This is a genomic window from Streptomyces sp. NPDC031064 (genome assembly GCF_055570965.1).
Genome location: NZ_JBVIGF010000001.1, coordinates 838,209 through 950,442 on the forward strand (window position 1 = coordinate 838,209; position 112,234 = coordinate 950,442).

General features: G+C 72.5%; 103 protein-coding genes, 1 tRNA gene and 1 pseudogene (2 of these 105 only partly in view). 40 read left to right on the forward strand and 65 right to left on the reverse strand.

Going from position 1 to position 112,234, the window contains the following annotated elements; all coding sequences use genetic code 11:
- The 7 genes from ccrA to pssA all read left to right on the forward strand — a co-directional run.
- Positions 1-1,225, forward strand: the 3' portion of a protein-coding gene (gene ccrA, locus ACZ46W_RS03545; RefSeq protein ID WP_468330639.1) for a crotonyl-CoA carboxylase/reductase. It extends 113 nt beyond the left edge of the window; the window shows 1,225 of its 1,338 coding nt (coding positions 114-1,338); the start codon falls outside the window, past its left edge; it ends in the stop codon at positions 1,223-1,225.
- A complete protein-coding gene (locus ACZ46W_RS03550; protein WP_468330642.1) occupies positions 1,225-3,237 on the forward strand; it encodes a protein meaA in 2,013 nt (670 codons plus the stop codon). Before ccrA ends, ACZ46W_RS03550 begins: the two co-directional genes overlap by 1 nt.
- Positions 3,234-4,196, forward strand: coding sequence for an HpcH/HpaI aldolase/citrate lyase family protein (locus ACZ46W_RS03555; RefSeq protein ID WP_366131073.1), 963 nt, complete (start codon positions 3,234-3,236; stop codon positions 4,194-4,196). The genes ACZ46W_RS03550 and ACZ46W_RS03555 overlap by 4 nt, the downstream gene beginning before the upstream one ends.
- Before the next feature lie 5 nt (positions 4,197-4,201).
- On the forward strand, positions 4,202-4,714 hold the full coding sequence (locus tag ACZ46W_RS03560; RefSeq protein ID WP_307712601.1) for a MaoC family dehydratase: 513 nt from the start codon (positions 4,202-4,204) through the stop codon (positions 4,712-4,714).
- A gap of 2 nt (positions 4,715-4,716) precedes the next feature.
- Positions 4,717-5,922 (forward strand): acyl-CoA dehydrogenase family protein, encoded by a 1,206-nt coding sequence (locus ACZ46W_RS03565; protein ID WP_366131071.1) that lies wholly within the window; start codon positions 4,717-4,719, stop codon positions 5,920-5,922.
- A 167-nt stretch (positions 5,923-6,089) separates the two neighbouring features.
- The gene (locus ACZ46W_RS03570; protein ID WP_366131070.1) at positions 6,090-6,737 is read left to right on the forward strand and encodes a phosphatidylserine decarboxylase; all 648 of its coding nucleotides are present in this window, start codon (positions 6,090-6,092) and stop codon (positions 6,735-6,737) included.
- On the forward strand, positions 6,730-7,593 hold the full coding sequence (gene pssA, locus ACZ46W_RS03575) for a CDP-diacylglycerol--serine O-phosphatidyltransferase (protein ID WP_366131069.1): 864 nt from the start codon (positions 6,730-6,732) through the stop codon (positions 7,591-7,593). Before ACZ46W_RS03570 ends, pssA begins: the two co-directional genes overlap by 8 nt.
- Before the next feature lie 73 nt (positions 7,594-7,666).
- Here pssA and ACZ46W_RS03580 read toward each other — a convergent pair whose 3' ends face one another.
- Positions 7,667-8,218: a GNAT family N-acetyltransferase gene (locus ACZ46W_RS03580; RefSeq protein ID WP_468330649.1), complete on the reverse strand. Its 552-nt coding sequence runs from the start codon at positions 8,216-8,218 to the stop codon at positions 7,667-7,669.
- A gap of 41 nt (positions 8,219-8,259) precedes the next feature.
- On the opposite strand from ACZ46W_RS03580, the gene ACZ46W_RS03585 reads away from it, so the two are divergent.
- Entirely contained in the window at positions 8,260-9,447 is a 1,188-nt protein-coding gene (locus ACZ46W_RS03585) for a PucR family transcriptional regulator (protein WP_468330652.1), read from the forward strand.
- Between the two features lie 675 nt (positions 9,448-10,122).
- Here ACZ46W_RS03585 and ACZ46W_RS03590 read toward each other — a convergent pair.
- From ACZ46W_RS03590 to ACZ46W_RS03600, 3 genes are all read right to left on the reverse strand, one after another.
- Positions 10,123-11,277 carry a glycerate kinase gene (locus ACZ46W_RS03590; RefSeq protein WP_468330655.1) on the reverse strand — a complete coding sequence of 385 codons (1,155 nt, stop codon included), beginning with the start codon at positions 11,275-11,277 and terminating at the stop codon, positions 10,123-10,125.
- Positions 11,278-11,364: 87 nt separating this feature from the next.
- On the reverse strand, positions 11,365-12,957 hold the full coding sequence (locus tag ACZ46W_RS03595) for a TROVE domain-containing protein (RefSeq protein ID WP_468330658.1): 1,593 nt from the start codon (positions 12,955-12,957) through the stop codon (positions 11,365-11,367).
- A gap of 347 nt (positions 12,958-13,304) precedes the next feature.
- Positions 13,305-13,374: transfer RNA gene (locus ACZ46W_RS03600), tRNA-Asn, on the reverse strand.
- Between the two features lie 110 nt (positions 13,375-13,484).
- Here ACZ46W_RS03600 and ACZ46W_RS03605 point away from each other — a divergent pair.
- The 4 genes from ACZ46W_RS03605 to ACZ46W_RS03620 all read left to right on the forward strand — a co-directional run bounded on the left by ACZ46W_RS03605 (position 13,485) and on the right by ACZ46W_RS03620 (position 16,212).
- The gene (locus ACZ46W_RS03605) at positions 13,485-13,775 is read left to right on the forward strand and encodes a hypothetical protein (protein ID WP_468330661.1); all 291 of its coding nucleotides are present in this window, start codon (positions 13,485-13,487) and stop codon (positions 13,773-13,775) included.
- A complete protein-coding gene (locus ACZ46W_RS03610) occupies positions 13,772-14,854 on the forward strand; it encodes an ADP-ribosylglycohydrolase family protein (RefSeq protein ID WP_468330664.1) in 1,083 nt (360 codons plus the stop codon). The genes ACZ46W_RS03605 and ACZ46W_RS03610 overlap by 4 nt, the downstream gene beginning before the upstream one ends.
- A 4-nt stretch (positions 14,855-14,858) precedes the next feature.
- Entirely contained in the window at positions 14,859-15,350 is a 492-nt protein-coding gene (locus ACZ46W_RS03615) for an NUDIX domain-containing protein (protein ID WP_468330667.1), read from the forward strand.
- Between the two features lie 145 nt (positions 15,351-15,495).
- The gene (locus tag ACZ46W_RS03620; protein ID WP_468330670.1) at positions 15,496-16,212 is read left to right on the forward strand and encodes an SIR2 family NAD-dependent protein deacylase; all 717 of its coding nucleotides are present in this window, start codon (positions 15,496-15,498) and stop codon (positions 16,210-16,212) included.
- Here ACZ46W_RS03620 and ACZ46W_RS03625 read toward each other — a convergent pair.
- On the reverse strand, positions 16,209-16,718 hold the full coding sequence (locus ACZ46W_RS03625; RefSeq protein WP_468330673.1) for a methylated-DNA--[protein]-cysteine S-methyltransferase: 510 nt from the start codon (positions 16,716-16,718) through the stop codon (positions 16,209-16,211). The genes ACZ46W_RS03620 and ACZ46W_RS03625 overlap by 4 nt on opposite strands.
- A gap of 27 nt (positions 16,719-16,745) precedes the next feature.
- Entirely contained in the window at positions 16,746-18,221 is a 1,476-nt protein-coding gene (locus ACZ46W_RS03630; protein ID WP_468330676.1) for an AlkA N-terminal domain-containing protein, read from the reverse strand.
- Positions 18,222-18,392: 171 nt separating this feature from the next.
- Here ACZ46W_RS03630 and ACZ46W_RS03635 point away from each other — a divergent pair, with 171 nt between their 5' ends.
- The gene (locus tag ACZ46W_RS03635; protein WP_468330679.1) at positions 18,393-19,601 is read left to right on the forward strand and encodes a cytochrome P450; all 1,209 of its coding nucleotides are present in this window, start codon (positions 18,393-18,395) and stop codon (positions 19,599-19,601) included.
- 1 nt (position 19,602) lies between these two features.
- Here ACZ46W_RS03635 and ACZ46W_RS03640 read toward each other — a convergent pair whose 3' ends face one another.
- The 9 genes from ACZ46W_RS03640 to ACZ46W_RS03680 form a co-directional block, all read right to left on the reverse strand.
- Entirely contained in the window at positions 19,603-19,977 is a 375-nt protein-coding gene (locus ACZ46W_RS03640; protein WP_468330682.1) for a hypothetical protein, read from the reverse strand.
- 151 nt (positions 19,978-20,128) lie between these two features.
- Complete coding sequence (locus ACZ46W_RS03645) at positions 20,129-20,401, reverse strand: DUF4242 domain-containing protein (protein WP_084900264.1); 273 nt, start codon at positions 20,399-20,401, stop codon at positions 20,129-20,131.
- Between the two features lie 152 nt (positions 20,402-20,553).
- A complete protein-coding gene (locus ACZ46W_RS03650; RefSeq protein ID WP_468330686.1) occupies positions 20,554-23,127 on the reverse strand; it encodes an ATP-binding protein in 2,574 nt (857 codons plus the stop codon).
- 138 nt (positions 23,128-23,265) lie between these two features.
- The gene (locus tag ACZ46W_RS03655; RefSeq protein ID WP_468330689.1) at positions 23,266-23,772 is read right to left on the reverse strand and encodes an O-acetyl-ADP-ribose deacetylase; all 507 of its coding nucleotides are present in this window, start codon (positions 23,770-23,772) and stop codon (positions 23,266-23,268) included.
- Positions 23,769-25,190: a phytoene desaturase family protein gene (locus ACZ46W_RS03660; RefSeq protein ID WP_468330692.1), complete on the reverse strand. Its 1,422-nt coding sequence runs from the start codon at positions 25,188-25,190 to the stop codon at positions 23,769-23,771. Before ACZ46W_RS03660 ends, ACZ46W_RS03655 begins: the two co-directional genes overlap by 4 nt.
- Positions 25,191-25,256: 66 nt before the next feature.
- The gene (locus ACZ46W_RS03665) at positions 25,257-26,102 is read right to left on the reverse strand and encodes an inositol monophosphatase family protein (RefSeq protein ID WP_468330695.1); all 846 of its coding nucleotides are present in this window, start codon (positions 26,100-26,102) and stop codon (positions 25,257-25,259) included.
- A 45-nt stretch (positions 26,103-26,147) separates the two neighbouring features.
- Positions 26,148-28,067: a gamma-glutamyltransferase family protein gene (locus tag ACZ46W_RS03670; RefSeq protein WP_468330698.1), complete on the reverse strand. Its 1,920-nt coding sequence runs from the start codon at positions 28,065-28,067 to the stop codon at positions 26,148-26,150.
- 77 nt (positions 28,068-28,144) lie between these two features.
- Positions 28,145-29,038, reverse strand: coding sequence for an SCO2400 family protein (locus tag ACZ46W_RS03675; RefSeq protein WP_468330701.1), 894 nt, complete (start codon positions 29,036-29,038; stop codon positions 28,145-28,147).
- Between the two features lie 180 nt (positions 29,039-29,218).
- Positions 29,219-29,590: a hypothetical protein gene (locus ACZ46W_RS03680; protein ID WP_468330704.1), complete on the reverse strand. Its 372-nt coding sequence runs from the start codon at positions 29,588-29,590 to the stop codon at positions 29,219-29,221.
- A gap of 138 nt (positions 29,591-29,728) precedes the next feature.
- Here ACZ46W_RS03680 and ACZ46W_RS03685 point away from each other — a divergent pair, with 138 nt between their 5' ends.
- Positions 29,729-30,784, forward strand: coding sequence for a lipoate--protein ligase family protein (locus ACZ46W_RS03685; RefSeq protein ID WP_468330707.1), 1,056 nt, complete (start codon positions 29,729-29,731; stop codon positions 30,782-30,784).
- Positions 30,785-30,823: 39 nt separating this feature from the next.
- On the opposite strand, the gene ACZ46W_RS03690 is transcribed toward ACZ46W_RS03685, so the two are convergent.
- The 8 genes from ACZ46W_RS03690 to ACZ46W_RS03725 form a co-directional block, all read right to left on the reverse strand.
- Positions 30,824-32,221, reverse strand: a complete 1,398-nt coding sequence (locus ACZ46W_RS03690) for an amidase (RefSeq protein WP_468330710.1) — start codon at positions 32,219-32,221, stop codon at positions 30,824-30,826.
- Between the two features lie 32 nt (positions 32,222-32,253).
- A complete protein-coding gene (locus ACZ46W_RS03695) occupies positions 32,254-33,759 on the reverse strand; it encodes an NCS1 family nucleobase:cation symporter-1 (RefSeq protein WP_468330713.1) in 1,506 nt (501 codons plus the stop codon).
- A 76-nt stretch (positions 33,760-33,835) separates the two neighbouring features.
- Complete coding sequence (locus ACZ46W_RS03700; RefSeq protein WP_468330716.1) at positions 33,836-34,837, reverse strand: TIGR03842 family LLM class F420-dependent oxidoreductase; 1,002 nt, start codon at positions 34,835-34,837, stop codon at positions 33,836-33,838.
- 12 nt (positions 34,838-34,849) lie between these two features.
- On the reverse strand, positions 34,850-36,259 hold the full coding sequence (hydA, locus tag ACZ46W_RS03705; RefSeq protein WP_468330719.1) for a dihydropyrimidinase: 1,410 nt from the start codon (positions 36,257-36,259) through the stop codon (positions 34,850-34,852).
- Between the two features lie 20 nt (positions 36,260-36,279).
- Positions 36,280-37,578, reverse strand: a complete 1,299-nt coding sequence (locus ACZ46W_RS03710) for an aspartate aminotransferase family protein (RefSeq protein ID WP_468330722.1) — start codon at positions 37,576-37,578, stop codon at positions 36,280-36,282.
- Positions 37,575-38,417 carry a nitrilase-related carbon-nitrogen hydrolase gene (locus ACZ46W_RS03715; RefSeq protein WP_468330725.1) on the reverse strand — a complete coding sequence of 281 codons (843 nt, stop codon included), beginning with the start codon at positions 38,415-38,417 and terminating at the stop codon, positions 37,575-37,577. Before ACZ46W_RS03715 ends, ACZ46W_RS03710 begins: the two co-directional genes overlap by 4 nt.
- Before the next feature lie 173 nt (positions 38,418-38,590).
- On the reverse strand, positions 38,591-40,018 hold the full coding sequence (locus ACZ46W_RS03720) for a hypothetical protein (RefSeq protein WP_468330728.1): 1,428 nt from the start codon (positions 40,016-40,018) through the stop codon (positions 38,591-38,593).
- 106 nt (positions 40,019-40,124) lie between these two features.
- Positions 40,125-40,517, reverse strand: a complete 393-nt coding sequence (locus ACZ46W_RS03725) for a PPOX class F420-dependent oxidoreductase (RefSeq protein ID WP_468330731.1) — start codon at positions 40,515-40,517, stop codon at positions 40,125-40,127.
- A 103-nt stretch (positions 40,518-40,620) separates the two neighbouring features.
- Here ACZ46W_RS03725 and ACZ46W_RS03730 point away from each other — a divergent pair, with 103 nt between their 5' ends.
- Together ACZ46W_RS03730 and ACZ46W_RS03735 are read left to right on the forward strand one after the other, a co-directional pair.
- Positions 40,621-41,031 carry a hypothetical protein gene (locus tag ACZ46W_RS03730; protein WP_468330734.1) on the forward strand — a complete coding sequence of 137 codons (411 nt, stop codon included), beginning with the start codon at positions 40,621-40,623 and terminating at the stop codon, positions 41,029-41,031.
- A gap of 99 nt (positions 41,032-41,130) precedes the next feature.
- Positions 41,131-41,565: a cupin domain-containing protein gene (locus ACZ46W_RS03735; protein WP_468330737.1), complete on the forward strand. Its 435-nt coding sequence runs from the start codon at positions 41,131-41,133 to the stop codon at positions 41,563-41,565.
- A gap of 1 nt (position 41,566) precedes the next feature.
- Here the strand turns inward: ACZ46W_RS03735 and ACZ46W_RS03740 are convergent, their stop codons facing one another.
- Positions 41,567-41,818: a helix-turn-helix domain-containing protein gene (locus ACZ46W_RS03740; protein WP_468330740.1), complete on the reverse strand. Its 252-nt coding sequence runs from the start codon at positions 41,816-41,818 to the stop codon at positions 41,567-41,569.
- Between the two features lie 32 nt (positions 41,819-41,850).
- Here ACZ46W_RS03740 and map point away from each other — a divergent pair, with 32 nt between their 5' ends.
- Complete coding sequence (gene map, locus ACZ46W_RS03745; protein WP_468330743.1) at positions 41,851-42,618, forward strand: type I methionyl aminopeptidase; 768 nt, start codon at positions 41,851-41,853, stop codon at positions 42,616-42,618.
- Positions 42,619-42,635: 17 nt separating this feature from the next.
- Here the strand turns inward: map and ACZ46W_RS03750 are convergent, their stop codons facing one another.
- A complete protein-coding gene (locus tag ACZ46W_RS03750) occupies positions 42,636-43,493 on the reverse strand; it encodes a GNAT family N-acetyltransferase (RefSeq protein ID WP_468330746.1) in 858 nt (285 codons plus the stop codon).
- Positions 43,494-43,938: 445 nt separating this feature from the next.
- Here ACZ46W_RS03750 and ACZ46W_RS03755 point away from each other — a divergent pair, with 445 nt between their 5' ends.
- From ACZ46W_RS03755 to ACZ46W_RS03765, 3 genes are read left to right on the forward strand one after another with little or no spacing between them, the layout of a single operon-like run.
- Positions 43,939-45,267: a uracil-xanthine permease family protein gene (locus tag ACZ46W_RS03755; protein WP_468330749.1), complete on the forward strand. Its 1,329-nt coding sequence runs from the start codon at positions 43,939-43,941 to the stop codon at positions 45,265-45,267.
- Positions 45,264-46,652, forward strand: coding sequence for an amidohydrolase family protein (locus tag ACZ46W_RS03760; protein ID WP_468330752.1), 1,389 nt, complete (start codon positions 45,264-45,266; stop codon positions 46,650-46,652). Before ACZ46W_RS03755 ends, ACZ46W_RS03760 begins: the two co-directional genes overlap by 4 nt.
- Positions 46,649-47,359, forward strand: a complete 711-nt coding sequence (locus ACZ46W_RS03765) for a sulfite exporter TauE/SafE family protein (protein WP_468330755.1) — start codon at positions 46,649-46,651, stop codon at positions 47,357-47,359. The genes ACZ46W_RS03760 and ACZ46W_RS03765 overlap by 4 nt, the downstream gene beginning before the upstream one ends.
- 68 nt (positions 47,360-47,427) lie before the next feature.
- Here ACZ46W_RS03765 and ACZ46W_RS03770 read toward each other — a convergent pair whose 3' ends face one another.
- Positions 47,428-48,468 (reverse strand): LacI family DNA-binding transcriptional regulator, encoded by a 1,041-nt coding sequence (locus tag ACZ46W_RS03770; RefSeq protein ID WP_468330758.1) that lies wholly within the window; start codon positions 48,466-48,468, stop codon positions 47,428-47,430.
- Between the two features lie 155 nt (positions 48,469-48,623).
- Here ACZ46W_RS03770 and ACZ46W_RS03775 point away from each other — a divergent pair, with 155 nt between their 5' ends.
- Entirely contained in the window at positions 48,624-49,502 is an 879-nt protein-coding gene (locus ACZ46W_RS03775) for a hypothetical protein (RefSeq protein WP_468330761.1), read from the forward strand.
- A gap of 27 nt (positions 49,503-49,529) precedes the next feature.
- Here ACZ46W_RS03775 and ggt read toward each other — a convergent pair whose 3' ends face one another.
- A complete protein-coding gene (gene ggt / locus ACZ46W_RS03780; RefSeq protein ID WP_468330764.1) occupies positions 49,530-51,335 on the reverse strand; it encodes a gamma-glutamyltransferase in 1,806 nt (601 codons plus the stop codon).
- Positions 51,336-51,439: 104 nt separating this feature from the next.
- Here ggt and ACZ46W_RS03785 point away from each other — a divergent pair, with 104 nt between their 5' ends.
- The 3 genes from ACZ46W_RS03785 (at position 51,440) to ACZ46W_RS03795 (ending at position 55,195) form a co-directional block, all read left to right on the forward strand.
- Positions 51,440-52,165 carry a hypothetical protein gene (locus ACZ46W_RS03785; protein ID WP_468330767.1) on the forward strand — a complete coding sequence of 242 codons (726 nt, stop codon included), beginning with the start codon at positions 51,440-51,442 and terminating at the stop codon, positions 52,163-52,165.
- Between the two features lie 103 nt (positions 52,166-52,268).
- On the forward strand, positions 52,269-53,453 hold the full coding sequence (locus tag ACZ46W_RS03790) for a L,D-transpeptidase (protein ID WP_468330770.1): 1,185 nt from the start codon (positions 52,269-52,271) through the stop codon (positions 53,451-53,453).
- Positions 53,454-53,626: 173 nt separating this feature from the next.
- Complete coding sequence (locus tag ACZ46W_RS03795) at positions 53,627-55,195, forward strand: alpha/beta fold hydrolase (protein WP_468330773.1); 1,569 nt, start codon at positions 53,627-53,629, stop codon at positions 55,193-55,195.
- A 75-nt stretch (positions 55,196-55,270) separates the two neighbouring features.
- Here ACZ46W_RS03795 and ACZ46W_RS03800 read toward each other — a convergent pair.
- The 5 genes and pseudogenes from ACZ46W_RS03800 to pcaDC form a co-directional block, all read right to left on the reverse strand.
- Positions 55,271-55,482: pseudogene (locus tag ACZ46W_RS03800) on the reverse strand (amino acid ABC transporter ATP-binding protein); the annotation flags it as partial.
- Positions 55,483-55,603: 121 nt separating this feature from the next.
- The gene (locus tag ACZ46W_RS03805) at positions 55,604-56,035 is read right to left on the reverse strand and encodes a DUF6278 family protein (RefSeq protein ID WP_468330775.1); all 432 of its coding nucleotides are present in this window, start codon (positions 56,033-56,035) and stop codon (positions 55,604-55,606) included.
- Between the two features lie 160 nt (positions 56,036-56,195).
- On the reverse strand, positions 56,196-56,975 hold the full coding sequence (locus ACZ46W_RS03810) for an exodeoxyribonuclease III (RefSeq protein WP_468330778.1): 780 nt from the start codon (positions 56,973-56,975) through the stop codon (positions 56,196-56,198).
- Between the two features lie 30 nt (positions 56,976-57,005).
- On the reverse strand, positions 57,006-57,638 hold the full coding sequence (locus tag ACZ46W_RS03815; RefSeq protein ID WP_468330781.1) for an MBL fold metallo-hydrolase: 633 nt from the start codon (positions 57,636-57,638) through the stop codon (positions 57,006-57,008).
- Positions 57,639-57,659: 21 nt separating this feature from the next.
- Positions 57,660-59,132, reverse strand: coding sequence for a bifunctional 3-oxoadipate enol-lactonase/4-carboxymuconolactone decarboxylase PcaDC (pcaDC, locus tag ACZ46W_RS03820; RefSeq protein WP_468330784.1), 1,473 nt, complete (start codon positions 59,130-59,132; stop codon positions 57,660-57,662).
- Positions 59,133-59,586: 454 nt separating this feature from the next.
- Here pcaDC and ACZ46W_RS03825 point away from each other — a divergent pair, with 454 nt between their 5' ends.
- The 3 genes from ACZ46W_RS03825 to xdhC are packed head-to-tail and all read left to right on the forward strand — an operon-like array spanning position 59,587 to position 64,245.
- Entirely contained in the window at positions 59,587-61,062 is a 1,476-nt protein-coding gene (locus ACZ46W_RS03825; protein ID WP_468330787.1) for a xanthine dehydrogenase small subunit, read from the forward strand.
- Positions 61,059-63,434 carry a xanthine dehydrogenase molybdopterin binding subunit gene (gene xdhB, locus ACZ46W_RS03830; protein ID WP_468330790.1) on the forward strand — a complete coding sequence of 792 codons (2,376 nt, stop codon included), beginning with the start codon at positions 61,059-61,061 and terminating at the stop codon, positions 63,432-63,434. The genes ACZ46W_RS03825 and xdhB overlap by 4 nt, the downstream gene beginning before the upstream one ends.
- A 1-nt stretch (position 63,435) precedes the next feature.
- A complete protein-coding gene (xdhC, locus tag ACZ46W_RS03835; RefSeq protein ID WP_468330793.1) occupies positions 63,436-64,245 on the forward strand; it encodes a xanthine dehydrogenase accessory protein XdhC in 810 nt (269 codons plus the stop codon).
- 22 nt (positions 64,246-64,267) lie between these two features.
- On the opposite strand, the gene ACZ46W_RS03840 is transcribed toward xdhC, so the two are convergent.
- The 3 genes from ACZ46W_RS03840 to ACZ46W_RS03850 are packed head-to-tail and all read right to left on the reverse strand — an operon-like array spanning position 64,268 to position 66,484.
- Positions 64,268-65,449: an MAB_1171c family putative transporter gene (locus tag ACZ46W_RS03840; protein WP_468330796.1), complete on the reverse strand. Its 1,182-nt coding sequence runs from the start codon at positions 65,447-65,449 to the stop codon at positions 64,268-64,270.
- Entirely contained in the window at positions 65,443-65,967 is a 525-nt protein-coding gene (locus tag ACZ46W_RS03845) for a hypothetical protein (protein WP_468330799.1), read from the reverse strand. Before ACZ46W_RS03845 ends, ACZ46W_RS03840 begins: the two co-directional genes overlap by 7 nt.
- A gap of 37 nt (positions 65,968-66,004) precedes the next feature.
- Positions 66,005-66,484 carry a hypothetical protein gene (locus ACZ46W_RS03850; RefSeq protein WP_468330802.1) on the reverse strand — a complete coding sequence of 160 codons (480 nt, stop codon included), beginning with the start codon at positions 66,482-66,484 and terminating at the stop codon, positions 66,005-66,007.
- 427 nt (positions 66,485-66,911) lie between these two features.
- On the opposite strand from ACZ46W_RS03850, the gene ACZ46W_RS03855 reads away from it, so the two are divergent.
- A complete protein-coding gene (locus ACZ46W_RS03855) occupies positions 66,912-67,886 on the forward strand; it encodes a ParB/RepB/Spo0J family partition protein (RefSeq protein ID WP_468330805.1) in 975 nt (324 codons plus the stop codon).
- 9 nt (positions 67,887-67,895) lie between these two features.
- Here ACZ46W_RS03855 and ACZ46W_RS03860 read toward each other — a convergent pair whose 3' ends face one another.
- Both ACZ46W_RS03860 and ACZ46W_RS03865 read right to left on the reverse strand, forming a co-directional pair.
- Positions 67,896-68,615 carry a 4'-phosphopantetheinyl transferase family protein gene (locus ACZ46W_RS03860; RefSeq protein WP_468330808.1) on the reverse strand — a complete coding sequence of 240 codons (720 nt, stop codon included), beginning with the start codon at positions 68,613-68,615 and terminating at the stop codon, positions 67,896-67,898.
- Positions 68,612-69,934, reverse strand: coding sequence for a cation:proton antiporter (locus ACZ46W_RS03865; protein ID WP_468330811.1), 1,323 nt, complete (start codon positions 69,932-69,934; stop codon positions 68,612-68,614). Before ACZ46W_RS03865 ends, ACZ46W_RS03860 begins: the two co-directional genes overlap by 4 nt.
- Before the next feature lie 317 nt (positions 69,935-70,251).
- On the opposite strand from ACZ46W_RS03865, the gene ACZ46W_RS03870 reads away from it, so the two are divergent.
- Positions 70,252-71,445: a Cmx/CmrA family chloramphenicol efflux MFS transporter gene (locus ACZ46W_RS03870; RefSeq protein ID WP_468330814.1), complete on the forward strand. Its 1,194-nt coding sequence runs from the start codon at positions 70,252-70,254 to the stop codon at positions 71,443-71,445.
- A 70-nt stretch (positions 71,446-71,515) separates the two neighbouring features.
- On the opposite strand, the gene ACZ46W_RS03875 is transcribed toward ACZ46W_RS03870, so the two are convergent.
- From ACZ46W_RS03875 to ACZ46W_RS03910, 8 genes are all read right to left on the reverse strand, one after another.
- A complete protein-coding gene (locus tag ACZ46W_RS03875) occupies positions 71,516-72,733 on the reverse strand; it encodes a 3-deoxy-7-phosphoheptulonate synthase (protein ID WP_468330817.1) in 1,218 nt (405 codons plus the stop codon).
- A 10-nt stretch (positions 72,734-72,743) separates the two neighbouring features.
- Positions 72,744-73,049 (reverse strand): 4-amino-4-deoxychorismate mutase CmlD, encoded by a 306-nt coding sequence (gene cmlD / locus ACZ46W_RS03880; RefSeq protein WP_468330820.1) that lies wholly within the window; start codon positions 73,047-73,049, stop codon positions 72,744-72,746.
- A complete protein-coding gene (locus ACZ46W_RS03885; RefSeq protein ID WP_468330823.1) occupies positions 73,046-73,975 on the reverse strand; it encodes a prephenate dehydrogenase/arogenate dehydrogenase family protein in 930 nt (309 codons plus the stop codon). Before ACZ46W_RS03885 ends, cmlD begins: the two co-directional genes overlap by 4 nt.
- Entirely contained in the window at positions 73,972-76,032 is a 2,061-nt protein-coding gene (pabB, locus tag ACZ46W_RS03890; RefSeq protein WP_468330826.1) for an aminodeoxychorismate synthase component I, read from the reverse strand. The genes ACZ46W_RS03885 and pabB overlap by 4 nt, the downstream gene beginning before the upstream one ends.
- Before the next feature lie 85 nt (positions 76,033-76,117).
- Positions 76,118-77,716 (reverse strand): MBL fold metallo-hydrolase, encoded by a 1,599-nt coding sequence (locus tag ACZ46W_RS03895; RefSeq protein WP_468330829.1) that lies wholly within the window; start codon positions 77,714-77,716, stop codon positions 76,118-76,120.
- A 22-nt stretch (positions 77,717-77,738) separates the two neighbouring features.
- On the reverse strand, positions 77,739-80,591 hold the full coding sequence (locus ACZ46W_RS03900; protein ID WP_468330832.1) for an AMP-binding protein: 2,853 nt from the start codon (positions 80,589-80,591) through the stop codon (positions 77,739-77,741).
- Complete coding sequence (locus ACZ46W_RS03905) at positions 80,566-81,753, reverse strand: hypothetical protein (protein WP_468330835.1); 1,188 nt, start codon at positions 81,751-81,753, stop codon at positions 80,566-80,568. Before ACZ46W_RS03905 ends, ACZ46W_RS03900 begins: the two co-directional genes overlap by 26 nt.
- Positions 81,750-82,745 carry an AurF N-oxygenase family protein gene (locus tag ACZ46W_RS03910; protein ID WP_468330838.1) on the reverse strand — a complete coding sequence of 332 codons (996 nt, stop codon included), beginning with the start codon at positions 82,743-82,745 and terminating at the stop codon, positions 81,750-81,752. The genes ACZ46W_RS03905 and ACZ46W_RS03910 overlap by 4 nt, the downstream gene beginning before the upstream one ends.
- Positions 82,746-82,993: 248 nt before the next feature.
- Between ACZ46W_RS03910 and ACZ46W_RS03915 the strand changes: the two genes are divergently transcribed.
- From ACZ46W_RS03915 to ACZ46W_RS03935, 5 genes are all read left to right on the forward strand, one after another.
- Complete coding sequence (locus ACZ46W_RS03915; RefSeq protein WP_468330841.1) at positions 82,994-83,299, forward strand: hypothetical protein; 306 nt, start codon at positions 82,994-82,996, stop codon at positions 83,297-83,299.
- Positions 83,300-83,325: 26 nt separating this feature from the next.
- Positions 83,326-84,015, forward strand: coding sequence for an SDR family NAD(P)-dependent oxidoreductase (locus tag ACZ46W_RS03920; protein ID WP_468330844.1), 690 nt, complete (start codon positions 83,326-83,328; stop codon positions 84,013-84,015).
- A complete protein-coding gene (locus ACZ46W_RS03925; protein WP_468330847.1) occupies positions 84,016-85,440 on the forward strand; it encodes a class I adenylate-forming enzyme family protein in 1,425 nt (474 codons plus the stop codon).
- Positions 85,441-85,517: 77 nt separating this feature from the next.
- On the forward strand, positions 85,518-87,233 hold the full coding sequence (gene cmlS / locus ACZ46W_RS03930) for a chloramphenicol-biosynthetic FADH2-dependent halogenase CmlS (protein WP_468330850.1): 1,716 nt from the start codon (positions 85,518-85,520) through the stop codon (positions 87,231-87,233).
- Between the two features lie 154 nt (positions 87,234-87,387).
- A complete protein-coding gene (locus ACZ46W_RS03935; RefSeq protein WP_468330853.1) occupies positions 87,388-88,365 on the forward strand; it encodes an aldo/keto reductase in 978 nt (325 codons plus the stop codon).
- A gap of 13 nt (positions 88,366-88,378) precedes the next feature.
- On the opposite strand, the gene ACZ46W_RS03940 is transcribed toward ACZ46W_RS03935, so the two are convergent.
- The 8 genes from ACZ46W_RS03940 to ACZ46W_RS03975 form a co-directional block, all read right to left on the reverse strand.
- Positions 88,379-89,197 carry an SDR family NAD(P)-dependent oxidoreductase gene (locus tag ACZ46W_RS03940; protein WP_468330856.1) on the reverse strand — a complete coding sequence of 273 codons (819 nt, stop codon included), beginning with the start codon at positions 89,195-89,197 and terminating at the stop codon, positions 88,379-88,381.
- Between the two features lie 69 nt (positions 89,198-89,266).
- Positions 89,267-89,821, reverse strand: a complete 555-nt coding sequence (locus tag ACZ46W_RS03945; RefSeq protein ID WP_366131081.1) for a hypothetical protein — start codon at positions 89,819-89,821, stop codon at positions 89,267-89,269.
- 11 nt (positions 89,822-89,832) lie between these two features.
- A complete protein-coding gene (locus ACZ46W_RS03950) occupies positions 89,833-90,993 on the reverse strand; it encodes an ROK family glucokinase (protein WP_468330859.1) in 1,161 nt (386 codons plus the stop codon).
- A 124-nt stretch (positions 90,994-91,117) separates the two neighbouring features.
- Complete coding sequence (locus ACZ46W_RS03955) at positions 91,118-91,945, reverse strand: ATP-binding cassette domain-containing protein (protein WP_468330862.1); 828 nt, start codon at positions 91,943-91,945, stop codon at positions 91,118-91,120.
- Complete coding sequence (locus ACZ46W_RS03960) at positions 91,942-92,997, reverse strand: ABC transporter permease (RefSeq protein WP_468330865.1); 1,056 nt, start codon at positions 92,995-92,997, stop codon at positions 91,942-91,944. The genes ACZ46W_RS03955 and ACZ46W_RS03960 overlap by 4 nt, the downstream gene beginning before the upstream one ends.
- The gene (locus ACZ46W_RS03965; protein WP_468330868.1) at positions 92,994-94,019 is read right to left on the reverse strand and encodes a sugar ABC transporter substrate-binding protein; all 1,026 of its coding nucleotides are present in this window, start codon (positions 94,017-94,019) and stop codon (positions 92,994-92,996) included. The genes ACZ46W_RS03960 and ACZ46W_RS03965 overlap by 4 nt, the downstream gene beginning before the upstream one ends.
- Before the next feature lie 86 nt (positions 94,020-94,105).
- Positions 94,106-95,110, reverse strand: coding sequence for a substrate-binding domain-containing protein (locus tag ACZ46W_RS03970; RefSeq protein WP_468330871.1), 1,005 nt, complete (start codon positions 95,108-95,110; stop codon positions 94,106-94,108).
- Positions 95,111-95,229: 119 nt separating this feature from the next.
- The gene (locus ACZ46W_RS03975) at positions 95,230-95,949 is read right to left on the reverse strand and encodes a GntR family transcriptional regulator (RefSeq protein WP_468332431.1); all 720 of its coding nucleotides are present in this window, start codon (positions 95,947-95,949) and stop codon (positions 95,230-95,232) included.
- Between the two features lie 165 nt (positions 95,950-96,114).
- Between ACZ46W_RS03975 and ACZ46W_RS03980 the strand changes: the two genes are divergently transcribed.
- The gene (locus tag ACZ46W_RS03980) at positions 96,115-97,122 is read left to right on the forward strand and encodes a Gfo/Idh/MocA family protein (RefSeq protein ID WP_468330874.1); all 1,008 of its coding nucleotides are present in this window, start codon (positions 96,115-96,117) and stop codon (positions 97,120-97,122) included.
- Here the strand turns inward: ACZ46W_RS03980 and ACZ46W_RS03985 are convergent.
- The 4 genes from ACZ46W_RS03985 to ACZ46W_RS04000 are packed head-to-tail and all read right to left on the reverse strand — an operon-like array spanning position 97,111 to position 100,644.
- On the reverse strand, positions 97,111-97,539 hold the full coding sequence (locus ACZ46W_RS03985) for a PaaI family thioesterase (protein ID WP_468330877.1): 429 nt from the start codon (positions 97,537-97,539) through the stop codon (positions 97,111-97,113). The two genes, ACZ46W_RS03980 and ACZ46W_RS03985, sit on opposite strands and share 12 nt — an antisense overlap.
- 10 nt (positions 97,540-97,549) lie before the next feature.
- A complete protein-coding gene (locus ACZ46W_RS03990) occupies positions 97,550-98,728 on the reverse strand; it encodes a cytochrome P450 family protein (protein WP_468330880.1) in 1,179 nt (392 codons plus the stop codon).
- A 9-nt stretch (positions 98,729-98,737) separates the two neighbouring features.
- Entirely contained in the window at positions 98,738-99,418 is a 681-nt protein-coding gene (locus tag ACZ46W_RS03995; RefSeq protein WP_468330883.1) for a response regulator transcription factor, read from the reverse strand.
- Positions 99,415-100,644, reverse strand: coding sequence for a sensor histidine kinase (locus tag ACZ46W_RS04000; protein ID WP_468330886.1), 1,230 nt, complete (start codon positions 100,642-100,644; stop codon positions 99,415-99,417). Before ACZ46W_RS04000 ends, ACZ46W_RS03995 begins: the two co-directional genes overlap by 4 nt.
- A gap of 147 nt (positions 100,645-100,791) precedes the next feature.
- On the opposite strand from ACZ46W_RS04000, the gene ACZ46W_RS04005 reads away from it, so the two are divergent.
- The gene (locus ACZ46W_RS04005) at positions 100,792-101,010 is read left to right on the forward strand and encodes a hypothetical protein (RefSeq protein WP_468330889.1); all 219 of its coding nucleotides are present in this window, start codon (positions 100,792-100,794) and stop codon (positions 101,008-101,010) included.
- A gap of 25 nt (positions 101,011-101,035) precedes the next feature.
- On the opposite strand, the gene ACZ46W_RS04010 is transcribed toward ACZ46W_RS04005, so the two are convergent.
- Together ACZ46W_RS04010 and ACZ46W_RS04015 are read right to left on the reverse strand one after the other, a co-directional pair.
- Positions 101,036-101,323 carry a hypothetical protein gene (locus tag ACZ46W_RS04010; protein WP_468330892.1) on the reverse strand — a complete coding sequence of 96 codons (288 nt, stop codon included), beginning with the start codon at positions 101,321-101,323 and terminating at the stop codon, positions 101,036-101,038.
- A 77-nt stretch (positions 101,324-101,400) separates the two neighbouring features.
- Positions 101,401-102,021 (reverse strand): dihydrofolate reductase family protein, encoded by a 621-nt coding sequence (locus ACZ46W_RS04015; RefSeq protein ID WP_468330895.1) that lies wholly within the window; start codon positions 102,019-102,021, stop codon positions 101,401-101,403.
- A 180-nt stretch (positions 102,022-102,201) separates the two neighbouring features.
- Between ACZ46W_RS04015 and ACZ46W_RS04020 the strand changes: the two genes are divergently transcribed.
- Positions 102,202-102,978 (forward strand): SDR family NAD(P)-dependent oxidoreductase, encoded by a 777-nt coding sequence (locus tag ACZ46W_RS04020; RefSeq protein ID WP_468330898.1) that lies wholly within the window; start codon positions 102,202-102,204, stop codon positions 102,976-102,978.
- Here ACZ46W_RS04020 and alc read toward each other — a convergent pair.
- Together alc and allB are read right to left on the reverse strand one after the other, a co-directional pair.
- Positions 102,975-104,087 (reverse strand): allantoicase, encoded by a 1,113-nt coding sequence (gene alc / locus ACZ46W_RS04025; protein WP_468330901.1) that lies wholly within the window; start codon positions 104,085-104,087, stop codon positions 102,975-102,977. The two genes, ACZ46W_RS04020 and alc, sit on opposite strands and share 4 nt — an antisense overlap.
- A 4-nt stretch (positions 104,088-104,091) precedes the next feature.
- A complete protein-coding gene (gene allB / locus ACZ46W_RS04030) occupies positions 104,092-105,438 on the reverse strand; it encodes an allantoinase AllB (RefSeq protein WP_468332434.1) in 1,347 nt (448 codons plus the stop codon).
- Between the two features lie 370 nt (positions 105,439-105,808).
- Here allB and ACZ46W_RS04035 point away from each other — a divergent pair, with 370 nt between their 5' ends.
- Positions 105,809-106,618 (forward strand): IclR family transcriptional regulator, encoded by an 810-nt coding sequence (locus ACZ46W_RS04035; protein WP_468330904.1) that lies wholly within the window; start codon positions 105,809-105,811, stop codon positions 106,616-106,618.
- A 440-nt stretch (positions 106,619-107,058) separates the two neighbouring features.
- Here the strand turns inward: ACZ46W_RS04035 and ACZ46W_RS04040 are convergent, their stop codons facing one another.
- On the reverse strand, positions 107,059-107,742 hold the full coding sequence (locus tag ACZ46W_RS04040) for an ABC transporter ATP-binding protein (RefSeq protein WP_468330907.1): 684 nt from the start codon (positions 107,740-107,742) through the stop codon (positions 107,059-107,061).
- Positions 107,739-108,806 carry an ABC transporter permease gene (locus ACZ46W_RS04045; RefSeq protein WP_468330910.1) on the reverse strand — a complete coding sequence of 356 codons (1,068 nt, stop codon included), beginning with the start codon at positions 108,804-108,806 and terminating at the stop codon, positions 107,739-107,741. The genes ACZ46W_RS04040 and ACZ46W_RS04045 overlap by 4 nt, the downstream gene beginning before the upstream one ends.
- Positions 108,807-108,918: 112 nt before the next feature.
- Between ACZ46W_RS04045 and ACZ46W_RS04050 the strand changes: the two genes are divergently transcribed.
- Both ACZ46W_RS04050 and ACZ46W_RS04055 read left to right on the forward strand, forming a co-directional pair.
- Entirely contained in the window at positions 108,919-110,103 is a 1,185-nt protein-coding gene (locus ACZ46W_RS04050; RefSeq protein WP_468330913.1) for a sensor histidine kinase, read from the forward strand.
- Positions 110,100-110,720, forward strand: a complete 621-nt coding sequence (locus tag ACZ46W_RS04055; RefSeq protein ID WP_468330916.1) for a response regulator — start codon at positions 110,100-110,102, stop codon at positions 110,718-110,720. Before ACZ46W_RS04050 ends, ACZ46W_RS04055 begins: the two co-directional genes overlap by 4 nt.
- A 7-nt stretch (positions 110,721-110,727) precedes the next feature.
- Here ACZ46W_RS04055 and ACZ46W_RS04060 read toward each other — a convergent pair whose 3' ends face one another.
- Both ACZ46W_RS04060 and ACZ46W_RS04065 read right to left on the reverse strand, forming a co-directional pair.
- A complete protein-coding gene (locus ACZ46W_RS04060) occupies positions 110,728-111,045 on the reverse strand; it encodes a DUF5955 family protein (protein WP_468330919.1) in 318 nt (105 codons plus the stop codon).
- Positions 111,046-111,138: 93 nt separating this feature from the next.
- Positions 111,139-112,234, reverse strand: the 3' portion of a protein-coding gene (locus ACZ46W_RS04065; RefSeq protein ID WP_468330922.1) for a serine/threonine-protein kinase. The gene runs 848 nt beyond the window's last position; only the last 1,096 of its 1,944 coding nucleotides appear in the window; its start codon lies off the right edge, out of view; the stop codon is at positions 111,139-111,141.

Below are 112,234 nucleotides of genomic sequence, written 5' to 3' on the forward strand. Positions count from 1 at the left end.
GATGTTCGCCGGTCTCACCACCCGCGAGAAGGACCCGCGCAAGTCTCTGCACGTCGACGACGTGCCGCTGCCCGAACTCGGGCCCGGTGAGGCGCTGGTGGCCGTGATGGCCTCCTCGGTCAACTACAACTCCGTGTGGACCTCGATCTTCGAGCCGGTGTCGACCTTCAGCTTCCTGGAGCGGTACGGGCGCCTGTCGGAGCTGAGCAAGCGCCATGACCTGCCGTACCACATCATCGGCTCGGACCTGGCGGGTGTCGTGCTGCGCACCGGCCCGGGCGTGAACTCCTGGAAGCCGGGCGACGAGGTCGTCGCGCACTGCCTGTCGGTCGAGCTGGAGTCCAGCGACGGCCACAACGACACGATGCTCGACCCCGAGCAGCGGATCTGGGGCTTCGAGACCAACTTCGGCGGCCTGGCGGAGATCGCTCTGGTCAAGTCCAACCAGCTCATGCCCAAGCCCGACCACCTGAGCTGGGAGGAGGCCGCCTCGCCCGGCCTGGTGAACTCCACCGCCTACCGCCAGTTGGTCTCGCGCAACGGCGCCGGGATGAAGCAGGGCGACAACGTCCTGATCTGGGGCGCCAGCGGCGGCCTGGGCTCCTACGCCACCCAGTTCGCCCTCGCCGGCGGCGCCAACCCCATCTGCGTCGTCTCCTCCCCCCAGAAGGCGGACATCTGCCGCTCGATGGGCGCCGAGGCGATCATCGACCGCAACGCCGAGGGCTACAAGTTCTGGAAGGACGAGCAGACCCAGGACCCCAAGGAGTGGAAGCGCTTCGGCAAGCGCATCCGCGAGCTCACCGGCGGCGAGGACATCGACATCGTCTTCGAGCACCCCGGCCGCGAGACCTTCGGCGCGAGCGTCTACGTCACCCGCAAGGGCGGCACCATCACCACCTGCGCCTCCACCTCGGGCTACATGCACGAGTACGACAACCGCTACCTGTGGATGTCGCTCAAGCGGATCATCGGCTCCCACTTCGCCAACTACCGCGAGGCGTGGGAGGCCAACCGCCTGATCGCCAAGGGCAAGATCCACCCCACCCTGTCGAAGGTGTACAGCCTGGAGGACACCGGCCAGGCCGCCTACGACGTCCACCGCAACCTCCACCAGGGCAAGGTCGGCGTGCTGTGCCTGGCCCCCGAGGAGGGCATGGGCGTGAAGAACCAGGAGATGCGGGACAAGCACATCGACGCCATCAACCGCTTCCGGAACATCTGATGACGGAACGGAAGAAGGACCGCCCCTGGCTCATGCGGACGTACGCCGGTCACTCGACCGCCGAGGCGTCCAACGAGCTGTACCGGCGCAACCTCGCCAAGGGCCAGACCGGCCTGTCGGTCGCCTTCGACCTGCCGACGCAGACCGGCTACGACCCCGACCACATCCTCGCCCGCGGCGAGGTGGGCCGGGTCGGGGTCCCGGTCTCGCACCTCGGCGACATGCGCCGGCTGTTCCAGGACATCCCCCTGGAGCAGATGAACACGTCCATGACCATCAACGCCACCGCCATGTGGCTGCTGGCGCTCTACCAGGTCGTGGCCGAGGAGCAGGGCGCGGACATCACCAAGCTCCAGGGGACGACGCAGAACGACATCGTCAAGGAGTACCTGTCGCGCGGGACGCACGTCTTCCCGCCCGGTCCGTCGCTGCGGCTGACCACCGACATGATCACCTACACGGTGAACCACATCCCCAAGTGGAACCCGATCAACATCTGCAGCTACCACCTCCAGGAAGCGGGCGCCACGCCCGTCCAGGAGATCTCGTACGCCATGTCGACGGCGATCGCCGTCCTGGACGCGGTGTTCGACTCCGGCCAGGTCCCGGCGGACCGCCGGGGGGATGTCGTCGCCCGCATCTCGTTCTTCGTGAACGCGGGTGTCCGCTTCATCGAGGAGATGTGCAAGATGCGCGCCTTCGGCCGCATCTGGGACAAGATCACGCGTGAGCGGTACGGGATCGAGGACCCCAAGCACCGCCGGTTCCGCTACGGCGTCCAGGTCAACTCCCTCGGCCTGACCGAGGCGCAGCCGGAGAACAACGTCCAGCGCATCGTCCTGGAGATGCTCGCCGTGACGCTGTCGAAGGACGCACGCGCGCGTGCCGTCCAGCTCCCGGCCTGGAACGAGGCCCTGGGTCTGCCCCGGCCCTGGGACCAGCAGTGGTCGCTGCGCATCCAGCAGGTCCTGGCGCACGAGAGCGACCTGCTGGAGTACGAGGACATCTTCGCCGGCTCACACGTCATCGAGGCCAAGGTGGACGCCCTGGTCGAGGAGTGCCTGGCGGAGATCGACCGGATCCAGGAGATGGGCGGCGCGATGGCCGCCGTCGAGTCCGGGTATCTCAAGTCCCAGCTCGTCTCGTCGCACGCCGAGCGGCGGGCCAGGATCGAGGCCGGCGAGGAGAAGATCGTCGGCGTCAACTGCTTCGAGTCGACGGAGCCCAACCCGCTCACCGCCGACCTGGACACGGCCATCATGACGGTGGACCCGGCCAACGAGGCGCGCGTGGTGGCGAAGCTCCACGAGTGGCGCGACAACCGCGACGAGGGCCGGGCCCAGGAGGCGCTGGCCCGGCTGAAGGCCACCGCCGCCGGGGACGCGAACCTGTTCGAGGCCACCCTGGAGTGCGCCCGCGCGGGCGTCACCACCGGCGAGTGGGCGTGGGCGCTGCGGGACGTGTTCGGCGAGTTCCGGGCGCCGACGGGCGTGTCGTCCGCGCCGGTGGCCATCGCCGCCGAGGAGGGCACCCCGCTGGCCGCCGTGCGCGAGAAGGTGGCGCAGACGGCCGAGGAGCTGGGCGCCGGGCGGCTGCGGCTGCTGGTGGGCAAGCCGGGCCTGGACGGCCACTCCAACGGCGCCGAGCAGATCGCGGTACGCGCGCGTGACGCCGGTTTCGAGGTGGTCTACCAGGGCATCCGGCTGACCCCGGAGCAGATCGTGAACGCCGCGCTCGCGGAGGACGTGCACTGCGTGGGCCTGTCGATCCTGTCCGGGTCGCACGCCGAGCTGGTGCCGGACGTGCTGGCCCGGCTGCGCGAGGCGGGCGCCTCCGACATTCCGGTCATCGTCGGCGGGATCATCCCGAGCGCCGACGCCGCCGAACTGAAGCGGGCGGGAGTGGCCGCCGTCTTCACACCGAAGGACTTCGGTATCACGGAGATCATCGGCCGTATCGTCGACGAGATCCGTAAAGCGAACAAGCTCGACCCCGTGGAGGTCCCCGCATGACGACCGTCAACCGTCTCCGTCCGCGCCGCTCCTGCCTGGCGGTCCCCGGTTCCAACCCGCGCTTCCTGGAGAAGGCCCAGGGACTGCCGGCCGACCAGGTCTTCCTCGACCTGGAGGACGCGTGCGCGCCGCTGGCCAAGCCGGAGGCGCGGCACACCATCGTCAAGTTCCTCAACGAGGGTGACTGGACGGGCAAGACCAGGGTCGTGCGGGTCAACGACTGGACCACGGAGTGGACGTACCGCGACGTCGTCACGGTCGTCGAGGGCGCCGGTCCGAACCTGGACTGCATCATGCTGCCGAAGGTGCAGAACGCCGAGCAGGTCGTGGCGCTGGACCTGCTGCTGACCCAGATCGAGAAGACGATGGGCTTCGAGGTCGGCCGGATCGGCATCGAGGCGCAGATCGAGAACGCCCAGGGCCTCAACAACGTCAACGCGATCGCCCAGGCCTCGCCGCGCATCGAGACGATCATCTTCGGCCCGGCCGACTTCATGGCCTCCATCAACATGAAGTCGCTGGTCGTCGGCGAGCAGCCGCCCGGCTACCCGGCCGACGCGTACCACTACATCCTGATGAAGATCCTGATGGCGGCGCGCGCCAACGACCTCCAGGCGATCGACGGCCCGTACCTCCAGATCAAGAACGTGGACGGCTTCCGCGAGGTGGCCGGCCGTGCCGCCGCGCTCGGCTTCGACGGCAAGTGGGTGCTGCACCCGGGTCAGGTCGACGCGGCCAACGAGGTGTTCTCGCCGTCGCAGGAGGACTTCGACCACGCCGAGCTGATCCTGGACGCGTACGAGTACTACACGTCCGAGGCAGGCGGCAAGAAGGGCTCGGCGATGCTCGGCGACGAGATGATCGACGAGGCCAGCCGCAAGATGGCGCTCGTCATCTCCGGCAAGGGCCGCGCGGCCGGCATGACCCGTACCTCGAAGTTCGAAGCCCCGGAGGCCTGAGCACCATGCAGTTCGGACGCACCTATGAGGAGTTCGAGGTCGGCGCGGTCTACAAGCACTGGCCCGGGAAGACGGTCACCGAGTACGACGACCACCTCTTCTGCCTGCTGACGATGAACCACCACCCCCTCCACATGGACACCAACTATGCGGAGAAGACGACGGACTTCGGGAAGAACGTCGTCGTGGGCAACTACATCTACTCGCTGCTGCTGGGCATGTCCGTGCCGGACGTCTCCGGCAAGGCGATCGCCAACCTGGAGATCGAGTCACTGCGGCACGTGGCGCCGACCTTCCACGGCGACACCATCTACGGCGAGACGACCGTCCTCGACAAGACCCCGTCGAAGTCGAAGAACGACCGCGGGATCGTGTACGTCGAGACCAAGGGTTACAAGCAGGACGGCACGCTGGTCTGCGTGTTCCGCCGCAAGGTGATGGTCCCGACCGAGACGTACATCAAGGAGCGCGGCGGCGAGCAGCCGGGCCGCCCGGAACTGAAGGCGCAGGAGAAGTAGTCATGGCCCGACTCGCGCAGACCCACGGTCTGACGGACGTCCAGCAGGAGATCCTGTCCACGGTCCGGGACTTCGTCGACAAGGAGATCATCCCGGTCGCGACGGAGCTGGAGCACCGCGACGAGTACCCCCAGGACATCGTCGACGGGCTCAAGGAGCTGGGTGTCTTCGGGCTGATGATCCCGGAGGAGTACGGGGGTCTGGGCGAGTCCCTCCTCACGTACGCGCTGTGCGTGGAGGAGATCGCGCGCGGCTGGATGTCCGTCTCGGGCATCATCAACACCCACTTCATCGTCGCGTACATGCTCAAGCAGCACGGCACGCAGGAGCAGAAGGACACCTTCCTGCCCCGGATGGCGGCCGGCGAGGTGCGGGGCGCGTTCTCGATGTCGGAGCCGGCACTCGGCTCGGATGTGTCCGCCATCACATCGAAGGCGGTCAAGGACGGCGACGAGTACGTCCTGAACGGTCAGAAGATGTGGCTGACGAACGGCGGAACGTCAACGCTCGTCGCCGTTCTCGTCCGAAGTGACGAAGGACACCCCGAGGGCACCGCGCCCCACAAGTCGATGACGACCTTCCTGGTCGAGAAGGAGCCCGGCTTCGGAGAGGTCCGGCCCGGCCTGACCATCCCCGGGAAGATCGACAAGATGGGTTACAAGGGGGTCGACACCACCGAACTCATCATGGACGGACTGCGCATTCCGGCCAATCGGGTCCTCGGCGGGGTCACCGGCCGAGGGTTTTACCAAATGATGGACGGCGTCGAGGTCGGCCGCGTGAATGTAGCGGCACGTGGTTGCGGCGTGGCGCAGCGTGCGTTCGAGCTGGGTGTCTCGTATGCCCAGCAGCGTCACACTTTCGGCAAGCCGATCGCTCAGCACCAGGCGATTCAGTTCAAGCTGGCCGAGATGGCTACCAAGGTCGAGGCCGCTCATGCCATGATGGTCAACGCAGCACGCAAAAAGGACTCCGGGGAGCGAAACGACCTCGAAGCAGGGATGGCGAAGTACCTCGCCTCCGAATACTGCAAGGAGGTCGTCGAGGACGCCTTCCGTATCCATGGCGGCTACGGGTTCTCGAAGGAGTACGAGATCGAGCGTCTCTACCGAGAGGCACCCATGCTGCTCATCGGCGAAGGTACCGCCGAGATCCAGAAAATGATCATTGGGCGTCGGTTGCTCGAGGAGTACCGATTCCAGGGGTGATTGTCGCTTTTGAGTCGGTTCGGCCGCGAAGAAGATCACACCCTGTCATCGTCTTCCGGCCGCCGACTCGGCTTCTGGCTTGCCCAGTTGCGGCCCGCAACCGATAGCATCGCCAAAAAGCCGCCGTCCCCCGCATCCGCGCGGCATCACCGCTACGAAGGTCATCCATGCCCCACAGCCAAACCTCTGCACCTCGCGGCCGTGTCCGCATCGCACGCGGAGCATCGCCGTGGCTTCTGCCGACCGTCGCCACCGCTGCACTCAGTCTTGCCCGCGCGCGCCGTTCCAAGCGCGCAGCGGCCATCGCTGTGCCCACCACCGCTCTGGCGGCGGGCATGCTGTGGTTCTTCCGCGACCCCGAGCGCGAGATCGCGCAGGGCAGGGTCATCTCGCCCGCCGACGGGGTGGTGCAGAGCATCATGCCGTGGAAGGACGGACGCACCCGGGTCGCCATCTTCATGAGCCCGCTGAACGTCCACGTCAACCGCGCCCCGCTCGCCGGCACGGTGACGTCCGTGGAGCACGTGCCCGGCGGGTTCGTGCCGGCGTTCAACAAGGAGAGCGAGAACAACGAGCGCGTTGTCTGGCACTTCGACACCGAGCTCGGTGACATCGAGATGGTGCAGATCGCGGGTGCGGTCGCCCGCCGCATCGTGCCGTACATCCCCCAGGGGACCAAGGTCGAGCAGGGCGAGCGCATCGGTCTGATCCGCTTCGGATCGCGCGTTGACATCTACCTTCCGGAAGGTGTCGACGTCGCTGTCGAGGTCGGTCAGACCACGACCGCGGGGGTGACTCGAATTGACCGTGATTGATCCTGACACACGGGCCGACTGGGTCGCCGACGCCGAGGCGGACATCGCCGAGGAGACCGAGGAGATGCCGCTGTCGCTGCGTCTCTCAATAGCGGACACCCTCACGCTGGGCAACGCCACGTGCGGCTTCATGGCGGTGTACTTCACCACCACCGGCATCCTGATCCCGCACCTCACGGGCAGTGACGAGACCGGCATGGCGCGGCACTCCGCCGCGACCGCCGTGATCCTGATGCTCTGCGCGGCCGTGTTCGACCTCTTCGACGGGCTCGTGGCGCGCAAGCTGCGCAGCTCGCCGATGGGTGCCGAGCTCGACAACCTGTCGGACCTGATCAGCTTCGGTCTGGCCCCGGCCTACTTCGTGCTCGTGTACGGGATGGTCGCGGACGACGCGCACCAGCGGGTGTCCGCGGTGGCCGCGATCGTGGTGCTGCTGGCCGTGGTGCTGCGACTGGCCAGATTCAGTTGCGTGACCATGAAGGACGGCATGTTCCAGGGCATGCCGTCCCCGTTCGGCGCGCTGACGGTCGTCTCGATCGTGCTGCTGGAGCTGCCGTTCATCCCGACGCTGCTGGCGATCATCGGAACGGCGTGGCTGATGGTGAGCCGGGTCGAGTACCCCAAGCCGCGGGGCATCCTCGCGGTGGCGATGCTGAGCTGGATCGTCGGGGCGATGGGCCTGCTGGCGGCCTGGGCGTTCGACGCCCCGGGAGGCCAACTGCTGCTCCAGACCGGCTGCGCGCTCCAGGTGGTGCTGGGCGCCGTGATCCCCCTCTTCGCGACGGCCCGGCGGGTGAACACCTTCCGCGACAACCGGCGCGAGAGCCGGGAGGCGCGGGCGGCACAGGTGCCGTAGGCCGCGCCAGGCGCGTGGATGACGACGAGGGCCCGGGTGCTTCAGAAAAGCGCCCGGGCCCTTCCGCATGCCGTCAGGCGCCGCCCAGGACCTTGAAGTAGTACGTCGTCGGGTGCGGGGTGCCGGACGGGTCGAGCGCGTAGTGCGGGATCGTCCCGGCCCGGGTCCAGCCCGCCTTGCGGTACAGGCCCTCGGCCGCGCTGCCGGTCTCGGTGTCCAGGACGAGCAGGGTGAGCCCCTCGGCGGCCGCCGCCTCCTCGGCCGCGGCCAGCAGCCGGGAGCCCAGGCCCCGGCCGCGGGCGCCCTGGTGGACCAGCAGCTTGGAGATGTCGGCGCGGTGCGGCTGGTTCGGCATGGTCGCGCGGACGAGGGTGATCACGCCCGAGACGCCGCCGTCGGGCCCGTACGCCGCCCAGACGCTCCGTACGCCGCCGGCGGCCTCCTCTGCGGCGCCACGCCACCAGGCGGCCGCCTCGGCGTGGCCGAGCGGGGCCAGGAAGCCGACGGAGGCGCCGCCGTGGACGGCGTCCTGGAGGAGGGCGGCGAGCCCGTCGGCCGCGAGGTCGTGGATCCGGCGCGGGGTGAGGGGCTCGATCCGGTACGCGGGGTGAAGATGATCAGTCATGGCCAGAGCTTCACACATCGGTGTGTGGCATTCTCCGGGCCATGGGAGGGCGAAGACCGCGTACGGGGAACGACTGGAAACTGCTGGCGCGGGCGTGTGCCGCGCTGCTGGAGCGGCTGCCGGAGCTGGTGGACGAGCACGTGCGGGAACTGCACGCGTACTCCCCCGCGTACGGGCGGATCATCGGCTACGACCAGCACTGGCAGGAGGCGCGGGAGGCGATGCGGATCGGCATCGAGATGATCTCGGCGCCGAGGGCGTCGCCGCGCCGGGACCTGGAGCACGCCGAGTGGCTGGGGCGGCGGCGCGCGGAGCAGGGGCTGCCGCTGGAACTGATGGTGCACGCCTACCGGCTCGCCGGGCAGCAGGTGTGGAACGCGCTGCTGGAGGGCGCCACGTCGGACGTGCGGCGCCTCGCGGTGCTGATGCAGGCGGCGACGATGGTGTGGGCGGCGGTGGACGCACAGGCGGACACGGCGTCGGAGGCGTACCGGGCGACGGAGCGGGAGCTGCGGCGCCGCACCGACGAGCAGCTCCAGGCCCTGCTCGACGCGCTGCTGGAGGGCGGCCGGTCCCCGGAGGTCGCGGCGCGCGCGGCGGCGGGGCTGGACCTGCCGGAGCGGGGGCGGTACGCGGTGGTGGTGCTGCGCGCCGGGCGGCGGGACCTCACCCACCGGCGGCTGGCGGCGGAGGGGCTGCGGCTGGTGTGGCGGATGCGGACGGACTGCGAGATCGGGGTCGTGTCGCTGGCGGAGGACACCGGGCTCGACGTGCTCGCAGAGCTGCTGGAGGCGCGGTGCCCGGGCCCGGGCGGGATCAGCCCCGTGGTGGAGGGCCTGACGGAGCTGGGGCGGGCGCGGCGCCTGGCGGAACTGGCGCTGCGTACGTGCCCGGCGGACGCGCCCGCGATCGTCCGCCTGGACCGGCGCCTGTCCGGCGCCCTGGTGGTGAGCCACCCGGACCTGGCGGCCCTGCTCGTCTCCGAGGTCCTCGGCGCCCTCCTGGACACCGACCCGGCGGACCGTGCGGTGCTCCTGGAGACGCTCGACGTCTGGCTCGACTGCGAGGGCTCGGCCGGCCGCGCGGCCAGCCGCCTCTACTGCCACCGGAACACGGTCTTCAACCGCCTCCGCCGCCTGGAACAGCTCACCTCCCGGTCCCTCTCCCGCCCCCGCGACCTCACGGAGATGACCCTCGCCCTGGACGCCTACCGCCTGACGGCGGGGTGAGGGACGGGGGTCCGGGGCCGGGGCGCCGGGCTGCCGCCGAGGGCAGGGCCATGCTGGGCCCTCGCACCCCGCTGCGGGGCCGCGCGCCCGGGGGCCCGGGCTGGGCCCCTGCAGGGCCCGGCTGGGGCGGTACGGGGCGCCAATGGCGCTGGGGGCCGCCCGGCTGGGCCATGGGGACGCGCTGGGGCTGGGCCCCGGTGCTGCCCGCGGGCACGGAGCGGGGCCGGGCGGGCACCGGACGGACACGGGCGCCCTGGCGGGTGCCGCGGCCGGGGGCCGCCCGTTCCAGGGCAGGCTTCGCGTCGGCCGGGTGCGGGGCTGCGCCGCGGCGCAGCGGCGGTGCCCGGTGGCGGGGGGCCCGAGGGAGCCGGGCCGCCCGGCCGGGGCGCGGGGGCGGCGCTGGGGCCCAAGGGGTGGCCGGAGCCCGGGATGGCGGGTGCCGGCCGCCGGAGGGCGGGGACCCCGGCGCCCCGGGGCCTGGCCGAGGGGGGCGTGCGCCCGTGGTGTGGTGCCACCGGTGTCGGGGCTGGGCGGCGAAGGTCCCACGGGTGGGCCGGAGCCCGTACGCGGGGGCGGGTGCTGCCCGCCGGAGGGCAGGCCCCGGCGCCCCGGGGCCTGACCGGTGGGCGGCGGAGGTGTGGGGGCGGGGAGCCCCCACGACCCCCGGCGTGGGTGCTAGGACAGGAAGTCGCGGGCGATGTTCGCTGCCTGGCGTTCCAGGAGGGGGCCCGCTTCGGCCATGCACTTGGCGGGGTCCGGCTCCAGTTCGGTGAGGGCGTAGGCGCGGCGGATGCCGGCCTTGCCGAGGGCCTCGGGCGGCAGGGCCAGGCGGCCGCAGACCGCGACGACCTCGATGCCCGCCGCGCGGGCGGCCGCCGCGACACCGGCCGGGGCCTTGCCGTGCAGGGTCTGCTCGTCGAGGGAGCCCTCGCCCGTGATGACCAGCGTCGCGCGGGACAGGGCCGGGCCGAAGCCCAGGACGTCCAGCATGACCTCGATGCCGGGGCGGAAGCTCGCGCCCAGGGCGACCAGCGCCCCGTACCCGATGCCGCCCGCCGCGCCCGCGCCCGGGGACTCGGCCAGCTCGGTGGCCCGGGGGCCGATCGAGTCCGCGAGGACGGACGCGAAGTGGGCCAGGGCGGCGTCCAGCTCCGCGACGTCCTCCGGGGAGGCGCCCTTCTGCGGCCCGTACACCGCCGGCGCGCCCTTCGGGCCGGTCAGCGGGTTGTCGACGTCGCTGGCTAGGACCAGGTCCACGTCGGCGAAGCGGGCGTCGAGGCCCGACAGGTCGGCGGTCGCGAGGTCCCGGAGCCCGCCGCCGCCCGGCCCGACGGGCTCGCCGTCCTTGTCCAGGAACCGGGCGCCCAGCGCGGCCAGCATGCCGGCGCCGCCGTCCGTGGTCGCGCTGCCGCCCACGCCGAAGACGATGGTGCGGGCGCCCGCGTCCAGCGCGGCGCGCAGCAGCTCGCCGGAGCCGTACGTGGTGGACGTCAGCGGCGCGAAGACGCCCTCGGGGAGGAGCTGGAGGCCCGACGCCTCCGCCATCTCCACCACAGCCGTCCCGTCGCGCAGCGCGTACGCGGCGGTCACCGGCGCGCCCAGCGGGCCGGTGACCCGTACCTCACGCCGTTCGAACCCGGCCGCCACCGCGGCGGCGACCGTGCCGTCGCCCCCGTCGGCCACGGGCAGGGTCTCCACCTCGAGCCCGGGGACGACGTGCCGGAGCCCGGCCGTCACCCGCTCCGCGACCTGTACGGCCGTGAGCGAACCTTTGAACTTGTCAGCCGCGACGAGCACGCGCGCGGCCTCAGTTACTGCTCCGTCCGTCACCCTTGCATCCCTTGCTTTCGAACAGGCAGTCGCGCCGAGGCTGACCCTATCCGTAGGTTCAGACGGTGTGCCACCCCCGTCCGCTGGTCAGCGGGCCCACGGCCAGTGGGCCGCCCGCCCGGACTCCAGCAGCGGCACCATCCGGAACGCCGCGTCCGTGAGGCCGCCGAACGTGTGCCGGGTGCCGTTCCCGGAGGGCGCGTGGCCGGGCCGGTACCCCGCGAGGTTCCAGGTGTAGACCGGCACCTGGGGCGGGACCTGCTGCGCCGGGTCGCCGTGGTGGCTGTACGCGGCCTGCTCGTCGGTGACGATCAGCACCCGGTCGTGGCCCCGGTAGTGCGCGCGTACCGCCTCGGTGGTGTTGGTGCCGCCCAGGCTGTGGAAGCGGTCCAGGACCTTCAGGACGGACTCGCCCGCGCGGTACGGCACGGGCGCGCTGCTCGTACCGAACTCGACCAGGTCGGCGTGGGCGGCGCGCAGGGCCACCGCCGTGCCGAAGACGGCCGCCGCGTCGGCGCGGTTCAGCTCGGAGCGGGCGGACAGCGGTGCCCACATGGAGCCGGAGCGGTCGACCAGGACCAGGGTCCGGCCGGGCAGCGCCGGGACGTTGGCCAGCGAGTGGCCGAGCGCCTGCTCCAGCGGGTACGACCAGCGCAGCGAGGGCGCGTGCCGGTAGGCGGCCAGGTAGCGGAACGGGAACTGGCGGGAGGCCGCGACCGTTTCCGGATCGGAGATCCTCTCCGCGATCCGGGCGGCGGTCTCGTCGCTCACGCCGGCCCGGTCGAAGTTCCGCAGGTTCCGCAGGAGGGCCATCGCGCCCATGGACGGGATGACGGCCTCCCAGGCGGCCGCGTCCAGCGGTCCCTGGAGCCAGCCGGCCAGGGCCTCCCAGGTCATGCCCGCCTCGGCCAGCCGCGCCGCCCCGCCCGGGCCGGTGACCACGGCACGCCGCTCGGCGACCGGCAGCTCCATCAGCGCCCGGTGGGCGGTGAGCATCCGGTTCGATGCGGGTGGCAGCGCGGTCTCGGGGTGGTGGCGGCGGTCGAGGGCGTACTGGAACAGCTCGCCCTGCCAGGGCTGCTTCGCCGGGTCGGGGGCGGCGTGCACCAGGTTCAGGACGTCGCCGAAGTGGTAGCCCTTGCCGGCCGTGTCGTACTTGAGCAGCGACCGGGCGGTGTAGAGGCGCCGGACGGCGTCCGCGATGCCGCGCTTGACGGGCTTGGGCACATTGCGCCCGTACCGGGAGGTCCAGTAGCCGAGCAGTTCACCCGGCTCGTCGGCCCGCTGGAGGACGGAGGCGACGACCTGGCGGCCCGTGGGCCCCTCGGTGGCGGAGGCCTCCAGGCGGGCCTTGACGTACTCGGCGGCGCCGACGATCGAGGCGGTGCGCATCTGGGCGTCGGTGCGCAGCCAGCGCAGCAGGCCGGCGGTCCACTCGGGGTCCTCGACGGCGAGCCGGCGCACGAGTGCGGCGAACCGGTCGTCGCGGTCGCCGTCGGACTCGTAGAAGGTCGTCTGCGTGACGAAGTTGGCGACCGCGAGCAGGAACAGCTCGGAGCGCGGGTCGCGCAGCACACCGGCGCCGCCCTGGTGGGTGGTGGTGCGGGCGGTGGACCGTACGGGCGAGACCGCGCGGCCGGGGGCCGCTCCGGCGGACCGGCGGGTGTTGAAACGTGCCATGTGAATTCCCCCCGAATTCGGTGGGGAAGCCCGGCGGAAGGGTGCCCGAGGTCGGATGCCGGCGACGGCCGTCACAACAGCCGCTCTTTCCGCTGAGCTACACCGGCGTACACCCGGTGACGGGATTCGAACCCGCGACCTGCTGTCCCCAAGAAGTACCCGTTGCCTTCGCACCGGGCCCCCGTCCGCCGCGCCTCCCGAGATCAAAGTGGCAGCGGCGTGATTTCGTTGGAGTGAAGTAGCCGCGGCCCGCGCACCGGGAGGTGCGTGACGTGCAAATGTCCAGAGTTCAAGGCCGGCGGAACCGACAAGGTGCTCTGCCATCTGAGCTACACCGGCCCGAAAGCCGGTGGCGGGACTCGAACCCGCGACCGCCCCATTAACAGTGGAAGTAGGTCCTGCCTTCGCACCTGGACGTCGACGACTCTAGGGAGGCAATTGCCCGGGCGCCACGGATTATTCGACCGACGCGGACCGCCCCCGCCGCCCGGGTCGCGCGCGTGGGCCATTCGTGTGACGCTGCCATCATGACGTGGGCATCGTGGACGACGACCAACGTGTACACGGGTCATGGCGGGGTTCGGACCGACGAGCTCGGGATCGTCACGGGCAATCTCACCGTGCACACCACCTGGGCGGGCGGCGAGGCACAGGTCGCCGTCCAGTACAGCGGGGCGACCGACTGGTTCACCATGACGGGCAGCCCCGTGCCGTGCCGTTCGGAGAAGGACAGCAGGGACCTGCACGACGCCGTGGTGGAGGCCGTACGGGCGGGCGGCGGAGCCGTCGTACCGTCCCCGTCGCTGCCCTCCCCATGACCCTTCCGGAAGCGCCGGCCGCCCCGGCGGGCCCGGACCTGGCCGACCGGGTGCTGGGCGGCTGGTCGGGGCGCATCGCCGGGAACATGCTCGGCAAACCGGTCGAGCGCGGCGACTACTGGACGCGCGACCGGATCGACCGCTACCTGCGGGCCACCGGGGCCCTCCCGCTGACCGACTACCTGCCCGGGCCGCCGCCGGACGGGGAAGCGGCCGGTTTCGAGCTGCGGCCCGAGTGGCGGGAGTGCGTACGCGGCCGGATCCGGGGCAGTTGCCGGGACGACGACGTCGATTACGCGATCCTGGCGCTGCACCTCCTGGAGACGCACGGGTTCGCCTTCACCACCGAGCAGGTCGGCGAGGTGTGGCTGCTGCGTCTGCCCTACCTCCAGACGTTCACCGCCGAGCGGGCGGCCTACCGGAACCTCGCGAACGGCCTCAGGCCTCCGCTGACCGCCACCTACGACAACCCCTACCAGGAGTGGATCGGCGCGCTCATCCGTGCCGACGTGTTCGGCTGGACCTCCCCCGGCGACCCCGTCCGCGCCGCCTCCCTGGCCCGCCGGGACGCGGTGCTGTCCCACACCGGCAACGGCGTGTACGCCGCGATGTGGGCGGCCGCGCTGGTCGCGGCGGCCTTCACGGCACCCGGCCCGCGCGCCGCCGTCGAAGCGGCGCTGGAGCGCGTCCCCGCGAGCTGCCGACTGGCGCGCGCGGTCCGGCACGTGGTGGCGTTGCACGACGCGGGCGTGACGTGGTCCGACGCGCTGACCGAGGCGGAGCGCGGGACGGCCGGGCTGCACTGGATCCACGCCGTCCCGAACGCCGCCGTCATCACGGCGGGGCTGTTGTACGGGGACGGCGACTTCACCCGCACGATCGCCCTGACGGTCCGCGGCGGCCTGGACACCGACTCCAACGGCGCCACCGCCGGGTCGGTCGCGGGCGTGCTGTGCGGGGCGTCCGGCATCCCGCGCCACTGGACGGACCCGCTCCAGGACCGGGTGCGCAGCGCGGTGTTCGGCTTCGACGGCGTACGGATCGGTGAGCTGGCCGGGCGGACCCTCGCACTAGGCTGACGCTGTGACGACCACTGATTACGCCACGTACATCGCCGGGCTCCCCCGGGTCCTGGCCGGGGCCGCGGCGCTCTTCCGCGACGCCGAGGGCCGGGTGCTGCTGGTGGAGCCCAACTACCGGGAGGGCTGGGCGCTGCCCGGCGGCACCATCGAGTCGGACACCGGGGAGACCCCGAGGCAGGCGGCCCGCCGGGAGACGCTGGAGGAGATCGGCCTCGACGTGGAGCTGGGCGCGCTGCTGGCGGTGGACTGGGTGCACGGGACGGCGCGTCCGCCGATCGTGGCGTACGTGTACGACGGCGGCGTGCTGAGCGGGGCGCAGTTCCGGGCGATCCGGATCCAGGAGGACGAGCTGATCTCCTGGAAGCTGGTGGAGCCCGAGGACCTGGCGACGTATCTGCTCGGTTCGCTGGCCTTCCGTGTGGCGGCCTCGCTGGACGCCCTCGCGACCGGCCGGGGCGCGCTGGAACTGGAGAACGGCCGCCCGGTGGGGTGAGCCGCCCGATGCCGCTCGGTGCCGCTCGGTGCCGCTCGGTGCCGCCCGGTTTTAGCCGGTGCGGTGGGCGGTGTGCCGGTCGGTTCGGCCCGGTGCCGGGCAATTCGTTCGCGGGCGCCGGGAAACGCTGCGTAACCTCGGCCGCATGACTCTCGTCGCGTTTCTCAGCGGTGCCGGTATCTCCACCGACTCGGGCATTCCCGACTACCGGGGTCCGGCCGGGCTGTGGCGGCGCAATCCTGAGGCCGAGCGACTGGTCACGTACAAGTACTACATGGCCGACCCGGAGATCCGGCGCCGGGCCTGGCTGATGCGGCGCGACGCCCCGACCCTGCGCGCCGAGCCGAACGCCGCGCACCGGGCGATCGCCGAGCTGGAGCGTACGCCGGGCTTCGCTGTGCGCGTGATCACGCAGAACGTGGACGGGCTGCACCAGCTCGCCGGGATGCCGCCGCGCAAGGTCCTCGAACTGCACGGCACCGCCCGGGCGGTGGTGTGCACGGGGTGTCACGCGCGCTCGTCGATGGAGGAGGCGCTGGCCCGGGTCGAGGCGGGCGAGGAGGACCCGGCGTGCGAGGCGTGCGGCGGGATCCTGAAGTCGGCGACGGTGATGTTCGGGCAGCGGCTGGACCCGGTGGTGCTGGGCGAGGCGAAGAGCATCGCCAAGGCCGCCGAGGTGTTCATCGCGGTCGGCTCGACGCTCCAGGTACAGCCCGCCGCGTCGCTCGCCGGGATCGCGGCGGAGCACGGGGCGCGGCTGATCATCGTGAACGCCGAGCCGACTCCGTACGACGAGCTGGCCGACGAGATCGTGCGCGAGCCGATCGGCACGGCGCTGCCGGCGCTGTTGAAGCGGCTCTAGAAGAGCGCGTCCTCGGCCGGGACGCCGCTGCCGAGGGCGCCTTCGAAGGCGAGCAGCCGCTGCTTGCGGTCCAGGCCGCCGCCGTAGCCCGTGAGGCCGCCGCTCGCGCCGATGACGCGGTGGCACGGGACGATGATGCCGACCGGGTTCTTGCCGTTGGCGAGGCCGACGGCGCGGGAGGCGCCGGGCTTGCCGAGGGCCTCGGCGAGTTCGCCGTACGAGCGGGTCTCGCCGTACGGGATCGTCCGCAGCAGCTCCCAGACGCCGCGCTGGAACGGCGTACCGGCGAGGTCGAGGGGCAGGTCGAACTCGGTGAGTTCGCGGGCGTGGTAGGCGTCGAGCTGGCGGATCACCTCGGTGAAGGGGCGGGGGTCCGGGTCACCGAAGGTCTCCTCCGGCGGGCGGTGGCGCTGGCCGGTCATGTAGAGGCCGCTGAGGACGCCGTCGGTGGCGACGAGGGTGAGCGGGCCGTAGGGGCTGTCGGTGACGGTGTGCTGACGGATCATCAGTGGACCTTCTCGGAAGGAGCCTTCTTACGCGGGCAGGTGGTTGATGGGGTGGCTGTCGGTCGCCCACAGGTACTGGACGGCGTACGCGCGCCACGGCCGCCACGCGGCGGCGCGGGCCGTCAGGGCGGCCGGCGTGGCGGGCAGGCCGAGGCCGGCGGCGGCGCGCCGGACGCCGAGGTCGGTGGCGGGGAACGCGTCGGGGTCGCCGAGGGCGCGCATGGCGATCACCTCGACCGTCCAGGGGCCGAACCCGGGCAGCCCGGCGAGGTGTACGCGCGCTGCGTCCCAGTCGCTGTCCGGGCCGAGCCGGAGCGAGCCGTCGGCGAGGGCGCCGACCAGGGTGGTGAGCGTGGTGCGGCGGCTGCGCGGCAGGGCGAGCGCCTCCGGGTCGAGCGCGGCGAGCGCCTCGGGGGCGGGGAAGAGGTGGGTGAGCCCGCCGCCGGGGTCGTCGACGGGCGTGCCGTGCGCGGTGACCAGGCGGGCCGCGTGGGTGCGGGCGGCGGCGGTGGACACCTGCTGGCCGAGGACCGCGCGTACCGCGAACTCGGCGGCGTCCACGGTGCGCGGGACGCGCCGCCCGGGTGCCTTGTCGACCAGGGGCGCGAGGAGCGGGTCGGTACGGAGCTGGCCGTCGACCGCGACGGGGTCGGCGTCCAGGTCGAGCATCCAGCGGCAGCGGCTGATGGCGAGGGTGAGGTCGCGCGGGTCGGTGAGGGAGAGGAGGCAGGCGATGTGGTCGGGGTGCGGGGTGAGCGCCACGATGCCGTGGCCGTGCGGGAGGCTGAGCGTGCGCCGGTAGGCACCGTCGCGCCACTCCTCCACGCCGGGGACGGCGGTCGCGGCCAGGTGGCCGAAGAGGTTGTCGGGGTTGAGCGGTGCCCGGTAGGGCAGCCTGAGCGCGATGACGCCGGAGGCGGGCGCCACCCGCTTGTGGTCGCGGGCGGCGCGGCTGCGCAGTTCGCCCGGGGCGAGGGCGAAGACCTCGCGGACGGTGTCGTTGAAGGTGCGTACGGAGGCGAATCCGGCGGCGAAGGCGACGTCCGCCATGGGCAGGTCGGTCGTCTCGATGAGGAGGCGCGCGGTCTGGGCGCGCTGGGCGCGGGCCAGGGCGAGCGGTCCGGCGCCCAGTTCGGCGCGGAGCTGGCGCTCGATCTGGCGGGTCGAGTAGCCGAGGCGGGCGGCCAGCCCCGGAACGCCCTCGCGGTCGACGATGCCGTCGCCGATGAGGCGCATGGCGCGGGCGACGGTGTCGGCCCGGGCGTTCCACGCCGGCGACCCGGGGCTGGTGTCGGGCCGGCACCGCTTGCAGGCGCGGTAACCGGCCTGCTGGCAGGCGGCGGCGCTCGGGTAGAACACCATGTTCGCGGGCTTGGGCGGCACGACCGGGCAACTGGGCCGGCAGTAGATGCGGGTGGTCAGGACGGCGGTGAAGAACCATCCGTCGAAGCGGGCGTCCTTGGACTGGACGGCCCTCACGCAGCGCTCGGTGTCGGTGTGCATGGCTCAAGCATCGAGGACGGGGCCGGTGGCCGCTGGCGAGAAAACGACATCAACCTCGCCCTGCCAGCGCTGCGCCGATGCCCGGCGCCGGTCCCCTCACGCACCCTTGTCACGGCGTGAGATCATCCCGTCACGGCACGTCGCGATCGACGAGACCTCAGGGGATGCATGATGACCGAGCGGACGACCGGGCGGATCCTTCTCGACCCCCGCACGCCGGACCACCGGGCGCAGGCGGAGGAGTTGCGCCGGCGGGGTCCGGTGGCCGCGGCCGAGTGGCCGGGCGGGGTCCACTGCTGGGCGGTCACCGGCCACGCCGAGCTGGAGACCGTGCTGACCGATCCCCGGTTCGCCCGCTCCCCCGCGCGGTGGCGGGCCCTGCGGGAGGGCGAGGTGCCGCCGGACTGGCCGATGCTGGCGCACCTCACCCGGCGGTGGATGCTGACGGCCGACGGTACGGATCACCGGCGGCTGCGGCAGGCGGTGTCGGCGGCGTTCACGCCCCGCAGGGTCGAGGGGCTGACGCCCGCGATCACACGGACCGTCGGCGCGCTGCTGGACGCGCTGGCGGCGGCGGTGGCGGACGGTCCGGTCGACCTCCGGTCGGCCTACGCCCTGCCGCTTCCGCTGCGTACGCTGTGCGCCCTGTTCGGCATCCCGGCCGGGGAACAGCCGGACGTCGTGGCGCTGGTGGGCCGGGCGTTCGCGCGGTCGACGCTCACCGCGGCGGAGTCCGCCCGGCTGACCCGCGACATCAACGCGTACCTGGCCGGCCTGGTCAGGAGCCGGGCGGCGGCGCCCGGCGACGACCTCGTGACCGACCTGCTGCGCGGCGGCGCCGACCGCCTGTCGGAGACGGAACTCCTGGACATGCTGTGGCTGTTCCTGGGCGCGGGGTTCGAAACCACGGCCGGGGCCCTGGTCAACACGGTGCACGCGCTGCTCGCGAACCCCGGGGAGCTGCGCCGGGCGCTGAGCGGCGAGGCCGGCTGGGACGCGGTCGTGGAGGAGGGCATCCGCTACGACTCGAGCGTGTACGCCCTGCCCTTCGCGTTCCCCACCGAGGACCTGGAGCTGGGCGGCCGGCCGCTGCGCGAGGGGGACGCGCTGCTGCTGTGCTTCGCGGCGGCCAACCGGGACCCGCGCCGGGGCCCGGTCGGCCGGTTCGAGCCGCGGCGGGACGGTGAGCGCCCACGGCACCTGGGCTTCGGGCACGGGCCGCACTTCTGCGTGGGCGCCCCGCTCGCCCGGCTCCAACTGCGCATCGCCCTGCGCGCGTTGTTCGAGCGGTTCCCGGACCTCCGCCTCGCCGGCCCGCCCGGTCCCCCGGTGCCGTCGCTCATCGCCAGCACGCCCAGCGCGCTGTACGTCACCGGGTAGGTCACCAGCTCGAGCAGAGATCGTTCTCCGGGCAGAACATGACGTGCGTGGCGTTGTAGCCCGCGCGTACGGTCAGGGACGCCGGATCCGGACCGTGGTTGACGTAGGAGCCCGGGTCGGGCGTGGCGGTGAACGTGACCGTCGTGCCGACCGGGAAGCTCGCGTGGCAGGAGCCGGTCGGGTACTCCTGGTAGGTGGTGCTGTCCGAGGGCCACGCCTCCTGGTGGCAGTTGATCCCGGCGGGCCGGCTGGTGACGGTCCCGCCGCCCCAACCGTCGCTGACCCACGCGGACACCGTCGCCTGCTGGGGCTGGGCGTGCACGGGCGCGGCCGTGCCGAACGTCGCCGCGGTGCCGAGCGCTACGGCGACTGTCACCACTGCCCGCCTGATGCCGCGGACCTGTGTCTTCTCGGGTGTCACGGGGAGCACCCCCTTTTCCTTGTTCTCGGCCGTACGCCGGAACCGGCGCCGGGCCGGCGATCGCTGTTCATCACGGGCTCCCTTGTCGTGGGCGGACCGTTCACGATCACGACGCCGTCGGATACGCGTGCGGGTCCAGGACGGTGATCAGATGGATCACCTCCACGGGGAGCCCTGCCCGCCGGGCCGCTTTGCGGACCGCCTCGGGGCTGGCCGCTTCGCACAGGCAGTAGACCCGGTGGTCGTCCTCGGTCACGTAACTGTGCAGCCAGACCACCTCGGTACCGCTGTTGGCCTCGACGATGGCCTTCACCGGCCTTCCGGCCAGGAAGTCGGCGATTCCCTTGCGGAAATAGTGTTCGACCAGGTAGCGGGGCATCGGACCCATCCCATCGTCGGTCGCCGATCGCGTGGATGTCGCCTGTGGAATCACGCTAGAACCGGGCCCGGGGCGCGGGCATCGGGCGGCGCACCCCAGCTTTGGCCGACGCGACCCCAGATACGCGCCGTCACGTCCCGGTCGCGGCTCGGTCACGAGTCGAGCTTGCGGAGGGCCTCGGCCCGGCTGTGGACTCCGAGCTTGCGCAGGATCGCGGTGACGTGGTGGCCGGCGGTCTTGGGCGTGATGAACAGCCGGGCGGCGATGTCCGGCCCGGACAGCCCCTCCCTGAGCAGGTCGGCGATCTCCTGTTCACGGGCGGTCAAGCCGTACTGGTGGGCTCGGGTGGCCGCGCGGGGACCGCGGGTGCCCATCCGGACCCCCAGCTCCTTCAGCCGGGTACGGCCACGGGCGACGGCGGCCCGGGCGCCGAGGGCGTCGAAGCCGGCCACCGCCTCGGCCACCGCTTCCGGGTCGCCCGCCAGTCGGGCCAGCGCCGCGTCGTACGGGCAGCCGAGCCGCTGCCATGCGGTGGCCGCGGCGGCCCAGTCGCCGGCCAGTTCCCGCGCGAAGGGGCCCATGGCCGGCCCGGCCGGCGGCCGCCCTCCGGCCAGCCGGATCCAGCGGGCGCAGGCGCAGGCCGCCCAGGGATCGTGGTCCTGGCCGGGCGGGGGCAGCCCGCGGGTGGCCTCGGCGATCGCCGCCTCGTCGTCGCCCGCCAGCCAGGCCGCTTCGGCCCGGGCCTCCCACACCGGCCCCATCCGGACCAGGTCGCTCGGTTCGCCGAGGGTCGCGGCCTCGTCGAGCAGCGGGCGGACTTCGGGGTCTCCGCGCCGGGCACGGACGAGGGCGAGCGCGAGCAGGGGGAAGATCCGGCTCACGGGCGGCAGCGACCTGAGGGGCAGCACCGCCGCGGCCTCCTCCGCCGCCTCGTCCCACGCCCCCTGGTGGACCATGCCCATCGCCCGGGCGCCACGGAGGTAGTCGAGGAACATGTCGAGGTCGTAGTCCCGGCAGAAGGCGACCGCCCGCCGGTCGTAGTCCCGCGCCCGGCCGAAGTCGCGGTGGACCATGGCGACCGCCGAGATGACCGGGCCGAACATCCCGGCGTGCTCGACCAGGCGCCGTGCCGCGGCCTGCTGCCAGACGTCCTCCAGCTCCTCCCACCCCCGGTCGTGGCGCAGCACGGTGGCGATCGCGGCGTGGAACCGCGCCCGCAGCACCAGACCCGCGTCGCCGATGTGCCGGCCCGCCTCGATGGCCCGTTCCGCGTGGGCGGCCGTCGTCGCCACGTCGCAGTCGAAGCTCGCCTGCTCGGCCACGTTGAGGTGGGCCCGGCCGAGCTCCAGCGTGGGCCCGCCCCGCTCCAGCAGCCGGACCGCCGCGATCCCGCGATCCCGCGCCTCCTGGTTCCGGCCGAGCAGCCAGAGCATGTACGAGGACCAGCGGAGGTCGTCGCCCTCGTGCGGTACGTCGTTCATCGCGTGCCGCAGCCGCCCCGCCGCCTCCCACGACTCGATGGCGTCCGGGACCAGGCCGGTCAGGTAGGAGGCGAAGGCGTGTCCCTCCAGCAGCGCCGCCCGCCGGTCCTCCGGGGCGGCACCGGCGTGGCGCAGCGCCCGGGCGAACTGGGCCGCCGCCTCACGGTGGGCCGCCAGCCCCGAGGCGTGTGCCGCGGCGGCGGGTGCGTACTCCAGGACCGCCTCCGCGTCGCCCGCCTCGTCGGCGTGGTACGCCAGGCGGGACGGGTTCGGCGCCGGACCGGTGGTGGACGCCCGCAGTGCGGCGAGGACCAGCCCGTGGAGTCGGCGGCGGCGGATACCGGGGATGGCGTCCAGGACGGCGGCCCTGGCCAGTTCGTGGCGGAACGCCAGCAGGGTCCCGTCCGCCTCCAGCACACCGGCGGCGAGCACCTCGTCGACCGCGCTCTCCGCGTCCGCCACGATGGCGCCCAGCAGGTCGATGGGGGCGCTGGGCCCGACGACGGCCGCCGCCTCCACGACGTCGCGCGCGTGCGGGCGCAGCCTGCCCAGCCGGCCGATCACGGCTTCCCGGACCGTCGTGGGGATGCCGGGTTCCGGGGCGGCCAGCACCTCGGTGACGAAGAACGGGTTGCCCCCGGTGATCGCGTGCAGCGCGACCGGATCGTGCGGCGCCCCGGCGGCCAGCCGGGCGACGGCGGCGCGGCTCAACGGCTCCAGGTCGTACCGGGCCAGCGCCGGGCAGCCGGTCAGGTCGCCGAGGACGACGGCCAGCGGGTGGAGCGGGCCCACCTCGTCGTCGCGGTAGGTGACCAGCAGCATCGCCCGGGTCGTCTCGATCCGCCGGGCCACGAACCGGAGCAGGTCGAAGGTGGCGCCGTCGGCCCAGTGGACGTCCTCGCAGACCAGCAGCGTGGCCTCCGGCGTCTGCCGCAAGGTGTGCAGCAGCGATCGGAAGACGGCCGGGCCGCCGGCACCGGCGGCCAGCGCCTCTTCCACCTCCGGGCCCAGTTCGGCGGCCACGTCGGCCAGCGGGCCCAGCGGGCGGGGCGTGCTGAGCGGGTCGCAGTACCCGATGAGCACCCGCGCCCGCCCCCGCGCCCGCTCGGCGAGGGCCCGTACCACCGCCGTCTTGCCGATGCCCGCCTCACCACGGAGCAGAACCACCCGTCCCCGGCCGTCCACCGCCTCGCCGAGGTGCTCGTCCAGCGCCTCCAGGACACCGGCCCGCTCCAGCAGCTCCATAGGTGACGGCGTACCACGGCAGGCCGGGACGAATCGTCACGCCTCCGCCCGGCACGGCCACTCAGCGTGCGCGCGCTCGGCGCACACGCGGCTCGGCGTACGCGCGCGCAGCCTGCGTGCGGCTCGGCGTGCGCCCGCTCAGCCCGCGTGTTCGGCGAACGCCTCGTACGCCCGGTCGTCGAAGAGGACGAACCGGACCTCCTCCACGGCAGTCCTCGTCGCCCGTACGGTCTCCACCGCGATACGGGCGGCGTCCTCGACGGGCCAGCGGTAGACGCCCGTCGAGATGGCGGGGAACGCGACCGTGCGGGCGCCCAGTTCATCGGCGACGCGCAAGGCTTCGCGGTGGCAGGAGGCGAGGAGCTCGGAGCGGTCCTCGCCCTCGGAGTGGACGGGGCCGACGGTGTGGATCACCCAGCGGGCGTGCAGGCGGCCGGCGGTGGTGGCGACGGCCTGGCCGGTGGGCAGGCCGCGGCCGTAGGAGGAGGCGCGCAGTGCGCGGCACTCGGCGAGGATGTCCGGGCCGCCCTTGCGGTGGATGGCGCCGTCGACGCCGCCGCCGCCGAGGAGGGAGGAGTTCGCGGCGTTGACGATGGCGTCGGCGTGCTGCTCGGTGATGTCGCCGCGGACGAGGGTGATCTTCACCGTCGGGCCTTTCGGAGGTGGCGCCAGACCGCCTTCGCCGCGTTGTGGCCGGACATGCCGTGGACGCCGGGGCCCGGCGGGGTGGCGGAGGAGCAGAGGAAGACGGCCGGGTGCGGGGTGTTGTACGGGAAGAGGGAGAGCCGGGGACGCAGCAGCAGTTGGAGGCCACTGGCGGCGCCGCAGGCGATGTCGCCGCCGACGTAATTGGCGTTGCGCGCGGCCAGTTGGGGCGGGCCCGCGGTGGCACGGGCGAGCACGAGGTCGCGGAAGCCGGGGGCGAACCGCTCGATCTGCCGCTCGATCGCCTCGGTGAGGTCGCCCTCCCAGGCGTGCGGGACGTGGCCGTAGGCCCAGAAGACGTGCTTGCCCTCGGGGGCCCGGGCCGGGTCGACCAGGCTGGGCTGGGCGGTGATCAGGAACGGGGTGCGGGGGGCCGTGCCGCCGGACGCCTGGTTCAGGGCGGTGCCGATCTCGCGGCTGCTGGGGCCGACTTGGACGGTGCCGGCGCGGCGGGCCTCGGCGGCGGTCCAGGGGACGGGGCCGTCCAGGGCGTAGTCGATCTTGTAGACGGAGGCGCCGTAGCGGTAGCGGTCGTAGAACCGGCCGAAGCCGGCGATGCGGGCCAGCGCGGTCGGTGAGGTGTCGAAGACGTACGCGCGGGCGGGCGGCAGGTCGTCGAGCCGCTTGACCTCGTAGGAGGTGTGGACGGCGCCGCCGAGGTCCTTGACGTACCCGGCCAGGGCGTCGGAGATCGACTGGGAGCCGCCGCGCGGCAGCGGCCAGCCGCCGGCGTGGGCGGCGAGCGCGAAGACGAGCCCGATCGCGCCGGTGGCCAGGCCGCCGAGCGGGGCGATGACGTGGGCGACGAGCCCGGCGAACAGCGCCCGGGCGCGGTCGTCGCGGAACCGGCGCATCAGCCACGTGGAGGGCGGCAGGCCGTCGATGCCGAAGCGGGCGAGGGTGACCGGATCGCGCGGGAGGGCGGTCAGGGGCAGGGACATGAAGTCGCGGGCGAGGGTGTCCCACCTGCCGAGGTACGGCGCCACGAGGCGACGGTAGGTGCCGGCGTCCCGGGGGCCGAAGGAGGCCGCCGTCTCGGAGACGGAACGGGACAGCACGGCGGCCGTGCCGTCGTCGAACGGGTGCGCCATGGGCAGCTCGGCGTGCAGCCACTCAAGGCCGTACCGGTCGAGCGGCATGCCCTTGAAGGCGGGCGATCCGACGCCCAGCGGGTGTACGGCGGAACACGGATCGTGCCGGAAGCCGGGCAGCGTGAGCTCCTCGGTCCTGGCTCCGCCGCCGACCGTGTCGAGGGCCTCGAACACGGCGACGGAGAATCCGCGGCGCGCCAGTTCGGCGGCGGCGGTCAGTCCGTTGGGCCCCGCCCCCACGACGACGGCATCGAGCATCGACGGCACCTTGGGACTCCTTCGTCAGCCGATGGCCAAGGTATCTCAGGATATTGGGCCGGTGGGCGGCTCCGGCTACCGGGCGGTCAGCAGGGTGCGTATCCGGTCGGCCGTGGCCCGGTCGCGGGCGGCGGTGAACGGCAGCGCGTTGGCGCCCGTGACGCGGAACGGGGCGCCCGTCAGGGTGGTGTGGGCGCCGCCCGCCTCCTCGACCAGGAGCAGGCCCGCGGCGTGGTCCCAGGCGTACTCCCAGGAGAAGGCGACGGCGTCCAGCTCGCCCCGGGCCACCGCCAGGTACTCCAGGCCGGCCGAGCCGCACGGGCGGGTGTGGACGCCCTCGGTGTTCAGGCCCAGGAGCGCGGCCTTCTGGTCGGCGGTGGTGTAGTCGGGGTGGGACGTGGCGACTTCCAGCACCGCGCCGGGTGCGGGCGCCCCCGCCCGTATCAGCGTGCCGTTCAGCCACGCGCCGCGCCCGCGCACCGCCACGGCCATCTCGTCCAGCGCCGGGGCGTACGTCCAGGACGCCAGGAGCTCACCGCGCACCGCCAGCGCGACGAGCGTGCAGAACCCGGGGTCGCCGTGCGCGAAGTGCCAGGTGCCGTCGACCGGGTCGACGATCCACACCGGCGCGTCGCCCTGAAGCGCGTCGTACACCGCCGGGTCGGCGTGGACGGACTCCTCGCCGACCACCACGGAGCCGGGCAGCAACTCGGTGAGCGAGGCGGTGAGGTGGGCCTCGGCGGCGCGGTCGGCGACCGTCACGAGGTCGTGCGGGCCGCTCTTCTCGACGACCTCGTGCGTGGCGAGCCGACGCCAGCGCGGCACGATCTCGGCGGCGGCCGCCTTGCGCACCGCCTCCTCGACCGCGGCGGACGCCGCGTCGGACAGGGACCCGGAACCGTCGAGAAGCTCATCGATCATGCGTCCAGCTAAGCACGGTCCACTGACAACGTGGCCATCGCCGGTTCAGCGGCCCACCGCGTACCCCTGCATGCCGCGCGGGTTCGCCGCCGCCGACAGGATTCCGGTGCGCGGGTCGCGGGCCACCGCGCACAGCCGCCCCTCGGACCAGGGGCCGCCGATCGTGACGTCGTGGCCCCGGCGGCGCAGCTCGTCGACGACGGCCGGATCCGTGCGGGACTCGACGGTGAGCCCGCCGGGCCGCATGCCGCGCGGGTGGAAGGAGCCGGGGAAGCCGTCGTTGTGCCAGTTGGGCGCGTCGATCGCGGCCTGGAGGTCCAGTCCGCCGTGGGTGACGGCGAGGAAGAAGTGGAACTGCCACTGGTCCTGGTGGTCGCCGCCCGGCGTGCCGAACGCCATGACGGGCACCCCGTCGCGCAGCGCCAGGGACGGCGAGAGCGTGGTGCGGGGGCGGCGGCCGGGCGTCAGGGAGTTGGGCAGGCCGGGGTCCAGCCAGGCCATCTGGAGCCGGGTCCCGAGCGGGAAGCCGAGTTCGGGCACCACGGGGTTGGACTGGAGCCAGCCGCCGCTGGGGGTGGCGGCGACCATGTTGCCCCACCGGTCGACCACGTCGATGTGGCAGGTGTCGCCCCGGGTGGTGCCGTCGTGGCGGACGGTGGGCTCGCCCGCGCCCAGGGCCTCGCCGGCGACGGTGGGCTCGCCCGCGCCCAGGGCCTCGCCCGCCACCGGTGCCTCCGCGGCCGGGGTCGGCTCACGGGCCGGGGTCGGTTCTCCGGCCACGGTCGGCTCACCGGCGCCGGCGGCGGTCGGGACGGCCGGTGCGCCCGGGCCCGGCCACCCGGCGGCGACGGCGGCGGCGTGGCCGCTCAGGCGGGGCGGGCGGCCGCCGGGGCTGCCGGGGCGCAGCTCGTGAGAGGCCTTGTCGCCGACGAGCGCGCGCCGCTCGGCGTTGTACGGGGCGGACAGCAGGGTGTCGAGCGGGACGTCGGCGGCGTCCCCGTACCAGGCCTCGCGGTCGGCCATGGCGAGCTTGCAGCCCTCGACGAGCAGGTGCACGTAGTCGGCGGAGCCGTACGGGGGCAGGCGGTCCGGCAGGAGGGCCAGTTGCTGGAGGAACACCGGGCCCTGGCTCCAGCCGCCCGCCTTGCAGAGGGTCCAGCCGTTCCAGTCGTACGTGACGGGGTCCTCGTACGTCGCCGACCAGCCCGCCAGGTCGGCGGCGGTGAGGGTGCCGGTGTGGTGGGCGCCGCTGGTGTCCATGGTGGGGCGCCCGGACTGTCGTAGGAGCGCCTCGGCGATGAAGCCGGTGCGCCAGATCCGGCGGGCCTCCTCGATCTGGCCGGTCCGGTCGTCGCCGGCGGCGGTGACCGCCTCGTCGATGAGGCGGCGCCAGGTGCGGGCGAGGGCGGGGTTGCGGAAGAGGCGCCCGGGGGCGGGGGGCTCGCCGCCGGGGAGGTAGACGGCGGCGGAGGAGGTCCACTCGTTCTCGAACAGGGCGCGTACGGTCTCCACGGTGTCGCCGACCCGCTCCACGGGCGCGTGCCCGGCCTCCGCGTACTCGATGGCGTACCGCAGCACTTGGGCGAGGGACTGGGTGCCGTGGTCGCGCAGCAGCAGCATCCACGCGTCGAACGCGCCGGGCACGGCGGCGGCGAGCGGCCCGGTGCCGGGCACCAGGCCGAGCCCGAGCGAGCGGTAGTGCTCGATCGTCGCGCCGGCCGGTGCGGGGCCCTGCCCGCACAGCACCCGCACCTCGCCGCCGGCGGGCGCGAGGAGGACCGGCACCTCACCGGCGGGTCCGTTGAGGTGCGGCTCCACGACGTGCAGGACGAACCCGGCGGCGACTGCCGCGTCGAAGGCGTTGCCGCCGTCCTCCAGGACGGCCATGGCCGACTGGGAGGCGAGCCAGTGCGTGGAGGACACCATGCCGAAGGTGCCCCGGAGGGTCGGTCGGGTGGTGAACATACGGCCCGTCACCTCGCTGTGTGGACGCGGTGGTTCGCGTGCTCCGTGATCGGCGAGCAGGCTACCGGCCGCCGGGGTCAGCCGAGGCAGAGACCGACCAGGCACACCTCCGCCGGTGAGCCCGGCTCGTCCGCCGGGGCGCCCGGCAGGAGGTTCGCCAGAGAGCCGCCCTCGGACGCGGAGCCGTCGGGGGCGGCGGGCGCGGGGGCCCGGGTGGACGGCGCCGGTGCCGGGGCGGGCGCCTGGGGCGCGGAGGCGGACGGGGCGCCGGACTCCGAGCCGGTACCGGTGCTGGTGCCGCTACCGGTGCTGGTGCCGCTACCGGTGCCCGTGTCGGGCGCGCCGTCCGTCCGGGCGGCCGGTTCCCGCGCGGGCTGCGGGGCGGCGCTCCACGGCGCCTGTGCCGGGGCCGTGGTGGCCGCGTCCTGCTGCCGGCCGGTGGCGGCGGAGCCGGGCGTGGCGGCGCTCGGGGCCTGCTCCCGCGCGTCGGAGTCCCGCGAGGGCGGGGTGTCCGGCTGGGCGGGCGTCGAGTCGCCGGTCGCCGTACGGGCCGTGGGTGCGGGCGCGGTAACGGGCTCGGGCGGCGGCGCCGCGTGCGTGTGGCCGGCGGACGGCCTGGAGGTGGGCAGGGCGGCGACGGTGAGGCCGCCACCGACGATGGCGATGGCCGTCGCCGCGACGGCGCGGCGCCGGTGCTTCTTCCACCGCGCCAGTTGCCGGCGCCGTGCGGCGCGGCCCTGTCCCGTCTCCGCGGCGCCCTGGAGGCCGCCGGACGCGGCGGACGCCCCGGACGTGCCGGATTCGGGCGCGACCGCCGTCGTGTCGTCGGACGCCTCCAGCGTCGTGGCGGTGGACGCGACGGCGCTGTGGAGGCGGGGGGCGGTGGGGGCTATGTCGGGGGCGTAGGCGCCGCACCCCGGACACACGAATGCCCCATTGAGATTCCGGCGGCACGCGGAGCAATAGTCCATCGGCGGTCTTTCCGTCTTTCTGTGGGCACGTTCGCACGCAGGGTCGGAGCAGCCTGCAACGCTAACGGCGCCCGTCGAAGGTGGTGCGCAGCATTTGTGATGCCGATGCGAAGATCTGCCGGTGAGACCCGGAAGGCCCGGGCCTCACCGGCGTACGGGGAGAACTCGGCCTGAATTCGGTCAGATACGACGCACCCGTGCGGCGATGCCGTGCCCGAGCAGCAGGTAGATCGTGGCAGGCAGACCGTAATTGAGGAGAACGCGCAGACCTTCGGTCTCCATGGTGAAGATGTCCTGCGACCAGCCCGCCAGCCAGTCCGCCACATCGTGCACGAAGCCGACGAAGACGTTCACCTGGTTGGCGTCGAGCAGGTACAGCAGTATCCAGAGGACCAGAAATCCGGCGGCAATGTCCGCAATCGTATGGATGGCCAAGGCCGCCCGATTCGCCCCGGCGCCTTCGCTATTGCGTCGCGGCGCATGGACGTTCGCGTTCGGGTCATACGGGCTGTAGGGGTCGTTCACGGGCACGGATTCACGGGGATTGTTCATGCCCTGGCTGCTTGCCTCACCCTTGCGCGCGAAACGCCTTTCAAACCTGCTATTCGATATCGATTTCCGGCCCTCGCTGCCCTCGCGTTCCGGGCATAGGCTGACATGACTGCCGGTTCTGGGATGGGAGACGGGGACGTGCACGGCGAATACAAGGTTCCTGGTGGCAAGCTCGTGGTCGTCGACCTCGACGCGGAGGACGGGGTGCTGCGCCGGGTGCGGGTCGGCGGTGACTTCTTCCTGGAGCCCGACGAGGCGCTGCTCGCCATCGACCGGGCGCTGGAGGGCGCGCCCGCCGACACCGACGCGTCGGGGCTCGCCGCCCGGATCGACGCGGCGCTGCCGCCCGGGACGCAGATGTTCGGGCTGACCACGGAGGGGATCGGGGTCGCCGTACGACGGGCCCTGGCCCACGCCACCGACTGGACCGACTACGACTGGCAGCTCATCCACGACGGGGCCCAGCCGCCCGCCCTGCACATGGCGCTCGACGAGGTCCTCACCGCCGAGGTGGCCGCCGGGCGCCGCCCGCCGACGCTGCGCGTGTGGGAGTGGGGCGCGCCGGCCGTGGTGATCGGCAGCTTCCAGTCGCTGCGCAACGAGGTGGACGCGGAGGCGGCCGAGCGGCACGGCATCACCGTCGTCCGGCGGATCAGTGGCGGCGGGGCCATGTTCATCGAGCCCGGCAACACCATCACGTACTCGCTCTCCGTGCCGGACGCACTGGTGCAGGGCCTGTCCTTCACCGACAGCTACGCCTATCTCGACGACTGGGTGCTGGGCGCGCTCGGCGACATGGGCATCAAGGCCTGGTACCAGCCGCTCAACGACATCGCCACGGAGGCGGGCAAGATCGCCGGAGCGGCGCAGAAGCGGCTGGCCGGCGGGGACGGGGCCGTCCTGCACCACGTGACGATGGCGTACGACATCGACGCCGACAAGATGACGGACGTGCTGCGCATCGGCCGGGAGAAGCTCTCCGACAAGGGGACGAGGAGCGCGAAGAAGCGGGTGGACCCGTTGCGCCGTCAGACGGGCCTGCCGCGCGGGACGGTGATCGAGAAGATGATCGGCTCGTTCCGCGAGCGCTACGGCCTGTCCGAGGGCGCGGTCACGGACGAAGAGATGGCACGCGCGCGTGAGCTGGCGCAGTCGAAGTTCAGCTCCCCGGAGTGGACGGCACGGGTTCCGTAGGGCCGTGGGCGCTCGTGACGTGCACACGGTCTCCGCCGGCTATCCGGTGGTCACCGGCGGCGTCCGCTCGTGCCACTTCCGGTCGGCCTCCAGTTGGGCGGCCAGTGAGATCAGCCGTTCCTCGCTGCCCGCGGGGCCCAGGAGTTGGGCGCCGACCGGGAGGCCGTCGGGGGTGAAGCCGGCGGGGACGTTGACGCCCGGCCAGCCGAGGACGTTCCAGGGCCAGGCGTAGGGGCAGGCGGCGGCCATGGTGAGGTCGGTGCGCCAGGCGGGGAGGGCGTCGAAGGTGCCGATGCGAGGCGGGGGCGCCGCCGTCGTGGGGGCGAGGAGGACGTCGTAGGTGTCGAAGAGGGCGCCGATCCGGCGGTGCTGGTGGGCCTCGCGGGCGCGGGCGGCGCGCAGGACGCGGCCACCGAGGCGGCGGCCGGTGCGCGTGGCGCTGCGGGTGCGCGGGTCCAGGAGGGAGGGGTCGGGGTGGCGGTCGGCGTAGGCGGCGATGCCGGCGGTGGCACGGGGCAGGAAGCTCAGGCCGATCAGGCCGTAGCGCGGGCGGGCCTCCTCGACGGTGTGGCCGAGGCGGGCCAGCGCCTCGGCGAGGTCGGTGACGGCTCGGCGTATGCCGGGGTGGAGCGGGTTGTGCGTGGCGGTGAAGGCGGAGCGCCAGGCCAGGGCGATGCGGAGGCGGCCGGGTTCGCGGCGGGCGGCGGCCGAGGCGTCGATGGGGGCGGGGCCGTGCCCGTCGGACCGGTGCGGTCCGGAGGCCGCGTCGAGGAGGAGGGCCGCGTCGGCGACCGTACGGGCGAGGGGGCCGTTGACGGTGAGGCCCTCGAAGCAGTCGGTGTACGGGTGGACGGAGACCCGGCCGCGCTGCGGCTTGATGCCGACCAGGTGGGTCCAGGCGGCCGGGATGCGGATGGAGCCCGCGCCGTCGGAGCCGAGGGCGGCGGGGACGAGCCCGGCGGCGACGGCGGCGGCCGAGCCACCGGAGGAGCCGCCGGGCGTGTGCTCGGTGTTCCAGGGGTTGCGGGTGGCGCCGAAGGCAGGCCCCTCGGTGAACGGCCACTGGCCCAGCTCGCACGAGTTGGTCTTGCCGACGACGACCGCCCCGGCGGCCCGCAGTCGGCGCACCGCCTCCCCGTCGGCCGTGGCGGGCGGTATGTCGCCGGCGCAGCCGAAGCGGGTGGGCAGCCCTGCCACGTCGGTGTCGTCCTTGACGGCGACCGGCACGCCCAGCAGGGGCAGCCTCTCCCCGGCCGCGAGGCGGCGGTCGGCGTCCTCGGCCTCGGCGAGCGCGGCTTCGGCCCGTACGCAGCGGAAGGCGTTCAGCGTGCCCTGGGTGGCCTCGATGCGTTCGAGCGAGGCCAGCACCAGGGAGGCGGAGGTCACCTGACCGGCCGTCAGGGCAGCGCGCATGGACGTGATTCCGTCGAAGGACATGGACGGCAGGCTACTGGAGGGTAAGTACGCTGTCAGGGGGCCGCCGAGCGCACTTTCGGCCTCATCAGCGCCACGTACAGCACCAGCGACGCCGCGAGGCCGACCGCCCACCCGTAGTCGGCGAGCGGCTTGAGCAGCGGGATCAGCCCGTCCTCGGGGAACGGCCCCTTCCCCGGCGCCGAATGCGACCCGCCCACCGCGAGCACACCGCCGACGGCGAACGCCGCGACCGCCGCCGGGTTCCAGCCGCCCACGTACCAGTAGCGGCCGCCCGGCCGGTACAGGTCGGGGAGGTCGAGGACGGTGCGGCGGACGATCCAGTAGTCGGCGATGAGGATGCCCGCCACCGTCCCCAGCATGCCGCCCACCAGGCCCAGCCAGGTGAAGATGTACAGCTCGGGCGTCTCGGTCAGCTTCCACGGCATGATCAGCACCCCGACCACGCCCGTGATCAGCGCCCCCGTACGGAAGTTGATCAGCTTGGGGGCCAGGTTGGCGAGGTCGTACGCGGGCGAGACGACGTTCGCCGCGATGTTGACCGAGATCGTCGCGACGAGCACGGTCACCAGCGCGAACAGCAGCCCGAAGACGTTGTCCGTACGGGCCGCGAGCGCCACCGGGTCCCAGACGGCCGCCCCGTACACCACCTGGGAGCCGGACGTCACGAAGACGGACAGCAGCGCGAACAGCGTCATCGTGGTGGGCAGGCCGAGGGTCTGCCCCCAGATCTGGGCGCGCTGCCCGGCGCCGAAGCGGGTGAAGTCCGGGATGTTCAACGACAGCGTCGCCCAGAAGGCGATCATGCCCATGAGGGAGGGGAAGAAGACCGGCCAGAACTCGGCGCCCCACCCCAGCGCCGACGGCTCGTCCAGCAGCAGCCCGAACCCGCCCGCCTTGGCCGTGATCCACGCCAGCAGCACCAGCGCGCCGACGATGACGAAGGGCGCCGCCCAGTTCTCGAACCGGCGCAGCGCCTCCATGCCCCGGTAGATGATCGCCAGTTCGAGCGCCCAGAACAGCACGAAGCACAGCCACAGCGTCCACGGCTGGCCGCCGACCCGCGCAGCCTCCGCCCACCCGCCGCCGAAGAGCTTGGCGCCCAGGACGAAGATGCCCTGCCCGCCGATCCACGTCTGGATGCCGAACCACGCGCACGCCACCCCGGCCCGGATCAGCGCCGGCAGATTCGCCCCGCGCAGCCCGAACGACGCCCGCGCCAGCACCGGGAAGGGGATGCCGTACTTGGGGCCGGCGTGACCGGTCAGCAGCATCGGCACCAGGACGATGACGTTGGCCAGCGCGATGGTGAAGACGGCCTGCTTCCAGTCCATGCCGAGGGCCACCAGGCCGGAGGCGAGCATCCAGGACGGGATGTTGTGGGCCATGCCGACCCACAGGGCGGCGAAGTTGTACGTGGTCCAGCGGCGCCGCTCGACGGGTACGGGCAGCAGGTCCTCGTTCACGAAGGGGGAGCCGGCGGGGATGTCGCGGGACGAGAGGTCGACGCGTATGGGGACGGTTTCGGGCGTGGAGGTCATGCTGGCGTGCCCCTTCTGCTGAGGACGGAGCTCGGGGACGGAACGGGGGCGTGGGGGGTTCGCGTCCGATGCGCGCCTACGCGGTCAGCGCGGGGATGATCTCCGAACCGTACGCGTCGATCGTCGCTTCCTTCGCGTCATGCATGTCGTACACCGCGAACTGGTCGACGCCCAGGTCCCGGAGCGCCTTCAGTTTGGCGATGTGGGCGGCCGGCGGGCCCAGCACGCAGAAGCGGTCGACGATCTCGTCGGGGACGAAGTCGGTGGAGGGGTTTCCGGCGCGGCCGTGGTGGCTGTAGTCGTAGCCTTCACGGGCCTTGATGTAGTCGGTCAGGGCCTCGGGCACCAGCCCGGAGTGCTCGCCGTACCGGCTCACCAGGTCCGCCACGTGGTTGCCGACCATGCCGCCGAACCAGCGGCACTGGTCGCGGGCGTGCGCCAGGTCGTCGCCGACGTACGCGGGCGCGGCGACGCAGATGGTCACCGAGGCCGGGTCGCGGCCCGCCTCCTCGGCCGCCTTCCGCACCGCCTTGATCATCCACTCGGTCAGGAACGGGTCGGCGAGCTGGAGGATGAACCCGTCCGCCTTCTGCCCGGCGAGGGCGAGCGCCTTCGGCCCGTACGCCGCCATCCACACGGGCAGTTCGCCGTTCCGCACCCAGGGAATGCGCAGCGGCTGCCCGTCGACGACCGCCTCCCGCCCCTCCGCCAGGTCGCGGATGACCTCGATGGCCTCGCCGAGCCGGGCGAGGGTGTTGGGTTTGCGGCCGGCGACGCGCATCGCGGAGTCGCCGCGGCCGATGCCGCACACGGTGCGGTTGCCGTACATGTCGTTGAGGGTGGCGAAGGTGGAGGCGGTGACCTCCCAGGTCCTGGTCCCCGGGTTGGTGACCATCGGGCCGACGATCAGCTTGCGGGTGTGTTCCAGGATCCGGCTGTAGATGACGAACGGTTCCTGCCAGAGCACGGCGGAGTCGAAGGTCCAGCCGTAGCGGAAGCCGTTGCGTTCGGCGCGGCGCATCAGGCCGACGACGGCGGAGCCGGGTGGGTCGGTCTGGAGAACGAGTCCGAAGTCCACTCTCGTCGCCTCCTAGTCGAGGTACTGGCAGGTGGAGCGAGGGGTGTAGATGCCGTGCCCGGCGCGGCCGGTGTAGGTGCGCCGGTCGATGACGACGTGGCCGCGTGAGAGGACGGTCTCGACCTGTCCGGTGACGGTCTTCCCCTCGTACGCGGAGTAGTCGACGTTCATGTGGTGGGTGGCGGCGGAGATGGTCTGCGTGGCCGTGGGGTCGTACACCACGATGTCGGCGTCGGAGCCGGGCGCGATGGTGCCCTTCTTCGGGTAGAGGCCGAACATCCGGGCCGGGGCGGCGCAGGCGATCTCGATCCAGCGGCGGCGGCTGATGTGCCCGTCGATGACGGCCTGGTGGAGGAGGTCCATGCGGTTCTCCACGCCGGGCAGGCCGTTGGGGATCTTGGAGAAGTCGCCGCGGCCCAGCTCCTTCTGCCCGCTGAAGCAGAAGGGGCAGTGGTCGGTGGAGACGACCTGGAGGTCGTTGGTGCGCAGTCCCCGCCACAGCGCCGCCTGGTGCTCGCGCGGCCTCAGCGGCGTACTGCACACGTACTTGGCGCCCTCGAAGCCGGGCTCGGCGAGGTTGTCGGTGGACAGGAAGAGGTACTGGGGGCAGGTCTCGCCGAAGACGTCGAGGCCCTTGTCGCGGGCGGCGGCGATCTCGGCGACGGCCTCCTCGGCGGAGACGTGCACCACGTACAGCGGGGGGCCGCCGGCGACCCGGGCGAGCTGGATGGCGCGGTGGGTGGCCTCCGCCTCCAGGAGCACCTTGCGGACCTCGCCGTGGTGGCGGGGGTCGGTCTCGCCACGGGCGAGGGCCTGTTCGACGAGGACGTCGATCGCGATGCCGTTCTCGGCGTGCATCATGATCGTCCCGCCGTTGACGGACGCCCGCTGCATGGCGCGGAGGATCCGGCCGTCGTCGCTGTAGAAGACGCCGGGGTAGGCCATGAAGAGCTTGAAGGACGTGACGCCCTCCTCCACCAGCAGGTCCATCTCCTTGAGGGAGCCCTCGTTGACGTCGGAGAGGATCATGTGGAAGGCGTAGTCGATCGCGCACTTGCCGTCCGCCTTGGCGTGCCAGGCGTCGAGGCCGTCGCGTAGCGCGTGGCCGATGGACTGGACGGCGAAATCGACGATGGTGGTGGTACCGCCCCAGGCGGCGGCGCGGGTGCCGGTCTCGAAGTCGTCGGAGGCGAACGTCCCGCCGAAGGGCAGTTCCATGTGGGTGTGGGCGTCGACGCCGCCCGGGATGACGTACTTGCCGGTGGCGTCGATGGTCCGTTCGGCGGTCCACGACCCGGAGACGGTGGAGCCGTGGGCGGCGAGCGCGACGACGCGGCCGTCCTCGATCAGTATGTCGGCGTGGGTCTCGTCGGTGGCGGTGATGACCAGGCCGTTACGGATGAGGGTGCGGGTGGTGCTCATGGGTGGTTCGCCCCCTTCGGCTAGATGGAGCGCAGGGCCCGTTCGAGGATCGCGGCGCCCTCCTCGGCCTCGGCGACGGTCAGGGTGAGGGGCGGGGCGATCCGGAGGGCGCTGGTGTTGTGGCCGCCGCCCTTGCCGATCAGCAGGCCGCCTTCGCGGGCCGCTTCGAGGACGGCGGCGGCCGCCCGCGGGTTGGCCTCGTCCGAGCCGGGTGTGACGAGTTCGAGGCCGAGCATCAGGCCGCGCCCGCGCACTTCGCGTACGAGGTCGCTGCTCGCCCCGATGGCGCGCAGCCGTTCGAGGAGCAGCCCGCCGACGCGCCGGGCGTTGCCCTGGAGGTCGTGTTCGAGGAGGTAGGAGAGGTTGGCGAGGCCGGCGGCCATGGTGATGGGCGAGCCGCCGAACGTCGAGATGGAGTTGGCGTTCAGGCAGTTCATGACGTCCGCACGGGCGACGACGCCGCCGATGGACATGCCGTTGCCGATGCCCTTGGCGAAGGTGAGGATGTCGGGCGGGCCGCTGCTCCCGTGCGCCTGCCAGCCCCAGAAGTGCTCCCCGGTGCGGCCCCAGCCGGTCTGCACCTCGTCGGCGATCCACAGGATGCCGCGCGGGCCGAGGACCTCGCGGAAGGCGGCGTACAGCCCGTCGGGCGGGGAGGTGAAGCCGCCGACGCCCTGGATGGGCTCGGCGATCAGCGCGGCCACGTCCCCGGTGTGCCCGAGCAGGTCTTCGAGGTCGGCGACGCACGCCTCGATGAACCGGGCGTCGGTCAGGTGCGCGTAGGGGCCGCGGGTCCGGACGCCGCCGTGCACGTACAGCGTCTGGAGCGGCGAGAGGGTGGTCGGCGACCAGGCGCGGTTGCCGGTGACGGAGACGGCGGAGAAGGACCGGCCGTGGTAGCTGTTGCGCATCGCCAGGATCTGGTTGGTGCGGCGGTAGGCGGTGGCCAGCAGCAGGGCGGTGTCGTTCGCCTCCGTGCCGGAGGTGGTGAAGAAGACCCGGGCGTCGGGGATGCCGGAGAGGTGGGCGATCCGCTCGGCCAGCTCCACCATGGGGCGGTTGAGGTAGAGGGTGGAGGAGTGGATGATCCGCCCGGCCTGCTCGGTGATCGCCTTGGTGACCTCGGGGAGGGCGTGGGCGGTCATGGTGGTGAGGATGCCGCCGAAGAAGTCGAGGTAGCGCTTGCCGCCGGCGTCCCAGACGTACCGTCCCTCGCCGTGGGTGATCTCGATCGGGTCCTGGTAGTAGAGCGAGACCCAGTCGGGGATGACGGCCTTGTGGCGTGCGTACAGGTCGGTCGCGTGGAGGTCGGACGTCATGGCTGCACCAGTCCCTCGTACGCGTCGGGGCGCCGGTCGCGGTAGAACGCCCACGTCTGCCGTACGTCGTCGATGAGCCGGAAGTCGAGGTCGCGGACGAGCAGTTCCTCCTCCTTGTCGGAGGCGAGGTCGCCGACGAACTGGCCGCGCGGGTCGACGAAGTAGCTGGTGCCGTAGAAGTCGTTGTCCCCGTACTCCTCGCGGCCGACGCGGTTGATGGCGGCGACGAAGTACTCGTTGGCGACGGCGGCCGCGGGCTGCTCCAACTGCCAGAGGTGGGAGGACAGGCCGCGGTGGGTGGCGGAGGGGTTGTAGACGAGCTGGGCGCCGTTCAGACCGAGTTGGCGCCAGCCCTCCGGGAAGTGGCGGTCGTAGCAGATGTAGACGCCGACGCGCCCGACGGCGGTGTCGAAGACCGGCCAGCCGAGGTTGCCGGGCCTGAAGTAGTACTTCTCCCAGAAGCCCCTCACCTGGGGGATGTGGTGCTTGCGGTACTTGCCGAGGTACGAGCCGTCGGCGTCGATCACGGCGGCGGTGTTGTAGTAGAAGCCCGGGCCGTCGATCTCGAAGACCGGGACGACGATCACCATGCCGGTCTCGCGGGCGAGGTCCCGCATGCGCCGGACGGTCGGGCCGTCGGGTACCGACTCGGCCCAGCGGTAGTGCTCCGGCTCCTGGACCTGACAGAAGTACGGAGCGTTGAAGACCTCTTGGAAACCGATGACCTTGGCGCCCTGCCGGGCCGCCTCGCGGGCGTGCTCCTCATGCTTGGCGATCATGGATTCGGTGTCGCCCGTCCAGGTCGCCTGGACGAGGGCGGCGCGCACGATGTGGGACATGAGCTGCTCCTTCGGCACGGCGTCAGAGAGCCTCTACGCACGTAGACGGGGTGCGTAGGTAGCGAACGTAAGCCTCGTCACATCCCTGGGCAAGACCGCCGCCGGTAACCGCCGGAGTCGATCATGTTTCGTACCCGAGTGGTCCACAGCGGGCGGCTTGCGCGGGTTGCCGATCAGGTCCCGACCAGGCCCGCGACACGCAGCGCGTGCACCAGGTCGCGCTCGTGCGACGGGGACGTTGCGGCGAGCTCACGGGCGGCCGCCAGCAGGTGCGGCACCAGGCGGTGCGGGGCGTACGCGGCGAGGCGGGCGGCGTCCTCGGCGCTGCGGGACCGCACGAACGCGTGGACCAGCACCCGGGCCTCCTCGGCGCGGCCGCTCTCGTCGAGCCCCAGCACGGCGGCCGCCGTCTCGGCCGTGGGCCGGGCCACGCCCTGGTGCAGCAACTGCCGGGCGTCCTGGTCCCGCCCGGCGGAGGTGAGCGCCCCGACGAGGTCCACGAGCCGCTCGGGCGTGAGGGAGGCGGCCGCCTCCCACAGCAGGGTGGCCCAGTCGGGGCCCAGGCCGGCGCGGTCGAGCTCGGCGGCGAGCAGGGGCAGCCGGGCGGCGGGCCAGGCGGCGGCCTCGCACAGCAGGGCGTGCGCCTCGCCGCTCCGGCCCTCGGCGCGGAGGCGCAGGAGGGCGGTGACGGTGTGGTGGGGCGCGGGGTGCGGGGCGGTCTGATCGGGGACGGTGTGGTCGGGGACGGGGTGGGGTGGATGCTGTTGCTGGTGCGCTTGTTGTTGGTGCGCTTGTTGTTGGTGTCCCTGTCCTTGGTCCTGCTCTTGGTCTCGTTCCCGTTCCTGGTCTCTCTCCCGTTCCTGTTCTTGTTCCTGGTCGGTGACGCCGCCGAAGCGGGCCCCGCGCGGGACGGCGACGGCGGTGGGCAGGTCGGGTACGGGTACGGGCTCCGGGGCGGGGGCCGGGGCGGTGTCGGGGTGGCCGTCGCCCTCCTCGAACCAGGCGTACCGGGCGCCTCTGGGGCGCTTGCGCGCGGGCGGAGCGGGAGCGGGCGGAGCGGGCGGAGCGGGAGCGGGGGCTTCGGGGAGGGCGGCCAGGCGGACGCCCAGCTCGGTGATCCGGGCGGTCGCCCTGGCGTGGTTGTCGCGCACCCAGGCGAGGTCGTGGGCCAGCCGTTCCGCGTCCGGCGAGCCCTCCGGGACCGTTCCCAGCAGGGCGACCAGCTCCTGGCCGCGCCGGGCCGCGCCCGCCTGCTCGGCCACCATCAGGGCCAGCCGTTCGCGCAGCGCCTCCCGCCCACCGGGGCGCCGGTCGTGGGCGGCGGCCGCGGCGGCGTGCAGGTCCCGTGCGCGTACCGTCTCCGCCCGTACCGTCCCGGAGTCCGGCGCCGTTTCGCCCCGCGCCGCCACGAGGTCCTGGAGCAGCGCCTCGACGACGTCCCAGGGCGGCACCTCCGTACCGTCGAGGCAGGCCCGCATCCCGTCGGGGTCGCGCTGCCGGAAGACGCCGTACCAGCCGCCGCCCTCGTCGAGCAGCGCGACCAGGCGTCCGAGGTAGCGCACGAACGCCTCGGCCTCCTCCGGGAGGTGATGCACCGTCATGTATGCCCCCCCACAGCCGGATGGCCGACTGGCTCGACTCGCTCGACTCGCTCGACTGGAATCCTCCGGTCCGGAGGCATTCGACCTCAGCCGTGTTACAGCCGGGCTACGGGAGCTTTTCGGGCGGGAACTTCACGGCGATGCCCACGTGCGGCCGCTTGCCCCGCCGCGCCAGCGCCGCCGGCAGGTCGACCAGCCAGAACTGGAGGCCGTACTTGCGGGCCAGCAGTCTCCTCACGCCCTTGAGGTCGTCCAGCAGCCGCGCCGTGCCCTCGACGCGTACGGCGCCGTCCGCGACCCGTCCGCGCACGTCGCACGCGGTGACGACGACCCGGCTGTCGCGGCGCAGCCGCTTGACCTTCCACGAGTCCGCGCGCGTCCAGACGTATAGTTCGTCGCCGTCCACGGCGTACCAGACCGGCGTGGCGACCCCCGTGCCGTCCTTGCGGAACGTGGTCAGGCTGATGTAGCGGCCGTGCCGCAACCCTTCAGGTATCACGGCCGCGACCCTACGCCCCTGACGGCCCCCCGTGTCCCGGCAGGGGTTTTCCGGGTCCACCGGTGTGGGTTCGTGACCGGTCCGGGGCGGGCACGTCCCAGTCATGACGCGCCCTTGCCGTATCCCGCCGGACCGGGACCTGAAGGTCACCAGGACCGTTTACGCCGTGGGGCGCCGCCTCGGCGTCTCGCAGAAGGTCATGCTGGCCGCCTTCGAGGCGGGCTGGGTCGAGTCGCACATGAACAACCTCGACTGCGGCGACAAGGATTCGCTCGGCGTGTTCCAGCAGCGCCCCAGCCAGGGCTGGGGGACGCCCGAGCAGATAAGGCGCGTCCCGTACGCGGCGCGGCGGTTCTTCGCCCGGGCCGTCGAGGTGGAGCGCCGGTCGCCCCACCTCACGGCGGGCGGGACGGCCCAGGAGGTGCAGCGCTCGGCCCACCCGGACCGGTACGACGAGGCCGAGCCGAAGGCGCGTGCCCTGCTGGCGGAGGCGAGGGCGGGTGTGTTGCCGTAACGGCAACGACAGTTGGCGCCCCGGGGCGCGCGTCGCAGCCTGGTTCCGAGTCAGGGCCGGCGAGAAGCCGGGCCCGTCGAGGAACCGGGAGGCCGCACGATGACCGCGCACGAGAGCACCGCGACCGCACGGGGCGCCGGTGAGGACGCGCCGCTGAACAACCGCGTCCACCATGTCCGGGCCGGCGAGTTGACCGGGCACGCCGCCATCAGCGGCGGCACGGTCGGCTCGAAGCGGCTCTGGATGGGCCTGGTGGAGAACCCGCCGCTGAGCGCGACGGACAACCACCATCACGGGGATTCGGAGGCGGGGATCTACGTGGTCAGCGGCCACCCCGTGTTCGTCTACCACGACGGCACCCGGGAGGTACGGCTCGCCGGCGGTCCCGGCGACTTCTTCCTGGTGCCCCCGTTCGTCCCGCACCGCGAGGAGAACCCCGACCCGGACGAGCCCGCGGTCGTCGTGATCGCCCGGACCACGCAGGAGCCGGTCAAGGTCTCGGTGCCCGAGCTGTACCGACTCGACGAGCGGTGACTCAGGAGGGCACCAGCGCGCAGCGGGAGACGAGGTCGTCCATCGACAGGCCCAGCACCCCCGCCAGGGCGGCGACGGTGAAGAAGGCGGGGGTCGGGGCGCGGCCCGTCTCGATCTTGCGGAGGGTCTCCGCCGAGAGACCGGCGGCCGCCGCGATCTCGACCATGCTGCGCGGGCCGCGCGCCTCGCGCAGCAACTGCCCGAGACGCTCGCCGCGTTCGCGCTCTTCGGGGGTGAGAGGGGTTCGGACCATGACCCCATACTAATACCGGTATAGTAATTGGCATGGTGGAGATCAAGACCGACGCCTCCCTGGACGCCATGCGCGCCTCCGGCCGGGTCGTCGCGGAGGCGCTGGAGGCGGTACGGGCGGCGGCGGCCCCCGGCGTCGCGCTGAGCACGCTGGACCGGACCGCGCGCCAGGTGCTGCGCGAGGCGGGCGCCGGGTCGCCCTTCCTCGGCTACCGCCCGGAGTGGGCGCCGGTGCCGTTCCCGGCGGTGATCTGCACGTCCGTCAACGACGCGATCGTGCACGGCATCCCGGACGGTTACCGGCTGCGGGACGGCGACCTCCTGAGCGTCGACTGCGGTGCCGTCCTGGACGGCTGGGCCGGCGACGCGGCGATCAGCCTCACCGTCGGGCAGGCGCGCCCGGCGGACACGCGGCTGATCGACACGGCGTACGAGGTGCTGGACGCGGGTATCGCGGCGGCGGTCGTCGGCAACCGCGTCGGTGACATCGCGCACGCGGTCGGCCGCGTGTGCCGCGCCGCCGGGTACGGCATCCCGGACGGGTTCGGCGGCCACGGGGTGGGGCGGCACATGCACGAGGACCCCGGCGTGCCCAACGAGGGGCGCCCGGGGCGCGGGATGCCGCTGCGCCACGGCATGGTGCTGGCCATCGAGCCGATGCTGATCGCCGGCGGTGGCGACGACCACGGCACGGCCGAGGACGGCTGGACGGTCCGCACCCTGGACGGCAGCCGCGCGGCGCACGTCGAGCACACGGTCGCGATCACGGACCGGGGGCCGCGCGTCCTGACGGCGCCGTAGCGCCACCGCCGGGACGGTCAGTACAGGATCGAGGGCAGGTACGCCCCGGCGGGCTCGCTGTAGAGGCCGATGGTCATCAGGCTCATGAGCTGCCGCACCTTGAGCCCGTTGGCGAGACACCACTGCAACAGGGCGCTGTCGCGCGCCGGTACGAGGATGCCGGGGCCGCCGAAGGAGGGCGCCGCGGCGATCAGCGCCCGGACGTCCTCGGTGGTCTCACCGACCGCGTGGGCGAAGAAGGACAAGTCCGTGGCGTATCCGGTGATCCGGCCGCCGTGCTCGGTCACCCTCGCCGTGCCCGCCTTGAGCGCGTCGGCCAGCTCTCCGCCACGGTCCACCCCGTGGACCCTCCGGCACAGGTCGTTGCAGGCCGCCAGGTCCGCGTCCGTGGCCGCCCGCACCTCGTAGCCGGGCACGGCCCCGCCGATCGGCGGACCCTGGAGGCAGGCCACCGTCTCGCGGAACTCGAACCCGAGTCCGGCGTACAGCGCGAACGACCGGCTGTGGTAGCCGCTCTGGAGCAGCCGGATGCCGGGCGCCTGCCGCTCGGCCGTCCGCCGCATGACGTCCAGCATGAGCCGGCGCCCGATTCCGCCGTTCTGTACGGCCGGGTCGACGGTGACCGGCCCGATGCCGGCGATGGGTGACCGCTCGTCGAGGCAGTTGCTGCCCACGATCCGGCCGTCGAGCTCGGCGACGACGGTGTAGAACCCGGGGTGGTCGAACACCATCCGGAACATCTCCGTGGCCGGTTCGGCGCCCGGCATGTCGGACGGGAACCCGTGCTCGCGGGCGATGCCGTCGAAGGCCTCGAAGCAGATCCTGCCGCAGTCCTGGGCGTCACCCGGCCTGCCGGGGCGCAGTACGAGAACCACGATCGCCTCTCCTTCCGGGACTCTCTTCTCATTGAACCCGTGCGCCATGCACGCGGCAATCGGCGTCGCACGTATCCCTTGACGCGCCCCCGGGGCACTCACATACTGGCGGCCAAATCGATTTGGCCCCAGCGATTCCGCTCCCGTCTCGGGCGGGTCGCGGCCAAACCCGGAGCGAGCCGAACGGAGCTCGAACGTGTCCAGTCCCCACTCCACGCCCCGCGTCCCGTCCCCGGCGGGGTCCACCGCGGATCCCGCATCCGCCCAGCCCGCCGTACACGCCGACGCGCACGCCGACGCCCGCGCCCACGCCGAAGCCCACACCGGCACCGTCACCGACGACCAGCCGGGGTCCGTGACCTCTCCCCCGCACGGGCCCGACGACGCCTCTCCCGCCTCTGCCGGGTCCTCTGGATCTCCCGGGTCTCCCGGGTCGAGGCACCCCGTGGACGAGTCCCGGCCGCTCGGCCGGATCCTGCTCTTCGGGATCCAGCACGTGCTGGTCATGGCGGCCACGCCGATCTCGGCGATCTTCCTGATGAGCGCCACGCTCCGGCTCGACCCCGGCCTCACGGTCGACCTGCTCTCAGCCGCGTTCATCCTGTCCGGCATCGGGTCCCTGATCCAGTCGCTCGGCCCGTGGAAGTTCGGGCCCAAGCTGCCGTTCGTCATGTTGCCCGGGGGCGCGCCGCTCATCCTGTTCCTGGCCATCGCCGAGCAGCACGGGCTACCGACCGCCACCGGCGCGGTGATCATCACCGCCGCGTTCTACTTCGTGGTGCTGCCGGTCTTCTCCCGGCTGCTGGCGTTCTTCCCCGCCCTGGTCATCGGCACGATGATCGTGATCGTGGGCGTCAACCTGGTGAAGGTGGGCGCCGTGCTCGTCACGGGCCGGCCCGGTACGCCCGGGTTCGCCGACCCCACCAACCTGCTCCTCGGCATGGCGACGATCGGCTTCACCGTCGCGTTCTACTGGCTGTTCACCGGTGTGCTGCGGCAACTGGCCGTCATGCTGGGGCTGATCGCCGGTACGGTGCTCGCCTTCCTCCTCGGCGGCGTCGACTTCGGCTCGGCAGCCGAGGGCGGTCTGCTGAACCTCCCCCAGGCGCTGCCGTTCGGTTCGCCCGAGTTCAACCTGCTCGCCGCGCTGCCGCTGATGCTCTACAGCCTCGCCTCCATGGCGGAGGCCACCGGCCAGACCGTGATCAACGCGGAGGCGGTCGGCAAGGACATCGACAAGCGCCAGGACGTGCCGAAGACCATCCGGGGCGACGCGCTCACCTCCCTGTTCGGCGGCTTCTTCGGCCTGCCGCTGATGGTGACCAGCGGCGAGAACATCGGCATCGTCCGCGTCACCGGCGTACGCAGCCGGTACGTGACCGCCGCCGCCGGGGTCGTCCTGATCGTCATCGGCTTCCTGGCCCCCGTCACCCGCGCGATCAGCGTCATCCCGTCGGCCGTCGTCGGCGGCACGGCCATGGTGGTGTTCGCCGTCATCACGGTGCTCGGCGTGCAGATGCTCGGGCGGGCCGCGGAGCTGGACCGGCACACCAACACCTTCATCTGCGCCGTCGCCCTGGCCCTGGGGCTGCTGCCCATCCTCATCCCGGGCGTGTACGGCGGCTTCCCGCCCAACGCCCGGATCCTCCTGGAGAGCGGCGTCGCCGTCGGGGCCGTGACGGCCGCCGTCCTGAACGTCCTGTTCCACCACGTCCGCCTCCCCCACCTCCGTACCGGTGACCGCCCCCTGACCCGTACCGAAAGTGACCGATGAGCCACCTGACCCCCGACCGCCTCCGTACCGCCGACGGCGACGGACTCCTCCTGGCCCCCGACGCGGTGCTCACGCCCGACGGGCTGAGGGACCACTACGCGGCCGTCGTCGCCGGCGACACATTCCGCGCGGTCGGACCGGCCGAACGGCTTGCGCGGGAACACCCGCACCTCACGCCCGTCCGGCTGCCCGGGCACGTCCTGATGCCCGGCTTCGTCGACGCCCACCACCACCTCACGCAGAGCTTCGGCGCCGCGCTCGCCTTCGGGGAGCCGTCGGAGATCTTCCGCCGCGTGTGGGTGCCGCTCGAAGGCGCCCTGGACGAGGAGGCGGTGTACGTGGCGGCGAAACTGGCCGCCCTCGAATCGCTGCGCGGCGGGTTCACCACGGTCGCCGAGGCGGGCACCCGCGCCTCGGTGGACGTGGAGGCCGTGGCCGCCGCCGCGCGGGACGCCGGCGTCCGCTGCGTACTCGGCCTGGTCTGCAACGACGTGGACGGCGACACCGACACGGTGCTCGCGCACGCCGAGAAGCACCTCACCCGGTACGGCGCCGAGGAGCTGATCCACCCGTCCCTCGCCGTGTCCGTCCCGGAGGCCGCCACCGCCCACACCCTGGGCCGCACCGCGCACATGGCAGCCGAGGCGGGCGCGGTCGTCCAGATCCACGTCAACGAGCATCTGGCCGGCGTGGAGCGCTCACTCGTCCGGCACGGGCTGCGGCCCTTGGAGTACCTGCACGAAGTGGGCGCCCTGGGGCCGCAGTTGCTGGCCGCGCACGCCACGCTGCTCACCCCCCGGGAGGTCACGCTGCTCGCCGACAGCGGGGCCGCCGTCAGCTACAACCCGGTCGCCAGCGCCTGGAAGGGCAATGCCGTGGCCCCTGCGACGACGATGGCGGAGCGCGGGGTCCGGTTCGGGCTGGGGACGGACGGCACGCGGGGCGACGGGTTCCGGCTGGCCGACGCCGCCGAGTTCGCGCAGCGCCTCGCGTACGGGCTGGCGACCGGCGACTCGTCGTGCGGCGCCGGCTGGACGTGGCTGGACCGGGCCGCCCGGGGCGGCGCGGACGCGGTCGGGCTCGGCGCGCGGACCGGCCGCGTCGCCGAGGGCGCCGCCGCGGACTTCCTGCTCGTCGACGTGTCGGCACCCGAGACGGCGCTCTCCTGGGACCTGCCCTGGGAGCTGGTACGGCGCGGCAACCGCGACCAGATCAGCGCCGTGTTCGTGGCCGGCCGGCTGCGGCTGTGGCGCGGCTGGCCGACCGACTGGGACGGCCGGGCGCTGGTGCGGCGGGCAGCCGAACTGGCCCGGGAGGTCATGCTCCGGGCGCCGGTGACCCGCGTCCACCCCACGTCCGGCCACGCCTGGGCGGCCTGCTCGTGAGTACGGAGACGATCGTCGTCCTCGCCGTCACGGTCGCCGTCGCGGCGTTCGTCCAGGGCGCGAGCGGTCTGGGCTTCGCCCTGATCGTCGCGCCCGTGGCGGGACTGCTGGACCCGGGCCTGGTACCGGTGTTCGTGCTGGCGTCGATGATCCCGCTCAATCTGTACGTCGCGTGGCGCGAGCGTGCCGCGCTGGACCTGCGCGGCGCCGGCTGGATCACGGCGGCGCGACTGGCGGCCACCCCGGGCGGGCTGATGCTGCTGTGGGTGATCCCCGACCGGCGGCTCGGCCTTTTCGTGGGCGTGGCGACGGTACTGGCGGCCGTGGTGAGCCTGGCCGCGCCCGCGTTCACCCCGGGACGCGGCGCGTATGTGGGCGCGGGGGTGGTCACCGGGCTGACGGAGACGGCGACGGGCGTGGGCGGCCCGCCACTGGCGCTGGTCTACCAGCACCGCCCGCCCGCGGAGCTGCGCGCCACGGTCGCGGTCTGCTTCCTCGTCGGTGAAGTGGCCTCGCTGGCCCTGTTGTTCGCCACGGGCGAGGGCAGCGCGGCGCAGTTGGGGTGGGCGGCGGCGCTGCTGCCGGCCCTGGCCGTCGGCGCGTGGCTGAGCCGGCTGGTGCACCAGCGCCTCGACGCGCGCCGGATGCGGCTGTTCGTGCTGGTCTTCGCGCTGGTCTCCGGGGCGGGGCTGATCCTGGGGCTCTGACCCACGGGCGGCCACGTCCCGCCCCCGGCGGTGACGCCCGGCGGGGCGGGGGCGTGGCCCCTCCGGGCTCACGCCGGGGCCGTGACCCGCAGCGAGGAGGCCCGGGGAACGACGTGCGGTTCGGGGGCTGCGGCCGCGGACGGGATGGCCTCGCCGCGCAGCCTGCCGAGCAGCAGCTCCACGGCGTCGGCGGCGGCCCGGTCCAGGTGCAGGTCGACGGCGGTGAGCGGCGGCTCGCAGGTGCGGGCGCGCAGCCCGTCGTACCGGGTGACGACCAGGACGTCGTCCGGGATGCGGCGGCCGCTGTCGTGGATCGCCCGGACGGCGCCGACGGCGAAGGCGTCCACCAGGGCGCAGACCGCGTCGGTGTCCGGGTGGTCGGCGAGCAGGGCGGCGCAGGCGTCGTACCCGGCCTGCTCGCCGCCCTGTTCGGGTGCCGTGGCGACGACCGGCGCCCAGCCATGCTCGGCGGCGGCGCGTTCGTACGCGGCGCGGGCGTCGACGGCCGAGTGCCGGGAGCCCGCACCGATGAGCAGCGCCGGGCGCCGGGCGCCCTGGTCGCGGAGGTGGGCGAGGAGCAGGTCGACGACCAGCCCGCCGCGCAGGTCGACATACGGGGAGTCGTCCCCCTCCGCCATGGGGCGCCCGAGCGCCACGTACGGCAGGCCGCGCTCGCGCAACTGCGCCACGGCCACGTCGTCCCGGTCGGGCTCGACGACGATGGCGCCGTCGATGTCCACCGAGTACAGCGCCGAACCGGACCGCACGGGCGGTACGAGCACGAGCGCGTACCCGTGCAGCAGCGCCCGCTCGGCGGCCGCGGCGGCGACCTCCATGTAGAACCCCAGCCGCGACGGCCCGCCGGCCACCGCGAACGGCATCGACGAGGCCAGCGCGATGGCCTTCGCCTCCCCGCGCCGCAGCCGCTGCGCCCGCAGGTTGGGCCGGTACCCGAGCTCGGCGGCGACCTTCTTGATCCGCTCCCGCGTCCGGGGGTCGACCTTGCCGATCCCGTTCAGGGCGTGCGACACCGTCGTCCGCGACACGGACGCGGCCCGGGCCACGTCGGCGATCGTGGGCGGCCGTGCTCCGGAACCGGAAGTGGCCATCTGCGTGGACGCTCCTCGCTGCTCGTACTGCCGACCATGGTGCTGACAGCCTCATCTTCGCCGACCGGCCAGGGCGGCCGGAACCCGGCCGTTCGGCGCGTGCGAGGATGCGACCCGCTGGGGAGGCGGTGCGGAGCGACAGGGGGACGTGGCCGATGCGACGGAGTGAGCGGCCGCCGGTGGGCCCGCACGGCCTGTGGAGTGTGCGGCCGATGCTCGTCTCGATGCTGGCCGTGCTGGTCCTGGCTGTTCCCGCCCTGGAGATCGCGGGGTTCGTGGAGATGGCACACGAGACCCGCAGGCGCAGTGACGGCCCGGGTATGGCGTTGCTGGCGATTCCCTTCCTGTTCTGCTTCGGGCCGCCCGCGGCGCTGGCGGTCACGCTCCTCGCGGTCCTGCCGACGCTGTCGGCCACGGCGTGGGCGGGGCGGCGCCAGGGCGCCGGCCGGGACGCCTGGTGGTGGGTACCGGTGGTGGCCGGTTGCGGGATGGCCGTGCCGGCCCTGTGGCCGGCGGCGAGCGGCGGGCCGGTCACCTGGTGGTGGGCGTGGCTGTGCGGAACGGCGGCGCTGTCGGCGGTGGCGCTGCTGACGCGCTGGGCCCTCACCCGTGGACGCCCGTACCGGGCCGTCGTCGGGGTCGGCATGCTGCCGGCGCCCGCCGTGATCGTCCTGGGCCTCCTGCTCTACGGGACCGGGCTGGTGGACGAGTACGCCCCGCCCCGGGTGCACGCCTCGGACCTCGCCGGTACGTGGCGCGACGGCCGGGGCGGCACCCTGCGGCTGGACGCCGACGGACGCGCGGTCGCCGTGGGCACCCGGGGCGACCGCACCGGAGACCTGGAGGGCCGGTGCGAGGGCTCCGGAACGTGGCGGTTCGAACCGGACGACAACCCCTGGCTCCAGCACGTCGCCATCGACGTCGGCGACTGCTGGCCGGGCGAGTGGACCCTGGGCGGCACGGCCGCCCGGCCGAAGCTCAACCACGAGTACGGCGACCCGGACTCGCCCGACTGGTACGTGCTGACCCGCTGAGCCGGCCGGGCGCGCCTGTCCGCGGTCCTACGGCCGCCCGGCCGGGTGGACCACCATCGCCGAACCGCCGCCGCGGCGGGTCTTCTCGGCGGCGGCGAGCCAGCGGCCGTCGGGGAGGCGCTGGATGCCGGTGGCGGCGCCGATCTCGGGGTTCTGGCGGAAGGCGTGGCCCAGGGCTTCGAGCTCGGCGCGCAACGGGCTGTTGTAGAGCGCCGGTTCGAGTTCCGTGGTGGGCTGGTTGCGCTGGCTGGCGCGGGGGGCGGCGATGGCCTCGACGAGGGGCAGGTCACGGTCGACGACGCCCGTCAGGGTCTGGAGCACGGTCGTGATGATGGTCGCGCCGCCCGGGGAGCCCAGGGCGAGGACCGGGCGGGCGTGGTGGTCCAGGACGATCGTGGGCGACATGGAGGAGCGGGGGCGCTTGCCGGGGCCGGGGAGGTTCGGGTCGTGGACGGCCGGGTTGGCCGGGGCGAAGGAGAAGTCGGTCAGCTCGTTGTTGAGCAGGAAGCCCCGCCCCGGCACGGTGATGCCGCTGCCGCCGGTCGACTCGATGGTCAGGGTGTAGGCGACGACGTTGCCCCACTTGTCGGACGCCGTCAGGTGGGTGGTGTTCTCGCCCTCGTACGTCGTCGGCGCCGCCGTCCCGCCCGTCGCGCACGGCCGCGGATCGCGCGGGTCGCCGGGGGCCAGCGGGCTCTTGAGGACGGCGTCGTCGCGGATCAGGCACTCCCGGGAGTCGGCGAACCGCTGCGAGAGCAGGCCCTTGACCGGGACGTCCTCGAAGGCCGGGTCGCCGACCCAGCGGCCCCGGTCGGCGAAGGAGACGCGGCTCGCCTCGATGAACCGGTGCAGGTACCCCGCCTTGGACAGGGACGACAGGTCGGTGCGCTCCAGGATGTTCAGCGCCTCGCCCACGGTGGTACCGCCCGACGACGACGGTGCCATGCCGTAGACGTCCAGGCCCCGGTACGACATCTTCGTGGGGCGCTGCCACTTCGTCTCGTACACCGCCAGGTCACGCGGTGTCAGGTCGCCGGAGCGGACGTTGCGGGTGGCGCCCGCGCGGACGGGCGGGTCCTGGACGGTGCGGACGATGTCGCGGGCGAGCTCGCCCCGGTACAGCGCCCCGGCCCCGTGGCGGCCCAGTTGGTCGTAGGTGCGTGCCAGGTCGGGGTTCTTGAGGACCGACCCGACGACGGGCAGTCGCCCGCCGGGCAGGAACAGCTCGGCGGAGGCCGGGAAGTCCCGGAACCGGGCCTCGTTGGCGGCGGTCTGCGCCCGGAACGTGGCGTCCACGGTGAAGCCGTCCCGCGCCAGCCGCTCGGCCGGCTTGAGCAGGTCCCGCAGCGACTTGCTGCCCCACGCGTCGAGCGCGGCGTCCCACGTGGCGGGCGTGCCCGGCGTACCGACGCTCAGCCCGCTGGTCATGGCCTCCTCGAAGGGGAGGGGCTTGCCGTCCTCGCCGAGGAACAGCGACTCGTCCGCCGACAACGGCGCCGTCTCGCGGCCGTCGATGGTGTGCACCTTGCGCGTCTTGGCGTTGTAGTACACGAAGTAACCGCCACCGCCGATGCCCGCCGAGTACGGCTCGGTGACGCCGAGCGCCGCGGCCGTCGCGACCGCCGCGTCCACGGCGTTGCCGCCCCGCCGCAGCACCTCGATGCCGGCGGCCGACGCGTCCGGGTCCACGCTCGCGACGGCGCCGCCGTACCCCACCGCCACCGGTTCCTTGACGGGCGTCGTCCGTTCCGTGGGTGGCGCCGCCGCACCGACCGAGAGGACCGTGGCGGCGACAGCGGCGAGTGAGACGTTACGTACGTGGGACCGACGCATCCGTACCTCCAGTCAACGACCGTCCGGGCAGCCTAACTTCGCGGGCAGCCCCTCGCCAGGACCGCCTCGGACAGCGTTCCGCTCCCCCGCTACCATGCGCGCCCATGTATGAAGACCTGCTCAACATCGTGCTCGGCGTCATCGCCACCGGGGTCAGCGCGTCGCTCGGCTGGATCGCCCGCACCACCCTGTGGCGCCGCAAGCTCCGCCGCAAGCAGGCCTTCTTCGGGCTGCCGGGGAACGCCGAGTGCCTGCTGGTGGTCAACCGCGACGCGGGAAGCGACGGGGCTGTCCGCCGCTACGACGTCTTCGCCCTGCTCGAACTGGCGGCCCTCATCAAGGACTGCGGCGCGCACGCGCGGATCGTGCCGCACGACGCCTCCCACCAGGGCTTCGGCGAGCGCACCGAGTTCTGCCTGGGCGGGCCGTACTCCAACCGGCGGATGGCCGCGCACCTGGCCACCCTGCTGCCGGGCGTCGACGTCAACGTGGACGTGGAGCCGGGTCCCGACCGCGGCGCGTTCACGATCGGCGCCGAGCGCTACCGGCAGGACACGGGTTCGTCCGAGTACGTCATCCTCGCCAGGCTCACCGCCGGTGAGGGCGCCCGGCCGGTGTTCCTCTTCTGCGGCCAGCGGGCCATAACCAACCAGGCGGCCACCCGTTACCTGGCCCGGCACCAGGAGAAGCTCGCCCGGAAGTACGGGACCGACGGTTCGTTCGTGCTGCTGCTGAAGGTGGTGAACTCCGAGGCGTACGGGCCCGATGTCGTCGAGCTGGTCGCGGATGTGACAGGGGCGGCGCGGACGCCCTCGGAGGCGGCGGCGTAGCCAATCCGGCACGGGCGGAAATTTCCGGCACCGCACAGGCAACCCGGCGCCTCCGATCGCCCTCTCACGGAGGGACGCAAGGAACGCATCGGAGGTTTTCCAGTTGAGCCGCACACGCCCGCGCAGCCCCTTCCGCACCGCCGCCCTCACCGGCACCGCGGTCCTCGCCGCGGCCGCCCTGACCGCGTGCTCGGGCGGTTCGGGCACCGCGAAGGCCGACGGCAAGGGCGCCAAGCCGGACACCCGGATCTCGGTGAACCTGTCCGGCAAGCAGGCCAAGGCGGGCGAGCCGGTGCGGGTGACCCTCGCCGAGGGCAAGCTCCAGCAGGTCACCGTGACCGACTCCAAGGGCGCCACGCTCGCCGGCACCGTCTCGGCCGACGGCCGGACCTGGACCTCGACCCGCAAGGCCGCACCCGGCACGAGCTACACCGTCGAGGCGCGCTCCGCGGACGGCGGCACCGCCAAGGCCGATTTCGCCACGGCGGCGCCCGACAAGGTGAACAAGCTCACGCTGGCGCCCGGCAAGAACAGCACGGTCGGCATCGCCCACCCGCTGTCGATCGTCTTCGACCACCCGGTGAAGAACAAGGCCGAGGTCGAGAAGCACCTGAAGGTGACGACGTCGAACAACACGACCGGCTCCTGGGGCTGGATGCGGGACTGGTCGGGCAAGGACCGGGTGGACTGGCGGCCCAAGGAGTACTGGAAGCCGGGCACCAAGGTCACCCTCCAGGCCGAGCTGAACGGGATCGACTCGGGCGAGTCCGGCGGCTGGTTCGTCCGGGACTACGCGACCACCATGACCATAGGCAAGAACCAGCTCGTCAAGGTCGATCTCGACAACCACAGGCTGAAGCTGCTGCGGGACGGCCAGGAGGTCAAGGACATCCCGATGTCGGGCGGCACGCCGGGCGGCGAGAAGGCGTCCTGGCGGGGGAAGACCGTGCTGATGTCCAAGGAGGGCACGATCAACATGCGCTCCGAGACGGTCGGCCTGGGTGACGCGTACGACAAGATGGTCGACTACTCGATGCGCCTGACCTGGTCCGGGATGTACGCGCACGCGGCGCCCTGGAACGCCGCGTACATGGGCAACGCCAACAAGAGCTCCGGCTGCATCGGCATGGACACCCCGGACGCCAGGTGGGTGTACGACCAGGTGCAGGTCGGCGACCCGTTCGAGGTGGACGGCGCCGACGCCAAGGGCACGCAGGCGCTGAACAACGGCTATGGCGAGTGGAACCTGTCCTGGGCGGACTGGCAGGCCAAGAGCGCCTTGCGCTGACGCGCAGATCGCGCTGACACGCTCACCGTGTTGACGCGACGTCCAATAATCGTTACCGGGGCGTAACTTACCGACGGGTTACCTCCGGTAAGCGACCCGTGCTTTCCTGCGGTTCACCTTTCAAGCGTTGACCAGCGATGGGGGAACGAACCGTGGGAAAGCCACGCACTGCCATGCGTACAACCGTGCGCACGACGACGACCGGAGCCGTTTCCGTCGCCCTGGTGGCGGGAACGGCCCTCGGTCTCGCCCCCACCGCGGCGGCCACGCCCACGGGGCCGCCCGGTATACGGTTCGTCGACATCACCGGCGACGGCGGCACCGTCCTCAAGGCCAACGTCGTCACCCCGGCGGACTCCGACAAAGGCCGCCGCTACCCGGTGATCGTGCTGCCGACGAGCTGGTCCATGCCGCAGGTCGAGTACCTCGCCCAGGCCCGTAAGCTCGCCGACTCCGGCTACGTGGTCGTCAGCTACAACTCCCGCGGCTTCTGGCAGTCCGGCGGCCACATCGAGGTCGCCGGCCCGCCGGACGTCGCCGACGCCTCCAAGGTCATCGACTGGGCGCTGGCCAACACCCCCGCCGACCCCGAGCGGATCGGCATGGCGGGCGTCAGCTACGGCGCGGGCATCAGCCTGCTCGCCGCCGGGCACGACAAGCGCATCAAGGCCGTCGTCGCGATGAGCGGCTGGGCCGACCTCATCGACTCCATCTACAGCGGCCGTACGCAGCACCTCCAGGCCGCCGCGATGCTCGGCGGCACCGGCTACCTCACCGGCCGCCCGAGCCCCGAACTCCAGCAGACCCTCAAGGACTTCCTCGCCTCCAACCTGGACAAGGAGGAGGAGATGATCGCGTGGGGCGCCAAGCGCTCCCCCGCCTTCGCGCTGGACCGCATCAACGCGGGCGGCGCCGCCATCATGCTCGGCAACGCCTGGGGCGACACCATCTTCCCGCCCAACCAGTACGCCTCCTTCTACGAGAAGCTCACCGGCCCCAAGCGCCTGGAGTTCCACCCCGGCGACCACGCCACCGCCGAGGCGACCGGCCTGCTCGGCCTGCCCAACGACACGTGGACCAACGCCCACCGCTGGTTCGACCACCACCTCAAGGGCGCCGACAACGGCATCGACCGCGAGCAGCCGGTCCAGCTCAAGTCCCGCTCCACCAGCGGCTACGAGGGCTACCCCGACTGGAAGTCGGTCGGCGCCACCCAGCGGAAGATCGCCCTCGCCGACACGCGGCAGGTGTACGCCAACGTCGACTCGGGTGCCAACGGCGGCACCATCATGCTCTCCAACGCCCTCGACCAGTTCCTCAGACTGCCGCCCATGGCTTCCATCCCGCTGCTCCCCCGGTCCTTCGCGGCCGTCTGGCAGTCCGAGCGGTACGACTCCGTCCAGCGCGTCCGGGGCACGGCGAAGCTGCACACCACGGTCACCAGCACGGAATCGAGCGGCACCCTCGTCGCGTACCTCTACGACGTGGGCCCGCTCGGCGTCGGCAAGCTGGTGAGCAACGCGCCGTACACCTTCCACGGCAAGACGCCGGGCCGGCCGTTCGCCGTGGACCTGGAGCTGTTCTCCACCGCCTACGACGTCCCGGCCGGCCACCGGCTCGCCCTGGTCGTCGACACCGTCGACCCGCTGTACATCGAGCACAACCCGTCCGGCGCGCGGCTGACCTTCTCCTCGCCCCCGTCCGACCCGTCCTACGTGTCGGTCCCGCTGCGCGAGAAGTGATCTCCGGCCGCTGCCGGGCGGGCCTGGCCCATCGGGTCTGCCGGCACCCCGACTCGCCGCCGCGTTCCCTCCGTGTCCTGTCTCGGCGCGGAGGGACCCCGGCAGCAGCGTCCCTGTTACGGCCGGTCCGACATCCACGGCCTCGGTCCGGGGACCGCCCGATCCGGAGGGGCCGATGACGACCACGACCTCGCCGCGGCCGACGGTGAGGTTGATGTGTTGAAGGACGTGCAACTTCCCGTAGTACTGGTTGACTCACGCAGCTCGATCAACGGATCGACGGCCATACGCTGCCCTGCCCCATTCTGGCTGTGTCGAGGTCAGCGCAAACTATCCAGCTCGAAAAGGGACTTCACGCCCCCGACACGCATAAAGGGGGCATAAGCCGTATTTACCACCTAACCCGGGCTACCCCTCGGCGGCCTCCGCGTACACCTGGGAGAGCTCCGGAGAACCGCTGATCGCCCACTCCAGACCGGCCTCGACGACATGGATCTCCCGGCCCGAGACCAGCCGGACGACCGGGTGACCGCCGGGCGTCAGGTGCCACTGCGCGCCCGGGACCGTTCGTACGATGACCGTACCGAGGTACAGGCCGGCGTCGTTGCCCAGCCAGGGCAGCTCCTCGGGGTCGTCCCGCCAGCGCGGGGGGAGCTGGTCGATCGCCTCCAAGGACCGGGGTGTGTCATCCAGTTGGACCCCGTACTCCTGGACCCGGGAGCGCAGCAGGTCGCACTCGGCGAGCATGTCCGCCACGCCCTCCGGGTCGCGCTCCACCGCCGAGGCGGCGTGCCCGCCGCCGTGCCGTCTACGCCAGGCGTCCAGGAAAGGGATGTTCATACCGCCCAGCGTCGCACCCAACCCGCCGGACGCACTACAGGGCGCGCGCCAGGGAGTGTCCGCAAAGTGGCGCCGTCCGCCCGAAGGGGCGGGCCCGGGCGGCGTGGGACGTGTGCGGGGGATGTGCCGGTCGCAGGCGGGCCGGCACTGCGGACGCGGCCTAGACGTCGAGGTCGACGACGACCGGGGCGTGGTCGGAGGCGCCCTTGCCCTTGCGCTCCTCGCGGTCGACGTAGGCGTCCTTGACCGCGTCGGCGAACGGCTTGTTGCCGTACACCAGGTCGATGCGCATGCCCCGGTTCTTGGGGAAGCAGAGCTGGCGGTAGTCCCAGTACGTGAACGGGTGGTCGTACTTCAGCGGGCGCGGCACCACGTCGGTGAGCCCGGTGTCGCGCAGCCCGGCGAGGGCGGCGCGCTCGGGCTCGGTGACGTGCGTGGAGCCCTCGAAGAAGGCGCGGTCGAAGACGTCGTCGTCGGTCGGCGCGATGTTGAAGTCGCCGAGCACCGCGAAGGGGCGGGTGCCCGCCGCGTCCTCGGCGACCGCGTCCTTGAGCGCCTCCAGCCAGCGCAGCTTGTAGGCGTAGTGGTCGTGGGCGACCTCACGGCCGTTCGGCACGTACACCGACCAGACGCGGGCCGGGCCGCAGGTCGCGGAGATGGCCCGCGGCTCGGCCACGCCGTCGTACTCCGGCCCGCCCGGCAGACCGTGCACCACGTCCTCCAGGCCGACCCGGGAGACCAGGGCCACGCCGTTCCACCGGCCGGTGGCGTGCACCGACGACGCGTACCCCAGCTCGCGCAGCTCGTCGGTGGGGAACTGGTCCGCGGTGCACTTGGTCTCCTGGATGCACAGCACGTCCGTGCCGCTGCTCTCCAGCCAGGCCAGCAGCCGGGGCAGACGGGCGGTGATCGAATTGACGTTCCAGGTGGCGATGCGCATGCCCCACAGCCTAACGGGGGCCTCTGACAGTCAGACCTGCGTCGCGTCGCCGGGCGTCAGCCGGCCGTGGTCGGTGCCGCCCAGAGCGCCGATCTGGCGGTCGTAGATCGGCCGGGCGAGGTCGGTCAGCAGCGCGTCGTGGATGTCGATGGCGCGCCGCGGCTTGACCTCGCGCACGTAGTCGATCACCTCGGAGATCTTGCTCCACGGCGCCATCACCGGGAGCATCAGCGTCTCGACGGGGTGGTCCGGGACGGTGAGCGCGTCACCGGGGTGGAACACGGACCCGTCGACCAGGAACCCGATGTTGGTGATCCGGGGGATGTCCGGGTGGATCACGGCGTGCAGTTCGCCGTGCACCTGGACGTCGAACCCGGCCGCGGTGAACGTGTCGCCGTGGCCCACCGTGTGGACCCGGCCGGGGAAGGCCGCCGAGATCTTCTCCGCGACGCTGCGCAGCGTCCAGATCTCGGCGCCCGGGTTCGCCTCCAGGGCGGCGCGCAGCCGTCCCTCGTCGAAGTGGTCGGGGTGCTCGTGGGTGACGAGGAGGGCGTCGGCGCCGAGCGCCGCGTCCTGTTCGCTGAACCCGCCGGGGTCGACGACGAGCGTGCGCCCGCCCTTCTCCAGCCGGACGCACGCGTGGGACTTCTTGATCAGCTTCATGGACGCATCCTCCCCGGTGGGTCAGACTTCCGGTGTGGTCTCCTCCAGGATCACCTTCTGGGCGACCTTGAACGCCGAGTTCGCGGCCGGGACGCCGCAGTAGATCGCCGTCTGGAGCAGTACTTCCCTGATCTCGGCGGGCGACAGGCCGTTGCGGAGGGCGGCGCGGGTGTGGAAGGCGAGCTCGTCGAGGTGCCCGCCGGCGACCAGCGCGGTCATGGTGACGGCGCTGCGCATGCGGCGGTCCAGGCCGTCGCGGGTCCACACCTCGCCCCAGGCGTAGCGGGTGATCAGCTCCTGGAAGTCGCCGGTGAAGTCGTCGGCGGCGGACATGGCGCGGTCGACGTGGGCGTCGCCCAGGACCTCGCGCCGTACCTTCATCCCCGCGTCGTACGGGTCGGGCCGCCCGGCCGGCACGGTCACGGGCGCGGCGGGGCCGGCAACGTGGACGGCGACGGAGGGGACGGTACCGGGCGGGACGGCGGCGGACGGCACGGCGGCCGAGGGCACGCCGGGCGGGACGGCGGCGGGCGGGACGGTGCCGGGCGGGACGGCGGCGGGTGCGGGCGCGACTCCCGGCGCGGCGGGGTCGGCGGGCGCCACGGGCGGGACCGGGGCGGGCGGGGCGGGATGCGCGGCGGCGGGGGCGGCGATGGCCGGGATCACGGGCGGCGCCGCGAGGGCGGTCATCCCCGTCGTCGAATCGGACACAGCCTGCCACGAGGTCGAGAAGTGCCGTACGAGGAGGTCGGTGACCGCCGCGGGCTGCTCCACGGGCGCCAGGTGCGACGCGCCCGGCACCACGGCGAGGCGGGCGTCGGGGATGCCGGCCACCAGGTGGCGGGCCTCGGCGGGCCCGGTGACGCGGTCCTCGGAGCCGACCAGGACGAGGGTGGGGACGCCCACGCGGCCGAGGTCGGCGCGTACGTCGAACGCGGCGAGGGCCTCGCAGGCGGCGACGTAACAGCCGGCGTCCGTCGTGCGGACCATCTGCACGGCCCACTCGACGATGGCGGGCTGGGCGGCGGCGAAGCCGGGCGTGAACCAGCGCTCGGGCGCGGTGCGGGCCATCGGGTCGAGGCCGTTGGTGCGGACGATCACGCCGCGCTGGCGGAACTCGTCGGCGGTGCCGAAGCGGGGTGAGGAGGCGATCAGGGCCAGCGACGCGAGCCGGTGCGGGGCGCGCAGCGCCAGATCGGTGCCGATGGCACCGCCGATCGAGCACCCGACGTACCCGAAGCGCTGGACGCCCAGCTCGTCGAGGGTGGCCAGGAGCCGGTCGGTGAGCTCTCCGACGGAGGTCGCGGGGTGGGCGGGGGCGCCGCCGTGGCCGGGCAGGTCGAAGCGGATGACCCGCCACTGACGGACGAGCTCGGGTATCTGCCGGTCCCACATGTGCCAGGTGGTACCGAGGGACGGCCCCAGGACCAGGACCGGTGCCTCTTCCGGCCCGTCGGAGCGGTATTGCAGGATGTTCGTCGTACTCTCACTCACCCGCCAACGCTCCCACATGTCGCGACATCCCACCGACGGGGGTGGTGGCCTCCGCCGGACCGCCCCTGTGCGCGAGGTGCGTCGAGCACGACGCGGGGGCATCGTACAAGCGGCGACCTCTTGACCTCCGTGGTCCCGGCCACTACTTTGCCGTGGACGCCGACCCATGACCACCGAAAGGAGGCGACCAGCGGATGTACACCAGCTCTGATCTCGGTCGCCTCGCCCAGTGCACGGTCTGGGTTCCGGGTCGGATCGCGCACGGCTGCTGAGCACGCCGTTGTGATGTGCCCGTCGTGGCACACACCGGGTTTCCCCCTCATCTTCCGGCACGCCGCTGTCGCGTGCCGTTCCGCGCCCGCCTGTCCGACGTGGCGCGTCTGAACACAGAAAGCTGCCTGGAATTGGCGAACATGATGCATCGACCCGTCACGCACCGGAACGAAGGTTTGTCATGGTAGGGGCACGGGTCACGGTCAATGGGAAAGAAGCACCGATTTCACCGGCCGCGCCGCACACCACGGTGCTGGACTTCCTGCGGGAGCGTGGCCTGACCGGTACCAAGGAGGGCTGCGCCGAGGGTGAATGCGGCGCCTGTTCGGTCCTGGTGGCCCGTCCTGGGGTGAACAAGCCCACCGACTGGGTCGCGGTCAACGCCTGTCTGGTCCCGGTCGCGGCGCTCGACGGCCAGGAGATCGTCACCTCCGAGGGTCTCGCCACCGCCGGTGCCCCCGGCACGCCGCCCACCCTGCACCCGGTGCAGGAGGAGATGGCGGTCCGCGGCGGTTCCCAATGCGGTTACTGCACACCGGGGTTCATTTGCAGCATGGCCGCCGAGTACTACCGGCCCGACCGCTGCGCGCACACGGGCCCGGACGCGGACTCGGCCGGCAGCGCCGACGCCGAGCACGGTCCGAACGGTTTCGACCTGCACGCGCTGAGCGGGAACCTGTGCCGCTGCACCGGTTACCGCCCGATCCGCGATGCCGCGTTCGCCGTCGGGGATCCCACCGACGACGACCCGCTGGCGCGGCGTCGGGAGCAGGCACCGCCCGCACCGGTCGCCACCGAATACGCCCACGGCGACAGCGCGTTCCTGCGGAGGAACACCCTGGCCGAAACGCTGCGGTTGCTGCGCGAGCGGCCCGACGCGGTGGTGGTCGCCGGCTCCACCGACTGGGGCGTGGAGGTGAACATCCGCTCCCGCCGGGCGGATTGCGTGGTGGCGATCGACCGGCTGCCCGAACTGCGGGAGCTGCGCGTCGAGGACGACCGCATCGAGATCGGGGCCGCGCTGACGCTCACCGAGATCGAACGCCGCCTCGACGGCCGAGTCCCGCTGCTGGCCGAGCTGTTCCCGCAGTTCGCCTCCCGGCTCATCCGCAACGGTGCGACCCTCGGCGGCAACCTGGGTACCGGCTCCCCCATCGGTGACAGCCCGCCGGTGCTGCTCGCACTGGAGGCGTCGGTGGTGCTCGCCGACGCCGACGGTGAGCGCGAGGTCCCGCTGGCGGACTACTTCACCGGCTACCGGCAGAGCGTGCGCCGCCCCGGCGAGCTGATCCGCGCGGTGCGTGTCCCGCTGCCGCTGTCGCCGGTCACTGCCTTCCACAAGATCGCCAAGCGTCGTTTCGACGACATCTCCAGCGTGGCCGTCGGTTTCGCGCTCGACATCGAGGACGGGACGGTGCGCAAGGCACGCATCGGCCTGGGCGGTGTGGCCGCCACCCCGATCCGCGCGCTCGCCACCGAGGCGGCCCTGGAGGGCAGGGCCTGGTCGGCGGAGACCGTCGAGGCGGCGGCGCGGGTGCTGCGGGGCGAGGGCACGCCGATGGACGACCATCGCGCCAGCTCCCTCTACCGCTCCGCGATGCTCGGCCAGAGCCTGTTGAAGCTGTACGCGCAGACCACCGAGGCGGTGTCGTCATGAGCCAGTTGTCCCAACGTCCCGAGAAGCCCGTCGTCGGCCTCCCGGTGCCGCACGAGAGCGCCGTCCAGCACGTCACCGGCGCCGCGCTCTACACCGATGACCTGGTCCAGCGGACCAAGGACGTGCTGCACGCCTACCCGGTGCAAGTCATGAAGGCCCATGGCCGGATCACCGCGCTGCGCACCGAGCCCGCGCTCGCCGTGCCGGGGGTGGTCCGGGTGCTGACCGGTGCCGACGTGCCCGGTGTCAACGACGCCGGCATGAAGCACGACGAACCGCTGTTCCCCGACGAGGTCATGTTCCACGGCCACGCGGTCGCCTGGGTGCTCGGCGAGACCCTGGAGGCGGCCCGGCTCGGTGCGGCGGCCGTCGAGGTGGAGCTCGACGAACTGCCCTCCATCGTCACGCTGCGGGACGCCATGGCGGCGGGCAGCTTCCACGGCGCCCGGCCCGTGATGCTGACCGGCGACGTCGACGCCGGCTTCACCGACTCCGCGCACGTGTTCACGGGCGAGTTGCAGTTCTCCGATCAGGAGCACTTCTACCTGGAGACGCACGCGGCGCTGGCCCAGGTCGACGAGGCCGGGCAGGTGTTCGTCCAGAGCAGCACGCAGCACCCGTCGGAGACCCAGGAGATCGTCGCGCACGTGCTCGGTCTGCACAGCCACGAGGTGACCGTGCAGTGCCTGCGGATGGGTGGCGGCTTCGGCGGCAAGGAGATGCAGCCGCACGGGTTCGCCGCCATCGCCGCGCTGGGCGCCAGGCTGACCGGCAGGCCGGTCCGGGTGCGGCTCAACCGGACGCAGGACCTGACGATGTCGGGCAAGCGGCACGGGTTCCACGCCCAGTGGAAGATCGGCTTCGATACCGAAGGCCGCATCCAGGCCCTGGACGCCACCCTGACCGCGGACGGTGGGTGGAGCCTGGACCTGTCCGAGCCCGTCGTGGCCCGCGCGCTGTGCCACATCGACAACACGTACTGGATTCCCCACGCACGCGTCGCCGGTCGCATCGCCAGGACCAACAAGGTCTCCAACACCGCCTTCCGCGGCTTCGGCGGTCCCCAGGGCATGCTGGTGATCGAGGACATCATGGGCCGGTGCGCGCCGCTGCTCGGCCTGGATCCGATGGAGCTGCGGGAGCGCAACTTCTACCGGAAGGGTCAGTGCACGCCGTACGGACAGCCGGTCCTCCGGCCCGAACGGATCTCCGCCGTCTGGCAGCAGGTTCAGGAAAACGCCGGCATCGCCGACCGCAAGCGCGAGATCGCCGCCTTCAACGCGGCGCACCCGCACACCAAGCGGGGACTCGCGGTCACCGGCCTCAAGTTCGGCATCTCGTTCAACCTCACCGCCTTCAACCAGGGCGGCGCGCTGGTGCTGATCTACAAGGACGGCTCCGTCCTGATCAACCACGGCGGCACCGAGATGGGCCAGGGGCTGCACACCAAGATGCTCCAGGTGGCCGCGACCACCCTGGGCATCCCGCTGCACAAGGTGCGCCTCGCCCCGACCCGGACCGACAAGGTGCCCAACACCTCCGCCACCGCCGCCAGTGCCGGGGCGGACCTCAACGGCGCGGCGGTGAAGAACGCCTGCGAGCAGTTGCGTGACCGGCTGCTCCAGGTGGCCGCCACCCAGTTGGGCACGCACGCCTCGGACGTGCGCATCGTCGAGGGCGTCGCGCGCGGGCTCGGCGGCGACAAGGAGCTGGCCTGGGACGACCTGGTGCGCACCGCGTACTTCCAGCGGGTCCAGTTGTCGGCGGCCGGTTTCTACCGGACCGAGGGTCTGCACTGGGACGCGAAGACGTTCAGGGGCTCGCCGTTCAAGTACTTCGCCCACGGCGCCGCCGCGGCCGAGGTGGAGGTGGACGGCTTCACCGGCGCGTACCGCATCCGGCGGGTGGACATCGTGCACGACGTCGGCGACAGCCTGTCCCCGATGATCGACATCGGGCAGGTCGAAGGTGGTTTCGTGCAGGGCGCGGGCTGGCTGACGCTTGAGGACATGCGCTGGGACACCGGTGACGGGCCCCACCGCGGCCGGCTGCTGACGCAGGCCGCGAGCACCTACAAGCTGCCGAGCTTCTCGGAAATGCCCGAGGAGTTCAACGTCACGCTGCTGGAGAACGCCACCGAGGAGGGCGCGGTGTACGGGTCCAAGGCGGTGGGTGAGCCTCCGCTGATGCTGGCGTTCTCGGTACGGGAGGCGTTGCGGCAGGCCGCCGCCGCGTTCGGGCCGGGCGGGGTCGGCGTCGAGCTGGCCTCACCCGCGACGCCGGAGGCGGTGTACTGGGCGATCGAAGCGGCCCGCGGTGGCGGCAAGGGCAGCGAGGTCCCCGCCGACGCGACCGCTTTGAGCAATGCCTGACATGACGTGGGTCGCCGCGGTCGCGCGGTTGCGGGCCCGCCGGGAACCCGGCGTACTCGTGACCGTCGCGACCGTACGCGGCCATGCCCCGCGCGACGCCGGTGCGAAGCTCGTCGTGGGCCGGACCGGGACGTGGGGCTCGATCGGTGGCGGCAACGTCGAGGCCGTCGCGATCGACCGGGCCCGGGAGATGATCGCCGCGTCCGCGCCGGAGCCGGAGCTGCTCGACTTCGCCCTGAACGACAAGGTGACCAACCGGCACGGCGTGCAGTGCTGCGGCGGCACGGTCTCGGTGCTGCTCGAACCGCTGCCGGTGGTACGGGCGGTGGCGATCTTCGGGGTCGGGCACGTCGGGCTGGAACTGGCGCGCATCCTGGCACGTCAGGACCTCGACCTCCATCTGGTCGACTCCCGGTCCGATCTCCTCACCCCGGAACGGCTCGACGTGCTGGCGGACGCGGTGGCGCAGGTGCACGTGCATCACACGCCGCTGCTGCCCGAGGAGGTGCTGGCGGAGCTGCCGCACGGCACCCACATCCTGGTCATGACCCATGATCACGCCGAGGACGCGGCGCTGTGCGACGCCGCCTTGCGCACGGCCCACCTCGGCTCCATCGGGCTGATCGGGTCGGCGGCCAAGTGGGTCCGCTTCCGCAAGCTCCTCGCCACCGAGGGCGGACACGACGAGGCCGCCATCGCCCGGATCAAGACCCCGATCGGGCTGCCCGACATCACCGGCAAGGAACCCGCGACCATTGCCGTGAGCGTCGCCGCCGACCTGCTGCGCGCCTTCGAGACCGAGGGGAGCTGACGCCCCGGTCCGCCACCCGGTCTCAGCCGCCGCCATCGCTCGTGCGGGGGATGAACGAGCGGACCGGAGCGGAGGTGTAGGCCTGGGCCAGCTCGATCAGGTGGGTCTTCTCCGCCGTGAGAGTGGTCGCGTGGTCCAGGCCCGGCCCTCCCTGAGTGAACGATTCTTCAGGGGACTGACGCCAGGGGCGGCCCGCGAGCTTGGCGTGGCGGGCCTCCTTCACCACGCAGGCCAGGACGGTCGCGTCGGCCCGGGCGGCGGTGAGGCCCAGCGCGCGGACGTGGTCCCGGGCGAGCGGCGCGATGCCGGGTGGGACGTAGTGTTCCAGTTCCAGCATGGCGTCCCGGATCTCGATGACCTTGCGGTAGGCGAGCAGTCTGTGCGGGACCGGCGGCCAGAGGAGTTCCACGAGCCTCGTGCGCCGCGTGGTCAACACGACGTGAGGGACCGCGCCGGCCAGTTCGCGCCACAGGGGCCAGAGGCGCCACACCGTGCGGGCGTCGGCCAGGGCGCCTCGGGCCGCGACGGCGAGCGGGACGAGGATGGCGGCCGCACGGAACAGCGCGTGCAGGTTGATCAGGAGCGGCAGGTACGGCATGGCCCAGGTCACGTCCAGCGCGAGCCGGAGCAGGCGGCCGATCCAGAAGAGCGCGGCGAGCGCGGTCCCCGTGGCGAACAGCCAGAGCGCCGCGGCGAGGGGGCGGTCGTCCGTGCGCATCCCGTACCAGCAGCAGACGATCACGCAGATGATGTTGGCCACCACGTGGGTCGCGATGAGGATCAGCCAGTAGCCGAAGGAGGGCAAGGGGCCCCCGGCGGCGGTGATGGTGTGTGACGGATGCGGTGGCGCGGAGAGGTCGCTGAGCAGCAGGGTGACCAGGATCGCGCCGATGGCGACACAGAGGCCGACGCGGAGCCGGCGGCTGCCGCTGGGGGCGGACACGAAGTACAGCACCGCGCCGGCCGACACCACCCCGATCAGGTTCTTCGTCAGGTCGACGAGGTGGTCGGTGCCGACGAGGCCCATGACGAAGTGGGTGACGGCGGGCAGGTCCAGCGTCATCGCCATGCCGGCCGTGGTCACGGCCAGCCACAGGCCGCGCTGGTCCGCGTCGCGCAGGGACGGCGCGGAGCGGAGCAGTACGGCGAGGCAGAGGCAGAGGCAGCTCGGGTACGTGAGCCATGCTCCGAACGCGGTCAGCACCTGGGGTACCCGACCCCGAGGGCCGCCCCGAGACTGGCGAGCGGGCCGTGTCCTTCGCGCCGCAGCGGTTGGTCCGCGTGGGTGCGTATGAGGCTGGCGAGCAGTTCGGCCTCACGTTCCTGGAGGGCGGAGTAGTTGGTGCGCCCGAGGAGGCGTCGTATCAGGCGCGGGTCGAGGTCGGGCAGGACCGCGCGCAGGTCGTCGTGGCCGCCGCCGGCTCGGTCCGTCACCGAATGATGGTCGAAGAGCATGTGGCCGAACTCGTGTAGCACGATGTGTTCCTGATGGAGCGTCGAGGTGTTCTGCTCGTAGAAGACGTGGTCGTCGATGGCCGTCGCGAGCCACAGGCCGCAGGTGCCGGCCGCCGCGGCTTCGAGCGGCAGGGCGTGGAGGTGGAGCGGTCTTCCGCGCTGGGCGGCGATGTGGTCGCGGAAGGCCGGGATGGAGAACGGGTGGGGAAAGCTGACCTGTTCGGCGAGCTCCCGACAGCGCCGGTGCAGGGTGAGGCGTCGCAGCATGTACCGTTCCTTGATGTCGGAGCCGAAGTGTCCTCCGTCACTCGGTCGCCGCTTGTCCGCCCTCTTCGGTCTGGCCGGCCTCGGGGAGGTTCTGCACCTTGCGGGCCTCGTTCACGATGGTCAGCAGGGAGTCGAGACTCGCGGGCGACAGACCCGAGGCCCGCATCGCCAGATTGCGCACCTTGGCGTCCCTCAGGGCGGTGGCGAGCGCCAGTTGGGCCTTCACCCGTTGCGAGACCTCCTCGTTGAGGAAGTACTCGGGAGGGACTCCGAAGAACTGGGCGAGCACGTCGAGTTGTTCGAGGGTGATGTTGCGTTTCTTGCCCGTCGCGAGTTCCCACAGGTAGGTCCCCGAGATGGAGCCACCCGTGGTGGCACTGATCTCCTTGGCCAGACGGGCGTATCCCGGGCGGTGCTGCTCGTCGGGGTAGGCGGCCTGAATCAGTTCTGTGAGCCGTTGGTCGAACTTCTGCAACAGCGGACGCACTTCCTCCTCACGTGGCTGTTCTCTGCTCATCCGATACCTCCCTCCCGAAGCGTTTTCCGAGGACACAGGCCATGTGTATCCCCGTTCACGGGAGCGGACAAGCATGATCCAAGACAAGGGGGAAAACATGCTTGTCCGTCTCAGCGGACGTGTTGACCCTTCATCATGCGCTGACATAATCACGTTACGGGTACGGCCAGCGCCCACCGCGGCGTCGCTCCATCCTCTCGAAAGGATCGCGATCGCATGAGGTACGCCTCTCCCCCGGTCCGCGCCCTTCGCCCCTCACCCGCGCCCCCCACGAGCCCGTCCGCCATGTGAGCCGGTATCCCTTCTCCCGTCCGCACGCATCGTGCGGTGATTCGCGCGCCGCTCGGCGTGTCCGCACGGCCGCGGCCGCTCCCGCCTTCCCCGCCCATCCCCCTGTCATCGATGACGAGCGCCCCTGGAGGCATTGATGTCCGCAGTATCGGATCAACGTCAGGCGTCGAGCTTTGACATCGACATACGTTCCCTGCTGCCGGCCGATTCGCCGCGCTTCACCCTCGACCACGCACACGTGCGGGCACTGGCGGAAAGCGAGGCCGATTTCCCACCGATCCTGGTGCACCGGGCGACCCTGCGCGTCGTCGACGGCATGCACCGGTTACGGGCCACCGAGCTGCGCAACCGGCGCACCATCAGCGCCCGCTGGTTCGAGGGGGATGAGCAGGCGGCCTTCCTGCTGGCGGTGGAGTCCAACGTGCGGCACGGACTCCCGCTCTCGCGCGACGAGCGCAAGCAGGCCGCGCTGCGGATCTTACGCGCGCACCCCGACTGGTCCGACCGGAGCATCGCCGAGATGACCGGCTGGAACGCCACCGGCGTCGGGGCGCTGCGCCGGGACATCACGGACGCGGGCGCACGGCCCGAGGCGCGCGTCGGCCGGGACGGCCGGGTCCGCCCCTCGAACACCGCCGAAGGACGCCGCGTGGCCGCCGAGGTGATCAGCCGGAACCCGGCGGCCTCGCTGCGGGAGATCGCACGGCAGGCCGGGATCTCGGTGGGGACCGCACGTGACGTACGTCGCCGGCTGGCCGACGGCCAGGAGGCCGTTCCCGCCGGCCGGCACCCGGACGGTCGCACGGGCACGGCACCGGCCGGCCCGGAGGGAGACCGTACGGAGCCTCGGCGCGTGCCCGACCTCGCGCGCCGCATCACCCTCTTCGACGCGTTGCGCAACGACCCCTCGCTACGGCTCAACGAGAACGGCCGGCTGGTCCTGCACCGCCTGCGCACGCAACTGCGGACCACCGAGGAATGGAAGCTCCTCGCCCCCACCATCCCCCTGCACGGGCGGAAGGCCGTGGCGGACATCCTGTCCGCCTGCGCGGACGACCTCAAGGGAATGGCCCGCGAACTGCGCTGTGCCGAGGACTCCCTGGTCGGTTAGGGCTGTCGGCTAGCGCCGCCCGTACGCGGTGCCGGGGCGGACGCGGTCGTGGGCCACGGCGGTCACCCCATGGGCGACGGCGGTGACGACGAGCCGGCGGCCGACCCGCCACCGCCCGTGGAACGCCTGGAGCGGCCGCCCCTCGTCGTCGTGTCCGGTCCGCAGGAGGCGGGCGTGGAAGGTCTGCCGGTACGGGTCGACGGCCACCTCCGCCTCGCGGAAGTCCAGCCAGGTCCGGGTGAGCGGGAACCAGGCCTTGTACACGGACTCCTTGGCGCTGAAGAACAGCCGGTCCCAGTGCACCGCGGGACGGGCGTGGCGCAGCGCCGCGAGGTGGCCCCGTTCGCGCGGTGACGCGATACGGCGGAGGAGGCCCGGCGGCAGCGGCATGTGGGGTTCGGCGTCGATGCCCAGGGCGGCGATGTCGATCCGCCGCGACACGGCTGCGGCCCGGTAGCCGTCGCAGTGGGTCATGGAGCCCACGACCCCCTCCGGCCACGTGGGCGCACCCCACTTGCCCGGGACCATCGGTCCGGCCGGCCGGCCCAGGTTGGTGAGGGCGACGCGCGCACAGTGACGTACGGTGGCGAACTCGCCGCGTCTCCCGTCGGCCGCGCCGCTGAGCGCGGCGGCTTCCTCGGGGAAGAGCCAGGCATCGGGGACATCGCCGAACTCCTCGGCGATCAGGGCGGCCGGCGGCAGGAGCCCGGTCAGAAGGGTGGTGATCACCGCTTCGCCTCCGACGGCCGCGCGCCCACGGGCCGGGCGAGCCCGGCGGGCTGCGGCGGCGCCGCGTTCCACTTCTCGGCCGCCTCCAGCAGGTCCGCGTCGACCAGCCGGCGTGGATAGGCCCAGCGCAGCAGTGGTGCGGTCATGGCGGTGGTGACGAGGGCCATGACGACCATGAGTGAGTACAGGTCCGTGTCGAGCAGCCCCAGTTGCAGGCCGACGCCGAGGATGATGAGCTCGGTGAGACCGCGGGTGTTCATGAGGACGCCCAGCGTCGTCGCCGATCGCCCGGACTGGCCGGCGACGCGGGCTCCGAGGTAGGCGCCGCCGAACTTGCCGCCGATCGCCACGAGGAGGATCAGCCCCAGCTCGCCGAGTCCGTCGCCGCCCACCGTGGTCAGGTCGACCTTCAGCCCCGCCACGGTGAAGTACGCCGGCAGCAGCATCCAGGTGATCGTCTCGAACCGGTCCGTGACCCCCGCGCGCAGCCTCTCCGTGCCTTGGCGCGGCACGATCGCGCCGGCGAGGAACGCGCCGAAGATGAAGTGGAGCCCGAACCACTCGCTCAGTGCGCCGGAGACGAGCAGCAGCACCGTCAGCACACCGAGCAGCCCCGCGCCGGGCCCCTGCTGCCCCGCTCCACGTCCGTCCCGCTCGCGCGCCGCCAGGAACCTGCCGAGCAGCGGCCGTACCACGCCCACCATGGCCAGGACGTACGGCACGACCAGCAGGACCTGCCAGGAGTTCTGGCTCCCGGTGAAGGTGAGCAGGGCCGCGAGCAGCAGCCAGGCGACCACGTCCCCGACGGCCGCGCTCGCCATGGCCAGCGCGCCGACCCTGGTGTGCTGGATGCCCCGGTCGGTGAGGATGCGCGCCAGCACCGGGAACGCCGTGATGGACATGGCCGCGCCGATGAACAGCAGGAAACCGAGCCGGTGGCCGACCGCGTGGTCGTTCCACAGGTACAGCGCCAGCAGGACGCCGAGTCCGAAGGCGCAGACGATGGAGCCGACCGACACCCCGACCGCCGCACGCCCGTTCCCGCGCAGCAGCCTGTGGTCGAGTTCGAGGCCGACGAGGAACATGAAGAGCGCGACTCCGAGGTTGCCGAGCGTGGTGAGCATCGGCCGGATGTCCAGGGGTAAGAGCGCTTCCGACAGGGCGCCGTGGAACAGGGTCGGACCCAGCAGGATGCCGGCGAGGATCTCGCCGATGACCGCCGGCTGGCCGCACCGCCGCGCGAGGCGCCCGAGCACGTGCGCGAGCGCGAGTATCAACGCCAAACCGACCATGACGGTGGCCGTTTGGTGGGGGGTCATGAACACTCCTTCAGACTCGACGGGCGGCGGTGATTATTCGTTAGACACGGTGATCCGGGCGTTGCTATGTTGAGGAACATGTCCAGTCCTGAGGCGGAAAGAAGCCTGCCACCGGTGATCCGGTGGCTGATCGCGTAACTCTTTGACGACCCTGCTTTCCTCGGCGCAGCCGCCGAGCAATGCGTCGCGCATCCGCCACGGATCAACCGCATCGCGAGATCGCGCCCGGAGGTCTCTCCCGGCCGTCTCCCGCAACGGCATGCCTTTCGGTTCATGCGTTGCGTCTTCCTGATCTGCGATGTAGTTGGAGCTTCTTCATGCCTTTCGCCATCTACGTTCTCGGGCTGGCCGTCTTCGCCCAGGGAACGTCGGAATTCATGCTGTCCGGTCTGGTGCACGACATCGCCGCCGATCTCGGCGTGTCCATTCCGGCCGTCGGATCGCTCACCTCGGCCTTCGCCGTCGGCATGATCGTCGGCGCGCCGCTGGTCGCGATGCTGAGCCTGCGCTGGCCGCGCCGCCGGGCGCTGCTCGCCTTCCTCATCACCTTCCTCCTCGCGCACGTCGTCGGCGCCCTCACCGACAGCTTCGAGATCCTGTTCGTCACGCGGGTGATCGCCGCGCTGGCCAACGCCGGCTTCCTCGCCGTCGGACTGGCGACCGCGGCGAGCATGGCCGGCCCGCAGGCCAAGGGCCGGGCGACCTCCGTGCTGCTGAGCGGCGTGACCCTCGCCTGCATCGCGGGGGTGCCGCTCGGTGCCGTGCTGAGTGAGTTCTGGGGCTGGCGCTCGGCGTTCTGGGGCGTCGCGCTGATCTCCACGCCCGCCGTCGTCGCGATCCTGTGGTCCGTGCCGGCCACGCCCGTCGACCCCGGCGCGCCGAGCGTCCGCCATGAGCTGCGGGCGCTGCGCACGCCTCGGCTGGTCCTGACGCTGCTGCTCGGTGCGCTGGTCAACGGGGCGACGTTCTGCTCGTTCACGTACCTCACGCCCGTCATCACGAACGTCACGGGCCTGAGCACCGGGTGGGTGCCCGCCACGCTGGCGCTGTTCGGCATCGGGTCCTTCGTCGGGGTCAACCTGGGCGGTCGGCTGGCGGACAGCCGGCCCGGCCAGGTGCTGGCGGTCGGTGGTGTGGCACTGCTGGCGGGGTGGCTGCTGTTCGCCGCCACGGCCGGCAACCCGGTCGTGGCCCTGGTCCTGGTGTTCCTCCAGGGGGCGCTCTCGTTCGGAGTGGGCTCCACCCTGATCTCGCAGGCCCTCTACACGGCCTCGGACGCGCCCACGCTGGCCGGTGGCTTCGCCACCGCCGCGCTGAACGTCGGTGCGGCGGCCGGTCCGGCCCTGGGCGGTGTCGCCCTGGGCGCGGACTTCGGCTTCCGCTCCCCGTTGGTGGTGAGCGCCCTGCTGGTGGCCGCCGCGCTGGTGCTCGGCGGCGTGGCCCGGGTGGTCGGCGCCGGCAACGGTGCCCCGGCCCGTCCGGCGGAGCGTCCGCTGGAGGCCCGTTCCTGACCGTGGCTCATGGTTCCCGGTGGCCCGTCCCCCGAGCGGGGGGCGGGCCACCGGCGTGAGCGTGGGGGCCCTAGAGCAGCGAGAGGAAATGGGAGACCATCTCCGCGGACTGCCCGGGGTTCAGCCGCGGGTCGCAGGTGGACCGGTAGTCCGTGAACCGCGGCTCCCCGTCACGTTCCGATACGCACTCGGTGACCGGGTCCGGGGTCAGCTCCAGGTGGAGACCGGCGGGCCACAGGCCACGTCCCCGCAGCACCCGGGTGAACGAGGCGATCTCGGACCGCATCGGTTCGATCAGCCTGGTCTTGTGCCCCGACAGCCGCGTGCCGTTGCCGTGCATGGGGTCGCACAGCCAGACGACCGGTGCGCCGTGGCGGGCCACCGCGTCGACGACCGGTGGCAGGAGCCGGTCCACGTCCTTGGCGCCGAAGCGGGCGATGAAGGTCAGCCGCCCGGGAACGCCGTCGGGGTTGAGCGTCCGGCTCAGGGCGACGGCGTCCTCCGGCGACACGGCCGGCCCCAGCTTGACCCCGATGGGGTTGTGCACGGCCTGCGCGAGGGCGACGTGGGCGCCGTCGTGCCGGCGCGTCCGTTCGCCGATCCAGCCGAAGTGGGCGGACGCGCTGTGGGCACCGCGCGCGCCCTCGCGCACCAGGGGCCGCTCGTAGGGCATGAGCAGCAGCTCGTGCGAGGTGTACACCCGTTCCAGGATCGGCCGTCCCGACCAGGAGCGGCGTAACTCGTCGAGGACGAGCCGCGAGCATTCGTACGCGGTGAGGAGCCGGCGCGGTTCCGGGGTTCGCGCCACCGGGTCGAACTCGGGCTCGTTCACGGCGTCGCCGCAGTAACTGGGCATCCGCCGGCCCGAGTCCTCCGTCTCGAACGGCGAGGACCGCGGTTTGCCGTACTGGCCGGCGATCCGGCTGATGGCCACGGTGGGCGAGCGGCTGCCGGCCCGCATGATGGCGGCGAGCCCCTGGAGGTTGTCCACCTTCTGCCGGACCAGTTCCGGTACGGCCTCGTGGAAGCGCTCGGCGCAGTCGCCGCCCTGGATGAGGAGCGCCGAGCCGCGGGCGACCAGTTCCATCCCTCGCGTCAGGTCGACGACCTCGTCCTCGGTGACGAGCGCGGGCAGTCCGGCCAGTTCCCGTTCCACCTCGTCCAGGGCCGCCTCGTCCGGCCAGTACGGCTGCTGCGCCGCCGGCCGCCGGGTCAAGGACGCGTGCGTCATGGTCGCGTGCATCGTGGTCCCGTGCGTCGTGGTCGCGTGCATCGTGGTCGCGTGCATCGTGGTCTCCTCATCGTCGGTCGCTGGCTTCCCGGCTCATCACCAGGTCCTCGACCCGGCACATCTCGGCGATGATCGCGTCGTAGAGGTTCACCAGGAAGGTCTCGTCGAGGCCGTGGTCGGCCGCGTAGCGCGCGGCCCTCTCCTTGACCAGGTGGACCCGGCCGGGCTGCATCATCGGGACGCCGTGCCGGGACTTGTACCGGGCGATGCGCACGCCGCAGTCGATGCGGCGGCGCAGGGTGTCCAGGAGCGTGCCGTCGAGGAGGTCGAGTTCCGTGCGCAGCCGGTGCAGCTCGTCGTCCTGCTCGGTCATCGGTCCGTCTCGCCTCCGTCGTTGGTGCGGTGGATGGTGCGGAACAGCTCGTGGCACTGGCGCTGGTACGTGGTGAGTTCGGGTCCCACCAGTCGCCGGAGCCGCTCGAACGCGGCGTCGAGACTCCCGGCTCCCTCATGGCCGCCGTCACCGTCATCGGCGGTGACGAGCGAGGCGAAGGAACGCAGCGCGTCGGCGAGCGCGCGGCGCGCGGCGGCGGCGTGGGGATTGGACCGCTGGATCTCCCCGTACACCTCGGGGCTGCCGCCCAGCACCCGGGCCAGCAGGGCGAGCAGGGTGAGATGGGGTGGCGGTGCCGTCGCCGTCAGTGTGCGGATGTCCACGCCCAGACGGGCGAGGGCGAGGCCGAACGAGACGATCACCGCGTGTGTCAGGGCCTGGGTGGCGGCGGTCGTGCGGTCGTGTTCCTCCGGGGTGAGCCGTACGGGTCTTCCGCCCCACCCCTCGATGAGCCGCAGGAGGGCGGCCACGCCGGGTCCCTCCCTCGTGACCACGGTGGCGACGGGCCGGCCGGCCATGCCCGCGGCCGGGGCGAACATGGGGTTCAGGCCGACGTGCTCGACGCCGGGGGCGTGGGCCGCGAGTTCCTCGGCCATGCCGGCCTTGACGGAGAGTGTGTCGGCGAGCAGCGCGCCCGGTCGCATCAGCCGGGTCACCGGCCCCACGGCCTTGAGGGCCACCGCCTCGTGAACGGCGAGCAGGACCAGGTCCGCGCGGGCGAGGGCGGCCGACAGCTCGGGCCCGGGGGCGGTGACGTCGGCCACGAGGCAGGTGCCGCGCTCCTCGGGTGGCGGTGCGATGTCGACGACGAGCGTCCGGCTGCCCGCGTCCCGCAGCAGGCCGGCGAACATGCCGCCCACCGCTCCGCCCCCGCCGACGACGACGCTCCGGCCGAAGCCGCTCATCGCGCGCCCGCCACGGAGATGCCGTCGAGGGCGGACAGCATGGCGCGCGCCTTCACGACGGTCTCGGTGAACTCCTCCTGGTGGTCGGAGAGAGCCACGATCGCCCCGCCGACGCCGAACTCCGCCCGGCCCTCGGTCAGCACGATGGTGCGGATGACGATGCTGAGGTCGGCGGCGCCGCTCAGGGAGAACCAGCCGAGCGCTCCGGAGTAGACACCCCTGGGCCCTTCCTCCAGCCGGTCGATGATCTCCATGGTGCGCTTCTTGGGCGCACCGGTCATGGAGCCGCCGGGGAAGGCCGCGCGGACACAGGCGGCGGCGCTCGTACCGGGCCGCAGCCTGCCGCGTATCGTCGACACCATCTGGTGCACGGGCGCGTAGGTCTCGACGTCGAAGAGCAGGGGCACGTGCACCGAGCCGATGGCGCAGACGCTGTTGAGGTCGTTGCGCACCAGGTCGACGATCATCAGGTTCTCGGCCCGGTCCTTCTCCCGGGCGGCCAGGTCCGTCCGGAGCCGTTCGTCCTCCTCGGCCGTGCCTCCCCGGGGGCGGGTCCCCTTGATGGGTTTGGACTCGACGCCGCCGTCCGCGCCGATCGTGAGGAACCGCTCGGGCGACGCGCTGAGCACCGAGAGTTCCGGGAACTCCAGCAGGGCGCCGTACGGGACCGGGCTGATCGCGCGCAGTGCGGAGTAGAGCGGCAGGGCCGTCGCGTCCGTCGGCGCCGTGACCATGTTGGTCAGGCAGATCTCGTACGACTCGCCGTTGCGGATCTCCTTGAGGCACTCGTCGATGCGCTTGAGGTAGGCGTCCCTGTCGTGGCGTGGCCGTGCGACGGGGCCGAAGTCGGCCGGCGCCTCGGGGGTGCCGAACGGGACGGCGGGGGTCCGCTCCTCCGGGGCGGTGGCGGCCAGTTCGGTGAGGCGGTCGGCCGTCTCCCGCAGCCAGGCCCGTGCCCCGTTGTCCTCGCCGGGGCGGTCGAGGGCCAGCAGGTAGCAGCAGCGGTCCCGGTGGTCGAGCGCGATGAGCCGGTCGGTGAAGAGGAGTGCGGCGTCGGGGTGGGGGGACTGGTGGGCCGGTTCGCCGATCGTCTCGGCCTTCAGCTCGTAGCCGAGATAGCCGGCGTAACCGAGGTTGAACTCGAACGGCAGGCCGGGAGGGGTGGGGATGCGCCGGCGGTCGAGCTGTTCCTCCAGGTACGTGAAGAAGGGCTGCCGTGTCTCCGTGGTCCTCCCGTCGGAGTGGCGTACGGACACGACGCCGTCGGCCACCCGGTAGGTGACGTACTCGGCGAGCGGGCCGCGGTCGTCGCCGAGGAAGGAGAAGCGCGCGGCGCCTTCGAGGACGGCGCTGCTGTCCAGCCAGAACGCTGCGCCGGTGGGGGCCAGGCAGGTACGGCGCACCTCCTCGGCGTCCGGCAGCGCGTCGACGCGCCGCACGTGGACCTCGTACGGGGCGGCCGGTGTGCCGCGCCGTGCGCGGTGGTGGCTGAGGGCGAGGTCACGGAAGTTGGCCAGCAGCTCCCGGCCGAAGTCGCTGCTGACCGACTCCGGATGGAACTGCACGCCCCACAGGGGCCGCTCACGGTGCCGCAGCCCCATCACGACGCCGTCGTCGCTCCAGGCGATGGGCTCCAGCTCGTCGGGCAGGTCACCGGTGGCCAGGGAGTGGTAGCGGACGGCGGAGAACGGCGAGGGCAGTCCTCGGAAGACGTCCACGCCGGTGTGCCGCACCTCGGAGACCCGGCCGTGCATCGGCTCCGGGGCGAGGCCGACGGTCCCGCCGAAGAGCTGGGCGATGCCCTGGTGGCCGAGGCAGACACCGAGGACGGGCAGACCGCTGTCCGTGATCGCCTGTCGGCTGATCCCGAAGTCCCTGGCCCGTTCCGGGCTGCCGGGCCCCGGCGACACGACGATCGCGTCGAAGTCCTCGACGGGCAGTTGTGACCAGTCGGCGTCGTTGGGCACGACGACGGGCGGCTGACCGGTCGCCTCGCCGATGTACTGGAACAGGTTGTAGGTGAACGAGTCGTAGTTGTCGATCAGGAGCGTGCGCATGGTGGGGCACCTTGTCTCGAGGGGCACGTCGAAGGGTGCTTCGCGGGGCCGGGGCCAGGGCCGGGCGCCGGGGCCGGGGGCGCGCTCAGAGGCGCAGCGTCCGCCGCAGGTGCAGCCGCTCGGCGGTCCCGCCCTTGTCCCGGACGTGCCGCACCAGCAGGTCGCTGTCCACGATGGCGGGATGGCTCTCGTCGTAGTCGATGGCCATCACGACGCCCATCCACGGTTCGAGACCCATCGCGTAGACGTAGACCTCGTCGGGCTCCAGCGCGTCGACGATCTCCTTGGCCTGGGGGAAGTTGGAGCCGTTGAGCCGGCGGCTCTGGTCGCTGCGCCGGTCCAGCGGCTCGCCGTACAGCGGGCCGTAGATCCAGCTCGCCGCGGCCCCGGTGCTCTCCATGCCGATGAAGACGGTGTCGACCCGGCCGATCAGCTCGGCCACCTTCGCGTACATCGTCGGTGAGATGTTCGTGGAGTCGGCGGCGAACAGCACCGAGCGCTCGCCGAACCGGAGCAGCCAGCCGGTCTTGCTGCGGATCCGCAGGTCGCCGTGCTCCCCGAGGAAGGGCAGCGCGACGACCTCGGCGGAGCCGCAGCGCAGCGTGTCCAGGTCGTCGACCTCGACGACGTCGGTGAAGCCCAGCCGTCGCAGGATGCCGCCGAGGCCGGGGTCGACCAGGCTGGCGTTGGAGGACTTGGGGATCAGGACCCTGCCCACCCGGTGCCGGATCCGGAGCAGGGTCTCGAACAGCATGTGGTCCTGGTGGTTGTGGGTGATGAGCAGATGGTCGACGCGCTCCGGCAGGTCGGCGAAGGTGAACCGGTTCTCCGCCCCGCCGGGGTAGCCGCCGTAGCTCAGCACCGGGTCCACGAGGAAGGTCGTGCCCCGGTACCGGGCGAACACGCAGGCGTGGCCGACGTATTCGAGCACGTCCTCGTCGTCGCCCGGGGCCGGGCCCGCTTCCGGGGCGGGCGCCGGGGCGGGCTCGAAGTAGGAGGTGAACAGCGCGGCCCGCGCACCCGTGAGGCCCAGCCTCGCGGCGAGTGAGGCGAGTTCGGCCTCGGTGAGGCCGCCGCGGAAGACCGTGTCGAGCAGCGGGGAGTTCAGGGGGACGTCGACCAGCAGGTGCTGCGGGGTGTACTCCAGCATCGGTGTGGTGAGCGCGAACTCGCGGGCGTCCTGCTCGACCGGTCGGAACCGCACCTGCTGCCATGACTCGTCGTAGTACTCGGACGCGTACATCAGCGGTTCGATGAAGCGGTAGTCGGGCGTGCGGTTGTCCCTGCCGTAGAAGACCTCCACGCGCCCCGAGAGCGCGGGCGGCAGCTCCTGGTAGACGGGATCGAGGGACTCGCCGTGGTGGCGGGGCAGGATGTCCTCCTCCACCTGCCGTATCGCCTCGAAGAGTTCACCGAGCCGCTCCCGCCGCGGAGCCGTGTCCCGGTACCAGGCCTCGATCGCGTCGCGGTGCTCGTGGGCGTGGATCCAGGGGCCGCCGTGCATCCGGCGCTGCCGGACGGCCGCCGCGTGGACCTGTGGGTTCTCGAGGTAGCTCTCGACGATGGGGGTGAACCGGTTGTGGACGAAGCGGGCGAGGGTCTGCGGCGGCAGCAGGTACGACCAGCCGTACCAGCCGGCGATGACCGGCTCGACCGCGATGTTCTGGCGTAACGAGTAGCGCATGTCGGCAGCGGGCTCCGTTCTGCTAGCGCGGCGACGGCGCGTGGGCGGCGCCGGTCCCGGCCTCGGGGGCCGTCGGCGGTGTGCCGAGCAGACGGCCGATGATGTCGTGGTCGGTCTCGCGGTGGGGCGTGCGCCAGCCCTGGCCGCTGAGCGCCGCCTGCATGGCGGACAGGAGCGGCGGGTGGACCTCTCCGCCGTCCCGCACCCGCTCGAACCACTCGGCCGGGGCCAGGACGTCGGTCTCGGAGAGGCCGGCGTGGTGGAGCAGCTCGCCGAGCGTGTACGTACGGTGGACGACGACGGCCGAGCGGGAGTCCGTGCCCCCGTCCAGGCCCCCGAGGAGGGTGTCGGTCAGCATGCCGACGTCACAGACCGGCACGTAGCCGTCCAGGCGCGGCATCACGCGCAGTCGGCGGGCGGTCTCGATGAGGCCGGTGAACCAGTCGTCCTTGAGGTAGCCGTGGTCCTCGGGCCGGTGGCCGTAGACCAGGCCCGGGCGGTAGTGGGAGACGGCGCACCCCAGGTCGGCGAGGGTGTTCACGTACTCCTCGCTGATCAGCTTCGACCGCGAGTAGGGGTCGCCCACGGCCTCCAGCGCCGCCGCCGACAGGGGGACGAAGCGCTCCCCGGCCGAGGCGGCCGAGAGGAAGACGAAGGAGCGGGCGCCGAGGGCGGCCGCGGCGCGGACGACCAGTGCCGTGCTGCGTACGCTGCCGCTCATCTGGCTGTCGAGCGGCAGCAGGTGGTTGACCTGGTAGCCGCAGTGCACCACGCCGTCGAGGGCGGGGCCGCGCCTGTGGTCCACCCACTGTTCCAGTTCCTCGTAGCCGATGGCCCGTACGCGGGTGTAGGCGGCGGTGTCCCGCCCGAACCGCGCGCGGTGCTCGGTCAGCACCCGGTCGGGGTCGCCGGTGCTGACGACCAGGACGGGGCGCCCGGTGGGCAGCAGCCGGTCCAGGACGTGCCCTCCGATGAAGCCGGAGGCGCCGGTGAGCAGCACGGCCGGGTCGCCGTCCCCGGGCCACGGCTCCCTCTCGCGCCGGGTCTCGTGTCCGGCCTCGCGCCTGGTCTCGCGACGGAGGCCCGGCAACTCGGCGCGCAGCGCCGCCAGTTCGGCCTCCACCCGGCGCATGACCGCCTCGGCGGCGGACTCCTCCGGTGCGGCGGCCTCGCCGCGCAGGTGACGCAGGAAGGCGGCCGGCGAGAAGTCGTAGTCCATCGCGGCGAACGCGGCCTCGACGGCCTCCTCGCCGTACGTCTCGGAGAGTTTGACCTGTATCTGGATCATGGCGAGTGAGCTGCCGCCGGCGTCGAAGATCGACATGCCGGGGTCGATCTCGCGGCCCAGGACGGCGGCCACGACGCCGAGCACGTGCCGCAGTTCCGCCGGGTCCGTGACCGGGTCCGCGGCCGGGTCCGTGACCGAGGCCGTGGCTGCGAGCCGCTCCCGCAGGGCGTTCCTGTCCACCTTTCCGCCCGCGGTCAGCGGCAGCGTGTCGACGAGCACGATCCGGTCGGGCGCCTCCCAGACGGGCACCAGGCTCCTGACCCGGCCCATCAGGGACTCCGCCGTGTCGTCGCCGGCGGCGGTCGTGGCCAGCACGATCGTGTCGCCCTGCCGGACGAACGCCGCCTCGCGGTCCAGGTGGCGGGAGAGGGTGGACTCGACGTGGGCGAGGTTGACCCGGTGCCCGAGCCGCTTGACCTGCTCGTCGACCCGTCCGATGTACGACAGTTCGCCGTCGTCGGTGAGGGTGACGAGATCCCCGGTGGCGTAGGAGGGGGCGCCGTCGACCGTCCCGAACGCCTTGTTCTCGTCCGCGTGCCCGCCGGCGTAGCCGAGTGCCACCCCGTCGCCGACGATGACGAGCTCGCCGGTTCCGGCGGTGGCGTGGTCGCCGGTGGCGGGGTCGCGTACGAGGGCCCGGAAGCCGTCGATGGGGGTGCCGATGGTCGGGGTGAACTCGGTCAGCTCGGTGACGGAGAAGCAGACGGTGGCCTCCGTCGGGCCGTAGGCGTTGAACACCCGGCTGTAGCGGGCCGCCTTGTGGAACTCGCCCTCGCCCAGCGCCTCGCCGCAGAACTCGACCTTGCCGATGCGGCGGCGTGCCGCCTCGTCGAGCCGTGCGTAGACGGACGGCGAGAGCATGGCCAGGTCACAGCCGTGGGCGGCGAGGTGGCGGGAGACGGACCCCAGCCACGACGTCCCGTCCCGCACCGGTACGACGAGGGTCGCACCCGCGTACAGGGTGCCGAGGATCTCGCTGATGGAGGCGTCGAAGGAGAGCGAGGCGAAGTGCAGGACCTCGTCGTCGGGCGTGATGTCGAGCAGGCGCCGCAGCGAGCGGCACAGGTTGAGCAGACCGCCGTGGCCGACGTCGACGAGCTTGGGGGCGCCGGTCGAGCCGGAGGTGAAGATGGAGTACGCGACGCGGGAGCGGTGCCCGGCGGGCACGGCCGCCGCCGCGTCGTCCGTGGTCACCGGGTCGGCGGGCAGGCCCACGTCGCCGGCGTACAGGGCGCGGGCTCCCGCCTCCTCGGCCCGTACGGACGTCTCGCGGTCGAAGCAGACGACGAGCCCCGCGTCCGCCGCGCGGACGAACTCCCCGAAGCGGTGGGCGGGCAGCCCGGGGTTCAGGGGGGTGTGGACGGCGTGGCTGCGCATCGCCGCGAGGGCCCAGACGACGGCCTCCGCCGTGTGTTCCCCGGCGACCAGGACGCGGCGGCCGGCGGCGCACTCGCGGTCGATCCGGCGGGCGAGGGTGCTCGTGATCCGCCCGAGCTCCCCGTACGTCCAGGTACGCCCGGCGGTCCGCAGCGCGGTGCGCTCGTGATGGCGCCGGAAGAGGTCAGTCAGCAGGTCCGAGAGTTCCACCGCTTGCTCCTATTCGCTGCTTCAGCCGATCGAGGACGTCGGCCGCGGTCCGGGGGGAGAGGAATCCGCGCTTGTACTGCATGCGCAACAGCGGCGGGCCCGGCCAGGACCGGTCGGCGAGGAACTTGAGGTCCTCGAAGACACGCGCGCTGCGCACGGGGATCCAGCGCCACAGGGTCGGCTCCGGGCGCATGAACGTGGTGTCGGAGACGACGATGCGGGGCATCCGGCCCCTGGTGAACGCCGTCGCGAAGGCGGTGAGGTCGGACATCGTGAACCGGCCGAGCGACTCGTGGACCCGCCGGGTCTCCGCGAAGAAGTCGGGGGTGTACTCGGCGGCCGACTCGGCCCGCACGACGAGCGGCTTGATCTCGACGTAGTAGCCGCCCTTCGTCGCGAACTCCCAGCGCGAGAAGGGGTACTGGAGCACCATCCCGCCGCCGATGGTGGGGAGCAGGGCGGAGGTGACGGCGCTGAGCAGTTCGTCGAAGGTGACGCCCTCGCGGAGCGGGAGCCATTCCTCCGTCGACGCGGAGATGGTCGGGATGCCCTTGCGGCCCGGTACCGGCAGGTCGCCGAGGACCCGGGTGACGTGTGCCGGGTCGGCGGCCGGCAGGCCGGCGTACCGCTCGACGGTCTTCTCGTGGTGGCGGTAGCGGGTGCCGATCCGGATCTGGGTCTCGCCGCGCAGGTGGGCCCTGATGTGCCGGAGCAGGTCGACCACGTCGGACAGGTCGACGATCAGATGGCTGAACTTGACGAAGACGACGTACTCGCCGTTCGTGTGGGGCCAGTACGCGAGGTGCACCGCCTCGTCGAGCCGCAGGGGGTGGGAGTTGTGGTACGCGGTGACCAGCTCCGCCAGCTCGTCGAGGCCGCCGTCGACCGGTCCCGGCTGCGGGGCGAGGGTGACGACCACGTCCTCCTCCGCCACGTCGACCAGGTGCGCGAGCGCCCGGGTGAGCCCGAGCCGGCGGACGAAGTCCTGCCACGCGGCGGGATCCTCGACCCGTCCGGGGTGGACGGTGCCGATGAACGCCGTGCAGGGGTTGACGTCGCAGTCGAGGCCGAGGTCGGCGAGGAAGCTGTAGATGTCGCGTACGGCGACGGCGGCGGGCCGCAGCCCGATGGGGGGTGCCGTCGCACGGGTGCCGCCGGTCACCGGGCCACCGTCGTGCCCCAGTCGAACTCGACCTGATCGAGCACGTCCAGCTCCGCCAGCAGGCCGTGGATGCCCGAGTGGTCCTGCACCAAGTGGGTGCCGGTCTGGCTCTCGCGCACCTCGGCGGCTGCCTTCTCCCAGCCCTGGACGCCCTCGAACGCGACGATGGTCTCCCAGGTCGTGAAGTCGGGGGCGACGAACGCTTCGAGGCCCGCGACGACCTTCTCCAGGAGGAAGCGGCGCCGGTCCGCCGGGAGCGCCTCGTACACCTGCTTCATCATCTCGCCGGAGATCGAGGCGTGGCAGTACTCGTCGCGGTTGTGCAGTCTCACCGTGGTGGAGTTGACGACCTGGATGTCCTGGTCGTCGGCCAGGAGGTCGAGGTAGGCGTTGATCGAGATCTCGGCGACCGTCGCGAAGCCCAGCGTGGTGAGGCTCCGCTCCCACTGCTCCTCGCAGCGGTCCAGATGTGCCTGGTGGATCGTGGTGATGTGCGAGTCCGGCAGCACCCGGTCGGAGAATTCGCGCCGGCGCATCCGCCGTGTCACCGCGCTGCCGTTGATGTGCATCAGCGTGTGGTACTGCTCGTCGACCATGGCCTGCGCGACGGCGAGCTCCAACTGCTGGCCGCCGAGCCCGGGGTACGCGCCGCCGATGACCAGCTCGAAGCCCGGGTTGGCGATCCGCTGCTCGATCTGCACCGTGTTCCGGTTGTAGGCGACCCAGCCCCAGCTCAGCAGCCTGGAGCGGGTCTCGTCGGCGAGGCGCTCCCAGATCGGATGGGACCGGAAGGGGACCATGTCCTCACGGAAGTCGGGGCGGCCGGGGTCGAACAGGGCGTAGACGTCGGGTTCTTCGCGCTTGACGGCCGCGCGCCGGTGCCAGTTTCCGACGAGCCGGTTGATGACCGCGTTCTCCGCCGGGTCGCTCGGGTCGAATGCCGGTAATCCGGCGACCTGAATGTGCCCGTCGTTGTGCGTGTGTTCGCGCATGGCCCACCCCTTCCTTCACTTCCCTTTGCATGACCGCCCTTTGCGGGCCCGGCGGCTTCGAATTCTGTGGACATCGGCCGAAGCCCGCAAGGGTGTGCAGATCAGCGCCCTGTGCAACTGAAAGAACGGGACAGTTGCACACCCCCTGCCGGCGAGCCGCACGAACTGAACGGCCTTGCGGACCCCAAGGCCCTATGACATAAACGTCCTTGCCTGTTCTGTCCGCTCTGCTGAATGGAGGCCCGACTGTGACGGAGCGAATCCAGAGCATCGTCGTGGCGGCACTCGACGAGATAAACCAGACGCGCGAGGAGAAGATTCCCACCGACAATGTGCTCGACTTATGCCTCTACGGTGACTCCGGCGTCTTCGAGTCGATGTATCTGGTGGCCTTCCTCTCCCTGGTCGAGGAGAACCTGGAGGACGAATTCGGCGTGGAGGTGTCACTCACCTCCGAGAAGGCCGTGTCCCGCCGGGTGAGTCCGTTCAGCAGCGTCCGCAGGCTGATCGGCTTCATCGAGGAGGAGCTGGAACTCGTCGGCGCGCACGGTTAGCGCGGGTCGCCCCTCTGATGATTCTCATGATCACCGGCACCCGGACCGGGATCGGCAAGGCGCTCGCGGAGCACTTCCTCGAGGCCGGCCATGATGTCGTCGGGTGCAGCAGGAGGCCTGCGGCCATCGACCATCCGCGCTACCGGCACCATCAGGTGGATCTCGCGGACCTGGGTCAGTCCAGAAGGATGTTCCGGAGCGTCCGGCAGGAGTACGGGCGGCTCGACGCACTCGTCAACAATGCCGGCACCTCGTCGATGAACCACTTCATGACGACTCCGGACGAGGTTTCCCGGAAAATCTTCGACATCAATTTCTTCGCCGTGCTGAACTGCTGCCGAGAGGCGGTCAAACTGCTGCGGAAGACGAGCGAGCCCAGCTCGGCGATCCTGAATGTCTCCACGGTCGCGGTACCGTGGGCCCTCGAAGGACAGTTGGCCTATTCGGCCAGCAAGAGTGCCGTGGAACAACTCGTCCGCGTGATGAGCAAGGAGCTGGCCGCCTTCGGCATCAGGGTCAACGGAATCGGCCTTCCGCCGATCCACACCGTACTGACGAGAACCGTGCCCCGGCCGAAGATCGACGAACTGATAGAGCGTCAAGCGATATCCCGGCAGTGCACGATGGCCGACATCGTCGGCCCGGTCGAGTTCCTCATCGGCCGGAAATCCGGGTTCATCACGGGCGAGACGATTTTCCTTGGGGGTGTGCACTGAATGCGTGACGAACTTGTGCGGAGGTTCGAGGACTTCGGCACGCGGACGGCGCTCTTCGACCGGGGCACCGCGGTCTCGTACGCGGACCTCCTCGGCCGTATCCGCGACACGCGGGAACTGCTGGCGCGACACGGGGTGGCGCCGCGCGAAGCCGTGATCGTGCACGGCGACTACTCGGCCGCCTCGGTGGCGGCCCTGTTCGCGCTCTTCCTCGACAGGAACGTCGTCGTGCCGGTGGTGACCCTCACCGACAAGACCCTCGACACCCTCGTCGAGCACTGCCGGCCGGGCCACCTCATCCGGACCACCGACGACGGGATCGAGATCGACACCCTCGGGTCGCCGGCCGCCGGCACCGGGCCCGACGCGGCCGATGGCGCCGGCAGCGAAGCCGGCGGCGGAGCCGTCCACGGGCGGCTCGGCGACGCGGACGCCGCCGGGCTCGTCCTGCTCAGCAGCGGCAGCACCGGCGCCCCGAAGGTCATCCTCCACAGCCTCGACGCCCTCGTCGGTGAGAAGCTGGGCAAGCGGCCCCGGCGCCGGGCGAACGCCCTGAACATCCTGATGGTGCTGATGTTCGATCACATCGGCGGTATCAACTCGCTGCTTAGCACCCTCCTCGTCGGCGGCACCGCGGTGCTCCCCCACCACCGCACCCCCGACGAGATCTGTGCGCTGATCGAGCGGCACAAGATCCTCGTCCTGCCCACCAGCCCCACCTTCCTCAACCTGATCATGGTGGGCGACTACCACCGCACCTACGACCTCAGCAGCCTGCGCCTGATCACCTACGGCACCGAGCCGATGTCCGAGGAGCTGCTCCAGCGGGTGAACCGCACCTTCCCGGGCGTGCGGCTGCTCCAGACCTTCGGAACGAGCGAGACCGGCATCGCCACCACCACGAGCGAATCGTCGAGCAGTACCTACTTCAAGATCTCCGACGCCAATGTGGAGCACCGGATCGTCGACGGCGAACTCCAGCTCAGAAGCCGCACGCAGTTCCTCGGCTATCTGAACTACAAGGACGATGCCCTGACCGAGGACGGCTGGTTCAGGACCGGTGACCTGGTCGAGGAGGGCGCCGACGGCCACCTGCGGATCAAGGGCCGCGCCAAGGAGGTCATCAACGTCGGCGGCGAGAAGCTCCTCCCGCTCGAACTCGAATCGGTCCTGCTGACCAGTCCCCTCGTCGAGGACTGCGTCGTGTACGGGAAGCCGAACGCCATCACGGGCCAGTCCGTGTGCGTCGACATCAAGCCGAAGGGCGAGCTGACCCGCCGGGCCCTCCGGGAGCACGTGGCGGAGTTCCTCGCCGACAAGGTCGAACCGTTCAAGGTGCCCTCGAAGATCAACGTGGTCGGCACAATCGCGATGTCGGACCGCCTGAAGAAGGTCCGCACCCGGCCCGGCGCCGACGGGGAGTGAGGGTGGCCCCTCCCCGTCGCGAGCCCCGCCCACACCATTCCGTCCCCGTCCCCGTCCCTCGTCCCAAGGAGAATGTGATGGCACGATCGAAGGTCGCAATCATCGGCGGAGGGCCGGCCGGCAGTGTCGCGGGCCTCACCCTGCACAAACTCGGCCACGACGTCACGATCTACGAGCGGTCCCGCTTCCCCCGGTACCGCATCGGTGAGTCCCTGCTCCCCGGCACGATGTCGATCCTCAACCGCCTCGGTCTCCAGGAGAAGATCGACGCGCAGAACTATGTGAAGAAGCCCTCGGCGACCTTCCTCTGGGGGCAGGACCAGGCCCCCTGGACCTTCTCGTTCGCGGCCCCCAAGGTCAGGCCCTGGGTCTTCGACCACGCGGTCCAGGTGAAGCGCGAGGAGTTCGACAAGCTCCTCCTCGACGAAGCCAGGAGCCGCGGGATCACGGTGCTCGAGGAGTGCCCGGTCACCGACGTGGACCTGTCCCGCCCCGACCGTGTGGTGCTCACGGTGCGCCGGGGCGGGGAGAGCGTGACCGCCGAGAGCGACTTCGTCATCGACGCGGGCGGCTCCGGCGGTCCCCTCGCCCGCAAGCTCGGCGTACGCCGGTACGACGAGTTCTACCGGAACTTCGCGGTGTGGTCGTACTTCCGGCTGGAGGACCCGTTCCAGGGGGACCTGAAGGGCACGACGTACTCGATCACGTTCGAGGACGGCTGGGTCTGGATGATCCCGGTGAAGGACGACCTGTACAGCGTGGGGCTGGTCGTGGACCGCTCCAAGGCCGCCGAGGTGCGGGAGCGGGGTGCCGACGAGTTCTTCCGGACCACCCTCACGAAGTGCGTGAAGGCCATGGACATCCTCGGCGGCGCGGAGCAGGTCGACGAGGTCCGTATCGTGCACGACTGGTCCTACGACACCGAGGTGTTCTCGGCGGACCGCTTCTTCCTCTGCGGCGACGCCGCCTGCTTCACCGATCCGCTGTTCTCCCAGGGTGTGCACCTGGCCTCGCAGTCGGCCGTCTCCGCCGCCGCGGCCATCGACCGCATCACCCACCACGGGGACGAGAGGGACGAGGTGCACGCCTGGTACAACCGCACCTACCGCGAGGCCTACGAGCAGTACCACCAGTTCCTCGCCTCCTTCTACACCTTCGCCTCCTTCACCGAGCCCGACTCCGAGTTCTGGCGGAAGCGGCGGATCACCGAGTCCGACGACGAGCGCCTGACCCGCAAGAAGTGGTTCGAGAAACTGGTCGGCAACGGTCCGGAGGACTCCGGCGGAACCGTGGCGTCCTTCCGCGACCGGGCGTCCACGATGATCTCCATCGGCCGGCACCAGCGCCCCGGGCTGAGCGACGAGTTCAGCGAGGCCGAACTGAACGCGGCACGGGTGCGCTGGATCAGCGACCTCACCAAGCGGCTGAACAGCATCAGCCGGTTCCGGTGGACCGGCGGCAAGGCCGTCCTCAAGCCGTACTACGGGGTCGAACCGACGGGCTTCCGGCTGGAGCGGCGTGAGGTGCTGGCCAACGAGGAGGAGCTCGACATGACCCAGTACGCGATGGACGAGGAGACCCGGCAGGTCTTCCAGGACCTCGCCGAGGAGGAGTTCGGCTACCGGACCCTCGTCAAGCGCCTCGGTGCCGTCGGCAGGCAGGAGCTGAGCACCCAGATCGTCGTCCGCCTGATGGAGACGGGCCTCCTGACCGGCTACGACGACAACGGCGACAAGGTCGTCGTGCAGGGCCGGCTCCACTTCGGCGGCGTCGGCGTCGAGTACGAGGTGTGACCTCCGGCGCCCAGCAGGTCCGGCCGGCCGCGTGACGCGGTGACGGCCGCCGCCGGGTGGCACCGTCCCTCCCTGCCCGCCCCCTCCCGGGCGCGGAGGGGCGGTGCCCCCGGCGGCCCCCACCCCCCCTGACGCCCCCCAAGGAGGCCGCCCGATGGAACACACGAAACTGCGGGACCTGGAGGTCTCCCGGATCGGTCTGGGGACCATGGGCATGTCGTTCGGCTACACGGGTTCGGGTACGGACGACGCGGAGTCCGTCCGGGCCGTGCACCGGGCCCTGGAACTGGGTGCGACGTTCCTCGACACCGCCGAGATCTACGGGCCGTACACCAACGAGCGGCTCGTCGGCCGGGCGATCAAGGGCCGCCGCGACCGGGTGGTGCTCGCCACGAAGTTCGGTCTGATCTCCCACTCGGGTGGCGGGCCGGGGCAGTTGGACAGCAGCCCGCGGAACATCCGTACCGCCGTGGAGGGTTCGCTGCGCCGGCTCGGGACCGACTACATCGACCTCTGCTACCAGCACCGTGTCGATCCGCACACCCCCATCGAGGACACCGTCGGCGCCCTCGCCGCGCTCGTCGCCGAGGGCAAGATCCGCCACATCGGCCTCTCCGAGGCCGGGCCCGCCACGATCCGCCGCGCCCACGCCGTCCACCCCATCACCGCGCTCCAGTCGGAGTACTCCCTGTGGACCCGCGACCCCGAGGGGGCCGTGCTGCCGGTCCTGCGGGAACTGGGCATCGGGTTCGTGGCGTACTCGCCGCTCGGCCATGGCTTCCTCACCGGCACGGTCCGCTCGGCCGGGCACTTCGACGCCACCGACCTACGGGCGGACAACCCCCGGTTCACGAAGGAGAACCTCCCGCGGAACCTGCGCCTCGCCGACGAGATCGAGGCCGTCGCCGCCGAGGCCGGCGCCACCCCGGCGCAGGTCGCCCTCGCCTGGCTGCTCGCCCGGGGAGACGACGTCGTGCCCATCCCCGGCACCCGGCGGGTCTCCCGCGTCGAGGAGAACACGGCGGCCATCGACGTCCGGCTCACTCCCGAGCAGCTCGCCCGGCTCGACGCCCTCCCGCCCGCCGTGGGCGAGCACCACACCCAGGAGCAGATGCGGATGATGGACCGCTGAGCGGCTGGACCGGTCAACCGCCCTCGGCGCGCGGGATGACGCGGAAGTCGAACGGAACGGTGCCGGCGTCCAGCGCGGTGACGCCGCCGTCCACGGTGAGCGCGGCACCGTTGACGAAGGACGCGGCCGGGGACAGCAGCCAGGCGATGGCCTCGGCGATCTCGTGGGGCTCCCCGGGGCGCCGCGCGGGCAGCAGGCGGGTGGCCTCCTCGTACGCGGCCTCGGCGCCCTCGGCGCCCAGCCCGGCCTCCTCGGCGAAGCGGGCCATACGGCGGTCGGCCATCTCGGTGCGCACCCAACTGGGGCAGACGGTGTTCGCCCGCAGACCGCGAGGACCGTAGTCGACCGCCAGTGAGCGGCACAACTGGAGCAGCCCCGCCTTGGACGTGGCATAGGCCGCGTTGCCCACGCCGTTGCGCAGCGCCGAGACCGAGGCGACCGCGACAACGGAGCCCCTGGCCGCCAGGAGGTGCGGCAGCGCCGCCCGCATCACCAGGAAGGGCCCCGTGAGATTGGTCCGCAGGACGGTGTCCCAGTCCTCGTCGGACAGCTCTCCCACTCCCCCGCCGCGTCCCGTCCCCGCGTTGACGACCAGACCGTCGAGCCGGCCGTGGCGTTCCACCGCGGCTTCGACGAGGTGGCGGACGGCGTCCGGGTCGGTGGTGTCGGCCGGACAGGCGAAGGCTCCGGTCTCCTCGGCGACGCGGTGCAGCCGATCCGGCCGTCGCCCGGAGATGACGACCTCGTGCCCGGCCGACCGCAGCAGCCGCGCGGTGGCCGCGCCGATGCCCGTTCCTCCGCCGGTGATGAGCACAACTCGGCTGTCAGGCATGGAAGTCCGGCCTCCCGTCTCTTCCGCGATCCGTGTCGTGATCTTACGTCGGGCGGGGGAGGCCGCCGGTCAGGGGGTCGCGGTGGAGACGACGTACACGCGCGGGGCCGCGGGGTCGCTGAGGTCGACGGTGATGTCCTGGCTGGGGCGCGGGTCCTTCTGGCGGTGCGTGGTGGCCGACCAGTCGCGGCCGGCCGGGAACTTCCAGCCGACGGTGCGGGCGTCGCGTTCGCTGATGGTGACGTCCTCGGCGTCGAGCGCGGCGCGGCTCGTCCCGACGTCGTTCAGGAAGTCGTCCAGCCCCGTCCCGCTGGTGGTGAACTCGACGTACAGCCTGCTGGACTTCCAGTTGCTCGTCTCGAAGTAGGCGACCTCGGTGGAACCGGCCGGGATGGGCACCTCGAACACGCGGCGCTTCATCTTGGAGGGCCAGCTCTCGCGGAGGCCGGTGACGGAGGACTCGGCCTCCTTGTCGCGGCCGCTGGCGCGGCTCTGCTGGGCGGAGATCACCAGGTAGCCGGCCGGGATGCCGATGAGCAGCACGATGACGACGGCGGTCAGGATCCGGCGGCGGATCATGCGCCGCCGCTCCTCCGGGGACGCGGGCTGGTTCAGCACGGACATCACTGACATGACTACGGTTCCTGGGGGGTTCGGGTGCTGCCTCCGTTGCGGAGGGCCTGGGCGTACCGCTCGTAGCGCTCGTAGCGCTCCAGGCGGCGGCGGTTGGCGCGGCGGAAGCGGCGGGCGACCAGCCGGGCGAGGTCGGCGGCGCCGACCATGCCGGCCTCGGGGCCGAGCTGGGCCTTGGCGATGCGGGCCTCGGGGCGGTAGCCGCGGCCGGTGAGGTGGCGGCGGAAGGCGTCCCGGGCGGGGCCGATGAGCAGGTCGTCGGCGGCGCTGACGCCACCGCCGATGACGAAGCAGGACGGGTCGAGGGCGGCGGCCAGGTTGGCGATGCCGACGCCGAGCCACTGGCCGATGTCCTGGAACAGCTCGATGCACATCGCGTCGCCCTCGCGGGCGAGCTCGGTGATCAGCGGGCCGGTGATGTCGGGTACGGAGCCCTTGACGCGCTCGATGATGTTGTACGCGACCGGCGAGTCGGCCGCCGCCAGCTCGCGGGCCTCCCGGACGAGGGCGTTGCCGGAGCTGTACTGCTCCCAGCAGCCGCGGTTGCCGCACGGGCAGCGGTGGCCGCCGGGCACCACCTGCATGTGGCCGAACTCGCCGGCGACGCCGTACTTGCCGCGCTTGACCTGGCCGCCCTCCAGGATCGCGCCGCCGATGCCGGTGCCGAGCGTGATCATGACCAGGTGGTCCTCGCCACGGCCGGCGCCGAAGCGCCACTCGGCCCAGGCGGCGGTGTTGGCGTCGTTGTCCACCATGACGGGGACGGCGAGCCGGGCCTGGAGGGAGTCGCGCAGCGGCTCGTTGCGCCAGGCCAGGTGGGGGGCGAACAGGACGCGGCTGCGGTCGGCGTCGACCCAGCCGGCGGCGCCGATGCCCACGGCGTGCACGTCGTGCCGGTCGGAGAGGTCCAGGACCAGTTCGGTGATGGTGTCCTCGACGACCTTGGCGCTCTTGGACTTGTCGGGCGTCTCGGTCTTGATCTGCTCCAGGATCTGGCCGTCGGCGTCGACGACGCCCGCCATCACCTTCGTACCGCCGATGTCGATGCCGACGGTGGGGACGCGGGGCGCGGTCAGGTGCGAGCGGCGCTCGCGGGCCGAGACGTTGCGCAGGACGGTGGCGCGGGCGGAGCCGCGGTGTGCGATGTCGCGGTACGTGCTCACGTGTCCTGTCGTCCCTTGTGGGGGGTGGGGCCGGGCGGTGCGTGGGGGGGCCGACCGGCGGCGGACGGCGCCCGCCGCCCCCGATTCTGCCAGGTACGCGGTCGGGGGCGGCGGTGCGCCGGGGTCAGGGAGCCGGGTCGGGGGGCACCTCGTGGCCGCCGACGCGGGCGGGGGCGGGGGCCCGCTCCAGCTCGTGGCGGAGGTCTTCCAGCTCGCTGCCGCCCGCCATCTGGCGGGTGAGTTCGTCGAGCGTGACGGAGTCCTTGGTGTGGCTCGCCGACATCACGCCGCGCTTCAGCAGCACGAACCGGTCACCGACCAGATACGCGTGGTGCGGGTTGTGCGTGATCAACACCACGCCGAGCCCGGCGTCGCGGGCGGCCGCCACGTATTTGAGGACCACGCCGGACTGCTTGACGCCGAGCGCCGCCGTCGGCTCGTCGAGGACGAGCACCTTGGCGCCGAAGTACACCGCGCGGGCGATGGCCACGCACTGGCGCTCACCGCCCGACAGGGTGCCGATCGGCTGGTCGACGTCGCGCAGGTCGATGCCCATGCGCAGCAGCTCGGCGCGGGTCGTCTCGCGCATGAGGCCGACGTCGAGGCGCTTGAAGGGGCCGGCGCCCTTGGTGGGCTCGGAGCCGAGGAAGAAGTTCCGCCAGACCGGCATGAGCGGCACGACGGCCAGGTCCTGGTAGACGGTGGCGATGCCCCGGTCGAGGGCCTCGCGCGGGGAGGCGAGGGCGGTCTCCTCGCCCTCGATGCGGAAGGTGCCGCCGTCGTGGGCGTGCAGCCCGGCGATGATCTTGATGAGGGTGGACTTGCCGGCGCCGTTGTCGCCCAGGACGCAGGTGATCTCGCCCGCGTGGACCTCCAGGGAGACACCTTCGAGGGCGCGGATGTTGCCGTAGTACTTGCTGACGTCGTCCAGCTCCACCAGGGGGGTGCTCATGTCGTTGCCTCCGCGCGCTTGCGGACCCAGGCGTTGAGCAGGGTCGCGAGTAGGAGCATCGCCCCGAGGAAGAACTTGAACCAGTCCGGGTTCCACTCGGCGTACACGATGCCCTTGCTGGTCATGCCGAAGATGAACGCGCCGACCGCCGAGCCGATGGCGGAGCCGTATCCGCCGGTGATCAGGCAGCCGCCGATGACGGCCGCGATGATGTAGATCAGCTCGTTGCCGACGCCCTCGCCGGACTGGACGACGTCGAACGAGAACAGCAGGTGCTGGCCCGACACCCAGGCGCAGAACGCCACGCCCATGTAGAGGCCGATCTTCGTCGTACGGACCGGGACGCCCACCGCGCGGGCCGCGTCGGCGCCACCGCCCACCGCGAAGATCCAGTTGCCGAAGCGGGTGCGCAGCAGGATCCAGGTGGCGACGGCCACCAGGGCGAACCACCACAGGATGGTCACCTTGATGTCGATGCCGCCCAGGGAGAACTGGGAGGCGAACAGCGCCTGGGCGGAGGTGAAGCCCTCCATGTCGGCGATGGTCTTGGTCGACACGGTGCCGCTGATCAGCTTGGTCAGGCCCAGGTTGAGGCCGGTCAGCATCAGGAACGTACCGAGCGTGATGATGAAGCTCGGCAGCTTGGTCCGGGTGAGCATCACGCCGTTGAAGACGCCGACGGCGAGTGTGACCAGGAGGGACACGCCGACGCCGACCCAGACGTTGGCGGTCATCTGGAAGCTGAACATCGACGAGATCAGCGCCGAGCTGGTCACCAGCACACCGGCCGACAGGTCGAACTCGCCGCCGATCATCAGCAGCGCGACGGGGACGGCCATGATGCCGATCGTCGAGGCGGCGTAGAGGACCGTGCCGAAGCTGGAGGCCTTCAGGAAGCTGTCGGCGACGATGGCGAAGAAGAGGAAGACGGCGACGGCTCCGACGACGGAGCCGAGCTCGGGGCGGCCGAGGAGCCCCCGCAGCGGTGAGGTGCGCAGCAGGCGCTCGTCGGCGGGGGTGCCGTCCTTCACGGGTGGTGCGGTCGCGGTCATCGGGTTCCTCGCTCCGTGAATTCCGCCAGCGCGGCGGCGTCCTTCTCGGTGATGATCTGCGGCCCGGTGAGGACGGGCCTGCCACCGCCGAGCACGTCGGCGTTGTACCGGTAGAGCCACAGCAGGTCGACCGCCTCGTACCCCTGGAGGTAGGGCTGCTGGTCGACGGCGAAGCCGAGCTGCCCCGCCTTGAGGCCGGCGGCGACCTTGGCGTTCAGGTCGAAGGTGTCGATCTCGGCGTCGGACCCGGCGGTCTTCTTCGCCTGGACGGCGGCGTCGGCGAACGGCGCGCCGAGGGTGACGACGGCGTCGATGGAGGGGTCGGTCTGGAGCTTGGCCTCGATGGACGCCTGGACGTCGGGCATGTTGGTGCCGTCGACGTACAGGTTCTGGAGGTCGCCGCCGAAGGTCTTCCTCACCCCGGCGCAGCGCTGCTCGTGGCCGACGTTGCCCTGTTCGTGCAGGACGCACAGGGCCTTCTTGCGGCCGCGCTCGTCGAGCTCGTCGCCGACGGCCTCGCCGGCGATGGTCTCGTCCTGCCCGATGTGGGTGAGGGCGCCGAACGCCTTGGACGCTTGCGAGCCGGAGTTGACGGTGATGACGGGGATGCCGGCCTTGACGGCCCTGGCGACGGACGCCTTCATGGCGTCGGGCTTGGCGAGGGTGACGATCAGGCCGTCGACCTTCTTGTCGATGTAGGAGTCGACGAGCTGGGCCTGCTGCTGTCCCTCGTCGCTGTGGGCGTAGAGGAAGTTGATGTTGTCCTTGACGGCGGCCTGCTTGGCGCCGTTCTGGACGATGTCCCAGAAGGTGTCGCCGTCCCCGGAGTGGGTGACCATGGCGATGGTCCACTTCGGGGTGTTCACGGCGGCCCGGCCCTCGGCGGCGGCCGCCTTGCGGGCGTCCTCGGCGCGCTTTCCGCCGGTGGCGCTGCATCCGGCCGCGGCTCCCGCGAGGGACACTCCGAGGACCGTCGCCAGCACCGCGCGCAGCGCGCGTACTCCTGTCCGAACCCTTGCCACGACGCCGTGCCCCTCTTGCTGCTGTGCTTGCTGTGCTTGCTGTCGTACGACTGGCCAAGTATGGGTCATGGTGATGTGCCCGGATTTCATCGGGTACCGCGGGCGGTCAGTTCCTCCAGTACCGGTACGTCCTTCCCGGTGACGAGGGCCGGGCCGGTGAGGACCGGCTTGCCGCCGCCGATGACGTTGAGGTTGTCCTTGTGGAGCCAGAGCCCGTCGACGGCGAGGTAGCCCTGGAGGTAGGGCTGCTGGTCGACGGCGAAGCCGATCTGCTCGGCCTTGAGCTGGGCGACGACGGCCGCGTTGAGGTCGAAGGTGTCGATCTCGGCGCCGGAGCCCGCGCTCTGCTTGGCCTTGACCGAGGCGGCGGCGAAGGGGGCGCCGAGGGTGACGACGGCGTCGATGTCCTTGGCGCTCTGGAGCTTGGCCTCGATGGAGGAGGTCGCGGCGGGCATGTTGGTGCCCTCGACGTTGAGGTTCTCCACGGTGCCCTTGAAGGTCTTCTTCACCCCGGCGCAGCGCTCTTCGAGGGAAACGTTTCCCTGCTCGTGGATGACGCAGAGCGCCTTCTTCTTGCCGCGTGCGGTCAGCTCGGCGCCGACGGCCTCGCCGGCCACGGCCTCGTCCTGGCCGATGTGGCTGATCGCGCCGAAGGCCTTGGAGTGCTGCCCGCCGGAGTTGATGGTGACGACCGGGATGCCGGCGGCGACGGCCTTGGCGACGGACGCCTTGACCGCTTCGGGCTTGGCGAGGGTGACGATCAGGCCGTCGACCTTCTTCGCCACGTATGAGTCGATGAGCGCGGCCTGCTCCTTGCCCTCCTTGTTGGCGGCGTAGAGGAACTCGACGTTGTCCTTGGCGGCGGCGACCTTGGCGCCGCTCTGGACGATGTCCCAGAAGGTGTCGCCCTCGCCGGAGTGGGTGACCATCGCGATGGTCATGCGCGCGGTGGCGGCGGGCTTGCCGCCACCGGAGGTGTTCGTGGCCTTGTTCTCGGATTCCTTGCCGCCCGAGCTGCTGCATCCGACGGCGGTGACGGTGAGTGCGACTGCGGTCAGCAGGGCCGCTGCCGCCGTGCGGGTGGTTCGCATCGTGTGTCCGCCTTGTCTCCCCGGCGCCGCCCGATTGCGGCTGGGTGAGTTTCTACGGGGGCGCGGCGGGCCCGTCAATACTTTGTCCGAACATTCTTACGCGACGGCCTACGGTGACCTCACGGCCGGACGAGGAGCTGGAACTCGAAGGCGTACCGCGACGCCCGGTAGATGTGCGAGCCGAACTCCACCGCCCGGCCGGTGTCGTCGAAGGTGGTCCGCTCCATGGTCAGCAGCGGGGCGCCCTTCTCCTCGGTGAGCAGCTCCGCCTCCGCGACCGTCGCGGCCCGCGCCCCGACCGACTGGCGGGCGCTGTGCAGGGTGATGCCGGCGCCGCGCATCATCCGGTACAGACCGGTGTCCTCCAGCAGCGCGGTGTCCACGTCGAGCAGGCCGAGCGGCAGGTGGTTGCGCAGCCGGGCCATGGGCTCGTTGTGCGCGAACCGCAGCCGCTCCACGAACCGGACGTCGCTGCCCTCCGGTACGCCGAGGGCGGCGGCGATCTCGGCGGAGGCGGGCTCGACGCGGTTGGCCAGGACGGTGGTGGCCGGGCGCTGGCCGGCCGCCTCCAGATCGTCGTACAGGCTGCTGAGCTCCAGCGGGCGCTTGACCTGACTGTGCACGACCTGGGTGCCGACGCCCCGGCGGCGCACGAGCAGGCCCTTGTCGACCAGGGCCTGGATGGCCTGGCGGACGGTCGGCCGGGACAGGCCGAGCCGGCCCGCCAGCTCGATCTCGTTGCCGAGGAGGCTGCCCGGCGTGAGCGTCCCGCGCTCGATGGCCGCCTCCAACTGCTGGGAGAGCTGGAAGTAGAGCGGGACCGGACTGGTGCGGTCCACGCTCAGCGGCAGCCGCACGACGGGGCCGGACTCTTCTCTGGCTGCTCGGGTCTGCTTGGGCACGTGCCGAGCCTATCCAGAGGAAATGATGACGGGAAGTTGTGAAGTCATGTTGTCAGGACAAACGCTTGACATGGTGGTGGCGGCGGCACCACCTTGGGGGCCATGCGCATCGGACTCATCGGAACGGGACGTATCGGGGCCTTCCACGCGGGCGTGCTCAGCCGCCACCCGGAAGTGGGGGCGCTCGTGGTCGCCGACGCCGATCCCGGCCGGGCGGCCCAGGTCGCCGAACTCACCGGCGCCACGGCCGCGCCGACCGTCGACGAGGTCTTCGCCTGGGGGGTGGACGCGGTGGTCATCGCCTCGGCGACCTCCGCCCACGCCGAGCTCATCGCCCGCGCCGCCCGCGCGGGCCTGCCCACCTTCTGCGAGAAACCCATCGCCCTCGACCTGGCCGGCACGCTGGGCGCGCTGCGCGAGGTCGAGGCGGCCGGAACCCAGCTCCAGCTCGGCTTCATGCGCCGCTTCGACGCCGGCTACCGGGCCGCCCGCGACGCCGTCCACTCCGGGCGCATCGGCCGGCTGCACACCGTGCGGGCCATCACCTCCGACCCGGCCCCGCCGCCCGCCGCCTACCTCCCGCTCTCCGGCGGCCTCTACCGCGACTGCCTGGTCCACGACTTCGACATCCTGCGCTGGGTCACCGGCCGGGAGGTCACCGAGGTGTACGCGGCCGGCTCGGACGGCGGCCCCGCGATGTTCCGCGAGGCGGGCGACGTCGACACGGCGGCCGCCCTGCTCACCCTGGACGACGGCACCCTCGCCACGGCCACGGCCACCCGCTGCAACGGCGCCGGTTACGACGTACGGATGGAGCTGGCGGGCGAGCGCGACCAGATCGCGGTGGGCCTGGACGACCGCACGCCCCTCACCTCCACCGAACCGCTCGGCCCGCCCCCGGCCGACAAGCCGTGGCCGGGCTTCCTGGAGCGGTTCGCCCCGGCGTACGAGGCCGAGCTGGACGCCTTCGTCCACCTCGCGCGCGGCGAGCTGGCCAACCCCTGCGACGGCCGCGAGGCCCTCCAGGCGCTGCGCGTCGCCGAGGCGTGCGAGCTGTCCCGGCGCGAGCGCCGCCCGGTGCGGCTGGACGAGGTGCCGTCAGCCCTCTGAGGCCCCGGGCGCCGACAGGACCGTGCCCTGGGCCACCGCGCACAGGGTCTCGGTCCCGTCGTCGCCCGCCGTCAGCAGGTCGCAGCGCACCACCGCCTGCCGCCGGCCCGCGTGGACCACCAAGGCGCGGGCCAGCAGCGTGCGGCCGGTGGCGGGGCGGACGTACTGGATGGAGAACCCGGCCGTCAGCACGGCCGGACCCAGGGCGCTGCCGGCGGCGAAGGTGATCGCGTTGTCGGCGGCGTACGACAGGACCCCGCCGTGCAGGAAGCCGTTCTGCTGGCGCAGGTCGTCGCGGACGTCCACCTCCAGCACGGCGGCGCCGTCGCCGAAGGCGGTGATGCGGGCGCCGACGAGCCGGCTGAAGGGCTGGCTGTCGAGGACCTTCCGGGCGAGGGGCAGGTCGAAGCCGGTCATCGTGCGGTGGTCACCACCTGACGGGAAGGCGGCGGACGCCGCGTATGAGGAGGCCGGGCAGCCAGTCCAGGGGCCCGGCGCCGGGGTCGAGGGACAGCGTGGGGAACCGTTCCAGCAGGGAGCGCACCGCGATCCGGCCCTCCAGGCGGGCCAGCGGGGCGCCGAGGCAGTAGTGGATGCCGTGGCCGAAGGCCAGGTGCCCGGAGGTGTCGCGGCGGATGTCGAAGCGGTCCGGTTCCGGGAACCTGGCCGGATCGTGATCGCCCGCGGCGAGGCCGACGAGGACGGTGGCACCCGGCGGGATCACCGCGTCCGCGACCGGCAGCGGCTCACGGGCGAACCGTACCGTGGCCGTCTCGACCGGGCCGTCGTGGCGCAGCATCTCCTCCACCGCCCCGTCGAGCAGACCGAAGTCGGCGCGGAGGGCGGCCAGTTGGTCCGGGTGGGTCAGCAGGGCCCGGACGCCGTTGGAGATGAGGTTGACCGTCGTCTCGTGCCCGGCGATGAGCAACAGGTAGGCCATGGCGCGCAGTTCGGCGGCCGACAGCCGGTCGCCGTCCTCCGCGCGGGTGCGCAGCAGCGTGGAGATCAGGTCGTCGGCGGGGCGGGCGCACCGCTTGTCCTCGATGAGCTCGTCGAGGTACCGGGCGAGACCGTGCACGGCCTCGCGCTCCGCCTCCGCGCTCGTCGGTGCCACGACCTCGCCGGACCAGGCGCGGAAGGCGTCCCGGTCCGCGGTGGGCACACCGAGCAGTTCGCAGATCACCGTGATGGGCAGCGGGAAGGCCAGCGCGCCCACCAGGTCGGCGTGGCCGTGCGGTGCCATGGCGTCGATCAGCTCGTCGGTGATGCGCTGGACGCGCGGGCGCAGGGCCTCCACGCGCCGCCCGGTGAACTCGCCGGCGACGAGCTTGCGCAGCCGGGTGTGGTCGGGCGGGTCCAGGACCAGCAGGTTCGGGCCGATGACCTGCTCGTCGAGCATCTGGTACCCGGCCGTGGAGGGCGACTTGGACAGCCGGGGGTCGGCCAGCGCGGCGCGGGCCTCGGCGTGGCCGACGATCAGCCAGGCCTCGTCGCCCCCGGAGGTGCGCACGTGGTGCACGGGCCCGTCCTGGCGGAGTTTGGCGTAGTACGGGTAGGGGTCGGCGGTGAACTCCTCGCCGTACGCGCTCAGATCGACCGTGTCCATCGGTCCACCTTATGCGCCGTCCTCCCTGTCGAGCAGCCCGGAATCGTGGACCAGCAGCGCGATCTGGACACGGTTGTTGAGGCCGAGCCGGGCGAGGATCCGCGAGACGTGGGTCTTGACGGTCGGCACGCTCATGTAGAGGGAGGCCGCGATCTCGGCGTTGGTCCGGCCCCGGCCGACCGCGAGGGCGACCTCCCGCTCGCGCTCGGCGAGCGTGTCGAGGCGGGCGGTGGCCGTGGCCCGCCGGGTGGCGCCGGAGCGGTCGGGGTGCCCGGCCACATGGGTCATGAGCTGGCGGGTGACGGCCGGGGAGAGGACCGGGTCGCCGGCCGCCACCCGCCGTACGGCGTCGACGATCTCGGCGGGCGGGGTGTCCTTGAGGACGAACCCGGCGGCGCCGGCCCGCAGGGCGCGCAGCACCTGCTCGTCGGCGTGGAACGTGGTGAGGACGACGACGTCGGGGGCGCCGGGGCGGGCGCGGAGCCGTTCGGTGGCGGTGAGGCCGTCCACCCGCGGCATACGGATGTCCATGAGGACGACGTCGGGCGCGGCGCGCTCCACGAGCGCGGGGACGTCGGTGCCGTCGGCGGCCTCCCCGACGATCTCGATGTCGTCGGCGCCGCCGAGCATGAAGGTGAGTCCCGCGCGGACGAGGGGGTCGTCGTCGACGATGAGCAGCCGGATGGTCATGAGGGCCACGGTAGCCAGGCGTGCAGGGCGAACCCGCCGTCGGGCGCGGGTCCGTGGGTGAGGCGGCCGCCGGCGAGGGTGGCTCGTTCGGTCAGCCCGATGAGCCCCTGGCCCGATCCGGGTACGTGCGGGACGGGGCCGGTGGGGGCGGGGTTGTGGACGCCGACGGTGAGCCCGTCGCCGGGGCGGCCGCGCACGGTGACGGTGACCTCGGTGCCGGGTGCGTGCTTGCGGGCGTTGGTGAGGCCCTCCTGGGCGATGCGGTAGACGGTGCGCCCGGTGGCGGCGGGGACGCCGGACGGGTCGGCGATGCCGTTGTCGAGGGTGACCTCCATGCCCGCCCGGCGGGACTCGGCGATCAACGTGTCAAGGGTGGCGAGGGTGGGCTGCGGGCGGTCGCCGTCCTCGCGGTCGCCGGGGGCGCGCAGGACGCCGATGATCTCGCGCAGGTCCTGGAGGGCCTCGTGGGCGCTGTCGCGGATGACACCGGCGGCGCGGGCGACCTCGGGCGGGGGCGCGTCGGGCCGGAATTCGAGGGCGCCGGCGTGGACGCTGAGCAGGGTGAGGCGGTGGGCGAGGACGTCGTGCATCTCGCGGGCGATGGCCTCGCGGGCGGCGCGCTGGGCCTGTTCGGCGCGGAGTTCCGCCTCGGCCTCGGCGCGGCGGGCGCGTTCGCGCAGGGCGACGACGAGTTGGCGGCGGGAGCGGACGAGCATGCCCCAGCCGGTGACCAGGAGGATGAGGACGACGCCGATGGCGACCGACGCGAGGGGGTGCAGGGTCGGGTCGGGCCGCACGAACACCTGGGCGGTGCCGCACACCAGCGCCAGGCCGCCGACGTAGGCGAGGCGCCGGAACGGCACCCGTACGGCGACGCCGAAGAGTGCCACCAGGACGGCGCCGCCGGCGGCCGGTGCCACCGTGCTCAGTACGGACAGGGTGACGGTCAGCCCGACGGGCCACCGGCGGCGCAGCCAGAGCGCGCAGCAGGCGGCGGCGCCGAGGAGCTGGTCGCCGAGGACGGCAGCCTCGGAGTTGCCGAGCCGGCTGCTCGCGTCGACGGCGAGGAGGCCGACGAACGAGGCGAGGACGAAGGCGGTCGTGTCGACGATCCAGTCGCGTACGGTACGGCGGCGGCGCCGCGCCGGGTGGCCGTCGGGGACCTCGGAGCCGGCCGATTCGGCCAGGTCCGAGGGCAGCAGCCAGGGGTACTCCGCACGCGTCATGTCGACAAAGCTATGCGGGCTGGGGCCGTGGTGGGGCCCCGGGACCGCGGTCCGCTACCAAAGTCGCGCCGGTCCCATACTTCCGGACCCCGCTGCCATCCCGACGCCCGAGGCGCTGGCCCGCCGCCGGCGCCGACGATGGTGGGCATGAAGAAGATCCTCGAAGTCATCGGCACGCTGGTGCTGGTCGTCGGCGTGTGCGGGGTACTGCGTGAGTTGACGGGGTGGTTCCGTTTCATGGGGTTCAGCCGGTACCTGACGGAGAACGTGGGCTTCCTGCACGGGCGGGAGGTGTTCGCCAACATCGTGATCGCGGTGCTCGGCTTCGCGATCCTGATGATCTCCGACCGGATGCGCAAGGCGTAGGACCGCCGCGGTTTCCGGGAGCGCCCTACCACTGCCGGCCGAGCAGGGCCAGGAAGAGCAGCGGGACCACCTGGAAGAGGGCGGCTCCGCGTGCCCGGCACAGCCACAGCACCACACCGATGCCGGTGGTCAGGCCGGCGCACACCAGCAGCTCGGCCAGCGGCATCCGGGGAGCCACCCCGTTCTTGCCCGCCGCCCAGCCCTCCATGCCGACGGCGAGCCAGGCGTACATCCCGATCAGCACGTTGACGGGCAGCAGGGCCAGGATCAGGCCGGCGTCACGGAGAACGGGCCGGGAGGGTGCGTCGGTCATGGGCCCACTGTCGCTCCGGGGCGCCGGCGCGCGGATGAGTATCCGTACCCACCCGCGCCTGGGTACCGGCGCGGGTCTCACTCGTCGAGCGCGTACGTGCCGAACTCCGCGGGTCCGGTGGGCCGGTAGGTCTGGATGGTGACGCCGGTGGACGTGGTGCGGTGGCCGGTGAGCTCGAAGGCGGTCGGGGCGCCGCCGTCCGGGAACAGACGCCGGCCCTTGCCGAGGAAGACCGGGAACACCAGCACGTTCAGCTCGTCGAGCAGGCCGAGCGCGATGAGGCTCTGGGCGAGCCGGGCGCTGCCGTGGACCTGGATCTCGCGGCCGGGCCCCTGCTTGAGGCGGTTGACCTCCTCGGTCAGGTCGCCGCTGATGACGGTGGAGTTGTTCCACTCGGCCTTGTCGAGGGTCCGGGAGACCACGTATTTGGGCAGGCTGTTGAGGCGGCTCGCGATCGGGTCGTTCTCGTCGGTGACCTTGGGCCAGTACGAGGCGAAGATCTCGTAGGTCCGCCGGCCGAGCAGGAAGCAGTCCACCCGCTCGAACACCTCGTTCATGAACCGGCCGAAGTCCTCGTCCGCGAACGGGACGCTCCAGCCGCCGTACTCGAAGCCGTCGGTGCGGTCCTCCTCGGGGCCGCCCGGGGCCTGCATCACGCCGTCCAGCGTCATGAAGGTGGTGAGGGTCAGCTTGGCCATGGCCGGTGCCTTTCGTTCGGGTCTTTCCCATCGTGTGTCACAGGTGCTGACCGTGCCTCCGCACAGAACTCATCGGTGGACGGGCGCCGGATTCGGCGTCCGTTTCCCGCCGGTACCGGGACCGCCCCTCCGATGTGATTGATCACGCAACCACTTCTGACGAACGGCATGGAGGGCACCATGAACGGCAGGACGGCTCTGGTCACCGGCGGCAGCCGAGGCATCGGCGCCGCGACCGCGCTGCGGCTGGCGCGGCAGGGCGCGGACGTCGCGATCACGTACGTCCGGGACGAGGAGGCGGCCCGGGCGGTGGTCGGCGGGATCGAGGCGACCGGCCGCCGGGGGGTCGCGCTGCGGGCCGACGCGGCGGACGCGGTGGCGCAGGCGGACGCCGTGGAGCGCGCCGCCCAGGCGCTGGGCGGGCGGCTGGACGTGCTGGTGAACAACGCGGGCGTCGGGGTGCTCGGCCCGCTGGAGAGCCTGACGCTCGCCGACGTCGACCGGGTGCTGGCGGTGAACGTCCGGGGCGTGTTCCTGGCGTCCCGGGCGGCGGCGGCGCGCATGGGCAGGGGCGGGCGGATCGTCACGATCGGCACGTGCATGGCCCAGCGGGTGCCGACTCCCGGCGGGACGCTCTACGCGATGAGCAAGTCCGCGCTGACCGGCCTGACCAAGGCGCTCGCCCGGGAGCTGGGCGGCCGGGGCATCACGGCCAACATCGTCCACCCGGGGCCGGTCGACACCGACATGCTGCGCTTTCCGGGGGACACCCCCGGACCCCCGCGGCGGACGGCCTGTACGCGGAGTTCGCGGTGGACGGCGCGGCTACGCCGCGTGGCCCCGTGGTCCCCGCAGTCCCGTAGCCCCGTGGACATGCGCGAGGGCGCACCGGTGCTGTCCTTCCGGTGCGCCCTCGCATACGGGCGGGTGTCGTGCCGCCCGGGTCGTGGTGGCTAGCTCAGCTCGTCGTGGCGGGCGGAGAGGCGCTTGGCGCCCTCGTCCGTCAGCGAGCCGAACAGCCGCAGGCGGGAGATGCCGCCGTCGGGGTAGATGTCGATGCGGACGTGGGTGCCGACGACCGGCTCGGGCAGGACGAACCGGTGGTTGGTGTCCGGCTGGAGGCGGGTGCGGGACAGGAACTCGGTCCACTCGCCGCCCTCGCCGTCACGTACGGAGAGAGCCGCCCAGCCGGCGCTGTTGCCCTTGAGGTACGCGGTGTCGATCTCGACGGCGCGGATCGCGGACTGCTCGACGAGCTGGTAGCGGATCCAGTCGTTGCCCTTGTCACGGCGGCGGCGGGTCTCCCAGCCGTCGTCCATCTTGCGGGAGCGGCCCGGCTGGATGGTGTTGGTGGCCGGTGAGTAGAAGCGGTCGGAGGCGTCCTCGACGCGGCCGCCGTTCTCCAGGGCCACGACGTCGAAGGTGCCCAGCACGCCGAGCCACTCCGGGTCGGGGGCGACCTCGCCGTACACGCGCAGGCGGGCGATGCCGCCGTCGGGGTGCTGCTTGACGCGCAGGTGCGTGAAGCGCCGCTCCACGTCCACGGAGAAGCCGTTCGCCGCGTGGCCGCCGATGGCGGTGCGCGGGACGAGCGTCGTCCACTCGACGTCGTCGGCCAGCAGTTGCTCGGGCGACGGGGAGCCGGCCACCGAGGTCGCCTCGATGGAGACCGCCTGCGGGTAGTTGCCGCGGAAGTGGGCGGTGTCGACGACGATTCCGCGTACGACGCCGGGGGCGCCGAGGCGTACCAGCGCCCAGTCGTGGTCGTCGTCCGTGGGGTGGGGCTCGGTGGCGGAGACACCGCGGCGGCGGCGCGTCTCCCAGCCGTCCATGATCTTGCCCTTGTGCCCGAAGTGCTCGGGGTCGAACTCGGCGGGCTCGGGCTTGAGCATGTTCTCGCGCTCGGCGAAGAACTCGTCGTTGGCGGCGATGACACCCGCGCCGAGGCGGCGGTCGGCGAGGTCGACGAGACCGGTGAAGGGGAAGTCGGCGGTGCGGTAGTCGGCGTAGGGGTCACCGCCGCCGTAGGGGCTGGCGTCGCCGGTGAAGGAGGATATGACGGTCACGGGGTCACTTGTTCCTTTCGAGCAGCCGGCCGGTCGGCTCGGCCACGGTGCCGTTGTCGGCGATGCGTACGCCACGCAGCCAGGTGGACTTGACGACGCCGTGCAGGGTCTTGCCCGCGTACGCCGTGACCTGGTTGCGGTGGTGGAGCTCGGCCGGGTCGACGGTGAAGGTCTCGTCGGGGGCGAGGACGGCGAAGTCGGCGTCACGGCCGGGCTCGATGGCGCCCTTGCGGTCCAGGCCGGCGAGGCGGGCCGGGGCGGTGGACATCCAGCGGACGACCTCCTCCAGGGTGCGGCCGCGGCGGCGGGCCTCGGTCCAGATGGCGGGCAGGCCGAGCTGGAGGGAGGAGATGCCGCCCCAGGCGGTGGAGAAGTCGGGGGTCTTGAGGTCGGCGGTGGAGGGCGAGTGGTCGGAGACGATGCAGTCGATCGTCCCGTCGGCCAGGCCCTCCCACAGCGCGTCCTGGTTGGACGCCTCACGGATGGGCGGGCAGCACTTGAACTCGGTCGCGCCGTCGGGGACTTCCTCGGCGGTGAGGGTGAGGAAGTGCGGGCAGGTCTCGACGGTGACGCGGACGCCCTCGCGGCGGGCGGCGGCGATCATCGGCAGCGCGTCGCTGGAGGACAGGTGCAGCACGTGCACGCGCGCGTCGAGACGCCGCGCCTGGTTGATGAGGTTCTCGATGGCGGTGTTCTCGGCGTCGCGCGGCCGGGAGGCGAGGAAGTCGGCGTACTTCGGGGAGCTCTTCTGCGGGGCGGCCGCGAGGTGGTGCGGGTCCTCGGCGTGCACGATCATCAGGCCGCCGAAGCCGGCGATCTCGGCGAGCGAGGCGGCGAGCTGCTCCTGGTCGAGCTGCGGGAACTCGTCCACGCCGGAGGGCGACAGGAAGCACTTGAAGCCGTAGACCCCGGCGTCGTGCAGCGGACGGAGGTCCTTGACGTTGTCGGGCAGGGCGCCGCCCCAGAAGCCGACGTCGATGTGGGCCTTGGACCGGGCCACGTCCTGCTTGACGCGCAGGTTCTCGACCGTCGTCGTCGGGGGCAGGGAGTTGAGCGGCATGTCGACGAGGGTGGTGATGCCGCCCGCCGCGGCCGCGCGGGTGGCGGTCCAGAAGCCCTCCCACTCGGTGCGGCCGGGGTCGTTCACATGGACGTGGGTGTCGACCAGGCCGGGGAGGACGACGTGGTCGCCGACGTCCTCCAGCCGGGCGCCGGCGGGCACCTCGGCGTCGTGGGGCAGCACCGCCGCGATCGTGCCGCCGGCCACGGCGACCGAGGCCGGGCGGGTGCCCTCGGGGGTGATGACGCGCGTCGAGCGCAGTACCAGAGTCACGTTCGCGTCCACGTCCATGCCCTGCTCCACGTTGCCGTTCAGCTCCACGTTCCCGTCCACATCGCCTTCCACATCGCCGGCTGGATTCTCGTTTTTCAACGAACTGTTGAAAGAGTCTTCACTCCGGACCCGACGTCGTCAAGGGTCCCCCGGGTCGCGACCGGGTGGCGAGCGGACGGCTTGGATGTTTCCATGAAGTGGAAAGCTAATTTCATCAGGGAGAACGTAGCTACCCACATGAGGAGCGCGCGCAGACCTCCGCGGAACACCGAGGACACCCGGACAAACAGCGCCTGACCGGCGAAGACGCCCCACTGCGGGCGATGTGCCCGACGGCAGGGCCCGGTAGGCTGCTGACTTGCCCATCCGCCTCGAAAGGACCGTTGACGTGCCGACGTCCAGCGCCAGCACCACCGACGCCGCCAAGCCCGCCGCCGCGACCGGCGGTGTCCAGTCCCTGGAGCGTGCCTTCGACCTTCTGGAGCGGATGGCCGACGCCGGGGGCGAGGTCGGGCTGAGCGAGCTCTCCTCCAGCAGCGGACTGCCGCTGCCCACCATCCACCGCCTGATGCGCACGCTGGTCGCCTGCGGCTACGTACGCCAGCAGCCCAACCGCCGCTACGCGCTCGGCCCCCGCCTGATCCGCCTCGGCGAGTCCGCCGCCCGCCTCCTGGGCACCTGGGCGCGCCCCTACCTCGCCCGGCTGGTCGAGGAGACCGGCGAGACCGCGAACATGGCGCTGCTGGACGGCGACGAGATCGTGTACGTCGCGCAGGTGCCGTCCAAGCACTCGATGCGCATGTTCACCGAGGTCGGCCGGCGCGTGCTGCCGCACTCCACCGGCGTGGGCAAGGCGCTGCTGGCGCACACCCCGCCGGAGGAGGTGCGCGCGCTGCTCGCCCGCACGGGCATGCCCGCCGCGACCGAGAAGACCATCACCACGCCCGAGGGCTTCCTCGGCGCCCTGGAGCAGGTCCGCACGGCCGGGTACGCGGTCGACGACAGCGAGCAGGAGATCGGGGTCCGCTGCATCGCGGTCTCGGTGCCCGACTCCCCCACCGCCGCCGCCATCTCCATCTCGGGCCCGGCCGGCCGGGTCACGGAGGCGGCGACGGAGCGGATCGTGCCGATCCTCCAGGGCATCGCCAAGGAACTGTCCACGGCCCTGGCGAACCCCGCCAACAACGGCCAGGCCTGACACCTGGCACGGCCGGTCACCGCGAAGCGACCGGGCGGCAGCCCCGGCGCCCGGGCCCGCCCCGCGCCGCCCAGGCCCAGGCCCGCGGCCGTCACCGCTGAGCCGACCCGGGCCCCGGCCCGACCCGGGCCCGTCACCGCTGAGCCGGCCGGGCGGCACCGCCCAGGCTCGCCCGGGCCCGTCCCGGCCCCCGCGCCCAGCCTCGCCCCGACCCGGGCCCGTCGCCGCTCAGCCGGCCGGGCGGCACCGCCCCGGCCCGCCCGGGCCCGTCCCGGCCCCGCGCCCAGCCCCGCCCCGCCCCGGGCCCGTCACCGCTGAGCCGGCCGGGCGGCACCGCCCCGCCCCGGCCCGCCCCGCGGCCGTCACCGCTGAGCCGACCCGGGCCCCGGCCCGCCCCGGGCCGCCCCGCGCCGCCCAGGCCCGTCCCGGCCCCGCAACCGTCAGCCGCGCACCGGCAGCGGGTCCGTCGACAGCTTGCCGTCCAGGACGGTGACCGTCCGGTCGGCGCGGTCGAGATGGGTCCGGTCGTGCGTGACCACGACCGTGGCCGTTGCGCGCTCACGGGTCAGGGTGACCAGCAGGTCGAGGACCGCCGCCCCGCGTTCGTGGTCCAGCGCGCTGGTCGGTTCGTCGACCAGGAGCACGGCCGGGTCGTTCATCAGCGCCCGCGCGATGTTCACGCGCTGGCGCTGGCCGCCGGAGAGCTGGTGCGGGCGCCGCGCGGCCAGGTCGGCCAGGCCCACCGCGTCGAGGAGCTCCAGGGCCCGCCGCTCACGGTGCTCGCGGCCCGACAGGTGGGCCATCACCCGGAGCTGCTCGGCGGCGGTCAGCGACGGCAGCAGGTTCGGCTGCTGGAAGACGATCCCGACGTGCTCGCGCCGCAGCGCCGCCTTCCCGGCCCGGTCGAGCGTGCCGGTGTCCGTACCGGCCACCACCACCCGCCCACGGTCCGGGGTCACCAGCGTCGCCGCGACCGCGAGGAGGCTGGACTTGCCGGAGCCGGACGGCCCGACGACCGCCGTGACACTGCCCGGTGGCACGTCCAGGTGGACCGCGTCCAGGGCGGTCAGGCGTCCGTCGCCGTCGGGGTACGTCAGCGTCACGTCGTCGAGGTGCAGGCTCATCGGGCGCTCCCGAGCGCCGTGAGGGGGTCGACGGCGGCGATCCGCCGGATGGACAGGGCCGCGCCGAGCAGCCCGAGCGCGACCGTCACGGCCGCCGGGCCGAGCACGGTAGGCGGTTCGAGTACGAAGGGCACGTCGCCCCCGCCCACCACCGCGCCGATGCCCGCCGCGAGCCCGGTGCCGATCAGCGTCCCGGCGACCAGCACGACCACCGCCTGGCCCAGCGCGTCCTTCAGCAGGTACGGGGTGGACGCCCCGAGCGCCTTCAGCACCGCCACGTCGCCGCCGCGCTGGATCGTCCACACCGTGAAGAACGCCCCGATGACGAGCGCCGAGATCACGAAGAGGAAGCCGCGCATGAGCTGGAGCGAGCCGTTCTCGGCCCGGTAGGACCCGATGGCGGCGAGCGCCTCGTCGACGGTCGTGCTGCGCGTACCGGCGGCCTCGTCGCCCGCCGCCCGGCCGGCGCCCTCGCCCCTGAGGGCGACGACGGTGGCCCCGCCCGGGCCGCCGAGGCGCTGCCAGTCGGCGAGGGACGTCCACACCACCGGGGTGTGGCTGTACGAGGCGTCGCCCTCGACCGCCGCGACCGTGGCCTCCACCGGCCCGGTCCGCACCCGGTCGCCCACCCCGACGCCCAGCTCCTCGGCCGCCCGCACCGACAGCACCACCCGGCCGGGGCCGAGGGCGGCGCTGCGCGGCGCGACCCCCGCGCCCGGCCGCGTACCGAACGCGGAGACCGCCGCCGTACGGTCACCGGCCGCCGCGTCGAGCGTGCGGATGCCGACCGGCTCGGCGGCGGTGACGCCCGGCTGCCGCTGCCACGTCCGCCAGGCGCGCTCGGTCACGGCCGAGTCGGTGAACGACACCGGCCGGCCCGGGGGCGGGGCGGCGAAGGCCAGCCGGTCGGCGGGCAGCGCGGTGATCGCCGAGACGTTCTCCCGCGCGAGCCCGGCCGTCAGCCCGGACAGCAGGCCGACGAGCAGGGTGATCAGCACGATCACCGTGCCCATCAGCGTGAATCGCCCCTTGGCGAAACGTAGGTCTCTCCATGCCACGAACATGCGGGCCAGCCTGCCGACGGGCGGCCCGCACGGGCATCGCGCGCCGGACGGGTCCCTGATCAAACTTTCGGTTGAGGGCGGACTCCCCCGGCCCGCCTACGCTGGAGGCGTCATGGATCCCCGTACGCTCACCCCCGCCCTGCGCGTCCTGCGCGTCTGTCTGCACCTGCTCATGGCGGGGCTGCTGGCCCTGGCCGCGCTCCGTGACCCGGCCCCGGCCGCCGTCGCCGCGGCGGCCGCGACGGGGGCGGTGTACGCGGTGGGCTCGGCCCTCCGCGCCGTACGGGAGTCCCGGTCCGCCGCCGCCCTTTGGCTGGGCGCCCTGTCCGCGGCGTGGCTGGTGCTGCTGGCCGTGACGCCCGACGGGCTGTGGGTGGCCTTCCCGCTGTACTTCCTGCACCTGCACCTGCTGCCCGCGCGCTGGTCCCTGGCGGCCGTCGCCGCCACCGCGGGCGCGGCGATCATGTCGTACGTACGCCATGGCGCACCGCTCAACCCGGGCGCGTTCATCGGCCCGCTGCTGGGCGCGGCCGTCGCCGTGGCGACCGTACTCGGCTACCAGGCGCTGTACCGGGAGAGCGAGCGGCACCGGCGGCTGGTCGAGGAGCTGACGTCGACGCGGGCGGAGCTGGCCGCCGCCGAGCGGCACGCGGGCACGCTGGCCGAGCGGGAACGCCTGGCGCGGGAGATCCACGACACGCTGGCGCAGGGCCTGTCGTCGATCCAACTGCTGCTGCGGGCCGCCGAGCGCGCCCTGCCGGACGGCAACCCGGTGGCGGCCGGGCACATCGAGCGGGCGCGCCGGACGGCCCAGGACAACCTGGCCGAGGCGCGGCGCTTCGTACGGGCGCTGGCACCGGCCGACCTGGAGCGGGGTTCGCTGGCGGCGGCGCTGGAGCGGTTGTGCGACGACCCCGACGGGCCGGGGCCGCGCGTGCGGTTCTCGCTGAGCGGTACGCCGGTCCCGCTGCCGACGCCGTACGAGGTGGCGCTGCTGCGGATCGCCCAGTCCGCGCTGGCCAACACGGTGCGGCACGCGGGCGCCGGGCGCGCCGGGATCACGCTCACGTTCATGGACGCGTCCGTGACGCTGGACGTGGTGGACGACGGCAAGGGCTTCGATCCGCGTGCCTGGACGCCCTCCCCCGGCGACGGTCTCGGGCTCCAGGGTTTCGGGCTCCGGGCGATGCGCTCGCGGGCGGAGTCGCTGGGCGGCACGTTCACCGTCGAGTCGTCGCCCGGCCAGGGCACGGCCGTCGCGGTGGCCCTTCCGCTGCCCGCGGAGGGGGCCGTATGACCATCCGCCTGCTGCTCGCCGACGACCACCCCGTGGTCCGCGCGGGGCTGCGCGCCGTCCTGGACACGGAGCCGGACTTCACGGTGGTCGCGGAGGCCGCCACGGCGGAACGCGCGGTGGAGCTGGCCCACGCAGTGGACGTGGTCCTGATGGACCTCCAGTTCGGCGGCGGCATGCACGGCTCGGAGGCGACGGCCGCGATCACCGCCCGCGAGGCGGCGCCCCGGGTGCTGGTGCTGACGACGTACGACACGGACGCCGACATCCTGGCGGCCGTCGAGGCGGGGGCGAGCGGCTACCTGCTGAAGGACGCGCCGCCGGAGGAACTGGCGGCGGCGGTCCGCACGGCGGCGGCCGGCCGGTCCGCGCTCGCCCCGGCCGTCGCGCACCGCCTGATGGACCGGATGCGGGCACCGGCCCAGGCGCTGACCAAGCGGGAGCTGGAGGTGCTCCAGTTGGTCGGCGAGGGCCTGTCCAACCTCCAGATCAGCAAGCGGCTCTTCCTCAGCCAGGCCACGGTGAAGTCGCACCTGGTCCACGTCTTCGCCAAACTGGGCGTCGACTCGCGGACGGCGGCGGTGGCGGCGGCCACCGCCCGCCGCCTGATTCGCCGTTAGGCCCTGGTCAGATCCTCGGCTGCGGTTCGCCGAACAGCTCCACCGCGTGGCGTACGTCGGTGAGCGCGCCGCCGAGGGCGCTCACCGAACCGACGGCCCCCGCGATGAGCAGCAGCGACCGGCGCAGCCGGCGCACCTCGGGCACGCCGGTGAGGGTCATGGCGGCGAGCGCGGCCAGCTCGTCCTCGGCGATGCCCCGGTCGGCGAAGTCGGCCGGGTGACCGGCGAGTTCCCGGCGGAGGCGGGAGACGGCGGCGCGCAGCTCCGTCACCCTCGGGTCCTCGCCGCTCTCGGCCACGCGCCTCTGTCCCATGCTTCGCAACAAAAGCTCTCCCGCCCCTTGCACGCACTACGTTGTGCGCCCGTCCCTGTACTTAACGCCATGACGGGCGGGGAGCGCCACTCCTCTGACGAAATCTCAGGAGGTGGCTTCCGGGGCGATCGCGTTGCGCCACACGGTCACGTCGAGCGTGACGTAGTGACTGGGATCGGATTCGGGCGACTTCCCCTGGTACGTGACCAGGCCGACGTGTCCCCCGTTGGTCAGGACACACAACTGGGACCCCTTGGACAAGGTGTCGAGGTCGACCCGGTCGGCATAGCGGGTCTCGGTGCGGCAGGTCTCCAGGTCGCCCTTCTGTCCGGTGCGCAGCAGGATGAGCCGCCCGTCCTCGACGTAGATCTTCTCCAGGCTCCAGTCGTAGGCCACGTCCACGTTGGCGTTGTCGCCGAGCGGCTTGACCGGGTCGTCGCCGAGCGTCAGGTGGTAGCCGTCGGTGAGGTCGATGCCCTGGTAGACGGCGGGCGTCGGGTCGGCGACCGGCTCCGGGGGCTTCGGGGAGGAGGAGTCGGGCGCGGGGTCGGTCGCGTCCGCCGCGCCGTCCGCGGGGGTCTGCTCCTGGGGCTTGGGGTCGCTCTTGGCCTGGTCACCGCTCTGCGCCTGGCCACCGCCCTTGTTGTCGTCGCGCGACATCAGGTAGTACACCCCACCGCCGGCGAGTCCGGCGACGAGCAGCGCGGCGGTGAGGGCGAGCAGGACGTTCCGCTTGGTCTTCTTGCGGGGCGCGGCGGGGGCGGTGACCGAGGTCGCGGCGGTGACCGGCGCCGGTCCGGTGTACGGGGGCGGGGTGGGGTGCGCCTGCGGGTAGCCGTACGCGGGGGTGGGTGCGGGGGCGGGCTGTGGGGCCTGCGGGTGCTGGTGGGCGTTCGGGGGCAGGTTGCCGCCGGCGTGCGGCTGGGCGCTCGGCTGGGTGGGCGGCGGGCCGAAGCCGGGCGGCGGGGTCGCCGGGGCCGCCTGTGCGGTCGGGGGGTGCGGTGCCGGGGCGGCCGGTGCCTGCGGGTGGGCGGGCGGCGGCGTCGCGGGGGCGGCGGGCGCGGGGGCGGCGGGCGCGGGGGCCGGCGCCGGGGGCTGGGACGGGGGCGGGGGCGTGGTGGCCGCCGCGGGGGCGGGCGCGGCCGCGCGGGTGGTGATGTCCGCGGCGACGGCGCCGGGCAGCCACTCCTCGGGGCGGCGC

Coding starts and splice junctions, on each gene's coding strand:
- ACZ46W_RS03550 (WP_468330642.1), top strand. CDS start 1,225: ATGACGGAACGGAAGAAGGACCGCCCCTGGCTCATGCGGACGTACGCC.
- ACZ46W_RS03555 (WP_366131073.1), top strand. CDS start 3,234: ATGACGACCGTCAACCGTCTCCGTCCGCGCCGCTCCTGCCTGGCGGTC.
- ACZ46W_RS03560 (WP_307712601.1), top strand. CDS start 4,202: ATGCAGTTCGGACGCACCTATGAGGAGTTCGAGGTCGGCGCGGTCTAC.
- ACZ46W_RS03565 (WP_366131071.1), top strand. CDS start 4,717: ATGGCCCGACTCGCGCAGACCCACGGTCTGACGGACGTCCAGCAGGAG.
- ACZ46W_RS03570 (WP_366131070.1), top strand. CDS start 6,090: ATGCCCCACAGCCAAACCTCTGCACCTCGCGGCCGTGTCCGCATCGCA.
- ACZ46W_RS03580 (WP_468330649.1), bottom strand. CDS start 8,218: ATGACTGATCATCTTCACCCCGCGTACCGGATCGAGCCCCTCACCCCG.
- ACZ46W_RS03585 (WP_468330652.1), top strand. CDS start 8,260: ATGGGAGGGCGAAGACCGCGTACGGGGAACGACTGGAAACTGCTGGCG.
- ACZ46W_RS03595 (WP_468330658.1), bottom strand. CDS start 12,957: ATGGCACGTTTCAACACCCGCCGGTCCGCCGGAGCGGCCCCCGGCCGC.
- ACZ46W_RS03605 (WP_468330661.1), top strand. CDS start 13,485: ATGACGTGGGCATCGTGGACGACGACCAACGTGTACACGGGTCATGGC.
- ACZ46W_RS03610 (WP_468330664.1), top strand. CDS start 13,772: ATGACCCTTCCGGAAGCGCCGGCCGCCCCGGCGGGCCCGGACCTGGCC.
- ACZ46W_RS03620 (WP_468330670.1), top strand. CDS start 15,496: ATGACTCTCGTCGCGTTTCTCAGCGGTGCCGGTATCTCCACCGACTCG.
- ACZ46W_RS03625 (WP_468330673.1), bottom strand. CDS start 16,718: ATGATCCGTCAGCACACCGTCACCGACAGCCCCTACGGCCCGCTCACC.
- ACZ46W_RS03630 (WP_468330676.1), bottom strand. CDS start 18,221: ATGCACACCGACACCGAGCGCTGCGTGAGGGCCGTCCAGTCCAAGGAC.
- ACZ46W_RS03635 (WP_468330679.1), top strand. CDS start 18,393: ATGACCGAGCGGACGACCGGGCGGATCCTTCTCGACCCCCGCACGCCG.
- ACZ46W_RS03645 (WP_084900264.1), bottom strand. CDS start 20,401: ATGCCCCGCTACCTGGTCGAACACTATTTCCGCAAGGGAATCGCCGAC.
- ACZ46W_RS03650 (WP_468330686.1), bottom strand. CDS start 23,127: ATGGAGCTGCTGGAGCGGGCCGGTGTCCTGGAGGCGCTGGACGAGCAC.
- ACZ46W_RS03665 (WP_468330695.1), bottom strand. CDS start 26,102: ATGATCGATGAGCTTCTCGACGGTTCCGGGTCCCTGTCCGACGCGGCG.
- ACZ46W_RS03670 (WP_468330698.1), bottom strand. CDS start 28,067: ATGTTCACCACCCGACCGACCCTCCGGGGCACCTTCGGCATGGTGTCC.
- ACZ46W_RS03675 (WP_468330701.1), bottom strand. CDS start 29,038: ATGGACTATTGCTCCGCGTGCCGCCGGAATCTCAATGGGGCATTCGTG.
- ACZ46W_RS03680 (WP_468330704.1), bottom strand. CDS start 29,590: ATGAACAATCCCCGTGAATCCGTGCCCGTGAACGACCCCTACAGCCCG.
- ACZ46W_RS03690 (WP_468330710.1), bottom strand. CDS start 32,221: ATGTCCTTCGACGGAATCACGTCCATGCGCGCTGCCCTGACGGCCGGT.
- ACZ46W_RS03695 (WP_468330713.1), bottom strand. CDS start 33,759: ATGACCTCCACGCCCGAAACCGTCCCCATACGCGTCGACCTCTCGTCC.
- hydA (WP_468330719.1), bottom strand. CDS start 36,259: ATGAGCACCACCCGCACCCTCATCCGTAACGGCCTGGTCATCACCGCC.
- ACZ46W_RS03710 (WP_468330722.1), bottom strand. CDS start 37,578: ATGACGTCCGACCTCCACGCGACCGACCTGTACGCACGCCACAAGGCC.
- ACZ46W_RS03715 (WP_468330725.1), bottom strand. CDS start 38,417: ATGTCCCACATCGTGCGCGCCGCCCTCGTCCAGGCGACCTGGACGGGC.
- ACZ46W_RS03720 (WP_468330728.1), bottom strand. CDS start 40,018: ATGACGGTGCATCACCTCCCGGAGGAGGCCGAGGCGTTCGTGCGCTAC.
- ACZ46W_RS03730 (WP_468330734.1), top strand. CDS start 40,621: ATGACGCGCCCTTGCCGTATCCCGCCGGACCGGGACCTGAAGGTCACC.
- ACZ46W_RS03735 (WP_468330737.1), top strand. CDS start 41,131: ATGACCGCGCACGAGAGCACCGCGACCGCACGGGGCGCCGGTGAGGAC.
- ACZ46W_RS03740 (WP_468330740.1), bottom strand. CDS start 41,818: ATGGTCCGAACCCCTCTCACCCCCGAAGAGCGCGAACGCGGCGAGCGT.
- map (WP_468330743.1), top strand. CDS start 41,851: ATGGTGGAGATCAAGACCGACGCCTCCCTGGACGCCATGCGCGCCTCC.
- ACZ46W_RS03760 (WP_468330752.1), top strand. CDS start 45,264: ATGAGCCACCTGACCCCCGACCGCCTCCGTACCGCCGACGGCGACGGA.
- ACZ46W_RS03770 (WP_468330758.1), bottom strand. CDS start 48,468: ATGGCCACTTCCGGTTCCGGAGCACGGCCGCCCACGATCGCCGACGTG.
- ACZ46W_RS03775 (WP_468330761.1), top strand. CDS start 48,624: ATGCGACGGAGTGAGCGGCCGCCGGTGGGCCCGCACGGCCTGTGGAGT.
- ggt (WP_468330764.1), bottom strand. CDS start 51,335: ATGCGTCGGTCCCACGTACGTAACGTCTCACTCGCCGCTGTCGCCGCC.
- ACZ46W_RS03785 (WP_468330767.1), top strand. CDS start 51,440: ATGTATGAAGACCTGCTCAACATCGTGCTCGGCGTCATCGCCACCGGG.
- ACZ46W_RS03795 (WP_468330773.1), top strand. CDS start 53,627: ATGCGTACAACCGTGCGCACGACGACGACCGGAGCCGTTTCCGTCGCC.
- ACZ46W_RS03805 (WP_468330775.1), bottom strand. CDS start 56,035: ATGAACATCCCTTTCCTGGACGCCTGGCGTAGACGGCACGGCGGCGGG.
- ACZ46W_RS03810 (WP_468330778.1), bottom strand. CDS start 56,975: ATGCGCATCGCCACCTGGAACGTCAATTCGATCACCGCCCGTCTGCCC.
- ACZ46W_RS03815 (WP_468330781.1), bottom strand. CDS start 57,638: ATGAAGCTGATCAAGAAGTCCCACGCGTGCGTCCGGCTGGAGAAGGGC.
- ACZ46W_RS03825 (WP_468330787.1), top strand. CDS start 59,587: ATGGTAGGGGCACGGGTCACGGTCAATGGGAAAGAAGCACCGATTTCA.
- xdhB (WP_468330790.1), top strand. CDS start 61,059: ATGAGCCAGTTGTCCCAACGTCCCGAGAAGCCCGTCGTCGGCCTCCCG.
- xdhC (WP_468330793.1), top strand. CDS start 63,436: ATGACGTGGGTCGCCGCGGTCGCGCGGTTGCGGGCCCGCCGGGAACCC.
- ACZ46W_RS03845 (WP_468330799.1), bottom strand. CDS start 65,967: ATGCTGCGACGCCTCACCCTGCACCGGCGCTGTCGGGAGCTCGCCGAA.
- ACZ46W_RS03850 (WP_468330802.1), bottom strand. CDS start 66,484: ATGAGCAGAGAACAGCCACGTGAGGAGGAAGTGCGTCCGCTGTTGCAG.
- ACZ46W_RS03855 (WP_468330805.1), top strand. CDS start 66,912: ATGTCCGCAGTATCGGATCAACGTCAGGCGTCGAGCTTTGACATCGAC.
- ACZ46W_RS03865 (WP_468330811.1), bottom strand. CDS start 69,934: ATGACCCCCCACCAAACGGCCACCGTCATGGTCGGTTTGGCGTTGATA.
- ACZ46W_RS03870 (WP_468330814.1), top strand. CDS start 70,252: ATGCCTTTCGCCATCTACGTTCTCGGGCTGGCCGTCTTCGCCCAGGGA.
- ACZ46W_RS03875 (WP_468330817.1), bottom strand. CDS start 72,733: ATGCACGCGACCACGATGCACGCGACCACGACGCACGGGACCACGATG.
- cmlD (WP_468330820.1), bottom strand. CDS start 73,049: ATGACCGAGCAGGACGACGAGCTGCACCGGCTGCGCACGGAACTCGAC.
- ACZ46W_RS03885 (WP_468330823.1), bottom strand. CDS start 73,975: ATGAGCGGCTTCGGCCGGAGCGTCGTCGTCGGCGGGGGCGGAGCGGTG.
- pabB (WP_468330826.1), bottom strand. CDS start 76,032: ATGCGCACGCTCCTGATCGACAACTACGACTCGTTCACCTACAACCTG.
- ACZ46W_RS03895 (WP_468330829.1), bottom strand. CDS start 77,716: ATGCGCTACTCGTTACGCCAGAACATCGCGGTCGAGCCGGTCATCGCC.
- ACZ46W_RS03910 (WP_468330838.1), bottom strand. CDS start 82,745: ATGCGCGAACACACGCACAACGACGGGCACATTCAGGTCGCCGGATTA.
- ACZ46W_RS03920 (WP_468330844.1), top strand. CDS start 83,326: ATGATCACCGGCACCCGGACCGGGATCGGCAAGGCGCTCGCGGAGCAC.
- ACZ46W_RS03925 (WP_468330847.1), top strand. CDS start 84,016: ATGCGTGACGAACTTGTGCGGAGGTTCGAGGACTTCGGCACGCGGACG.
- cmlS (WP_468330850.1), top strand. CDS start 85,518: ATGGCACGATCGAAGGTCGCAATCATCGGCGGAGGGCCGGCCGGCAGT.
- ACZ46W_RS03935 (WP_468330853.1), top strand. CDS start 87,388: ATGGAACACACGAAACTGCGGGACCTGGAGGTCTCCCGGATCGGTCTG.
- ACZ46W_RS03940 (WP_468330856.1), bottom strand. CDS start 89,197: ATGCCTGACAGCCGAGTTGTGCTCATCACCGGCGGAGGAACGGGCATC.
- ACZ46W_RS03945 (WP_366131081.1), bottom strand. CDS start 89,821: ATGTCCGTGCTGAACCAGCCCGCGTCCCCGGAGGAGCGGCGGCGCATG.
- ACZ46W_RS03955 (WP_468330862.1), bottom strand. CDS start 91,945: ATGAGCACCCCCCTGGTGGAGCTGGACGACGTCAGCAAGTACTACGGC.
- ACZ46W_RS03960 (WP_468330865.1), bottom strand. CDS start 92,997: ATGACCGCGACCGCACCACCCGTGAAGGACGGCACCCCCGCCGACGAG.
- ACZ46W_RS03970 (WP_468330871.1), bottom strand. CDS start 95,110: ATGCGAACCACCCGCACGGCGGCAGCGGCCCTGCTGACCGCAGTCGCA.
- ACZ46W_RS03980 (WP_468330874.1), top strand. CDS start 96,115: ATGCGCATCGGACTCATCGGAACGGGACGTATCGGGGCCTTCCACGCG.
- ACZ46W_RS03985 (WP_468330877.1), bottom strand. CDS start 97,539: ATGACCGGCTTCGACCTGCCCCTCGCCCGGAAGGTCCTCGACAGCCAG.
- ACZ46W_RS03990 (WP_468330880.1), bottom strand. CDS start 98,728: ATGGACACGGTCGATCTGAGCGCGTACGGCGAGGAGTTCACCGCCGAC.
- ACZ46W_RS03995 (WP_468330883.1), bottom strand. CDS start 99,418: ATGACCATCCGGCTGCTCATCGTCGACGACGACCCCCTCGTCCGCGCG.
- ACZ46W_RS04000 (WP_468330886.1), bottom strand. CDS start 100,644: ATGACGCGTGCGGAGTACCCCTGGCTGCTGCCCTCGGACCTGGCCGAA.
- ACZ46W_RS04005 (WP_468330889.1), top strand. CDS start 100,792: ATGAAGAAGATCCTCGAAGTCATCGGCACGCTGGTGCTGGTCGTCGGC.
- ACZ46W_RS04010 (WP_468330892.1), bottom strand. CDS start 101,323: ATGACCGACGCACCCTCCCGGCCCGTTCTCCGTGACGCCGGCCTGATC.
- ACZ46W_RS04015 (WP_468330895.1), bottom strand. CDS start 102,021: ATGGCCAAGCTGACCCTCACCACCTTCATGACGCTGGACGGCGTGATG.
- ACZ46W_RS04020 (WP_468330898.1), top strand. CDS start 102,202: ATGAACGGCAGGACGGCTCTGGTCACCGGCGGCAGCCGAGGCATCGGC.
- allB (WP_468332434.1), bottom strand. CDS start 105,438: ATGGACGTGGACGCGAACGTGACTCTGGTACTGCGCTCGACGCGCGTC.
- ACZ46W_RS04040 (WP_468330907.1), bottom strand. CDS start 107,742: ATGAGCCTGCACCTCGACGACGTGACGCTGACGTACCCCGACGGCGAC.
- ACZ46W_RS04045 (WP_468330910.1), bottom strand. CDS start 108,806: ATGTTCGTGGCATGGAGAGACCTACGTTTCGCCAAGGGGCGATTCACG.
- ACZ46W_RS04050 (WP_468330913.1), top strand. CDS start 108,919: ATGGATCCCCGTACGCTCACCCCCGCCCTGCGCGTCCTGCGCGTCTGT.
- ACZ46W_RS04055 (WP_468330916.1), top strand. CDS start 110,100: ATGACCATCCGCCTGCTGCTCGCCGACGACCACCCCGTGGTCCGCGCG.